Origin of the sequence: Flavonifractor porci, assembly GCF_037572415.1 — a bacterium.
Classification (GTDB): Bacteria; Bacillota; Clostridia; order Oscillospirales; family Oscillospiraceae; genus Flavonifractor; species Flavonifractor porci.
In genome coordinates, this window is the sequence record NZ_JBBHLB010000014.1 from 1 (window position 1) to 86,829 (window position 86,829).

81 protein-coding genes, 3 tRNA genes, 8 pseudogenes and 1 riboswitch are annotated in these 86,829 nt (G+C 57.4%); of the genes and pseudogenes, 33 read left to right on the forward strand and 59 right to left on the reverse strand.

Annotated elements, in window-relative coordinates:
- Positions 1 to 153: 153 nt before the first annotated feature.
- The gene (locus tag WHJ28_RS11955; RefSeq protein ID WP_340042348.1) at positions 154 to 3,825 is read right to left on the reverse strand and encodes a phosphoribosylformylglycinamidine synthase; all 3,672 of its coding nucleotides are present in this window, start codon (positions 3,823 to 3,825) and stop codon (positions 154 to 156) included.
- A gap of 359 nt (positions 3,826 to 4,184) precedes the next feature.
- Between WHJ28_RS11955 and WHJ28_RS11960 the strand changes: the two genes are divergently transcribed.
- Complete coding sequence (locus tag WHJ28_RS11960; protein WP_340042350.1) at positions 4,185 to 4,931, forward strand: zinc ribbon domain-containing protein; 747 nt, start codon at positions 4,185 to 4,187, stop codon at positions 4,929 to 4,931.
- A gap of 104 nt (positions 4,932 to 5,035) precedes the next feature.
- Here WHJ28_RS11960 and WHJ28_RS11965 read toward each other — a convergent pair whose 3' ends face one another.
- Genes WHJ28_RS11965 through WHJ28_RS11975 form a run of 3 tightly spaced genes read right to left on the reverse strand, consistent with a single transcriptional unit; the run spans position 5,036 to position 7,338 of the window.
- Positions 5,036 to 5,896, reverse strand: coding sequence for a DUF3298 and DUF4163 domain-containing protein (locus WHJ28_RS11965; RefSeq protein ID WP_340042352.1), 861 nt, complete (start codon positions 5,894 to 5,896; stop codon positions 5,036 to 5,038).
- Complete coding sequence (locus WHJ28_RS11970) at positions 5,893 to 6,384, reverse strand: sigma-70 family RNA polymerase sigma factor (protein WP_340042354.1); 492 nt, start codon at positions 6,382 to 6,384, stop codon at positions 5,893 to 5,895. The genes WHJ28_RS11965 and WHJ28_RS11970 overlap by 4 nt, the downstream gene beginning before the upstream one ends.
- 18 nt (positions 6,385 to 6,402) lie before the next feature.
- Positions 6,403 to 7,338 (reverse strand): GDSL-type esterase/lipase family protein, encoded by a 936-nt coding sequence (locus tag WHJ28_RS11975; protein WP_340042355.1) that lies wholly within the window; start codon positions 7,336 to 7,338, stop codon positions 6,403 to 6,405.
- A 49-nt stretch (positions 7,339 to 7,387) separates the two neighbouring features.
- Here WHJ28_RS11975 and WHJ28_RS11980 point away from each other — a divergent pair, with 49 nt between their 5' ends.
- Complete coding sequence (locus WHJ28_RS11980) at positions 7,388 to 7,582, forward strand: hypothetical protein (protein ID WP_340042356.1); 195 nt, start codon at positions 7,388 to 7,390, stop codon at positions 7,580 to 7,582.
- Between the two features lie 186 nt (positions 7,583 to 7,768).
- On the opposite strand, the gene WHJ28_RS11985 is transcribed toward WHJ28_RS11980, so the two are convergent.
- Genes WHJ28_RS11985 through WHJ28_RS12005 form a run of 5 tightly spaced genes read right to left on the reverse strand, consistent with a single transcriptional unit; the run spans position 7,769 to position 11,089 of the window.
- Positions 7,769 to 8,239, reverse strand: coding sequence for a DUF4358 domain-containing protein (locus WHJ28_RS11985; RefSeq protein WP_340042357.1), 471 nt, complete (start codon positions 8,237 to 8,239; stop codon positions 7,769 to 7,771).
- Entirely contained in the window at positions 8,236 to 9,117 is an 882-nt protein-coding gene (locus WHJ28_RS11990) for a GDSL-type esterase/lipase family protein (protein WP_340042358.1), read from the reverse strand. The genes WHJ28_RS11985 and WHJ28_RS11990 overlap by 4 nt, the downstream gene beginning before the upstream one ends.
- Position 9,118: 1 nt before the next feature.
- A complete protein-coding gene (locus tag WHJ28_RS11995) occupies positions 9,119 to 9,841 on the reverse strand; it encodes a YjjG family noncanonical pyrimidine nucleotidase (protein WP_340042359.1) in 723 nt (240 codons plus the stop codon).
- On the reverse strand, positions 9,838 to 10,314 hold the full coding sequence (locus tag WHJ28_RS12000; RefSeq protein ID WP_340042360.1) for a threonine/serine exporter family protein: 477 nt from the start codon (positions 10,312 to 10,314) through the stop codon (positions 9,838 to 9,840). Before WHJ28_RS12000 ends, WHJ28_RS11995 begins: the two co-directional genes overlap by 4 nt.
- A gap of 1 nt (position 10,315) precedes the next feature.
- Complete coding sequence (locus WHJ28_RS12005; protein ID WP_340042361.1) at positions 10,316 to 11,089, reverse strand: threonine/serine exporter family protein; 774 nt, start codon at positions 11,087 to 11,089, stop codon at positions 10,316 to 10,318.
- 198 nt (positions 11,090 to 11,287) lie between these two features.
- Between WHJ28_RS12005 and WHJ28_RS12010 the strand changes: the two genes are divergently transcribed.
- Together WHJ28_RS12010 and WHJ28_RS12015 are read left to right on the forward strand one after the other, a co-directional pair.
- A complete protein-coding gene (locus WHJ28_RS12010; protein WP_340042362.1) occupies positions 11,288 to 11,968 on the forward strand; it encodes a TetR/AcrR family transcriptional regulator in 681 nt (226 codons plus the stop codon).
- Positions 11,969 to 11,971: 3 nt separating this feature from the next.
- Positions 11,972 to 12,616 (forward strand): sugar O-acetyltransferase, encoded by a 645-nt coding sequence (locus WHJ28_RS12015; protein WP_340042363.1) that lies wholly within the window; start codon positions 11,972 to 11,974, stop codon positions 12,614 to 12,616.
- A gap of 44 nt (positions 12,617 to 12,660) precedes the next feature.
- Here WHJ28_RS12015 and WHJ28_RS12020 read toward each other — a convergent pair whose 3' ends face one another.
- The 4 genes from WHJ28_RS12020 to WHJ28_RS12035 form a co-directional block, all read right to left on the reverse strand.
- Positions 12,661 to 14,472: an LTA synthase family protein gene (locus WHJ28_RS12020; RefSeq protein ID WP_340042364.1), complete on the reverse strand. Its 1,812-nt coding sequence runs from the start codon at positions 14,470 to 14,472 to the stop codon at positions 12,661 to 12,663.
- Positions 14,473 to 14,604: 132 nt separating this feature from the next.
- The gene (locus tag WHJ28_RS12025; protein WP_340042365.1) at positions 14,605 to 15,327 is read right to left on the reverse strand and encodes an amino acid ABC transporter ATP-binding protein; all 723 of its coding nucleotides are present in this window, start codon (positions 15,325 to 15,327) and stop codon (positions 14,605 to 14,607) included.
- On the reverse strand, positions 15,314 to 16,087 hold the full coding sequence (locus WHJ28_RS12030; RefSeq protein ID WP_425461136.1) for an amino acid ABC transporter permease: 774 nt from the start codon (positions 16,085 to 16,087) through the stop codon (positions 15,314 to 15,316). The genes WHJ28_RS12025 and WHJ28_RS12030 overlap by 14 nt, the downstream gene beginning before the upstream one ends.
- A 95-nt stretch (positions 16,088 to 16,182) precedes the next feature.
- Complete coding sequence (locus WHJ28_RS12035; RefSeq protein WP_340042366.1) at positions 16,183 to 17,061, reverse strand: ABC transporter substrate-binding protein; 879 nt, start codon at positions 17,059 to 17,061, stop codon at positions 16,183 to 16,185.
- 311 nt (positions 17,062 to 17,372) lie between these two features.
- Here WHJ28_RS12035 and WHJ28_RS12040 point away from each other — a divergent pair, with 311 nt between their 5' ends.
- The 3 genes from WHJ28_RS12040 to prmA are packed head-to-tail and all read left to right on the forward strand — an operon-like array spanning position 17,373 to position 19,771.
- Positions 17,373 to 17,909 (forward strand): DUF1836 domain-containing protein, encoded by a 537-nt coding sequence (locus WHJ28_RS12040; protein ID WP_340042367.1) that lies wholly within the window; start codon positions 17,373 to 17,375, stop codon positions 17,907 to 17,909.
- A gap of 45 nt (positions 17,910 to 17,954) precedes the next feature.
- Positions 17,955 to 18,827 (forward strand): DegV family protein, encoded by an 873-nt coding sequence (locus tag WHJ28_RS12045; RefSeq protein WP_340042368.1) that lies wholly within the window; start codon positions 17,955 to 17,957, stop codon positions 18,825 to 18,827.
- Entirely contained in the window at positions 18,827 to 19,771 is a 945-nt protein-coding gene (prmA, locus tag WHJ28_RS12050; RefSeq protein ID WP_340042369.1) for a 50S ribosomal protein L11 methyltransferase, read from the forward strand. Before WHJ28_RS12045 ends, prmA begins: the two co-directional genes overlap by 1 nt.
- 52 nt (positions 19,772 to 19,823) lie before the next feature.
- Here prmA and WHJ28_RS12055 read toward each other — a convergent pair whose 3' ends face one another.
- Positions 19,824 to 20,003: a YlcI/YnfO family protein gene (locus WHJ28_RS12055; RefSeq protein ID WP_340042370.1), complete on the reverse strand. Its 180-nt coding sequence runs from the start codon at positions 20,001 to 20,003 to the stop codon at positions 19,824 to 19,826.
- A gap of 294 nt (positions 20,004 to 20,297) precedes the next feature.
- Between WHJ28_RS12055 and WHJ28_RS12060 the strand changes: the two genes are divergently transcribed.
- The 7 genes from WHJ28_RS12060 to WHJ28_RS12090 all read left to right on the forward strand — a co-directional run bounded on the left by WHJ28_RS12060 (position 20,298) and on the right by WHJ28_RS12090 (position 29,312).
- Positions 20,298 to 21,479 carry a DEAD/DEAH box helicase gene (locus tag WHJ28_RS12060; RefSeq protein ID WP_340042371.1) on the forward strand — a complete coding sequence of 394 codons (1,182 nt, stop codon included), beginning with the start codon at positions 20,298 to 20,300 and terminating at the stop codon, positions 21,477 to 21,479.
- Between the two features lie 176 nt (positions 21,480 to 21,655).
- Positions 21,656 to 22,534 carry a GNAT family N-acetyltransferase gene (locus WHJ28_RS12065; RefSeq protein ID WP_340042372.1) on the forward strand — a complete coding sequence of 293 codons (879 nt, stop codon included), beginning with the start codon at positions 21,656 to 21,658 and terminating at the stop codon, positions 22,532 to 22,534.
- A gap of 431 nt (positions 22,535 to 22,965) precedes the next feature.
- Entirely contained in the window at positions 22,966 to 23,907 is a 942-nt protein-coding gene (locus WHJ28_RS12070; RefSeq protein WP_340042373.1) for an ABC transporter permease, read from the forward strand.
- A 1-nt stretch (position 23,908) separates the two neighbouring features.
- Complete coding sequence (locus tag WHJ28_RS12075; protein WP_340042374.1) at positions 23,909 to 25,171, forward strand: ABC transporter permease; 1,263 nt, start codon at positions 23,909 to 23,911, stop codon at positions 25,169 to 25,171.
- Between the two features lie 16 nt (positions 25,172 to 25,187).
- Positions 25,188 to 26,261 (forward strand): ABC transporter ATP-binding protein, encoded by a 1,074-nt coding sequence (locus WHJ28_RS12080; RefSeq protein WP_340042375.1) that lies wholly within the window; start codon positions 25,188 to 25,190, stop codon positions 26,259 to 26,261.
- Positions 26,254 to 27,288, forward strand: a complete 1,035-nt coding sequence (locus WHJ28_RS12085; protein ID WP_340042376.1) for an ABC transporter ATP-binding protein — start codon at positions 26,254 to 26,256, stop codon at positions 27,286 to 27,288. The genes WHJ28_RS12080 and WHJ28_RS12085 overlap by 8 nt, the downstream gene beginning before the upstream one ends.
- A gap of 290 nt (positions 27,289 to 27,578) precedes the next feature.
- Positions 27,579 to 29,312, forward strand: a complete 1,734-nt coding sequence (locus WHJ28_RS12090; RefSeq protein WP_340042377.1) for a peptide ABC transporter substrate-binding protein — start codon at positions 27,579 to 27,581, stop codon at positions 29,310 to 29,312.
- Between the two features lie 309 nt (positions 29,313 to 29,621).
- Here the strand turns inward: WHJ28_RS12090 and WHJ28_RS12095 are convergent, their stop codons facing one another.
- From WHJ28_RS12095 to WHJ28_RS12105, 3 genes are all read right to left on the reverse strand, one after another.
- The gene (locus tag WHJ28_RS12095) at positions 29,622 to 30,950 is read right to left on the reverse strand and encodes a S1C family serine protease (protein WP_340042378.1); all 1,329 of its coding nucleotides are present in this window, start codon (positions 30,948 to 30,950) and stop codon (positions 29,622 to 29,624) included.
- Between the two features lie 193 nt (positions 30,951 to 31,143).
- Entirely contained in the window at positions 31,144 to 32,013 is an 870-nt protein-coding gene (locus tag WHJ28_RS12100) for a DegV family protein (RefSeq protein ID WP_340042379.1), read from the reverse strand.
- Between the two features lie 24 nt (positions 32,014 to 32,037).
- Positions 32,038 to 32,505, reverse strand: a complete 468-nt coding sequence (locus WHJ28_RS12105) for a MarR family winged helix-turn-helix transcriptional regulator (RefSeq protein WP_340042380.1) — start codon at positions 32,503 to 32,505, stop codon at positions 32,038 to 32,040.
- 195 nt (positions 32,506 to 32,700) lie between these two features.
- Here WHJ28_RS12105 and spoIIP point away from each other — a divergent pair, with 195 nt between their 5' ends.
- The 5 genes from spoIIP to lepB all read left to right on the forward strand — a co-directional run bounded on the left by spoIIP (position 32,701) and on the right by lepB (position 38,824).
- Positions 32,701 to 33,858 carry a stage II sporulation protein P gene (gene spoIIP, locus WHJ28_RS12110; protein WP_340042381.1) on the forward strand — a complete coding sequence of 386 codons (1,158 nt, stop codon included), beginning with the start codon at positions 32,701 to 32,703 and terminating at the stop codon, positions 33,856 to 33,858.
- 120 nt (positions 33,859 to 33,978) lie between these two features.
- Positions 33,979 to 34,761 carry a TIGR00282 family metallophosphoesterase gene (locus tag WHJ28_RS12115; protein ID WP_340042382.1) on the forward strand — a complete coding sequence of 261 codons (783 nt, stop codon included), beginning with the start codon at positions 33,979 to 33,981 and terminating at the stop codon, positions 34,759 to 34,761.
- A gap of 111 nt (positions 34,762 to 34,872) precedes the next feature.
- A complete protein-coding gene (locus WHJ28_RS12120; RefSeq protein ID WP_340042383.1) occupies positions 34,873 to 35,955 on the forward strand; it encodes a metallophosphoesterase family protein in 1,083 nt (360 codons plus the stop codon).
- Positions 35,952 to 38,156: an ATP-binding protein gene (locus WHJ28_RS12125; RefSeq protein ID WP_340042384.1), complete on the forward strand. Its 2,205-nt coding sequence runs from the start codon at positions 35,952 to 35,954 to the stop codon at positions 38,154 to 38,156. The genes WHJ28_RS12120 and WHJ28_RS12125 overlap by 4 nt, the downstream gene beginning before the upstream one ends.
- A gap of 74 nt (positions 38,157 to 38,230) precedes the next feature.
- A complete protein-coding gene (gene lepB / locus WHJ28_RS12130; protein ID WP_425461138.1) occupies positions 38,231 to 38,824 on the forward strand; it encodes a signal peptidase I in 594 nt (197 codons plus the stop codon).
- A gap of 49 nt (positions 38,825 to 38,873) precedes the next feature.
- Here lepB and WHJ28_RS12135 read toward each other — a convergent pair whose 3' ends face one another.
- The 4 genes from WHJ28_RS12135 to WHJ28_RS12150 are packed head-to-tail and all read right to left on the reverse strand — an operon-like array spanning position 38,874 to position 42,267.
- Positions 38,874 to 39,578 carry a GNAT family N-acetyltransferase gene (locus tag WHJ28_RS12135; protein WP_340042385.1) on the reverse strand — a complete coding sequence of 235 codons (705 nt, stop codon included), beginning with the start codon at positions 39,576 to 39,578 and terminating at the stop codon, positions 38,874 to 38,876.
- On the reverse strand, positions 39,575 to 40,714 hold the full coding sequence (locus WHJ28_RS12140) for a sensor histidine kinase (RefSeq protein ID WP_340042386.1): 1,140 nt from the start codon (positions 40,712 to 40,714) through the stop codon (positions 39,575 to 39,577). Before WHJ28_RS12140 ends, WHJ28_RS12135 begins: the two co-directional genes overlap by 4 nt.
- Positions 40,711 to 41,775 carry a lysylphosphatidylglycerol synthase transmembrane domain-containing protein gene (locus WHJ28_RS12145; RefSeq protein ID WP_340042387.1) on the reverse strand — a complete coding sequence of 355 codons (1,065 nt, stop codon included), beginning with the start codon at positions 41,773 to 41,775 and terminating at the stop codon, positions 40,711 to 40,713. The genes WHJ28_RS12140 and WHJ28_RS12145 overlap by 4 nt, the downstream gene beginning before the upstream one ends.
- A 6-nt stretch (positions 41,776 to 41,781) precedes the next feature.
- A complete protein-coding gene (locus tag WHJ28_RS12150; protein WP_340042388.1) occupies positions 41,782 to 42,267 on the reverse strand; it encodes a SprT-like domain-containing protein in 486 nt (161 codons plus the stop codon).
- Between the two features lie 178 nt (positions 42,268 to 42,445).
- Between WHJ28_RS12150 and vanR the strand changes: the two genes are divergently transcribed.
- The 4 genes from vanR (at position 42,446) to WHJ28_RS12170 (ending at position 43,682) form a co-directional block, all read left to right on the forward strand.
- On the forward strand, positions 42,446 to 43,138 hold the full coding sequence (gene vanR, locus WHJ28_RS12155) for a VanR-ABDEGLN family response regulator transcription factor (RefSeq protein WP_340042389.1): 693 nt from the start codon (positions 42,446 to 42,448) through the stop codon (positions 43,136 to 43,138).
- A gap of 243 nt (positions 43,139 to 43,381) precedes the next feature.
- Positions 43,382 to 43,458, forward strand: a tRNA-Met gene (locus WHJ28_RS12160).
- A 69-nt stretch (positions 43,459 to 43,527) separates the two neighbouring features.
- A tRNA-Glu gene (locus WHJ28_RS12165) sits at positions 43,528 to 43,602 on the forward strand.
- Between the two features lie 4 nt (positions 43,603 to 43,606).
- Positions 43,607 to 43,682, forward strand: a tRNA-Val gene (locus WHJ28_RS12170).
- Positions 43,683 to 43,943: 261 nt separating this feature from the next.
- Here WHJ28_RS12170 and WHJ28_RS12175 read toward each other — a convergent pair.
- Positions 43,944 to 44,150 carry a helix-turn-helix domain-containing protein gene (locus WHJ28_RS12175; RefSeq protein ID WP_340042390.1) on the reverse strand — a complete coding sequence of 69 codons (207 nt, stop codon included), beginning with the start codon at positions 44,148 to 44,150 and terminating at the stop codon, positions 43,944 to 43,946.
- 125 nt (positions 44,151 to 44,275) lie between these two features.
- Here WHJ28_RS12175 and WHJ28_RS12180 point away from each other — a divergent pair, with 125 nt between their 5' ends.
- The 3 genes from WHJ28_RS12180 to pflB all read left to right on the forward strand — a co-directional run bounded on the left by WHJ28_RS12180 (position 44,276) and on the right by pflB (position 50,136).
- On the forward strand, positions 44,276 to 46,933 hold the full coding sequence (locus WHJ28_RS12180; protein ID WP_340042391.1) for an S-layer homology domain-containing protein: 2,658 nt from the start codon (positions 44,276 to 44,278) through the stop codon (positions 46,931 to 46,933).
- Positions 46,934 to 47,023: 90 nt separating this feature from the next.
- Positions 47,024 to 47,105, forward strand: a riboswitch (ZMP/ZTP riboswitch).
- A gap of 48 nt (positions 47,106 to 47,153) precedes the next feature.
- Positions 47,154 to 47,876, forward strand: coding sequence for a pyruvate formate-lyase-activating protein (gene pflA, locus WHJ28_RS12185; RefSeq protein WP_340042392.1), 723 nt, complete (start codon positions 47,154 to 47,156; stop codon positions 47,874 to 47,876).
- A 16-nt stretch (positions 47,877 to 47,892) separates the two neighbouring features.
- Positions 47,893 to 50,136, forward strand: a complete 2,244-nt coding sequence (pflB, locus tag WHJ28_RS12190; RefSeq protein WP_340042393.1) for a formate C-acetyltransferase — start codon at positions 47,893 to 47,895, stop codon at positions 50,134 to 50,136.
- A gap of 48 nt (positions 50,137 to 50,184) precedes the next feature.
- Here pflB and WHJ28_RS12195 read toward each other — a convergent pair whose 3' ends face one another.
- The 11 genes from WHJ28_RS12195 to WHJ28_RS12245 form a co-directional block, all read right to left on the reverse strand.
- Positions 50,185 to 50,598, reverse strand: a complete 414-nt coding sequence (locus tag WHJ28_RS12195) for a hypothetical protein (RefSeq protein WP_340042394.1) — start codon at positions 50,596 to 50,598, stop codon at positions 50,185 to 50,187.
- A 321-nt stretch (positions 50,599 to 50,919) separates the two neighbouring features.
- On the reverse strand, positions 50,920 to 52,254 hold the full coding sequence (locus tag WHJ28_RS12200) for a glucose-6-phosphate isomerase (RefSeq protein ID WP_340042395.1): 1,335 nt from the start codon (positions 52,252 to 52,254) through the stop codon (positions 50,920 to 50,922).
- A gap of 110 nt (positions 52,255 to 52,364) precedes the next feature.
- On the reverse strand, positions 52,365 to 54,326 hold the full coding sequence (locus WHJ28_RS12205) for a molybdopterin-containing oxidoreductase family protein (RefSeq protein ID WP_340042396.1): 1,962 nt from the start codon (positions 54,324 to 54,326) through the stop codon (positions 52,365 to 52,367).
- A gap of 101 nt (positions 54,327 to 54,427) precedes the next feature.
- Entirely contained in the window at positions 54,428 to 55,786 is a 1,359-nt protein-coding gene (locus tag WHJ28_RS12210) for a PFL family protein (protein WP_340042397.1), read from the reverse strand.
- A 12-nt stretch (positions 55,787 to 55,798) separates the two neighbouring features.
- Entirely contained in the window at positions 55,799 to 56,068 is a 270-nt protein-coding gene (locus WHJ28_RS12215; RefSeq protein ID WP_087188457.1) for an ACT domain-containing protein, read from the reverse strand.
- A 49-nt stretch (positions 56,069 to 56,117) separates the two neighbouring features.
- Positions 56,118 to 56,705, reverse strand: a complete 588-nt coding sequence (gene yfbR / locus WHJ28_RS12220; RefSeq protein ID WP_340042398.1) for a 5'-deoxynucleotidase — start codon at positions 56,703 to 56,705, stop codon at positions 56,118 to 56,120.
- Positions 56,706 to 57,174: 469 nt separating this feature from the next.
- Positions 57,175 to 58,917, reverse strand: a complete 1,743-nt coding sequence (locus tag WHJ28_RS12225) for a recombinase family protein (protein ID WP_340042399.1) — start codon at positions 58,915 to 58,917, stop codon at positions 57,175 to 57,177.
- Positions 58,918 to 59,038: 121 nt separating this feature from the next.
- Positions 59,039 to 59,161 (reverse strand): hypothetical protein, encoded by a 123-nt coding sequence (locus WHJ28_RS12230; RefSeq protein ID WP_256447269.1) that lies wholly within the window; start codon positions 59,159 to 59,161, stop codon positions 59,039 to 59,041.
- Entirely contained in the window at positions 59,154 to 59,525 is a 372-nt protein-coding gene (locus WHJ28_RS12235; protein WP_215654212.1) for a hypothetical protein, read from the reverse strand. The genes WHJ28_RS12230 and WHJ28_RS12235 overlap by 8 nt, the downstream gene beginning before the upstream one ends.
- Positions 59,522 to 59,749: a hypothetical protein gene (locus tag WHJ28_RS12240; RefSeq protein ID WP_215654210.1), complete on the reverse strand. Its 228-nt coding sequence runs from the start codon at positions 59,747 to 59,749 to the stop codon at positions 59,522 to 59,524. The genes WHJ28_RS12235 and WHJ28_RS12240 overlap by 4 nt, the downstream gene beginning before the upstream one ends.
- Positions 59,750 to 59,937: 188 nt before the next feature.
- Positions 59,938 to 60,447 (reverse strand): hypothetical protein, encoded by a 510-nt coding sequence (locus WHJ28_RS12245; protein WP_340042400.1) that lies wholly within the window; start codon positions 60,445 to 60,447, stop codon positions 59,938 to 59,940.
- Positions 60,448 to 60,891: 444 nt separating this feature from the next.
- Between WHJ28_RS12245 and WHJ28_RS12250 the strand changes: the two genes are divergently transcribed.
- From WHJ28_RS12250 to WHJ28_RS12275, 7 genes are all read left to right on the forward strand, one after another.
- Positions 60,892 to 62,073, forward strand: a complete 1,182-nt coding sequence (locus WHJ28_RS12250) for an ABC-three component system protein (RefSeq protein WP_215654207.1) — start codon at positions 60,892 to 60,894, stop codon at positions 62,071 to 62,073.
- A complete protein-coding gene (locus WHJ28_RS16545; protein WP_270749432.1) occupies positions 62,057 to 62,296 on the forward strand; it encodes an ABC-three component system middle component 7 in 240 nt (79 codons plus the stop codon). The genes WHJ28_RS12250 and WHJ28_RS16545 overlap by 17 nt, the downstream gene beginning before the upstream one ends.
- Entirely contained in the window at positions 62,274 to 63,926 is a 1,653-nt protein-coding gene (locus WHJ28_RS12255) for a DUF2326 domain-containing protein (RefSeq protein WP_215654206.1), read from the forward strand. Before WHJ28_RS16545 ends, WHJ28_RS12255 begins: the two co-directional genes overlap by 23 nt.
- Positions 63,927 to 63,954: 28 nt before the next feature.
- Positions 63,955 to 64,173 (forward strand): helix-turn-helix domain-containing protein, encoded by a 219-nt coding sequence (locus tag WHJ28_RS12260; RefSeq protein WP_119972290.1) that lies wholly within the window; start codon positions 63,955 to 63,957, stop codon positions 64,171 to 64,173.
- Between the two features lie 408 nt (positions 64,174 to 64,581).
- The gene (locus WHJ28_RS12265; protein ID WP_340042401.1) at positions 64,582 to 67,467 is read left to right on the forward strand and encodes an ATP-dependent helicase; all 2,886 of its coding nucleotides are present in this window, start codon (positions 64,582 to 64,584) and stop codon (positions 67,465 to 67,467) included.
- Positions 67,468 to 67,483: 16 nt separating this feature from the next.
- Positions 67,484 to 68,299 carry a hypothetical protein gene (locus tag WHJ28_RS12270; RefSeq protein WP_340042402.1) on the forward strand — a complete coding sequence of 272 codons (816 nt, stop codon included), beginning with the start codon at positions 67,484 to 67,486 and terminating at the stop codon, positions 68,297 to 68,299.
- Entirely contained in the window at positions 68,292 to 69,020 is a 729-nt protein-coding gene (locus tag WHJ28_RS12275) for a TnsA endonuclease N-terminal domain-containing protein (RefSeq protein WP_340042403.1), read from the forward strand. Before WHJ28_RS12270 ends, WHJ28_RS12275 begins: the two co-directional genes overlap by 8 nt.
- Positions 69,021 to 69,057: 37 nt before the next feature.
- Here WHJ28_RS12275 and WHJ28_RS12280 read toward each other — a convergent pair.
- From WHJ28_RS12280 to WHJ28_RS12405, 26 genes and pseudogenes are all read right to left on the reverse strand, one after another.
- A pseudogene (locus tag WHJ28_RS12280) lies at positions 69,058 to 69,744 on the reverse strand (relaxase family protein); the annotation flags it as partial.
- A pseudogene (locus WHJ28_RS12285) lies at positions 69,743 to 70,339 on the reverse strand (DUF4366 domain-containing protein); the annotation flags it as partial. The pseudogenes WHJ28_RS12280 and WHJ28_RS12285, both read right to left, overlap by 2 nt.
- Entirely contained in the window at positions 70,329 to 70,586 is a 258-nt protein-coding gene (locus WHJ28_RS12290; RefSeq protein WP_340042404.1) for a DUF4315 family protein, read from the reverse strand. The pseudogene WHJ28_RS12285 and the gene WHJ28_RS12290, both read right to left, overlap by 11 nt.
- Positions 70,587 to 70,616: 30 nt before the next feature.
- Positions 70,617 to 72,389, reverse strand: coding sequence for a CD1108 family mobile element protein (locus tag WHJ28_RS12295; protein WP_340042405.1), 1,773 nt, complete (start codon positions 72,387 to 72,389; stop codon positions 70,617 to 70,619).
- Positions 72,382 to 72,750, reverse strand: coding sequence for a DUF3851 family protein (locus tag WHJ28_RS12300; protein WP_209346017.1), 369 nt, complete (start codon positions 72,748 to 72,750; stop codon positions 72,382 to 72,384). Before WHJ28_RS12300 ends, WHJ28_RS12295 begins: the two co-directional genes overlap by 8 nt.
- A gap of 2 nt (positions 72,751 to 72,752) precedes the next feature.
- Positions 72,753 to 73,448: pseudogene (locus WHJ28_RS12305) on the reverse strand (VirB4-like conjugal transfer ATPase, CD1110 family); the annotation flags it as partial.
- Positions 73,449 to 73,578: 130 nt separating this feature from the next.
- Positions 73,579 to 73,695: pseudogene (locus tag WHJ28_RS12310) on the reverse strand (PrgI family protein); the annotation flags it as partial.
- Positions 73,694 to 74,899, reverse strand: a pseudogene (locus tag WHJ28_RS12315) (relaxase/mobilization nuclease domain-containing protein); the annotation flags it as partial. The pseudogenes WHJ28_RS12310 and WHJ28_RS12315, both read right to left, overlap by 2 nt.
- Positions 74,871 to 75,269, reverse strand: a complete 399-nt coding sequence (locus tag WHJ28_RS12320) for a plasmid mobilization protein (RefSeq protein ID WP_002596229.1) — start codon at positions 75,267 to 75,269, stop codon at positions 74,871 to 74,873. The gene WHJ28_RS12320 and the pseudogene WHJ28_RS12315, both read right to left, overlap by 29 nt.
- Before the next feature lie 497 nt (positions 75,270 to 75,766).
- Positions 75,767 to 75,979 carry a helix-turn-helix domain-containing protein gene (locus WHJ28_RS12325; RefSeq protein ID WP_002586615.1) on the reverse strand — a complete coding sequence of 71 codons (213 nt, stop codon included), beginning with the start codon at positions 75,977 to 75,979 and terminating at the stop codon, positions 75,767 to 75,769.
- Positions 75,972 to 76,718 (reverse strand): class I SAM-dependent methyltransferase, encoded by a 747-nt coding sequence (locus WHJ28_RS12330; RefSeq protein ID WP_340042407.1) that lies wholly within the window; start codon positions 76,716 to 76,718, stop codon positions 75,972 to 75,974. The genes WHJ28_RS12325 and WHJ28_RS12330 overlap by 8 nt, the downstream gene beginning before the upstream one ends.
- Positions 76,719 to 76,768: 50 nt before the next feature.
- A complete protein-coding gene (gene tet(W), locus WHJ28_RS12335; RefSeq protein ID WP_002586627.1) occupies positions 76,769 to 78,688 on the reverse strand; it encodes a tetracycline resistance ribosomal protection protein Tet(W) in 1,920 nt (639 codons plus the stop codon).
- Positions 78,689 to 79,340: 652 nt separating this feature from the next.
- Positions 79,341 to 79,469 (reverse strand): annotated as a pseudogene (locus tag WHJ28_RS12340) (Maff2 family mobile element protein); the annotation flags it as partial.
- Positions 79,470 to 79,717: 248 nt separating this feature from the next.
- A complete protein-coding gene (locus WHJ28_RS12345) occupies positions 79,718 to 80,023 on the reverse strand; it encodes a DUF3847 domain-containing protein (protein ID WP_002584968.1) in 306 nt (101 codons plus the stop codon).
- A gap of 121 nt (positions 80,024 to 80,144) precedes the next feature.
- Positions 80,145 to 80,978 carry a methyltransferase domain-containing protein gene (locus WHJ28_RS12350; RefSeq protein WP_002584969.1) on the reverse strand — a complete coding sequence of 278 codons (834 nt, stop codon included), beginning with the start codon at positions 80,976 to 80,978 and terminating at the stop codon, positions 80,145 to 80,147.
- A 168-nt stretch (positions 80,979 to 81,146) separates the two neighbouring features.
- Entirely contained in the window at positions 81,147 to 81,449 is a 303-nt protein-coding gene (locus WHJ28_RS12355) for a hypothetical protein (protein ID WP_002584970.1), read from the reverse strand.
- A 134-nt stretch (positions 81,450 to 81,583) separates the two neighbouring features.
- Positions 81,584 to 81,799: a transposon-encoded TnpW family protein gene (locus tag WHJ28_RS12360; RefSeq protein WP_002584971.1), complete on the reverse strand. Its 216-nt coding sequence runs from the start codon at positions 81,797 to 81,799 to the stop codon at positions 81,584 to 81,586.
- 32 nt (positions 81,800 to 81,831) lie between these two features.
- Positions 81,832 to 82,134 (reverse strand): annotated as a pseudogene (locus WHJ28_RS12365) (VirD4-like conjugal transfer protein, CD1115 family); the annotation flags it as partial.
- A complete protein-coding gene (locus WHJ28_RS12370; protein ID WP_209346012.1) occupies positions 82,131 to 82,631 on the reverse strand; it encodes a PcfB family protein in 501 nt (166 codons plus the stop codon). The pseudogene WHJ28_RS12365 and the gene WHJ28_RS12370, both read right to left, overlap by 4 nt.
- Positions 82,632 to 82,732: 101 nt before the next feature.
- Entirely contained in the window at positions 82,733 to 83,044 is a 312-nt protein-coding gene (locus WHJ28_RS12375) for a DUF5720 family protein (protein ID WP_209346010.1), read from the reverse strand.
- Entirely contained in the window at positions 83,037 to 83,399 is a 363-nt protein-coding gene (locus WHJ28_RS12380) for a DUF7768 domain-containing protein (protein ID WP_209346008.1), read from the reverse strand. The genes WHJ28_RS12375 and WHJ28_RS12380 overlap by 8 nt, the downstream gene beginning before the upstream one ends.
- A 48-nt stretch (positions 83,400 to 83,447) precedes the next feature.
- A pseudogene (locus WHJ28_RS12385) lies at positions 83,448 to 83,798 on the reverse strand (DUF6017 domain-containing protein); the annotation flags it as partial.
- Complete coding sequence (locus tag WHJ28_RS12390) at positions 83,786 to 84,055, reverse strand: hypothetical protein (protein WP_340042408.1); 270 nt, start codon at positions 84,053 to 84,055, stop codon at positions 83,786 to 83,788. The pseudogene WHJ28_RS12385 and the gene WHJ28_RS12390, both read right to left, overlap by 13 nt.
- A gap of 50 nt (positions 84,056 to 84,105) precedes the next feature.
- Complete coding sequence (locus WHJ28_RS12395; RefSeq protein ID WP_204651777.1) at positions 84,106 to 84,378, reverse strand: DUF5720 family protein; 273 nt, start codon at positions 84,376 to 84,378, stop codon at positions 84,106 to 84,108.
- Positions 84,379 to 84,390: 12 nt separating this feature from the next.
- Entirely contained in the window at positions 84,391 to 85,326 is a 936-nt protein-coding gene (locus tag WHJ28_RS12400; RefSeq protein ID WP_209346002.1) for a ParB/RepB/Spo0J family partition protein, read from the reverse strand.
- On the reverse strand, positions 85,283 to 86,104 hold the full coding sequence (locus WHJ28_RS12405; protein WP_209346000.1) for a ParA family protein: 822 nt from the start codon (positions 86,102 to 86,104) through the stop codon (positions 85,283 to 85,285). Before WHJ28_RS12405 ends, WHJ28_RS12400 begins: the two co-directional genes overlap by 44 nt.
- Positions 86,105 to 86,829 lie beyond the last annotated feature (725 nt).

Here is an 86,829-nt window from a genome sequence, read left to right on the forward strand (position 1 = left end):
CAGATAATCCCTTACAATCTCTATTTTCTTCTCGTATGCCACCTTACTTCTGGACATAAATATCTCCCCCTATAGAAGCAGTGTTTTATTTCACTGTCTCCTATAGGGGGAGCATATCACCGCCGCTGGCGGGGGGCTGCTTTGTTTTGTTGCTTACTTGAAGTACTCCGCGCCGCTCTCCAGCAGAGGCTGATACTTGTTGCCGGGGATGTTGAGGGCAACGTGATCGCCGCGCCGTTCGGAGTGGCCCATCTTGCCGAACACCCGGCCGTCGGGGGAGAAGATACCCTCGATGGCGCACGCCGAGCCGTTGGGGTTGACGTCGATGTCCATGGAGGGTACGCCGTTTGCGTCCACATACTGGGTGGCCACCTGGCCGTTGGCGATGAGCTGGTCCAGTACGTTCTGGGGAGCCACGAAGCGGCCCTCGCCGTGGGAGATGGGGATGGCGTGGAGGTCGCCCACGTTGGATTTGAGCATCCAGGGGGAGTTGACCGAGGCCACCCGGGTGGTGACGTACCGGCTCTGGTGGCGGCCGATCAGGTTGTAGGTCAGGGTGGGGCAGTTCTCGTCCATGTCCCGGATCTGGCCGTAGGGCACCAGGCCCAGCTTGACCAGGGCCTGGAAGCCGTTGCAGATGCCCAGCATCAGGCCGTCCCGGTTTTTCAGCAGGTCGTGGACCGCGTCGGTGATGGCTCTATTGCGGAAGAAGGAGCAGATGAACTTGGCGGAGCCGTCGGGCTCGTCGCCGCCGGAGAAGCCGCCGGGGATAAAGACGATCTGGGCCTTGCGGATGGCGCCCTCCAGAGCCGCGGTGGACTGGAGCAGGTCGTCGGCGGTCAGATTGCGGATGTTCACCGTCTCGGCGTCCATACCCGCCCGCAGGCAGGCCCGCACCGAGTCATACTCGCAGTTGGTGCCGGGGAACACGGGAATGACTACCCGGGGCCGGGCGATCTTGGACTTGCACACGGCGGGGGAGCGATTCTCCCAGGAAATGGCCTCCACCGGAGCGGCCTTGCCGGCCCGGGTGGGGTACACATCCTCCAGCACGCTCTCGTTGAGAGAGAGCAGCTCGTCAATGGGGGCGGAATCGCCGTTGACGTTGATGACGGCCTCGGCGGTGGTGCGGCCGATGAGCAGGCCGCCGTCGCATTCCCCGGTGAGCTGGGCCACGATAGCGCCGGGCATGGGAGCGTCCCAGTCCAGGCCGGTGTCCACGGAGGTAAAGCCGATGGAGTTGCCGAAGGCCATGTTCATGACGGCCTCGCCCAGGCCGTTCTCCACCGCCCAGGCGGCCTCCACCTTGCCCGCCTGATGGAGGGCGTACAGGGCCTTCCAGGCGGACTTGCTGTCCTCGGAGGCAAAGAGGTACACCGGCTTGTCCGCCGTCTTGAACTCGGGGGAGAGCACGTCCTTGGCCTTCACCGGGGCAATGGCGAAGGAGATGAGGGTGGGGGGCACGTCCAGGTCCAGGAAGGAGCCGGACATGGAGTCCTTGCCGCCGATGGCGGCGCAGCCCAGCTCCAGCTGGGCATCCAGAGCGCCCAGCAGAGCGGCGAAGGGCTTGCCCCACCGCTGAGGCTCGGTGCGCAGCTTCTCAAAGAACTCCTGGAGGGTCAGGTAGGCCTTTTCGTAATTTGCACCTGCCGCCACCAGCTTGGCCACCGAGGCGTACACCGCGCTGTGAGCGCCGGCGTAGGGGTTGGCGGACAGCTGGTCGGGGTCGCAGCCCCAGGCCATGACGCTGGCCTGATCGGTCTCCTGGTTGGGCTCCACGGGGAAGAGGGCGGCCATGGCCTGAGCGGGGGTGCGCTGGGTCTTGCCGCCGAAGGGCATGAGCACGCTGCCCGCGCCGATGGAGCCGTCAAACCGCTCGGTGAGGCCCCGGCGGGAGGCGGACTTCAGGCTGGCGGCCATCTCCCGCAGAGTGCGGAACTTCTTCTCGCTCTGGGGCGCGGTGGCCTTTTCGTCCACCTGGACACAGGCGTGCTTCACCGCGCCGTTGGTGTTGAGAAAGGCGCGGGACAGGTTGGCCACGGTCTGGCCCCGCCAGGTCATGACCATGCGGGGGGATTCGGTGACGGTGGCCACCTGATAGGCCTCCAGGTTTTCACTGGCGGCAAAGTTCATCAGAGTCTGGGCGTCCTGGGGGGCCACCACCACGGCCATGCGCTCCTGGGATTCGGAGATGGCAAGCTCGGTGCCGTCCAGGCCGTCGTACTTCTTGCGGACGGCGTCCAGGTCAATGGCGAGGCCGTCGGCCAGCTCGCCGATGGCCACCGACACGCCGCCGGCGCCGAAGTCGTTGCACCGCTTGATAAGGCGGGTCACGTTGGGGTTGCGGAAGAGCCGCTGGAGCTTGCGCTCCTCGGGAGCGTTGCCCTTCTGGACCTCGGAGGCCATGGTGTCCAGGGAGGACAGGTTGTGGCTCTTGGAGGAGCCGGTGGCGCCGCCAATGCCGTCACGGCCGGTGCGGCCGCCCAGCAGGATGACCACGTCGCCGGGGGCGGGTACCTCACGGCGGACATGATCGGCGGGAGCTGCGCCCACCACAGCGCCGCACTCCAGGTGCTTGGCGATGTAGCCCTCGTGGTAGAGCTCGGCCACATGGCCGGTGGCCAGGCCGATCTGGTTGCCGTAGGAGGAGTAGCCGGCGGCGGCGGTCTGAGCGATCTTGCGCTGGGGCAGCTTGCCCTCCAGGGTCTCACTCACCGGCACGGTAGGATCGCCGCAGCCGGTGAGGCGCATGGCCTGGTGGACATACACGCGGCCGGACAGAGGGTCCCGGATGCAGCCGCCGATACAGGTGGCCGCGCCGCCGAAGGGCTCGATCTCGGTGGGGTGGTTGTGAGTCTCGTTCTTGAACATCAGCAGCCAGTCCTGCTCCTTGCCGTCCACCGTGGCGGGGACGTGGATGGAGCAGGCGTTGATCTCCTCGCTCTGGTCCAGCTCGGGGAGCAGGCCCCGCTTCTTCAGGGTCTTGGCGCCGATGGTGGCAATGTCCATCAGAGTCTGGGGCCGCTTGGCCGCCTTCTCCTCGCCGTACACCTCCACACGGGCGGCCAGGTAGCGGTCGTAGGCCGCCTTGACGGCGGGATCGGTAATGTCCACGCTGTCCAGGTGGGTGGAGAAGGTGGTGTGGCGGCAGTGATCGGACCAGTAGGTGTCCACCACCCGTACCTCGGTGAGGGTGGGGTCCCGCTTCTCTTCCTCTTTAAAGTAGGTCTGGAGGAAGGTCAGGTCGGCCAGGTCCATGGCCAGGCCGTATTGCTCCAACAGGGCGGTGAGGCCTGCCTGATCCAACGTACAAAAACCCTCCAGCACCGGCACGTCAGCGGGCTCGGGGTACTGCTGGATCAGAGTCTCAGGCTTGTCCAGGGCAGCTTCCCGGCTCTCCACAGGGTTGATGAGATAGCCTCTGGCCTTGTCCAGGTCGGCCTCGGACAGCGCTCCTGCCAGCACATAGACGGTGGCGGAGCGGACGGTGGGCCGCTCGCCGCCGGTGAGCATCTGGATGCACTGGGCGCAGGAATCGGCCCGCTGGTCGTACTGGCCCGGCAGAGCCTCCACCGCCAGCAGGGCGCCGTCGGTCTCCGGCATGGTCTCGTCCCACAGCTGGTCCACCTGCGGCTCGGACAGGATGGTGGTGCGGGCGGCCTCATAGGCGGCCTGCTCCACACCCTCCACGTCGTAGCGGCGGATGACCCGCACGCCGGCGAGGCCGCTGAGCCCCAGGGTGCCCTTCAGCTCTCCCAGCAGATGACCGGCCTCCACGTCGAAGCCCGGCTTTTTTTCCACATAACAGCGAAATACCTTCCCCATATGTACCTCCCTAAAACTTCCCGCGGATGGAGAGACTCCATCCTGCCCCGCGGGTGCCGCCTCTGCAACGGACGGCGCGCAAATGGCCCGGTCAGCGCCTTTTTCTGGTCTGCCGGGAATGTCTCTGACATAACTATAGCACGGGGGACCGGCCTGCGGCAATAGGCAATCCGACAGAGAAAACCGGGGGAAAGTCAACAATTTCTCTTCCATGGATTTACTTTTTTCTTCCGCTATGTTATAATCTCGACAAACCGGCTCCATCTCTGTGGGGACCGGTATGCTCCGTTTCCGGAAAAGGGAGCGACAGATCGGGCGGCGAAATCTATTTTGCCGCCAGCGAGAAGGAGTGTTGTGTTATGTTCTGTCCCAAGTGCGGGAAAGAGATCCCTGACGGTTCCGCATTTTGTTCTTCCTGCGGTACCAATGTGAATACCATGGGCGGCCCCGGCAGCGCTGCCAAGCCCTCCGCGGCTGGCGTTGCCTTCAGCGGCCTGGGCGGTTTCCTGAAGGCCTACTTTGCTTCCCCTGTTCAGGCCACCTGGAATACCCTGGCCAAGCGTGATATGGCCACCCCTCTGATCCTGATGGGCGCCCAGTTGGTGGCCTGCATTCTGATGCTGCTGGGCTTTGCTCTGAAGATCAATATGCTGTCCCACGGCTTTATGGAAGTGCCCTTCCAGTTCTGGTTCGTCGGCGGACTGCTGGGTGACGCCATTGCGGTGGCGATCTTCATGGGCCTGCTCTTCGGCGCGGCCAAGATCCTCCAGTCCGGCTGCACCTTCCAGGATGTGGTGATCGCCTGCGGCTGTCACTCCATTTTCATCAGTATCCTGATGCTCGTCACCTTCCTGTGCTTCCTGATTTCCATGGAGCTGGGTGCCTGGCTGCTCATCCTCACCCTGATTCTGTGGGTGGCGCTGGGCGTGTCCTCTTTCCAGATGGTCGCTCCCGAGCTGGAGTCCGGCAAGGCCTGGCTGCTCTACCTGGGTGTGGTGGCCGTCACCATTATCCTGACCCTGCTCATCCTGGGCAACGGTCTGTTCCCCGCTCTGGCCGGCTCCCGCACCGGTCTGACCAGCAGCCTCTTTGGTTCCATCTGGTAAGCCGATTCCGCAACAAAAATCTTCGGGCGCGCTGCAATGCAGCGCGCCCGGTTTTTTGCGCACAAAAGGCCTGCTGCAATCACATGCAGCAGGCCTTCCTAAATTCATTTTGTTTCAGGCAGAGGAATACGAAACTCCTGGGTTCCCATATAACCGGGGGCGATCTCATATTTCTCAAAGAATACCACCGGGGTACCGCCGGCGTCCAGATAAAAGAGCTGATCGTCGGAAATGGACTCAAAGCCGCCCTCCCCCTGGAGAAAGTAGAGGTTATCCGGGTCCTGGCTGCGGCGGCCGATCTCGGCGGCAATAACGGAATTGGCGATCTGCTTGTAGTCGGGGCCCAACAGATCCCGGAGGGTGATCTCCTGTCCGGCCTGGAGGTCAATGTTGTAGGTGTAATACTCGGTGTAGGCGCTGGCCAGAGTCTCGGTCTTGGTGATGACAAAGGAGAGATAGTGATCGTTCTGACACTTGATCTCGTAGTCCACACTGATGATGATGGGCATGAAATCGTCGGCATCGCCGCCGGTGTCCACATAAGCCTCCCTGGCAGCCCGGGCCCGGTCCTCCGCCTCCTGGAGCACCTGATCGATGCGGGCGGAGATCTCAGCATTGACACGCTGTTCCAGGTCGGTGTCGCCGGCCAGGTCCAGGGCGGGCAGACGCACATCAATGAGATGGTCCCGGTCTTCCACGGTGTACTGGGTGACGGTAAATACCCGGGCCAGATCGCCCAGTACCGGTACGTCGGCCACGGCCTGGGCGAAGGTAGGGTTGACGTTGATCAGCAGCACGAAGCAGGCGCAGGCGCCCAGAGAGGCGGACAGGCTCCGCCGCAGGCCCCGGCGGTGCTGCCGCTGTTTTTCCCCCGCCCGCAGGGCGGAGGCCACGGCAAATTCCAGTTCCGGGGGCGTATCAGTGTTCCGGTACTGCTGCTTGGCCTCTTCCCACAACTGCTTCATGTGGTTACCTCCTCTCCGGTGAGATCCCGCAGCTTACGCAGGCTCTTGTACAGTCGGGATTTGACAGTGTTCAGATTGGCGCCGGTGATGCGGGCGATCTCATCCAGCTTCATGTCCTCAAAAAAGCGCAGCTTGATGATGGCCTGCTCCTTGGGGTCCAGCCGGTCGATGGCGGCGTACAGGTCCAGCCGCTCCGCCGGATCGCTGGCGGGGGCAGGCCCGTCGGCCAGCGACTCCTCCAGAGGGACCAGCCGCTTGCTGCGGCGGTAGTGGTTCATGCTCTCGTTGAGCAGGATGCGGTAAAACCAGGTTTTCAGGTACTCCGGCTGCCGGAGGGAATCCGACTTGGACAGGGCCCGGACGATGCTTTCCTGGACCACATCCAGGGCAGCGTCCCGATTTTTGACATAGCTGAACGCCAGGCGGTAGAATTCCTCCTGGTGGACGATGATATACTCGTTCAGCTGCTGCCGGATGTTGTTGTCCAATGCCGGGGTACGCTCCTTTTACTGGGCTGCCGCCTGACCCGCCTGGTAGGCCTCCGGGGTAATGGTATGGCACATCAGATATTCCAGCCACTTTTGATACCAGGCCTTGGTAAAGTGGACCCCGTCCACGGTGGCATCGGCGGGCAGAATGCCGTTTTCATCACTGAGGGCGGTCTTGACGTCCACCAGCGCCACCTGGCACTCTTCCGCCAGCTTGGGGAACACCCCGTTAAAGTCGGCCACCCGGTCGTTGTTCACATAGGAGGGCTGCTTCTTCTGGGCGCAGATCTCCGGGTTGACAGGCACCAGGTTCTGCAGATAGATGATGGCGTCGGGCTGGGCCGCCTTGACCTCCTCCAGGAAGGACTTGAAGGCCTTGTAGAAGCTGTCGGTGCCGGGGTAGCCCAGCTCGTTGACGCCCAGGGAGATATAGATCTTTTTATACTGGGGCCCCTTTTTCAGGGCCTCCACCACGGTGTATTTGCCGCCGTTCATCTCCACCACCTGGCGCTTGCTCATGTCGAAGATGTTCAGACCCTTGTAGCAATAGAAGGTGGCGCCTTTGATGCCGCTGTAGATCTGCAGGCCGTCGGTGCGGGAGTCGCCGATGAACAGGGCGTCAGAGAAGTAGTCCATCTCCACCGGCTCGGACTCAGGCACGGGCTGGGTGAAATCAAAGACTGCAGCGGGAGAGGGTGCGGGGGTGGCGGTGGGCGTGGGCTCCACGGCCGGAGACTCCGAGGGGACGGCGGAGGGCTGGGTCACGGGGGCGGAGGGTGTGACCTCCGGCTGTACGGAGGATGTGACTCCGGCGGCCGGGGGGGCGCTCTTGCCCGCGGAGAGGATAAGCAGCAGACAGACGCACACCGCTGCGGCGGCAATGAGCAGGGGCAGGGTGGCGCCGGGGCCGTTTCTCTTGTTTTTCATGCGCTTGGGGCGATAGGACTGGGACAATGAAGACACCTCGATTTGTAAAAACTGGACCCGGCCGGGGGCCTTGTGTTTGTATCTGTTAGACGGCAGGGGCCAGCGAAAAGTTGAAGGAAAAGCATTTTATTTTTTAGAAAAAACGCCGGGGTATCCCCGGCGTTTCAGTCTGTCGAAAAAGGCAGAACTGATGCAAGAGAGAACTAGGTTCTTGCACCGAGGAAAAGCCCTTGGCAGAGTTTTGCCGCCTGCGGGCGGCAAAACAGAATAAGAATCTGTTTTTTCCAAGGACATGAGCCTTGGAAAAAACACTTCTCAGCCCGCAAACGTGCGCGCTTTGCGCGTGCGACGCAGCGGGCTGCATTCCCTCGAAAAAATGCTTGCATTTTTGAGAAGCGTGTCGAGCTTTCTCGACACGCTGAAACGCCGGGGTATCCCCGGCGTTTTTGGGTAGGACTCAGTTCAGGCCGTCCAGCACGCTGCGGGCGGCGTCAGCGTCGGCGGCCACCACCAGCAGGGCGGTGTTGCCGGTCTGCTCCACGATGGCGTGGTTGAGCTTGTCCACCTCGCCGGGCATATAGCTCTTCAGGGCGGTGGTCTGATCGCTGACCCGCTTGTCCAGGGCCTCCTTGGCGGTCTTGGCGGCGGCCTCGTCGGTGAGGGTGAGCACCGCGATCTCCTCCGCGCCCATGGACAGGGAGGTGTACACGGCGCAGTCGGTGATGGTGGAGGCGTCAATGCCATACATGGCGGCGGCGGTGTCCTTGTCCAGGGTGTCCAGGGTGTCGCTGAAGGCTTTGGACTCCAGCAGCGCCTTGGCGGTGGCGGCAGGGTCATAACTCTTGGCGCTTGAACCGCCTCCGCAGGCGGAGAGGCACAGGCACAGGGCCAGCACGCCGGGCAGCAGTCGCTTCAACAGGTTCTTCATGGTTCTCTATCTCCTTCCATATCATCCGCATGGGTCTGTCCGGCCTGATAGTGCTCCGGGTCCACGGTGTGCTCCATCAGAAAGGTCAGCCATGTTTCATACCAGGGACGCTTGAAGTGGATGCCGTCCGACGTGGCGTCGTCCGGCAGGGGGCCGTCGGCGGTCAAAGCGCCGTACACATCCACCAGCACCACCTGATGCTCCCGGGCCAGCTGGGCAAACAGCTGGTTAAAGGCCTCTACCCGGGCGTTGGTGATGCAGGAGGCCTGGCCGTAGGCTTTGCATTTGGCCTCGTCCACCGGGGCCAGATTCTGCAGATAGACCACGGCGTTGGGCTGGAGGGCTTTTACTTCTTCTATAAAGACGCCGAAGGTGCGCAAATAGTTTTCCTCATTGTAATAGCCCAGCTCATTCATGCCGAAGGCTATGTAGACCTTGCCGAACTGAGGGCCCTTCTCCAGGGCTTCCACGATGGAATAGTCCTGGCCGTCCAGCTTCACCAGGCCGGGGTTATTTACCCCGAAAATGCTCAGTCCGGTGTAGACGTAGAAGGCGGCGCCTTTGACGCCGCTGTACAGCTCCAGCCCATGGGTGCGGGAGTCGCCGATAAACAGGGCGTCGGAGAAATAGTCCATGTCCACCGGATCGGTCTTGGGGGCGGGCTGGGTAAAATCGAAAGCGGGAATGGGCGCGGGGGTAGGTGCGGGGGTGACAGTGGCGGTGGGAAGGGGATCGGCGCCCTCCGCCGGGGCCCGGCTGAGCGCCGGGAGGGTCACCAGGACCACACCCACCGCAATGGCCGCCAGCACCAGAGGCAGACGCCGGCGGGGCGGCGTGGGGGTGTTTTCGGTGATCTGGGAATAGAGCGAGCGGGACAAATCAAAACACCTCGTTTGAAGTTTCAAAATCAGAGCCGTTCAGCACCAGCGGCAGCAGCTCTTCCAGCCTGGCGATCTCCCAGGTGGGGGCGGCAGGGCCGGGACTGGGCAGGCGGCGGGGGTTGTACCAGGCGGTATCCAGCCCCATGGCGGCGGCGCCGCCGATGTCGGAAGTCAGGTTATCCCCCACCATCAGGGCCCGGCTCAGGTCGGTGATACCCAGGGCGTCCAGGACCGGCCGGAAAAAGGCGGGGCTGGGCTTGGAGGCGCCTATTTCCTCAGAAATAAAGAGATGGGGGATAAGGCAGGCCAGAGGGGAGCGGTCAAACCGGCCCCGCTGAGCCCGGGCCACGCCGTTGGTGAGGATGGCCAGGGTACAGTGCTCACCCAGAGCCCGGCAGACGTCCTCCGCGCCGGGGAGGAGGAAGGGCTGCTCCCCCAGCCGATCCAGGTAGGTCCGGTTGAGGGCGGCGGGGTCGGCGTCCACCCCCAGGGCGGCGGTGAGCCGGGCAAAGCGCTCCACCACCAGCCACTCCCGGGTGGCCGCTCCCCGGTCCAGCATGGCCCACAGGGCGCTGTTGATGGACACATAGAGGGCTTCGGTCTCCGGGGGACAGGGGATGGAGAAGGCTTCCAGTGCCAGGCGCAGGGCCTCGTGCTCCGAGCGGTCAAAGTCAAACAGGGTATTGTCTGCGTCCAGCAGGACGAAATCGTAGCGTCTCATGAGTGGTTGCCTCCTGACAGGCTCCGCCGGTGATTCTGATAGTTGGTGACCAGGCGGGCCAGAGAGGCCACCATCAGCACGCCCACCGCCAGGGCTCCCGCCAGACCCAGGGTGTGGAGCAAAGACTCCAGAAACAGGGAGGTCTCCCCGCTCATGGCGTGCTCCATGGTGTAGTAGATGCCGCCGCCGGGCACCAGGGGGAAGAGGGCCACCAGCAGATAACTGGTCACCGGGCACCGGCGCAGCCGGGCCATGATCTCCGACCAGGCGGAGATGGCCAGGGCAGCGAAAAAGGATTGGATGATGTCGCTGTGGACCAGGGGGGCGGCCAGCAGGTAGACCAGCCAGCCAAGGGCCCCGCCGCCGGCACAGATGAGCATACCGGCTGCTCCGTGGATGTTGAACAGCAGGGAAAAGCCGATGCAGGCCAGGAAGGCGTAGATACAGGGCAGATAGTAGGTAAACTGTTCCATGTCAGCCTCCCATCAGCATCCGGATCAGACCCAGGGCCAGGGCGGTGCCCAGGGCGATGGCCGCTCCGATGAGCAGGGCCTCGGCGGCCTTGCTGATGCCGGCCACCATGTCGCCGGCCATGATATCCCGCATGGCGTTGGTAAAGGCGATGCCGGGCACCAGGGCCATCAGGGCGCCGATGATGATGCTGTCGGAATTCTGGCCGATACCGGCGGCGGTAAGGGCCAGGGCCACAAAGGCGGACACCGCCGCGCCGGCGATGGTTTTGAAAAAGAGGTTGGCCCCCAGCCTGGAGGTGAAGGCCATACACAGACAGATCACCATGCCGCAGACGCCGCCGCACAGGCCGTCCCATACCGAGCCGCCGTAAAACAGGGAGAACATACCGCAGCCCAGGAAGTGGGCCAGCAGCTGGACTGGCAGGGAGTAGACCTTGTGGGTGCGCTCGATCTGGCGCATACTGTCCAGGGCCTCCTCAAAGGGGGGCGTCTCCCGGCACAGCCGGCGGCACAGGTCGTTGTACCGCTCCAGCAGGTAGATGTCGGTGCCGTGGCTGGGCATCCGGCGGATCTGGGTCATGGGTTCCCCCTGGGGAGAGGTGAGGCTGACGATGATGCAGTTGGGGATGGCAAAGACCTCCCCCCGCTCGGCCCCGTAGGCCTGGAGCAGGCGGCTGACGGACTCCTCCACCCGGTAGATCTCCGCTCCGCTGAGCATGAGCCGGAAGCCCATTTCGCTTACGATTTCCAGCAGCTCATTGTAGTCCGGCTTCAACGGGGAGACCTCCTCTCTTGCACCTGAAAATCCGATGATTTTGGTGGACACTGGTTTACAGCTTATCACATTTCCCCCGGGATATCCATACCTTTCTCAGAAATATTCCCGGCCTGAGAAAAAAGGCGGGTATTGAATGTAAAAATGGGATTTGATACAATATCAGTACAGATAAAAATAGGAAAGAGAGGTGGTCTTATGCCGCCCAGGGAAAAGACGCCGGCGGAAAAAGCGGCGGAGAAGGCCCGTATTCTGGAGGCTGCCCTGGATATCCTTGCGGCCGACGGCTATGAGGGCCTGACCATGCGCCGGCTGGGACAGAAAATCGGCGCCTCAGCCACCAAGATCTATCTCTATTTTGTCAATAAGGATGAGGTTTATCTGTCGGTGGTCATTGAGGGTTACCGCCAGCTGTGCGGCAGTCTGCGGCAGGCCATGGAAACCGCCTCCGGCGGGGAGGCTCAGTTTGACGCCTTCCTGCGGACCTATCTGGAGTTTGCCTGGAGCCACCCCACCTTCTATGAGGTGATGGCGCTGAAAAAGGTCCCCATGCAGGCCGACTACGCCGGGACGGAGATGGAGACGGTGGCCCGGCGAAAGTATGAGGCGGGGATGGAGGTTTTTATCCTTACCCGGCAGGTGATGGAGAACTATCTGGGAGACAAGGGGTATACCCTCCAGGTATCCCGGGACGCGGCGGCCTTTTCCATCATCGTATTTCTCAACGGGCTGCTCAATACCTACTACAATAAGCTGGCCCACACCGTATTCTCCGACCTGGATCAGCTGCTGGGCGACTGTATCCGGCTGCTGAAAAATGCCTTCCGTAACAGCGCGCTGTTGGAAGGAAACGAATTCCAAGACAAATCAGGTGAATGAAGCATGACGGAGGAAGAAAAGATTTTTGCCGGGAAGATGTTCGATCCCCGGCGGCAGGAGCTGAAGGACCTGAAGCACAAGGCCCATGAGGCCTGCCGGAAGTACAATGCCATGGACGAGTACGACCCTGGGCGGGGGGAAGTGATCCGGGCCATTCTGGGCCGGGCGGGCAAGGCCTGCTACTTCCAGGGCCCCGTCCAGTTTAACTACGGCTGCCATACCTTCATTGGGGAGAACTTTTTCGCCAACTTCAATCTGATGGTGATGGACGACGCCCGGATCTGGATCGGGGACAACGTGTGCTTTGGGCCCAATGTGTCCCTGATGGCCACCAACCACCCGCTGCCCGCCCAGGAGCGCACCGGCCTGGACGGGGAGGGCCGCACCACCATGGCGGAGTTTGCCCGGGAGATCCACATCGGCAACGGGGTGTGGCTGGCCTGCAATGTGGTGGTGCTGGACGGAGTCACCATCGGGGACGGAGCGGTGATCGGCGCGGGGAGCGTCGTCACCAAGGACATCCCCGCCGGCTGGCTGGCCTACGGCAACCCCTGCCGCCCCATCCGCCCCATCACGGCCGCCGACAGCAAGCGGGAGCTGATTTTGGAGGAGGATCTGGACCACTTCGCCTGGAATCTCAAAGCATAAAAAATGCGCGCCGCACATTGCGGCGCGCATTTTTTGCGGGCGCCTCAGGGATCGAAGGCGGCGCTTCGCCGGCCCCCGCCCCCAAACAGGTTATTGTACTGCACCTGCTGGTAGTCCCGGATGAGGGCGGCGTAGTCGTTGGTCTCCAGGTGGCTGTGGGCCTGCCCCGCCGTGTCCATATAGCCCACAAAGGTAAGGGCGGGCAGCTGCTGCTGGAGCTGCCACAGATAGCCGTCGTACACCGTGCCCTGGATGCCGGCATACCGCAGCAGATAGAGGCTCAAAAAATTCAGACTGGTGATCTCCGGGTCCTCCTCCGGCAGGGGATAGTTGGCCCAGATCACAAAGGGAGTCTCATACTTGCCCATGTACTGATTCATGTTCATCTGGTCCTGGGTGACGCCGTAGGCCTTGTCCAGGAAGCCCTGCTCCACCGAGGGCTGGTGGTCGCCGAACATGAGGATGATGGTGGGCTCCTCCTGGTTCTGGAAATACTCCACTAGGGTGCGGAAGGCCTGGTCGCTCTTGTTGGCCAGGGTGAGGTACTGCTCGGCCTGGGGATACTTGCCCGGCTCGTCGGTGAGGATGACCTGGGCGGGGTAATCTTTGGCGGTGTAGCTGCCGTGGTTCTGGATGGTGACGTTGAACAGGAAGAGGGGCTGCCCCTCCTCCTTGTGCTCAAACTCCCAGATGATCTGCTCAAAATCGGACTGGTCGCTGACATAGCCGTGCTCCATGGTCTGGTTCACGTCCATGTCGTCCACACACTTGAACTGGTCAAAGCCCAGCTGGGGATAGGCCTGATTGCGCTGCCAGGAGGTGCGCTCGCCGGGATGGAAGGCCAGGGTGTCGTACCCCTGGGCCTTCAGCAGGGAGGCCAGAGAGGCGGATGGACCCAGCACGTACTGCTGGTAGGGGATGCTGCCCGAGGGCAGGAAGGCCATGGAGTTGCCGGTGAGGAACTCGAACTCGCTGGCGCTGGTGCCCGCTCCGAATACCGAGGTGTAGGTGTGGCCGAAGATGGTATTGTCCAGAGAGCGGATGTAGTCGGTGACGCTCTCGCTGAGCTGCAGGTTGCCGTAGGACTCAAAGTCGGCCCAGGACTCGTTCATGATGGCGATGATGTTGGGCTTCTGGACCGACACCGCCGCCGGGGCCAGGGGCTCCACCCCCTCCAGCAGGGCATCCACGTTCTCCGGGGAGTAGCCCTCCGGCTCCTCCACCTTCAGAAACTCGGTATTGCGGAGAAAGACGGCCAGGCAGCCGCCGGTGCGGTAGGCTCCCGCCTGATCCCACACGTCGGTCTTGACCCCCAGCTTCTCCAGCTTTTCCGGGGGCAGCAGGAACATGAGGCAGGCCAGCCCCGCAGCCAGACAGGCCAGCCGCAGGGGCAGGCGCTTCCGGGTGGTGAGCCGCAGCCGGGCCTTGCGCCGCTCCGGGTGAAGGAACACCACCAGAGCGGCGGCCAGCAGGATGGCGATCCCGATCTGCCAGGTGAGGAACAGGTGGTAGTTGCCTGCCACGCTGGCGGCGGTGCCCAGGGCGGAGAAGTCCCAGGGCAGGATGGGGGTGCCCCGGAAGGCGTTGACGAAAAAGTTGGCGGCGCCCCACAGCCCGGCGGCGATGTGGATGCCGATGGTGCAGGGGGCGATGCGTCCCACCAGGGCGCACAGCAGCCAGAACAGCAGAGCCACGCACAGGGCGTTGGCCACCAGTACGGGGAAGGTCAGAGCGAAGGGATTGGCTCCGTATGTAAACTGCATGAGCCACACAGCGGTGAAGGGGGTCAGGAGCAGGAAGAGCGCCTGCCACAGCCCGTCCTTGCGAAGCAGGGGAAGAATTTGCTTAACATTCATCATATGGTACTCCGGTCATTTGGGAAGATAGTGTGCCATTATAGCGCAAAAAGCCCAGCTTGTCAAAACCAGCCGGTGGAAAACAAATGAAAAACGTCCCCCGGTACGGTTTGTACCGGGGGACGCGGCAGATTACAGCACTTTGGACAAAAATTCGATGGTGCGGGGCTCCTTGGGGTTGGCAAAGAAGGCGTGGGGCTCGTTCTGCTCCAGCACATGGCCGCCGTCCATAAAGAGGACCCGGCTGCCCACTTCCCGGGCAAAGCCCATCTCGTGGGTAACCACCACCATGGTCATGCCCTCGTCGGCCAGCTGCTTCATGACTTCCAGTACCTCGCCCACCATTTCGGGGTCCAGGGCGGAGGTGGGCTCGTCGAACAGCATCACCTTGGGCTTCATGGCCAGAGCGCGGACAATGGCGATACGCTGCTTCTGACCTCCGGAGAGCTGGGCGGGATAGGCGTCCGCCTTCTCCTCCAGACCCACCCGTTTCAGAAGGGCGGTGGCGGTGTCGTCGGCCTCGGCCTGGCTCATCAGCTTGGTGCGGACGGGAGCCAGGGTAATATTCTTCCGAATGGTCATGTTGGGGAAGAGGTTGAAGTGCTGGAACACCATGCCCATCTGTCGCCGGATCAGGTCGATGTTGGTCTTGGGGTCGGTGATGGCGGTGCCCTCAAAGGTGATGGTGCCCTTGGTGGGAGCCTCCAGCAGGTTGAGGCAGCGCAGGAAGGTGGACTTGCCCGAGCCGGAGGGCCCGATGATGACCACTTTCTCTCCGGGATAAATGTGCTCGGAAATGTCGTCCAGCACCAGATGGTCCCCGAAGGACTTGGACAGGTTTTTAACGTCTATCACTTTGACGCAGCCTCCTTTCCAGAATACCCAGCAGCCAGGTGAAGAGCATGACCATCAGAAGATAGATGACGGCGATGCCCAGATAGGGATACATCACGTCATAGGTCTTGCTGCCGATGGACTTGGCGGCATAGACCAGTTCCTTACCGCCGATGGCGGAGATCAGAGCGGTATCCTTAAACAGGGTAATAAACTCGTTGCCCAGAGCAGGCAGAATGTTCTTAAAGGCCTGGGGAATGACGATAAAGCGCATGGTATCCAGATAGTTCAGGCCCAGGGACCGTCCGGCTTCGCTTTGGCCCATATCCACGCTCATCAGGCCGCCGCGGACGATCTCGGCCACATAGGCGCCCGAGTTGATGCCCAGGGTGAGGGTGCCCACCAGGGTGTATTCACGGCTGCTTTTAAAGATGATAAAGCCCATGATCAGCAGCTGGACCATCATGGGGGTGCCGCGGATAATGGTAACATAGATCTTGCAGATGGCGTTCAGTACGCCCAGGATGGGATTGTGCCGGCCCAGACGCTGCTGATCATGGGTGGTGCGGATCACAGCCACCACCACGCCCAGCACAATACCCAGGATCAGGGCCATGGCGGTGATCCAGAGGGTGGTCAGCACGCCGTTCAGGTAGAGCTGCCAACGGGCCTCCTCAAAAAAGGCCTTATAAATGCCCACAAAGGCGTCTTGCCACCAGGGCAAGTCCACGCCGTCTTTCAGCTGCTGTCCCAGGGACTCATAGAGTTGCGCCCAGTTCACAGAGATTCTCCTTTCTTGCTGTCTGCCGCATACGACCCGAAAAAGGACGGCCCGAAGGCCGCCCTTTTCAGTTGAATGCGAATCTTTCGCTTGTCTCAGCCCTCAGCGGGGATATACTTGTCAATGATGGACTGCACGGTGCCGTCCTGGATCAGCTCACTCAGAGCGGTGTTGACGGCATCCTTCAGAGCGGTGTTGCCCTTGGCAAAGCCGATGGCGTAGTCCTCGTTGGCGAACTCGGAGTCCAGGATCTTCAGGCCGGGATTGGCATCCACATAGGCCTGGGCGGGAGCGTTGTCGATCACCACGCAGTCAACCTGGCCGTTCATCAGAGCCTGGATGGCGGCGGCACCGTCGTCATAGGGGATCACGGCGTCCTCGCCGTAGCCGCCGTTCTCGGGGGTGTCGGAGCAGTAGATGTAGCCTGTGGTGCCCATCTGGCAGCCGATCAGCTTGCCCTCCAGATCATCGATGGTGGCGATGTCGGAGTTCTCTGGAACAATGACGACCTGAATGCCGTTGGCGTAGGTGTCGGAGAAGTCCATGACCTCCAGACGATCGTCGGTGATGGTAACGCCGGCCATAACGATGTCGCTCTTGCCGGTCTGCACAGCCTGCAGGGAGGCGTCAAAGCCCATGTTGTCCACCACCAGCTCCAGGCCCAGCTTCTGGGCAATGGCGTAGGCGATCTCCACATCGATGCCTTCGTAGCCGGTGCCCTCGTAGCCCTCGCCGTCGCCCACCATCTCGTAGGGGGGGAACTGGGCGTTGGTGCTCATGATCAGCTTGCCGGCCTCCACGGTGGTGAACTCACCGGAGGCGGCGGGAGTCTCGGTGCCCTCAACGGAAGGGGTCTCGCTGTTGCCGGAGGGGGTGTTGGCGGTGCCGGCGGTGCCGCCGCCGCAGGCGGCCAGCAGAGACAGGGACATAACTGCGGTCAGGCCCATCAGGGCCAGCTTCTTGAAATTCTTCATACTGTATTCTCTCCTATTCATTGCGCTTCACGCGATTCGTACTGTGTTCCTTGATTTGGTGTCTCTTATTATACACCGTATGCAAATAAATGCAATATTTATTCATTCGTCAAACCACACAAAAAACCGGAAGATTTTCCGTGGGTCTCTCTCCAGGCGGTTTGTGGGGGTGGAAGGTCACATAATGCTGTTATGTGAGAAAACAGGCCTGTTTTCAGCAGCTGAAAGGGTTTACTTCCGGGAAAATAATGTGGTATAATGACGGCGATATGTTCAGATGTGGTTTTGAAAACCAGAAAGGAGGCTGCCCTTTGGAAGAGATCCGTGCATTGAAGGAGCGGCTGGAGGGGGAACGGCCGGTAGATTGGGAGGGATTTCCCGATATTGGTCTGTATATGGATCAGCTCATCAACTATATGCCCCGCCAACTGATCCACTATGGAGAGGGGGAGGCCCTGACCTCCGCCATGGTGAATAATTATATTAAAGATGGGGCCATGCCCCGGGCGGAGGGCAAGCGGTACTCCCGCACCCACCTGGCCTACCTCACCGCCCTGTGCGCCCTCAAGCAGGTGCTGTCGGTGAAGGACGCCGGCCTGCTGCTGGCCGCGGCGGCTCAGGGGCGGGAGCCCAGGGAACTGTATGAGCAGTTCTGTATGGAGCTGGACCGGGCTCTGGATGTGACTGCCGGGTCCCTGGACCCCACTGCCGGGGAGGAGGACCTGTCCGGCCTGGCTCTGGCTCTGGCGTTGCGCAGCTACGCGGATAAGCTGGCCTGCCAGCGTATTCTGGAACTGCTGCGGGCCAGACAGCCCCAGTCGGAGAAAGAGAAAAAGAAAAAAGACTGATTTTTGCAATCAAACTTGAATGATATACTGGAGGTTATCAAAGCTGTGGGAGAATATGTGATCTTGACCGACTCCTCCGCCGACCTGACTGCTGAGCTGGTGGCGGAACTGGGGGTAGAGGTGATCCCCCTGTCCTTTACCATGGAGGATAAGACCTACTATAATTTCCCGGACAACCGGGACATCGATCCGGCGGATTTTTATAAGCGTCTGCGGGGCGGGGCAATGGCTACCACCTCGGCGGTCAATGTGGCTACCTATACGGATACCATCGAGCCCATGCTGAAGGAGGGCAAGGACGTGCTGGTGCTGGCCTTCTCCTCCGGCCTGTCCGCCACCTGCAACTCCGCCAAAATCGCCGCCGGGGAGCTGATGGAGCAGTATCCCGACCGGAAGGTGTATGTGGTGGATACCCTGTGCGCCTCTCTGGGCCAGGGCCTGCTGGTGTGGTATGCCGCCAACCTGAAAAAGGAGGGTAAGACCATAGAGGAAGTGCGGGAGTGGACCGAGGAGCACAAGCTCAACCTGTGCCACTGGTTTACCGTGGATGACCTCATGTTCCTCAAGCGGGGCGGCCGCATCTCCTCCGCCACTGCCGTGCTGGGCACCATGCTGTCCATCAAGCCGGTGATGCACGTGGACAATGAGGGCCACCTCATTAAGGTGGGCACCGCCCGGGGCCGCAACGCCTCTCTGAAGGCTCTGGTGGACCATATGGCTGAGACTGCCCAGGACCCCGGCAAGCAGGTGGTGTTTATCAGCCACGGCGACTGTCTGGCCGACGCTCAGAAGGTGGCCGACGACGTGAAGAGCCGCTTTGGGGTGGAGACCGTTATCATCAACTATGTGGGTCCCGTCATCGGCGCCCACTCCGGCCCCGGCACCGTGGCCCTCTTCTTTATGGGGAGTGAGCGCTGATGGAAGATATCAAGTGGCTGGAAGTGGTGCTGGACACCACCGAGGAGGAGCTGGACGGCCTGTGCGCCCGGCTCACCGCCAACGGCGTTACCGGCTTCGCCATTGAGGATGAGGAGGACTTCAAGACCTTCCTGGAGCAGAACCGTCAGTACTGGGACTATGTGGACGAGGACCTGATGGAGAAGATGAAGGGGGTGTGCCGGGTCAAGTTCTACGTCTCCGACGACGACCACGGCAAGACCCAGCTCAAGCAGTGGTTGGAGGGCATCGACCAGCCCTACACCGCCTCCTCCCTGGGGGATAACGACTGGGCCCACTCCTGGCAGAAGTATTACAAGCCCATGACCGTGGGGGAGAAGCTGTGGATCGTTCCCGAGTGGGAGCGGGACCAGACCCCGCCGGAGGGGCGCACCCCGGTGTACCTCAATCCCGGGCTCACCTTTGGAACCGGCAACCACGCATCCACCCAGCTGTGTCTGATGGGGCTGGAGGAGTATACCGTGCCCGGCCAGCCGGTGCTGGACCTGGGCTGTGGCAGCGGCATCCTGTCCATTGCCGCCATGGCGCTGGGAGCCAGCTCCGCCGTGGCGGTGGACATCGACCCCAAGGCGGTGGACGTGGCCTATGAGAATGCCGGCCTTAACGGCATCGGCAAGGACCGGTACACCGTCCGGGCGGGGAACGTGCTCACCGACCAGGCTCTGGTAAAGGAGCTGGGTGAGCAGCGCTATCCCCTGGTGCTGGCCAACATCGTGGCCGACGTCATCATGCCCCTGTCCGCCAAGGCGGGGGAGTGGATGACCGAGGACGGGGTGTTCCTGTGTTCCGGCATCATCGACACCCGCTCCGGCGAGGTGGAGGCCGCCCTGGAGCGCAACGGCCTGCACATCATCCGCCGCCGGGAGCAGAACGGTTGGGTGTCCCTGGCCGCAAAGCGGGCATAATATGGATCAAAAGGACGCACCGCGCCGCGGTGCGTCCTTTTTGTGTGGAGGACTAGGAATGCTCTTCTTCCTTCAGATTTTCCAGAGCCACCCGGGTGGCCTCAATGACGAACTGGGAGAAGTTGCAGTCTGTTCCCTGAATGGCTTTCTCAACCTCCTCCAGAATCTGATTGGGAAAGCGGATGGTTTTGGAAGTGGTGCCGGGAACGGCGGGCAGTTTAAATTTAGCCATAGTATCACCATGTCTTACATTTTGTCGGCTGTTATATATTCTAATGCTACCAGAATGCGGACCAAGATGCAAATGTACTGTAGGGGCGGCCTTTATGGCCGCCCGCCGTTTTTTTGTCGGCATGAGGGCCGCTCAGAGTGAAAGGATTGCATTTTTTCCCCGGATATGATACACTTTTTCGGTACGATTTGAGGTCGCGCCCCGGGGAAAGAGGGCGTTGGGTACGAAAGGGAGTTTCGATGCCTGTGGGGACCTTGAATCAGGCAGACTGAAACGGAAAGGAAGTTTGTACCCATGGAAATCAACGGCGAGCAGGTCAACGAGATCGTCAACTACGCCGACCTGGGCCTGTCCCCTGAGGTCATGCGCGCCATCGACAAGAAGGGCTACGTCCAGGCCACGCCGGTCCAGGCGGGCGCCATCCCCTACTTTATGGAGTGGAAAGACGTGATCGCCAAGGCCCCTACCGGCACCGGCAAGACCTTTGCCTTCGGCATCCCTATGGTGGAGCACATCGATCCGGACAACCAGGACGTGCAGGCTCTGGTGCTGGCCCCCACCCGGGAGCTGGCGGTGCAGATCCAGGAGGAACTGCGGGACCTGTGCGAATTTAAGGAAGGGGTACGCACCGTCTGCCTCTACGGCGGAGCGCCCATCGACAAGCAGATCACCACCCTGAAAAAGAAACCCCAGATCGTGGTGGCCACCCCCGGACGGCTCATGGACCACATGAAGCGGCGTACCGTCCGCCTGGACAAGGTGGAGACGGTGGTGCTGGACGAGGCCGACCGGATGCTGGATATGGGTTTTGTCCGGGATGTGACCCGTATCCTGGACCAGCTGAAGCACCGGAAGAACCTGGGTATGTTCTCCGCTACCATCAGCCGGGAGGTGATGGATATCTCCTGGGTATACCAGCGGGACCCCATTGAGATCACTGTGCGTCCGGTGGAGGAGTCCAAGCCCGACATCACCCAGTACCGCATCGATCTGGACGGCCGGGAGCAGAAGCTGGACACCATCGCGGCCCTCATTACCCACGGGGAGTACGAGCGGGCCATCGCCTTCTGCAACACCAAGAACATGACCGACCGGCTGGCTGGGCTGCTCCAGATGCGGGGGATCTCCTGCCAGGCCATCCACGGCGACATCCAGCAGCGGGTGCGGGAGAAGACCCTGGATAAGTTCAAAAAGGGCGGGATCAAGGTGCTGGTCGCCACCGACGTGGCCGCCCGCGGCCTGGACATCGACGATGTGGACGCGGTGTTCAACTACGACGTGCCCGACGAGATGGAGAACTACACCCACCGCATCGGCCGTACCGGCCGTGCCAAGCGCCACGGCGTGGCCTATACCTTTGTATCCACCGTCACCGAGAGCGTCCGCATGGACGACATCATCCGCAACACCAAGGCGGAAGTCCAGCGGCTCAAGTACGATCAGGACGGCTGCCTTATGCTGGTGGAAGAACCATAAATGCCGGAATGGGCGGCCTTTGGCCGCCCATTTTCCTGTTTCCAGGCCGATTCGCCGGATTTCCCTTGCCAATTTCAGAAGGCCATGTTATCATGTCGGCACACTGGGATATTGGATGCAAGGGCCAAAACCCTTTCCGGCCCGGAGACAGAGACAAGACAGAGAGGAGTGTTCCTATGACAGAGATCCGGCCCTCCCGGCCCCATGAGGCCCAGGCCCAGAGGGATCTGTGGCAGGCCGCTTTTGGGGAGGACCCCCGCTATATCAGCTGGTTCTACGAATGCTGCTGGCGGCCGGAGGATACGCTCCTGCTGCTGGAGAACGGCAGGGTGGTTTCCATGCTGGCTCTGCTGCCTCAGACCATCCACCTGCCCGGCGGCGGCACCGCCTCCGCCTGGTATGTCTACGCCCTGGCTACCCATCCCGACGTGCGCAGCAAGGGATACGGCAGGCAGCTGCTGTTCTATGTGGACGACTTTTTGAAGGCCCGGGGGGCCGATTGCGTGACCGTGGTGCCCGCCGAGGCCAGCCTCTTTAAATTTTTCGGCATGGTGGGCTATCTGCCCGGCTTTTTTACCCGCAAGGTGGAGCTGCTGCGGAACATGACCGCCTCTCCGGCTCCGGAGGACAGGGTGGAGCCCATTGGACCGGCGGAGTACAACGCCATCCGGGAGAGACTTCTGGACGGTCTGCCTTTTGTCTCTTACAGCCAGGAGCTGCTCCGCTACCAGGAGGGAATGGGGCAGATCACCGGCGGCGGTCTGTACCGCGTCACTGTGGGCGATGTTCAGGGCTGTGCCGCCGCTGAGTACCATGATTCGGAGAGCGTCCTCTTTAAGGAACTGCTGCTGCCGCCGGAACAGATGTCCCGGGGCCTGGCCGTCCTGGTGGGGCAACTGCCCGGCCAGCGGTACTATGTCCGTACCCCGGCCCAGTGGGACGGGATGCAGGGCAGTTACCTCCAGCCCTTCGGCATGATCAAATGGTATGACCGGGAGAAGGGAGCCCTTTGGGGCGAGGAGACCAGGGGCTATATGGGCCTGGGCTTTGATTAAACGGCGGAGTATGAGAAACGCGGACAGACGGGGAATGCTCCCTGTCTGTCCGCGTTTCTCTATTCTGGCATGGATTTTGCAACCGGACGGCAGGGGAAGATTCAAAGGCGACCCTTTGCAGGAATTCCGTTAAAATGAATATGTGGGGCGAAATAATGAATACTTATAAGGAAAGTTCATTACACTAGCGAGAAAAAGTGACAAAAACCAGGCCATACAAGGAAAAAAAGTATCCCATGTCGAAGAAAGAAATGGACAATTATGCAGAGAAGTGTCTCTGCAACGCGGACAGCTGCAAGATTTGACGGCGATTCCATCAAATTCAGGCGGCAGAACTCTTGACGGAAAGGGCTAATTACGATAAAATAAACAGACGTTTATTGTGGGGCATTCACGGAAAACGAACAGAGACTGGTATAGGAAGTGAAGAAATGGCAAAATACATTTTGAAAAGAGTGCTGATGGCAGTGATCACGCTGTTCATCGTCATCTGTGTCACTTTTTTCCTCATGAACGCCGTTCCGGGCAATCCCTGGCTGTCTGAGAAAACCCCATCTCAGGCCACCATCGACGCCCTGAATGAGAAGTACGGCCTGGACAAACCGGTCATCGTCCAGCTGGGCCTCTATCTGGAGGATATCGCCCACGGCGATTTCCGCAACTCCATCAAGATGCAGAAGGACCGGCCTGTGCTTGATATCATCACCACCATGTTTCCCCTGTCGGCCAAGATCGGCATCATCGCCATCAGCTGGGCCATCTTGGTGGGCGTCCCATTGGGCTGTCTGGCCGCCTATAAACGAGGTACCTGGGTGGACAGCTTGTTACGAGTGGTGTGTACCATAGGTATTTCCATGCCGGGCTTCGTGGTAGCCACCATACTGCTGCATGTGTTCACCGGCGGTATCGAGGGATTCAAGATATTCCCCACCGGCTTTGACGGCAGCTGGCAGAGCTATGTGCTGCCCTGCGCCGCCCTGGGCTTCTATCCCATGTGTTACCTGTCCCGGCAGACCCGTACCGCCATGCTGGACTCCATCAATCAGGAGTACATCAAGACGGCCCGGGCCAAAGGTCTGAAGAACAAGAAGATCATCTTCAAGCACGCCCTGCGCAACGCCCTGATCCCCGTGATCACTTACCTGGGCCCCCAGATCGCCTTTACTCTGTGCGGCGGCTTCGTGGTGGAGAAGGTATTCTCCATCCCCGGCCTGGGCCGCTACTTTGTAATGTCTATCCAGGCCCGTGACTACCCCATCATTATGGGCACCACCATCTTCCTGGCGGCCTTCGTGATCGTGATGAACCTGCTGGCCGACCTGCTGTACAAGCTGGTGGATCCTCGAATCAATCTGAGCAAGGGAGGGAACTGAGTTGGCTGATCGTAAACATAAGAAAGTCCTTGGCTCCCTGCAGCCCGACGTTGAGGATATCCTGGACTGGAACAAGCTGCCCGACAATGCCTTTGAGCCGGCCAGCGCGCAGGAAAAGGAGAGCTTTATTCAGGACCGCAAGAGCGTGTCCTACTGGAAGGATGCCTGGCGCCGTCTGCGCCGCAACAAGGTGGCCATGGTGGCCATGGTCATCGTGATCCTCATTGCCCTGTTTGCCTTTGTGGGTCCCATGATCGTGCCCTACGGCTACGACGAGCAGATCCGCGGCGCCAATAACCTGCACCCCTGGCACTATTCCCTGGAGGACCGGATGGCCCAGGACCCGGATGCCGCTGTTGAGGCGGCCAGAGCCGAGGCTGAAGCCGAAGGCCGGGAGTTTACCCGCCGGGACGAAGCCATGCTCCGGGCCCAGATCAAGTCCGGCGGCGCCCAGGAAATGAAGCCCCACCTCTTCGGCTATACCGATGAGGAGCTTCAGCGCAAGGCCAATGGAGAGTTTGTGTTCCCCCATGTGTTCGGCTGCGATATGCACGGCCGTGACATCATGGTCCGTACCATGATCGGCGCCCGCGTGTCCATGATCGTGGGTATCTGCTGCGCCCTTATCGTGCTGGTCATCGGCGCCATCTACGGCTCCATCTCCGGCTACTGCGGCGGCAAGGTGGACGCGGTCATGCAGCGTATCGTGGAGATCATCTACTCCGTTCCCGAGGTGCTCATCATCCTGCTGCTGGGCGCAACGCTCAAGCCCATTCTGGAGGACTTCCAGAACTCGGGCGACGGGCCGCTGCAGAAGCTGGTCACCATCCTGGGTCCCAACCTGATCGCCATCTTCATCGCCTTCGGTCTGCTGTACTGGGTGACCATGAGCCGCATCATCCGCGGCCAGATCCTCCAGCTCAAGCAGCAGGAGTACGTCACCGCCGCCCGTGCCCTGGGCGCCAAGGGCGGGCGCATCATCAAGCGCCATCTGCTGCCCAACTGCGTGGGCCAGATCGTGACCACCACCTTCCTGCAGATCCCCTCCGCCATCTTTACCGAGTCCTTCCTGTCCTTCCTGGGCATGGGCGTTTCCGCACCCATGACCAGCCTGGGCTCCATGTGCTCCGACGGCCTGAGCGGCCTGCAGACCTATCCCTACCGTTTGTTTATCCCCGCCGCCATCCTGAGCGTGCTGATCCTGTGCCTGAACCTGTTCGGCGACGGCCTGCGCGACGCTCTGGATCCCCGGCTGAAGAAGTAAGAAAGGAGGAGACACCATGGAAGAGAAACAGAAAACCGGCAAGCTGCTGGAAGTGAAGGACCTCCACGTCTCCTTCTTTACCCCAGCCGGCGAAGTCAAGGCCGTGGGCGGTATCAGCTATGACCTGAATTATGACGAAGTCATGGGCATCGTGGGCGAGTCCGGCTCCGGCAAGAGCGTGGAGGCTTACTCCATCATCGGCCTGCTCCAGTCTCCCGGTAAGGTGGTGGGCGGTTCCATCACCCTGGAGGGCGAGGACGTGCTGGCCAAGAGCAAGGAAGAGATGATCGACCTGCGGGGCAACAAGGTGGCCATGATCTTCCAGAATCCCATGACCTGCCTCAACCCCGTGTACACCATCGGCAACCAGCTCATCGAGGCCCTGAAGGCCCACGACAAGAAGGTCTCCAAGCAGGAGGCCGCCAAGCGGGCTATGGAGATGCTGGAACTGGTGGGCATCAACAACGTGGAGAAGCGGATGAAGCAGTATCCCCACGAGCTGTCCGGCGGTATGCGCCAGCGCGTGATGATCGCCATGGGCCTGATCTGCCATCCCCAGCTGCTCATCGCCGACGAGCCCACCACCGCCCTGGACATGACCATCCAGGCCCAGATCCTGGAGCTGATGAAGGACCTGCAGAAAAAGACCCACATGGGCATCATCTTCATCACCCACAACCTGGGCGTGGTGGCCGAGATCTGCGACAAGGTCTCCGTCATGTACGCCGGCAAGATGGTGGAGCAGGGCCCTGTGGACGACATCTTCTACAAGCCCGGCCACCCCTACACCATGGGCCTGCTGCGGTCCATGCCCCGGGTGGACGCCGAGAGCTACGAGCGCCTGATCCCCATCGAGGGCACCCCCGTGGATATGCTCAATCCCCCCGAGGGCTGCCCCTTTGCCCCCCGGTGTGAGTACGCCATGAAGATCTGTCTGCAGAAGATGCCCCCCTATGTGGAGCTGGGTGACAACCACCGCTCCGCCTGCTGGCTGCGGGTGCAGGAGCAGATCGAGAAGGAGAAGGCCGGCCAGGCGGACGCCAAGCCCGCGCAGGAGACCGGGAACAAGGAGGCGGGCGACCATGAGTGAGAAGAATGATATCCTCGTTCAGGTAGACCACCTGAAGAAATACTTTGGCGTCAAGGGCGTGAAGGGCCCCGGCGTTCAGGCCGTGGAGGATGTGTCCCTGTTCATCAAGCGGGGCGAGACTCTGGGCCTGGTGGGCGAGTCCGGCTGCGGCAAGACCACCCTGGGCCGTACCATCCTCCAGCTCCATCCCCCCACGTCCGGTAAGATCGTCTACGACGGCGAGACCATCTTTGAGGGTGAGGACCCCTGGCAGCGGGATGAGAAGGGCCAGCTGGTCCACATCAAGACGCCCAAGCCCAAGGCGGTCAATATGCTGCCCTACCGGCGGAAGATGCAGATCATCTTCCAGGACCCCTCCGCCTCTCTGGACCCCCGTATGACGGTGGGCGAGATCATCGGCGAGGCTCTGGATATCCATAAGCTGTGCCCCAATAAGAAGGACCGCACCGACCGCATCAAGGAACTGCTCAGCCGGGTGGGTCTGAACACCGAACACGCCAACCGCTATCCCCATGAATTCTCCGGCGGCCAGCAGCAGCGCGTGGGCATCGCCCGCGCCCTGGCGGTGCGCCCCGAGTTCATTGTGTGCGATGAGCCCATCTCCGCCCTGGACGTGTCCATTCAGTCCCAGGTGGTGAATATGCTGGAGGATATGCAGCAGGATCTGGGCCTGACCTACCTGTTCATTGCCCATGACCTGTCCGTGGTCCGCCACATCTCCAACCGCATCGGCGTCATGTATCTGGGTTCTCTGGTGGAGCTGGCCGAGAGCTATGAGCTCAACCGCAACCCCATCCACCCCTACACCAAGACCCTGCTGTCCGCCGTGCCGGTGCCCGACCCCGAGGTGAGCCGTACCCGCCAGCGTATCGTGCTGCAGGGCGACATCCCCTCTCCCATGAATCCGCCCTCCGGCTGCCGGTTCCATACCCGCTGCCCCTATGCCACCGAGAAGTGCAAGGAGTCCGTGCCCCAGTTCAAGGAACACGCCCCGGGGCATTATGCGGCCTGTCACCTGCTGGGTTAAGCGGAAACGCGGCCTGTGCAGGAAGGCGACCCAAGCAAAAATTGGAAAAAGGCGGCGATTTGCCGCCTTTTTTCGAAATCAAAAAAGAATGAACTGAAGAGTTCGTAACAATTTTGAAACATATTCTTTACACCTGTACCTGACCTGTGGTATAATGCTTTTGCGTTACTTTAATGCGCGAAAGGCCATGGCCTTTCGGCGCCCGCAAAGCGGGCGCCGGTGACCATTCCCATGTGTATCGCGCCTCAAGGCGTCATAGATACAAAAATGAGAAAGATGGAGGTCCAACCATGAAAAAGAGAAAGCTTGTCTCTCTGCTTCTGTCCGGAGCTCTCGTGTTCGGTCTGCTGGCCGGCTGCGGCGGCGGCACCAGCAACAGCAATGAGACTCCCGACGCTCAGAACAGCGGCACTCCCAGCACCGAGGGTCCTTCCGGTGAAGCTTTTGAGATGACCGTCAACATCGCTTCTGAGCCCCAGTCCATCGATCCTGCTCTGAACAGCGCGGTCGACGGCGCCATCATGCTCAGCCATATGTTCGAAGGCCTGATGCGCTGGAAGGATTCCGGCACTGAGACCGCCGGTACCGACGGCACCTGCAACAACGCCGTGCTGGACTACGGCCAGGCTGAGTCCCACGAGAAGACTCCCAATGAGGACGGCACTGTTACCTATACCTTCAAGCTGCGCGAGGACGCCAAGTGGTCCGACGGCAAGCCTGTTACCGCTCAGGACTTTGTGTTCTCCTGGCAGCGCCTGGTCAGCCCCGAGACCGCTTCTGACTACAACTACATGATCGACAGCGTGGTCAACGCCAAGGAGATCATCAACGGCGAGAAGGATCCCAGCGAGCTGGGTGTTAAGGCTGTGGACGACAAGACCTTTGAGGTCACTCTGACCACCGACCTGCCCTACTTCCTGGAGATCTGCGCCTTCCCCTCCACCTTCCCCGTGCGCGAGGATATCGTGAGCAACGCTCAGTGGACCTATGATCCCGCCACCTACATCTCCAACGGCGCTTACAAGATGACTGTCCGTGAGACCAACTCCCAGATCGTCATGGAGCCCAACGAGAACTACTATGCTGTGGATACCCTGGGCCCCAAGAAGATCACCTTCAAGCTGATGGACGACCAGAACGCCATGCTCAACGGCTTTAAGTCCGGTGAGCTGGACTTCATCGAGGACCTGCCCACCGACGAGATCGCTGGCCTGATGACCTCCGGCGACCTGAAGATCGTGGACTACATCGGCACCTATTACGTCTGCTACCAGACCCAGAAGGCTCCCTTCGACGATCCTCGCGTCCGTAAGGCCTTCACTCTGGCTGTCGACCGCAAGTACATCGTTGACGAGATCACCCAGACCGGTCAGGTCGAGGCTGGCGGCTTCGTGCCCGCTGGTGTTTACGACGCTGCCGGCGCTACCGGCGACGACTTCCGCACCACCGGCGGCGACTACTACGATCCCTATCAGGAGGCCTATGAGGCCAACTGTGAGGAGGCCCGTGCCCTGCTGGCCGAGGCCGGCTATCCCGACGGCAAGGGTTTCCCTGTTGTTGAGTACCTGTATAACACCGGCGAGTCCCACAAGGCTGTGGGCGAGGCCCTGCAGAATATGTGGCAGACTCAGCTGGGCGTGACCGTCACCCTGAACAACCAGGAGTGGGCCACCTTCCTCCAGACCCGTAAGGACGGCGATTACTCCATCGCCCGTAACGGCTGGATCGCCGACTACAATGATCCCATGTGCTTCCTGGATATGTGGCTCACTGGCGGCGGCAACAACGACGCTCAGTACTCCAACAAGGAGTATGATGCCAAGATCGCTGCTGCCAAGGCTGCTACCGATCCCGCTGAGCGCATGAAGCTCATGCACGAGGCTGAGGACATCATCATGGGTCAGGACTATGCTCTGTGCCCCCTGTACTTCTACACTCAGAAGTATATGCTGGCCGACGGCATCCAGGGTATGTACTATACTCCTCTGGGCTACTTCTTCTTCGACCACTGCACCCAGGGCTGATTTCAGCCATCCAACCGGGCGGAGCCATGCGGCTCCGCCCGGTTTTTGTTGTTGAGCTGTTCTGGCCCAGGGACTGTCCCGGGGTGTTCAGGCGATGCAGGGCAGGCGTGTCCTCCTGACTGCGAGCCCCAATATAGCCCTGACAAACGGACGGGTACAGACTTCCCACTTCTGCAAAACGGCATTTTTGAGCGTAGGGGCCGATGCCCTCATCGGCCTGTCGGTCCTTGTTTCCGGTAACCTCTGACGCTAAAAACCCCCGACACACCGGATATCCGGTATGCCGGGGGGGTTGGTTTTAGCGGATGATTACCAGTTGCCGAAGGGAAAGTTGTAATAGTAATTGCCGCCCCCCTGCGGTTGCTGCTGGTGTTGCTGCTGCTGCTGATATTCCTGCTGGAGCTGCTCCATGGCCTCCTGCCGGGCCTGGTTATCCTCATCCAGCACCACGTTGATGGTGAGGGTTTCCCCATTGCGGTAGACGGTAAAGGCAATGGTGTCGCCAGCCTTGTTGTCCTTCACCGCCTCAGACAGGGCGGAACTGGTGGAGACAGCGGTATCGTTTATGGCGGTAATGATGTCGCCCACCTGAAGGCCGGCCTTCTGGGCGCAGGAGCCGTCCAGAATGGCCTTGATCTCAGCGCCGGCAGGGATGCCGTACCGCTGGGCCTCCTGGCTCACATTGTTCATCAGGATGCCCACGTTGGGCTTGCCGGTAACATAGCCGTTCTCCATGATGGAGGTGACCATATCCTTCACGTCATTCATGGGGATGGCAAAGCCCAGACCCTCCACGGAGGCCTCGGAGGCGGAGCTGGAGGACAGCTTGGCGGACACGATGCCCACCACCTGGCCGTACTTGTCAAACAGGGGACCGCCGGAGTTGCCGGAGTTGATGGCGGTATCGGTCTGAATCATATTGATGACAGTGCCGTCGCTCATGGTGACGGAGCGGTCCTTGGAGGACACATAGCCGCCGGTGAAGGTGAAGGTCAACTCACCCAGGGGATTACCGATGGCGTATACCGGCTCACCCACATTGATGGCGTCGGAATCGCCCAGCACCACTGGCCGCAGGTTGCCCTGGTCGATCTTCAGTACGGCGATGTCGTTTTCCTCCTCGCCGCCCACCAAAGTGGCGCCATAGCTCTTGCCGTCGGCAAAGAACACGGTGATATCGCTGACGCCGTCAATGACGTGGTAGTTGGTGAGGATGTAGCTGGTGGTGTCGTTGGAACTGATGACGAAGCCAGAGCCGGACACGGCGTTCTTTACGGTCTGGCCCCACACGTTGGTAGTCACATTGCCGTTGACGCCCACCACCGACTCCAGGTTGGAGGCATACACCTCCTCCGGGGAGAGGACGGTCTTGCCGTCCACATTGGCCAGAGACACGGCGGTGGGGCGGGTACCCTCGTAAATGGTGGTGGAGTTGCCGCCGAAGCGGTTGATGGCCCAAACGCCGCCGCCGCCCACCGCGCCGCCAATGATGGCGCAGCACAGGCCAACGGCAATAAACTTGCCAAAACCGCCCTTTTTCTTTTGTTTGGGGGGCTCGGCGTCATACACATGGAACTGATTGCTTTCTATGACGGGCTCCCGATCCTCGGGGGGCCGATTATAATCACTGTAATACATCAGGGTCTCTCCTTTACCAGCGGATTTTACGGTTTTCCTGGAACGAGTTTTAGGATACCCGGTAATTGTGGCGGAACTATGAAGAAAATGTGCATGATTTTTAAATTATTCCCATCACCGGCAAAAACGGAACGGATACCGGGGAATAGCAGAAAAAAGGGACGCATTTGCGTCCCTTTTTTAAACGTTATCATTATTTTTCCAGAGCTTTTGTTACAGTGACAGCACGGGCGCCGGGGCCGATATGGCAGGCCACCGACAGGGACAGGGGGTCCATATGGATGGGATAACCGGGGAAAATGGCCTCCAGCTCCTCCAGCCACGCCTGGGCGTCGGCCCGGTCGCCGGTGTAGGCGGCGGCGATGTGGAGCTGCTCCGGACCGGCCAGACCGGCGAACTGGGTCTCCATGGTGTGGTGGATGGCGTCGATCATGGTCTTTTTGGCGGACTTCCAGCCACGGACCTTGGCAAAGGAGTCCAGCTTCTCACCCTGGATGCGCAGCACAGGCTTGATGCCCAGCACCGCGCCCAGAGCAGCGGCGGCGGGGGTGCAGCGGCCGCCCTTTTTCAGGTATTTCAGGGTGTCCACGGTGATGTAGATGTCGGAGTCAAACTTGGTGCGCTCCAAATAGTCGCGGATCTCCTGAACGGACTTGCCGGCCTGGGCCATTTCCAGAGCGTCCAGCACCGACTGGCGCTGGGTCACCGAGATGCGCTGGTTGTTGACCACAAACACCTTGCCCTCGTAGTCCTGGGAGAGCATCATGGCGGTCTCGCAGGAGCTGCTCAGACCGCTGGACATGGGAATGTACACGATCTGGTCATAGTCCTGGAGGATCTTGTCCCACAGGTCGGTCACGTCGCCGGGGGAGGGCTGGGTGGTTTTGACGTCGGCGTCCTGGACCAGACGCTCATAGAACTGCTCCTGGGAGAGGGTGATATCCTCCAAAAAGAGCTCGTCATTGATATAAAAAGGCATGGGCAGTACAAAAATGCCAAGCGCTCTGCCCTGGGCCTGGGTGATGCCGCTGTTGCTGTCGGTGGCAATGGCGATCTTACTCATAACGTACCTCACTTCATCAGATCTTTATAGCTGTGGTTCCGACGGAGCCTGGGCTCCGCAGCGGAAGAAAGCGGTCAGCTTTTCCATTCCCCGCACCAGGGCGGAGGCCTCCTGATCGGTCAGGGCGGACAGCATCCGGTCGGTCAGACGGCGGTGAAAGGCCCGGTGCTGTTCGCTGGCGGCCCGGCCCAGCTGGGTGGGCAGCAGGCGCACCGCCCGCCGGTCCTTCTCATCCCGGCGGCGGACCAGATAGCCTTTCTTTTCCAGCAGCCCCACCGCACAGGTCAGGGTGCCCGCCGGCATCTGCCGGGCGGAGGCAATGGCGGTGGAGCGGTTGTCGCCCCCCTCGTCCACGGTGCGGCAGATGGCGTCGATGAGCTGAACCTCCCGCAGAGACAGATCGCCTGCGGCCAGGGTAGCCTCTTCCCGCTTCAGAATGTCGCCAAAGACGTCGGAAAGGAACCGGTTGACTACTTCGATGGAATACTCCACTGGGGGCCTCCCTTCTGCGTGGCTTGTTTCGCAACTGAATTATACCGGATTGTAGAAAAATGTCAAGAGAATCCTTTGACAGTCAAAGTAATTTCTGCCGCCGGTGCGGTTTGGGACAAGGCATACCCGGGGGAATGGGCGCATAGGGTAGAAGGGACCGAAAGGAGCCCACATTACAGATGAGGATGGTGCGATATGAAAGGGCCGATTTTATGGAAACGACTGTTCCGCCGGAGTGCCGCTTTGTTCCTGGCCACGCTGGCGGTGTGGCTGCTGCTTCTGTGCGGCGGCGGGGCGGGGGCGCTGCAAAGTCTGGGGGAGAGCGGTACCTTTGTGTCCACCGCCCTGGCGGCGGAGTTGGGCAAGACGGGGGGCGACGCCCTGGATCAACTGGACGGTTGGGACCGGCTGGCCATAGGCCAGTCCCTGCTGCTCTCAGGCAATCAGGAGGCGGTGAGCCGGCACCTGGGACAAGAGGTACAGGAGGAAATACAGCTGCCGGCGGGCCAGCCTGCTCAGGATCACGATGACCTGGTGGAGGAGCCCCAGACCACCACGGCTCCGTCGGACATCATTGCCCGCACCCTGCTTCCCAGCAGTCCCCAGGGCTACGATGTGGCAGGGGGGCTGTACCTCTATAACCGCACCGGGGAAAAGGTGGACCTGGCGGCGGCGGCCCAGGCGGCGGTGAACATCACCCTGCCGGCAGAGGAGCCCCAGATCCTGATCGTCCATACCCACGCCACCGAGTCCTATACCCCCGACGGCACCGACGTGTATACCCCTTCCGGCGGAGTGGGACGCACCCTGGAGGAGACATACAATGTGATCCGGGTGGGGGACGAGATGGAGCGGGTGTTTACCGAGATGGGCCTGAGCGTGGTCCACGACCGTACCCTCCACGACTACCCCCAGTACAACGGGGCCTATACCCGCTCCGCCCAGACTGTGAAGGACTATCTGGCCAAATATCCCTCCATCAAGATCGTGCTGGACGTCCACCGGGACGCCCTGGTGGGGGAGAACGGTACCATATATAAGGCGGTGACTCGGATCGACGGGGTGGATACCGCCCAGGTGATGCTGGTCATCGGCCACGGCCAGGACGGCAGCAATCCCCACTGGATGGAGAATCTGACCCTGGCTTGCAAGATCCAGACCAGCATGAACACCCTCTACCCCACCCTGGCCCGGCCCATGACCTTCCGCTCCTCCAGCTACAACCAGGAGCTGTCCACCGGTTCCCTGCTGGTGGAGGTGGGCACCCACGGCAATACCCTTCAGGAGGCCCTGTCCGCCGCCCGGCTCTTTGCCCGTTCCGCCGGACAGGTGCTGCTGGGGCTGAAGGGATAACAAAAAAGCACGCCCACGGGCGTGCTTTTTTGCGTCCCCCGCCGGCAAAGAAGAATTGCCCTTTTCCGAAAAATCACATATAATAAGAGCAATGTGTAAACAGACAGAGGGAGGCAGACTATGATTTTAAACGTGCTGGCGGTAGGCGATGTGGTGGGGGAGAGCGGTGTGGAGTACCTGAACCGCCACCTCCGCAGCCTGAAAAAGCTCCATGAGGTCCACTTTACCGTGGTCAACGGGGAGAACGCCTCCGGCGTGGGCATCCTGCCCCGGCAGGCCCGGGACATCTTTGACGCCGGGGCCGACGTGATCACTTTGGGCAACCACACCTGGAACCGCATCCAGATCGCCGACTTTCTGGAGGACGACCGCTACACCCTGCGGCCCGCCAACTACACCAACCGGGTGCCCGGCCGGGGCTGGGGGGTGTACGACGGCCCCAAGGGCCTGCGGATCGGCGTGGTGAACCTCATCGGCCGGTGCGAGATGGACAGCAATTTTGAAAACCCCTTCACCACCGCCGACAAGGTTTTGAAGCGGATGGAGGGGGTGGACGTGGTGCTGGTGGATTTCCATGCCGAAGCCACCAGCGAGAAGGGGGCCATGGGCTACTACCTGGACGGACGGGTCCAGGCTCTGTGGGGTACCCATACCCATGTGCCCACCGCCGATGCCCAGGTGCTTCCCAAAGGTCTGGGCTTCGTCACCGACCTGGGCATGACCGGCCCCGCCCGCAGCGTGCTGGGCATCCGGCCCGACCAGGCCATCAACCGCTTCCTGGGGGGACTGCCCCGGCGGTTTGAGCAGGCGGACGGACCCTGCAAGCTGGAGAGCGTCCTCTTCTCCATCGACACCGACCAGCGCAAGTGCGTAGGTGTGGAGCGGCTGGATGTTCGTGACTGATCCCCCCTGTGACCTTCCCCCCGAGGGGGGAAGGTGGCCGGCCTCGGGTCGGACGGATGAGGGGGTGTCTGTGCACCCTTTTGGAATCCTGTTGGAAAGGAACACAAAACCATGTTAACCATCATTCACGGGGCGGACTTTCATCTGGACGCCCCCTTTGCCGCCCTGCCGCCCGAAAAGGCCAGGCAGCGGCGGGAGGAGCAGCGGCAGCTGCTGGACCGGCTGGCCGATCTGGCCCAGGAGGTAAGGGCCGACCTGGTGCTGCTCTCCGGCGATCTGCTGGACTCCAGCCAGACCTACCAGGAGACGGTGGAGGCCCTCTCCCGTACCCTGGGCCAGATCCAGGCACCGGTGTTTATCGCCCCGGGCAACCACGACTGCTACGGCCCCCGGTCGGTGTACGCCAACACCGCCTGGCCGGATAACGTACATATCTTCTCCGCCGTGTCGGTGGAGTCGGTGGCCCTGCCGGAGCTGGGCTGCACCGTCCACGGCGCGGCCTTCACCACCCCCCAGGCCGACCGCTCCCCCCTCATGGGCTTCACCGCCCCCCGGGACGGACAGGTCCACCTGATGGCCCTCCACGGCGACGTGGACGGCAAGGGCCGCTACGGCCCCATCGATCCCGCCGACATTGCCGCCAGCGGCCTGACCTATCTGGCCCTGGGCCACATCCACGCCTGCTCCGGGTTGCAGAAGGCGGGGGATACCTGGTGGGCCTACCCCGGCTGCCCCGAGGGCCGGGGCTTTGACGAGACGGGGGACAAGGGCGTGCTGGTGGTCACCGTGGGGGACGACCCCAGCGACCTTACCGCCCGGTTCGTGCCCCTGGCCGGACGGCGGTATGAGATCGTGGAGGCCGACGTCACCGGAGCGGATACCGCCGCCCAGGCGCTGGAGGCCGTCCTGCCGGCGGAGCCCTGCGGGGACTGCTGCCGCATCCTGCTCACCGGCCAGCGGTCCTTTGGGCCGCCCGACCTGGCGGCCCTCACCGCCCAGGCCCAACCATACTACTATAGCGTCACCATCCGGGACCACACCAGACAGCTGCGGGACCTGTGGGAGCGGGCGGGGGAGGACTCCCTTACCGGCCTGGTCCTGCGCCAGCTGAAGGCCCAGGGCGGGCCCGAAGCCGAGCTGGCCGCCCGGTTTGCGCTGGCGGCGCTGGAAAACGGGGAGGACCCCTGCCCATGAAAATCATTCGTATGAAAGCCACCTTCGGCGGCCTGGACCACCGGGAACTGGAGCTGAAGGAGGGGCTGAATATCATCGAGGCCCCCAACGAGGGGGGCAAATCCACCTGGTCGGCCTTCCTGCGGGCCATGCTCTACGGCATCAACACCAAGGAGCGGGACAAGCAGGGCTACATCGCCGAAAAGAACCGCTACCAGCCCTGGAACGGCGGAGCCATGGAGGGCGTGGTGGAGCTGGAGTGGAAGGGGGAGAGGATCACCCTTCGCCGCGGCCCCAAGGGCAACACCCCATTCGGCAAGTTTGAGGCGGTGTATACCGACACCGGGGAGCCGGTGGGCTTCCTCACCGCCGACAACGTGGGGGAGACTCTCATCGGCGCCCCCAGAGAGGTCTTTGAGCGCTCCGCCTTTGTGGGCCAGGGAGGTGCGGCCATCGACGGCGCTCCCGCCCTGGAGGCCCGCATTGCCGCCCTGGCCTCCAGCGGGGAGGAGGACGTGTCCTACTCCCAGGTGGAGCGCCGCCTGCGGGACTGGCTCAACCGCCGCAGGCACAACAAGACCGGCCTTATCCCCAAGCTGGAGGAGGAGCTGGCCCAGAACGACGAGATCGCCGGCCGTCAGGCCAAGGCCTTCCGGCTGGCTCAGGAGGCCCGCCGGGAGATGGACAAGCTCCAGAGTGAGCACAAGCGCCTCCAGGCCGAGCGGGACGCCCATCTGGCCCGGGCCATGGCCGCCCGCCGCCAGCGGTGGGAGGAGGCCCAGAGCGCCCTGAATCAGGCCAGGGAGCAGGTGGATACCATCGAGGCGGAACTCAACCGCTATGGCACGCCCCCCGACAAGGCCACCCTGCAAAAGGCCCAGGGAGAGCTGAACCAGCTCAATGCCCTGCACACCAGCCGCAAGCAGGCGGAGGAGCGGCTGGAACAGGCTCAGGCCCAGGAGTCGGAGGCTGCCGCCGCCGCGGTGGACCCCCTGTTCCCCGACATGACCCCCGATCAGGCCTGGGAGCAGGCCAGCGACGACGCCCAGGCGGCGGGGGAGGTGCCCCGTTGCGGCGGATGGTATGCCGGGGGCGCTGTTGCCCTGGTGCTGGCCGCCGGGTCGCTGGTGCTGGCCTTTACCGGCGTGCTGCCCGCCCTGTGGATGGGGGGCGCGGCCTGCGGTGTGCTGGCCGCGGCGGGCGTGGGCCTGTTTGTGTCGGCCGCCCTGCGGAAAAAGCGGGCCGGTGCCCTGGCGGCGGAGCTGCTGGAGCGCTATGAGGCGGAGGATCCCCAGGGCATCCTCACCCGTGCCAATGCCTACCGGGAGGCCTGTGTGGTGGCCGGACAGGCCGCCAAACAGCGGGAGGAGGCCCAGCAGGCCCTGGACGCCCTGCTGGCGCAGGATGAGCATACCCGCAAGGCCCTGCTGGAGCTGGTCCACCCCTTTGCCCCCACGGTGAAGGATACCTTCGGCGTGTCGGCGGCTATTTCCCGTGCCCTCCAGCTGGAGGAGCGGCTGACCAGCGCCCGGGTGAAGCTGGAGGGAGCCCAGCAGCTGGCCGCCAGCCTGCCCCGGCCCGAGCCGGTGGCGGCCGACCCCGGGGTGGAGCCCCGGTTTGACCCTGCCGAGACGGCGGCCCGGCTGGGCGCGGCGGAGGGGGAATTGTCCCGGCTCCGCAGCGGCCTGGCCATGGCCCAGGGCGAGCTGAACACTCTGGGGGACCCGGCGGAGCTGGAGCTGCGGCGGGAGGAGGCCAAAGAGGAGCTGGAGGCCCGGCAGACCGAGTACGCCGCGCTGGAGACCGCCCTCAAGGCTCTGGACGCCGCCCATGCCGGGCTTCAGGCCCGGTTCTCTCCCGCCCTCAACCATCTGGCGGGGGACTATCTGGCCAAGCTCACCGGCGGCAAGTACGACAAGGTGTCCCTCACCCGGCAGTTTGAGGCCCTGGCCGAGGAGGCCGGCGGCCTCCAGCCCCGGCGGGCGCTGGCCCTGTCCCAGGGAACGGCGGACCAGCTCTATCTGGCGGTGCGGCTGGCGGCCTGCAAGCTGGTGCTGCCCCAGGAGGAGCCCTGTCCCCTGGTGCTGGACGACGCCCTGGCCAACTTCGACGACAGCCGTGCGGCCCTGGCTCTGGAGTGCCTGGAGGAGCTGGGCGGGGAGCGGCAGATCCTGCTCTTCACCTGCCACAGCCGGGAAAGAGCCTGGCAGCAGAGCCGCTGACGCGAATTTCCCTTGCAATCGGGGGGAAATCGGGCTATAATGTGGCATATTCCAAGCATATGGAGCTGATGGCATTGGCAAACGAAAAGACCCAGGAGCAGGAGCTGGAGGGGAAGGACGCCCTGAAGGTGGACCTCTACTTCTGGTTACAGGCCCTGGTGATGGTGCTGGTGGCCCTGATCCTCATTTTCACCTTTGTGGGGCGCATCATCGGCGTGGTGGGCTCCTCCATGTATCCCACCCTCCACGACGGGGACCTGCTGCTGCTGCAGAGCATCGGTTATACCCCCAAGCAGGGAGACGTGGTGGTACTCACCAAGGAATTTGACGCCTCCGAGGGCCCCATCGTCAAGCGGGTCATCGCCACCGGCGGTCAGCACGTGGTCATCGACTACGACGCGGGCACCGTCACCGTGGACGGCGTGGTGCTGGACGAGCCCTATATCAACCCCGAGGAGGATATGCGCCAGCCCGGCGGGGAGACCCTCACCGACGTGGTGGTGCCCCAGGGCTCCATCTTCGTCATGGGCGACAACCGTAACCACTCCTCCGACAGCCGGGACGTGACCCTGGGCACGGTGGACGAGCGCTATGTGCTGGGCCGGGCCCTGTGGGTGATCCTGCCCTTCCAGGATTTTGGGGCCATCGCCCACGGCGCTCAGGCATAAACGCAGAAAAAGGCCACAGACAGTTTGTCTGTGGCCTTTTTTGTGTCTTTTAAAAGAGCCAGAAGATCTGTTCCTCCGACAGGGTCATGCCCACCTTGCGCTGGAGAGTCAGGGAGGGATGGTTGTCCCACCACACCTGACCATAGGGGTATATCCCCTGCTCCAGACAAAAGGCGGTCATGGACAGCAGCAGGGCCTCTCCGATGCCCCGGCGGCGGTACTGGGGCAGCACCTCCAGCATCCCCATGGACCCCTCGATGTGGGTGGCGATAAACCCGGCGGGCTGCCCGTCCACAAAGGCCCCCAGCATCCCCCGGTCAATGGCGCCCCGCATATAGTCCAGACCCCCGAAGGAGTGGCTGTAGTGCTCCTCGGCCCACTCCGCCCAGCTCTGGTCCAAACGGCGGATCTCCCCGTCAAAGGCGGGGACGGTGGGCATCTGGTCGCTCATCCAGGCCGACTGGTGGCAGATCTGTTCCGTCTGAAACCCGAAGTGGGCGGCCAGTTTGTCCTTGTACCACATCTGATGGCCGGTGAGGATCATGCACCCCTCCATCATGGGGAGCATCTCCTCCAGGGCGGCGGGGGTTTCCGCGTCCAGGAACCACACCTCGCTGGGGGGATCGTAGAGCAGCACCCCGTCGGGCCCCGCCCGGCGGATCTGGGCGGTCCCACGACGGAGCACCTCCAGCATATCGATGTACAAAAGCCGGTTGCCAGACAGCCGGGCCAGAGCGGTCTCTTCTAGTGTCATGCCTTTCCTCCTCGATATAGCGGCAGGGAGATGATGAAGCTGGTCAGCTTGCCGTTGCTCTCGCAGCGGATGGAGCCGCCGTGGAGCTCCACGATCTCCTTGGCGATGGCCAGACCCAGCCCCGCCCCGCCGGTGCGGGTGGAGCGGGCGGCGTCCAGTCGGTAGAATTTCTCAAAGATGTTGGCCAGTTCCCCCTCGGGGATCTCCAGCCCTTCATCCTGAATGGTGATCTCTGTGTAGGAGCCCATGGCACGGGCCACCACGTCCACGGTACCCCCGGGGATGGAGTAGCTCACCGCGTTGCGCAGCACGTTGTCGAATAACCGGGCCAGCTTGTCTGGGTCTCCCCGCACCACCAGATGAGGCTGGATATCGGGGACGCAGGTGAGATTTTTTTCGGCGAAGAGGGGGTAGAACTCGTCGGAGAGCTGCTCCAGCAGCATGGACAGCTGGATGGGCACCTTCTCCCCCGCTCCGCTGTCGAGATCCATTTTGGTGATGTCGAAAAACTCCCCCAGCAGTTCCTCCAGCCGCAGGGCCTTGTCCAGGGCAATGCCGGTGAACTTGGCCCGCTGCTCCGGGGCCAGACCGGGGTCGTCGTGGAGCAGGGTCAGATAGCCTACCACGGATGTAAGGGGAGTCTTGAGGTCGTGGGCCAGAAAGGCCACCAGATCCCCTCTGCGTTGCTCCGCCTCCTGGGCGGCCCGCTCCCGGGCGGCCAGCTGACGGCGGATGGCGTTCAGGTCGTCCTGAATGGGGGAGAGCTCCCGGGGCAGGGCCACCGGGTCCTCCCGGTCCTCCACCAGGCGGCGGGTGGCCGCCCGGATGTCCTCCAGCCAATGGGTGAACCGGCCCATGGCCAGATAGAAGGCGATGAGCATGAGTACCATAATGCAGACGGTGAGGATCTCCTGCTTGTTGTTCCGGATCAGGACCTGATAGAGGCGGACGGCTTCCTCCGGGCTCTGGCCAAAGAGGGTCTGGGCCGCCCACAGGAAGAACCGGGCAAAGGGGTCCTGGAGCACGCCGTCAATGACCACCTCCAGCAGGAAGATGCCGGCCGCTCCGGCGATGAGGGTGCCCACAATGACCACCAGCAGCATTTTCAGTTTGAGACGGGTGTATTTTCCCTTCATGCGGGCCCCTCCTTTTCCTGGGCGTGGTGGCGGGCGGCGGAGCGCTTGGCGAACCGGCCCACCGACCAGGCGCCGCCCAGGAGCAGCACCTCCAGGAAGGAGGCGAACCGCCACAGCACCATGCCCACCGCCAGATGTTCCCCAAAGATGGGGCCCATGAACAGATAGAAGCTGCCCTCCGCGCCGCCGGCGTTGCCGGGCAGCATAATGATGCGGGAGAGCACCATCACCAGGCACTGTACCATCACCAGCTCCCAGAAGGAGAAGCCGGTGAGGCCCAGACCCCGGTAGAGGAAGAACGGGATGGAGAAGAGGGCGGTGAGCTCCACAAACATCCCGGCGTACAGCCATACCAGCAGCCGCTTGTTGCCCTGGAAGGCCCCCAGCTGCCGGCAGAACTCATCCACCTTGTTCATGCCCTTGTCCACCATGCCCTCTCTGGCCATCACCTTCCAGTGCCGGGACAGGAAGGTGAGGATGTGGCGGATGAGCCGCTGGATGGGGGCGGGACGGAGGGCGGTAAAGACCGCCAGACCGCACAGGAACAGGTAGAGGGCGATGAGCACCCCGGCCCCTGCCACGGCGGCTCCCAGACCGGCCTTCCGCCAGATCAGCTCATAGGCCAGGGCGGCCACGGCGTAGCCGGTGTATACCATGGTGTTGGCCACCGCCTTCCAGGTGTAGATGGAGGCGGTATAGGTGGCGGACATCCCGGCGTCATACATCAGCTTGAGCTGGATGGGAGCTCCGGCGGGGCCCAGCTTGTAGTAAAATTCCCCGATATAGGCCGCGTCAAAGCAGCCGGTCAGATTCATGGGACAGCCGGCGGCCTTGCCCATGCCGTAGAACAGGATGGCGTCCACGCTCTCGCTGAAGGGGATGCACAGGGCGGCCAGCAGCAGCCAGCCGGGCTGCACCTGGGCCACCAGGGTCCGCAGATCCATGGTGCGCGTCACATGGACAATGAGCGCAATGAGAATGATGCCGCCGATGCTCAGGCCCGCGATGGAAAAGATACGGTTGAACAGGGCGGCCTTGCTGTGCTTTTTCGTAATATTCACTCCATTCTAATACGCCCGGCGCAGGGTGCCGCCGCAGGTGCAGCGGTAGCGCTCCGGATGGGCCACCAGGGGGGAGCGCCGGGCGCGGGGGAACTGCCGGCCGCACTTGGTACACACCACCAGATGACGGATGGGACGGATATCCTCCACCCCCAGCTGGTCACAGGTACCGGTGCGGGAGATGGCATAGCCGTAGGCGGCGTTCATCTGCCCGGCGTAGGCCTTCCACCGGACGCCGTGGTCCCGGCAGCCGGGGCAGGTGTGGAGCACCTCGTGGGCCAGGGTTTGGAGGCAGGCCTCCACCGGGGCCTCCAGCAGCCGCTGGGCCAGCTCAATGCGGTAGGTGCCGTCGGCCTGCCGGATGCAGCAGCCGAACCGGGTCACCGCCCGGCGGTTGAGGCGTACCTGGGGGAGGATATGGGGAGAGACCGGGATGCCCAGGGCTTTGGCCTGGGCGACCACCCGGGCCAGCAATGTATCTGCGTTGTGCATGGAACAGCCCTCTCTCTGGAAGAATCAAAATTGTAGAGCTATATTGTACCACCAATGGCCGGAAAAGTCACCATCACCCACTGTTGTGGGCTTATCTTATGATTTTGTGACATTTTTCCCGTCTGCTTGACGGAAATACAACCGGGCCGGTATAATTGAGACAAAAGGAGGGATGGCTATGGAGGCCAACATTCTGGTGGTGGACGACGAGCCCGAGATCGCCGATCTGGTGGAGGTCTATTTGCAGAGTGAGGGCTGCACCGTCTACAAGTGCAATACCGGCACCCAGGCCCTGGCGGTGGTGAACAGCCGGTCGGTGGACCTGGCCATCCTGGACGTGATGCTCCCCGACATCAGTGGTTTTGTCCTGTGCGGGGAGATCCGCAAGGACCACCATTTCCCGGTGCTTATGCTTACCGCCAAGGCGGAGGATATGGACAAGATCACCGGGCTCACCATTGGGGCGGACGACTATATCACAAAGCCCTTCAACCCCCTGGAACTGATGGCCCGGGTAAAGGCTCAACTGCGCCGCTATACCCGCTACAACGAGGCGGACAAGGGGGACAGCCGGGATATTCTGGACTTCAACGGACTGGTCATCAACCGCTCCACCCATGAGTGCACCCTGTACGACAAGGAGCTGGGCCTCACCCCCATCGAGTTTGACATCCTGTGGATGCTGGCGGAAAACCGGGGTCAGGTCATCTCCGCTGAGCGGCTCTTTGAGAGCGTGTGGGGGGAGAAGTACCTGGACCGGAACAACACCGTCATGGTCCACATCCGCCGCCTGCGGGAGAAGATGGGGGAGCCGTCCCGAAACCCCAGATTTATCAAAACGGTGTGGGGTGTAGGTTACAAGATCGACTAAATTTCCCGTCCCCTCGGAGAGCGGAGGGGGGGCCGCGGGGGGAACTGGTTCCCGCCCGCGAGCGCGGCTTGGCGCTCTGCGCCGGACTTCCCGCAGGAAGTCCCCGCGCTTGCATGGGGGGTAGGATATAAGATCGACTGAATCCTCCCGCCTGAAATTTTTTGAAAAAATTGCGAAAAAGCTGTTGACAAAATGGGACACTTCGGATATACTATCTCTTGACCTGTTCGTCCGGGTGCAAATGGCGGCATAGCTCAGGTGGCTAGAGCATACGGTTCATACCCGTAGTGTCCCCGGTTCAAATCCAGGTGCCGCTACCAGACCCAAAAGACGGCACGTGCCGTCTTTTGGGGTCCCTTTTCCGAGCGTTCGGCCCGCTTGGGCAACATGGCCCGTTGGTCAAGTGGTTAAGACACCGCCCTTTCACGGCGGTAACACGAGTTCGAGTCTCGTACGGGTCACCAATATGGAGGCGTAGCTCAGCCGGTAGAGCACTTGCTTCACACGCAAGGGGTCACAGATTCGAGTTCTGTCGTCTCCACCATTAAAAAGGACATCCGATAGGATGTCCTTTTTTCTTTGCTTTGAAGGGCAAAAGAGGGCCTGTTTGGCGCTCAGAATAACAGAAGGGGACATACTGCAGCAAAATGCAGTACGTCCTTTTGATTTATCTGAAGAATGGATGCAGCGGAGCCCCTCATAAAAATGGACCAAATTTGGATAAGCGGAAAATATTGCATTGGAATATATTGTGTATAAAAGAATAAAGTGATATATTGGAAATTACGGCCATGCCGGGCAGCCGTCAATCTTCATCCGGGATGTATTCCAAAATATCCTCCACCCGACAGTCCAGGATCTCGCACAGTGTGTTCAGCGTGGTGGTGGTAATGGCCTTCCCGTGCTTCATGCGGTGGATGGTGTTGGCGGTAACACCCTGCTTATAGATTAGATAATATTCGGTAATGCCTTTGCGGTACAGAGTCTGATAAAACGGACTGTAGCTGATCATAGTGTATCACCCATAACAGGCTATCATGCTCTATATCTTGACTATACCCTATTTGTAGAGTATAATGCCTGCGTGGATAAATTTCCCTGGCGCAGCACATCCCAAAACAACAAGGAGTGAAAGAGATGAAGAAGAGAAAAATCCTGTCCTCTGTGCTGGCTGCATCTATGGTGCTTTCTATGGTGCCTGTAACAGCTTTGGCTGTGGATGGGGACGATGGTTCCCAGGTCCAGGAGGTCAGCATTGACACTGCCGCTGAACTGGCCCAGGCCATTGCCGGCCAGCAGGACGGCCAGGTCTGGAAGCTTGCGGAGGGTGCCTACAACCTGACTGAGGCGGACCTTGCCCTGTACGCAAACAAGGACTGCGGTGGCCAGACCGGCTGGTATTTCCCGCTGACTGCAAATAACCTCACCATTATTGGCGAGGGTGATGTGACCATCACCAGTGATGTGAAGAGTCCCAACGCCAACTGGGCCACCCAGGACTTTGTGTCTGTCTGGGGCAACGACATTACCATCGATAATGTGGATATCCTCTCCAAGGACACCCAGAATAAGGCCATTGAAGTCATGGGCCAGGACTTTACGCTGAAGAATTCTGAGATGAAGAGGGTCAACGAGTGGGGCAGCGGCTCCATTATCTTCAATTCCCAGGCAGAGGGCGGCGACATTGGTACGGCTACCCTTGAAAACGTGAAGCTGTACTCCTGGATCTCTACCAACTACTCCAAGACCGGCACGCTGAACACCAGCAATGTGACCGTCGACTTTACCGACAACAGCTATGCCGGCTATACAGATCCTAGTCATCCCGAATGGGGTTACGGTTGGTGTCCTGGTATTTTCAACCACAAGAGCAATGTTACGGTCAACAATGACAACCTGACTCTGCTTGTGGATGACAAGATCAATCTGGCCGGTCAGGTGCTCAACACCAACACCCAGCCGAATACGACGGTCGTACTCAAGGAAGGTACCTACGACGGCAATATCACCATTGACAAGTCTGTTATCCTCAAGGGCGCCAACGCCGGTGTGGGCGGTACTTCTGAGGCGCGCGGCAATGAGAGCGTAATCACCGGCAAGATCAATGTTGTCGGTCAAGACCTGGATGTCGTGCTTGATGGCCTGAAGTTTACCGAGGCTGGCTGCATTACCTCTGCCAACAATAATGCGGGCACTGATCTGACGGTCCAGAACTGTGTGGCCGATGGCCTGACCAATACCTTTGTTTACACCAGCGGAGCGGACGACGCCCGCATGGGAAAGATCACCGTTCAGGATAATAAAGTAACCAACATTACCGGTAGCAATCTGTCCGCCTGTAATCTGTGGAATGCCAGTGAGCACGAGATTACCGGCAACTACGTGGAAAATATCAATTTCCATGCCTTTAATCTGGACAGCACCATTGGTAATGTCCTCTTTGAAAACAACACCATCAAGAATACCGGCAAGGGCGGCATCCAGCTGGCCAACTATACCACCGGTGAGTCTGTGATTATCCGTGGCAACACCTTTGAGAATGTGGCCAATCAGCCGTATTATAACGATGATGAAGCTGAGGGCCTGAACTATGCCGCTATCCGTGTATATTCTTCGGGTGAGAATACCGATAAGGGCATTACGGCAAATATCGACATTACGGAGAACAGCTTTGTTGGCAATCCTATTTCTATCTGGGTTACCAGCCGGAAGACGGTTGATAGTGCCGTTGAATACTTTGATGTGAATGTTGAGGCCCACAAGAATAAGTTCGAGATGACCGAAAACTCCATCTATGCCATGTATGTAGGTGTTGCCAATGGTGTGGATGCCTCGGAGAATTACTGGGGAAGCGCTGATCCTCAGTTTGGAAAACTTGTGTATACGGTGGAAGGTGCAGAAGGCAATGTGACTACTGAGCCTTACTATGTAGCCGAGACGATGCGTCCCGAGGACCTGAACACTTACAGTTCCGGTTCCACCTCCTATGCCATCACCGTGGACAAGACCGACAACGGCACCGTGATCTCCAGCCGTACCCGTTCCTCCAAGGGCCTCACTGTCACCCTGACCGTGAAGCCTAACGAGGGCTACAAGCTGGACACCCTCGCCGTTACCGATAAGAACGGCAGCGAGGTCAAACTCACCGACAAGGGCGACGGCAAGTACACCTTCACCATGCCTGGCTCCGCCGTTACCGTGAAGGCTTCCTTCACCAGGGACGACGCTCCCGTGAACACCGGTCTGCCCTTCACCGACGTGAAGGCCGACGACTGGTTCTATGAGGCTGTGAAGTACGTCTATGACAACAAGCTGATGGATGGTACTTCCGCCACCACCTTTGCCCCCCTCATGACCACCAACCGTGCCATGATCGTCACCATCCTGTGGCGTCTGGAGGGCCAGCCCAAGACCGACGCCACCCTGTCCTTTACCGACGTGGAGAGCGGCGTGTGGTACACCGACGCTGTGAACTGGGCCACCTCCAAGGGTATCGTCAAGGGCTACAGCGACACCGTGTTTGCCCCCAACGACACCGTGACTCGTGAGCAGCTGGCCACCATCCTGTGCCGCTATGCCGAGTACAAGGAGTACGATGTGACCGCCAAGGGCGATCTGACCACCTTTGCCGACGGCAGTACCGTGTCTGCCTGGGCGGCTGACGGTATGACCTGGGCGGCTGGCGCCCAGCTGATTACCGGCAAGGACGGCGGCAAGCTGGATCCCACCGGCACCGCCACCCGCGCTGAGGTTGCCACCATCCTCATGCGCTTTGTGGAGAGCGTCAGCAAGTAAAGACACAAAAAACGGCCGCCTTCGGGCGGCCGTTTTTCCTTTTTGGGGGAGAACCCGGCTTGACAAAGCAGGGATGCTCATGCTATAAAAATAGTATCATATGACTGACGGATAATGTGGAGCCTACCACATGGAGTATGATAGTAAAAAGCCGACCGTCTGGGCGAGAAAAGCCCGGACTGTCGGCTTTTCTTTCTGCAAAAAGGAGGTATGGTTCCCTATGACACAGGGGAGGGTCCACTCCCTGGAATCCATGGGGCTGGTGGACGGCCCCGGCATCCGCACGGTGGTCTTTTTGCAGGGATGCGCCCTGCGCTGTCGCTACTGTCACAACCCGGATACCTGGGCGGCGGAAGGGACGGCAGAGACGGTCACGCCCCGGCAGCTGGTGGAGCGGCTGGTCCGCTTCAAGCCCTATTACGGCAGCACCGGCGGAGTCACCTTCTCCGGCGGGGAGCCTCTGCTCCAGCCGGAGTTTCTGGCCCAGTGCCTGGCGCTGTGCCATGAGGCTGGCATCCACACCTGCCTGGACACGGCGGGGTGCGGTCTGGGGGAGTATGAGGCCATCCTGGCCCACACCGACCTGATCCTGCTGGACGTGAAGCACTACACCCCGGAAGGCTGGCGGCAGGTCACCGGCGGCTCCATGGCGGCCTTTGACTGTTTTCTGGAGCAGGCCCAGCAGGCTGCCGTTCCCCTCTGGGTCCGCCATGTGGTGGTGCCCGGTCTCACCGACGGGGAGGAACACCTTGCCGGGCTGGAGGCCTATCTGAAGGGGGTGAAGCACATCCGGCGGGCGGAGCTGCTGCCCTACCACACCCTGGGGGTCCACAAGTACGCGTCCCTGGGCCTGCCCTATCCTCTGGAGGGGGTGCCCCCCATGGAGGGTGGGGTTCTGGAGCAATGGAACAAACGCCTGAACCGCACCTGCGTTCAGGCCTGAGAAAAGGAGTCGTCATATGAGCATTGATGTAAATTGCACCGCCTGGCAGGGGTTTCGCACCGGCGAGTGGCGGCATTTGGTGAACGTCCGTAATTTTATCCAGAAGAATTACACTTCGTATTCGGGAAATGGGGATTTTCTGGCCCCTGTTTCCACAAAAACGGCGGCAGTGTGGAAAAAAGCTGAGGCCCTCATCATTGAGGAGGTGAAGAAGGGGATCATTGATGTGGAGACAAACGCTGTCTCCGGCATCGACAACTTCGCCCCCGGTTACATCGATCAGGAGAACGAGGTCATTGTGGGTCTCCAGACCGACGCGCCCCTCAAGCGCATCGTCAACCCCTTCGGCGGCATCCGCAACGCCACCTCCGCCCTGGAGCAGTACGGCTACCAGCTTGACCCGGAGATCGAGCGCCACTTCCGGCTCTACCGCAAGACCCACAACGAGGGCGTGTTCGACGCCTACCCCCAGCGTACCCGTCTGGCCCGGACGGCGGGGTTGCTCACCGGCCTGCCCGACGCCTACGGCCGGGGCCGCATCGTGGGCGACTACCGCCGTGTGCCCCTGTACGGCACCGACTTCCTCATTGAGGAGAAGCAGGCCGACCTGGATCGCATCGACGGCCCCATGACCGACGAGCGCATCCGCCTGCGGGAGGAGGTCCAGATGCAGATCCGGGCCCTGGAGGAGATGGCCCGTATGGCGGCCAGATACGGCTGCGACATCACCCGCCCGGCGGAAAACGCCCACGAGGCGGTGCAGAACCTGTATATGGCCTACCTGGCGGGCATCAAGGAGAACAACGGCGCTGCCACCTCTCTGGGCCGGGTGTCCACCTTCCTGGATATCTACATCCAGCGGGACCTGGACAACGGCGTGCTGGATGAGCAGGGGGCACAGGAGCTGATCGACCAGTTTGTTATCAAGCTGCGGCTGGTGCGCCACCTGCGTACCCCGGAGTACAACGAGCTCTTCGGCGGCGACCCCACCTGGGTCACCGAGTCCATCGGCGGCATGGGGGTGGACGGCCGCACCCTGGTGACGAAAAACTCCTTCCGAATGCTCCACACCCTCACCAACCTGGGCACCGCCCCCGAGCCCAACCTGACGGTGCTGTGGAGCCCCCACCTGCCTCAGGGCTTCAAGGACTACTGCGCCAAAATGAGCATCGACACCGACTCCATCCAGTACGAGAGCGACGAGCTCATGCGGCCCATGTATGGCGACGACTACTGCATCGCCTGCTGCGTCTCCGCCATGGCGGTGGGCAAGCAGATGCAGTTCTTCGGGGCCCGGGCCAACCTGGCCAAAAGCCTGCTGTATGCCATCAACGGCGGCGTGGACGAGAAGAAGGGCATCAAAGTGGTACCCGACATCCAGCTGGACACCGACCAGGTGCTGGACTACCCCAAGGTGCTGGGCAACTACAAAAAGGTGCTGTCCTATGTGGCGGAGCTCTATGTGGACACCATCAACATCATCCACTATATGCACGACAAGTACGCCTACGAAAGCAGCCAGATGGCCCTCCACGACACCCTGGTGGAGCGGCTGGCCGCCTTCGGCGTGGCGGGCCTGTCCATCGCCGCCGACTCCCTGTCCGCCATCAAGTTCGCCAAGGTGCGCCCCATCCGCAATGAAAACGGCATCGCCGTGGACTTTGCAGTGGAGGGAGACTTCCCCAAGTACGGCAACGACGACGACCGGGTGGACGACATCGCCGTGGAGCTGGTGTCCTACTTCTCCGCCGAACTGAAAAAGCACCCCCTGTATCGGAACGCCATCCATACCCTGTCCGCCCTCACCATCACCTCCAACGTGATGTACGGCAAAAAGACGGGGGCCACCCCCGACGGCCGGAAGGCGGGGGAGCCCTTCGCCCCCGGCGCCAACCCCATGCACGGCCGGGACAAGAGCGGCGCTCTGGCCTCCCTCAACTCGGTGGCCAAGATCCCCTACCGGGCGGTGTGCCAGGACGGCGTGTCCAACACCTTCTCCATCGTACCCTCCGCCCTGGGCAAGAGCGAGGGCGAGCGGGTGGACAACCTGGTGCACATTCTGGACGGTTACTTCCTCCAGGGGGCCCACCATCTCAACGTCAACGTCATGAACCGGCAGCTGCTGGTGGACGCCATGGAGCATCCCGAGCAGTACCCCACCCTCACCATCCGGGTGTCGGGCTACGCGGTGAATTTCTCCCGCCTGAGCCGGGAGCAGCAGCTGGAGGTCATCAAGCGGACCTTCCACGAGCAGATGTAAAAAGGGCATAAAAAACCGCCCTGCCGAAGCAGGGCGGTTTTTCGTTCGTTAGAAGTACTTCTTGATGCCTTCGGTAGCCAGAGACTCGTCAGCGCTGATGGTGACGGTGAACTTGATGTTGTTCTTCTCGGAGAAGCTGTTCAGCCAATCCAGGAACTCTTCCACAGAGTGGTCAGTAACATCGGTGGTCACAATCTTGGTCAGGCTGTCGATGAACACATGGGTAATATCGTAGTTGCCGGCATAGAGGCCGCTGATGAAGCCCTTCATAAAGTCGAAGTTGCAGACATCAAAGTGGCTGGCCTCAACCAGGCGAATTTTATAGTGAATGTCATAGGTCAGCTTGGGGCCGCGCTCAATGCAAACGACGTTGCCGTTCTCGCTGTGAACAGCGGAGTTAATGAGCTCGATCATCTGCTTGGTCTTGCCGGTGCCCTTGACCCCCATGATCACTCTCACCATAGTTATCACTCCTTACTTTGTAACGCCGGGACCACCCCGGCCTGGTGCATTTATGTTACCATTTTTGCGGTGGGATTGCAACTGATTTGCTCAAGTTCACAAAAAATTCCCATAGGCCACCCCAGGGTGACCGTCAGGTTTACTGTTAACCCGGTCTGGCTTCCAGTTCGGCCTTCTTGTCCGCCCCATGGGAGCGCGCTCCCATGGGGACCCCGGAATTTTCATTTGTGGGCGGCGGAAGTGAATCCCGCCGCCCTCCGGCGCAAAAGCGCCGTCCCGCCTGCGGCGGGTCCCTGAGGACAATAAGGCCAGCCGTTATATTCAGCTCAGTCTTGCCTCCAGCTCGGCCTTCTTGTCCTCGTAGCCGGGTTTGCCCAGCAGAGCGTACATATTATTTTTATAGGCCTCCACGCCGGGCTGGTTGAAGGGGTTGATGTCCATCAGGTAGCCGGTGAGACCGCAGACATACTCAAAGAAGTAGATGAGCGCACCCACGCTCCTGGCGCAGCGGCCGGGAGCGGTGACCATCAGGTTGGGCACGCCGCCATCCACATGGGCCAGCAGGGTGCCCCGCATGGCCTGCTCGGCCACGAAGGACAGGTCCTTGCCCGCCAGGAAGTTGAGCCCGTCCACGTTGTCGGGATCGTGGGGGATGGTGATGGCGGGGCCGTTGCTGTTGGCAAAACGCACCACGGTCTCCAGCATGAGGCGCTCGCCCTGCTGGATGTACTGGCCCATGGAGTGCAGGTCGGCGGTAAACTCCACGCTGGCGGGGAACAGGCCCTTGCCGTCCTTGCCCTCGCTCTCACCGAAGAGCTGCTTCCACCACTCGCCAAAGAAGCGGAAGGAGGGCTCGTAGCCCACCAGGATCTCCACCTTCTTGCCGCCGGTGTACAGGGCGTGGCGGGCAGCGGCCAGCTGCCAGGCGGGGTTGGTCTCGCCGGGGGCGGCCAGAGCCTCCATTTCCTCCCGGGCGCCCTCCATCAGAGCGGTGATGTCCACCCCAGCGCAGGCGATGGGCAGCAGGCCCACGGCGGTGAGCACGCTGTAGCGGCCGCCGATGGCGTCGGGCACCACAAACTCCTCGTAGCCCTCGGCGTCAGCCAGGCCCTTCAGAGCGCCCTTGTGGGCATCGGTGGTGGCGTAGATGCGCTTGCGGGCCTCCTCCTTGCCGTACTTCTCCTCCAGCAGGTTCTTGAAGATGCGGAAGGCCACGGCGGGCTCGGTGGTGGTGCCCGACTTGGAGATCACGTTGATGGACCAGTCCTTGTCCTTAATGAGGTCCATGACCTCCAGCATGGCGTCGGTGGACAGGCCGTTGCCGGCAAAGTAGATGGCGGGGCCGTCCTTGTGGGTCAGGTTGAAGTTGGGGGAGTTGACCAGCTCCACCACGGCCCGGGCGCCCAGATAGGAGCCGCCGATGCCGATGACCACCAGGGCCTGGGAATCCTTGCGGATGCGCTCCGCCGCTGCCTGGATGCGGGCAAACTCTTCTTTATCATAGTCCCGGGGCAGGTGGACCCAGCCGGTAAAGTCGCCGCCGGCGCCGCTGCCGGTCTCCAGCTTCTGGCGGGCGCTCTCCAGAGCGTCCAGACGGCTGGTAAGCCAGGTGTCGGGCAGGAAAGAACGGGCGTTGGAGGTGTCGATTTGAATCATGGTGACGTCACTCCTTTTGCATTTCACAAAGCCTAGGTCGGCTGATATGCCTATCATACACCCGGGGGCCGGCTTTTGCCAGAGAAAAAAGCCAATTCCCGGAAAAACCTTTAAGCCTTACGGACCCAGATGGTGTTGTCGTTCATGGTGGTGGCCTCGCCCCAGTCGGAGAGGCGGTCGTGGGTGAGGCAGTTGACGGTGTTCTCGCCGGGATAGACGCCCTCGGCCACCACAGTCATGGGGGCTACCGCCCGGTCCAGGGCCACGGAGCAGGTCATCTGGCCCAGCTTGTTGTAGCACACCACCTGATCCCCCTGGACCAGGCCCAGCCGGGCGGCGTCCTCGCCGTTCATACGCACTGTCATCTCCCCCCGCAGGTCCCGCAGGGTGGAGGACTCATTGAAGGAGGAATTGAGGGTGTGGACCGCCGGGGCGCAGATCAGGTGGAAGGGGTCGGAGCCGCCGTGGGGCGGGAACCAGCCGATCATGGGGTCGTTCAGGTGGATCATGCCGTCCTCCGTCTGGATGGGCAGGGGGAAGGGGCTCTCCAGCACCACCGGCTCCCCGGCAAGCACCTTGTCCTTCTCCTCCCGGGAGAGAGCCCAGCTGTCCTCCACCATCTGGCGGCACAGCTCCTCGGCGGTACGGCCCTGGAAGGGGTCGGCCAGACCCATGGCGTTGGCCAGCAGGGTAAATACCTCAAGGTTGCTCTTCACCTCACCGGGGGCGGGAACCACCGCCGGGGCGTATTGGATCTGGCGGTAACCGTAGGGGGTGTACAGGTCGGTCTGCTCCACCATGTAGGGGGCGGGCAGGATGATATCGGCGTACTTGGCGGTGTCGGTCATGTACCGCTCGTGGACCACGGTAAACAGGTCCTCCCGGGCCAGGCCCCGGCGGATGGCGTTCTGGTCGGAGGTCACCGTGGCCGGGTTGGCATGGTAGACGTACAGACTGTGGATGGGGGTGGAGAGACCCTTGCCCTCCAGGGCGCGGCCCAGCTGGTTGATGTTGATCATCTGGGTATGCTTCTCGGCCAGGTCGGGCCGCTTGACGGAGGACTTGTCGATGAGGTCGGGGGAGGAGCACACGCCGTAGGTGCCGCCGCCCTTCTTGGCCCAGGCGCCCACGGCGGCGGGCAGGGCGGTGATGGCCCGGGTGGCCTCGCCGCCGTTGCCCGAGCGGGAGAAGCCGCTGCCCAGTACGATGCAGGGGGCCTTGGCTCTGCCGTAGGCCCGGGCCAGCTCCCGGATTACGTCGGGGGCCTGGCCGACGAGACACTGGGTCTCCTCCGGGTCCCACACCTCCAGGGTGGTCCGAAATTCATTCCAGCCCGTGGCGTGCTCGGCCAGCCATGCCTCGTCGGTGAGCCCCTCCTGATCCAGCACATGGAGCATGGACAGGGCCAGGGCGCCGTCGCTGCCCGGCTGGATCAGAATGGTCTGGTCAGCCAGCTCGGCGGAGGGATTCTCATACACATCAATGAGGATAATTTTGGCCCCGTTGGCCTTGGCCTTCCGCAGGATGGGGGCCAGGTGGGCCCGGGTGGCGGGGATATTGGTGGACCACAGCAGGATCAGATCGCTGTGTTCCACGTCCCAGGGGGACAGGTCGCAGGAATTGCCCATGACCTTCTGCCAGCCGGTGGACTTGGCGGTGCTGCACAGGGTGCGTTTGAGGCGGCTGGCGCCCAGAGCGTGGAAGAAGCCCTCTCCGCAGTTGCGCTGGACCGCGCCCATGGTGCCGGCGTAGGAGTAGGGCAGGATGGTCTGGGCTCCGTACTGGGCGATCAGGTCCTTCCAGCGGGATGTGATCTCTCCGATGGCATCCCCCCAGGAGATGGGGGCGAATGCTCCGGCGCCTTTGGCTCCGGTGCGGCGGAGGGGCGTGAGGATGCGGTGGGGGCTGTTGATGGCCTCCGGCAGGTTGCGCAGCTTGGCGCACACCCAGCCGTCGGTAAAGGGGTTGGCGGGGTCGCCGGTAATGGAGGTGACGGCGTTGCCCTCGGTCTCTACCAGCAGAGAGCAGCCCTCGGGGCAATCGTAGGGACAGGCAGAACGACAAGTGGACATGATGATAACCTCCTTTTGAAAAAGGCCGCCCGTGGGCGGCCTTTTGCGAGTAAAACAGGAATCGGTTGCGTAGGGGCCGACGCCCACTTCGGCCCGGTACCTTAGTTTTTGAGGCTCTGCATGGGGGCGGGGATACGGCCGCCCCGCGCCACAAAGGCCTCAGCGCTCTCAGAGTGGACGGGCATGACGGGGGCGGAGCCCAGCAGGCCGCCGAACTCCACAGTATCGCCCACCACCTTGCCGGGGGCGGGGATGATGCGCACGGCGGTGGTCTTGGAGTTGACCATGCCGATGGCGGCCTCGTCGGCAATGATGGCGGAGATGGTGGCGGCGGAGGTGTCGCCGGGGACGGCGATCATGTCCAGACCCACGGAGCACACGCAGGTCATGGCCTCCAGCTTATCCAGGTGGAGCACGCCGGCACGGGCGGCGGCGATCATGCCCTCGTCCTCACTGACGGGGATGAAGGCGCCGGACAGGCCGCCCACATGGGAGGAGGCCATAACGCCGCCCTTCTTCACCGCGTCGTTGAGCAGGGCCAGGGCGGCGGTGGTGCCGTGGGTGCCGCAGGTCTCCAAGCCCATCTCCTCCAGGATGCGGGCCACGGAGTCGCCGATGGCGGGGGTGGGGGCCAGGGACAGGTCCACGATGCCGAAGGGCACCCCCAGACGGCGGCTGGCCTCCTGGGCCACCAGCTGACCCATACGGGTCACCCGGAAGGCGGTCTTTTTGATAGTTTCGGCCACCACGTCAAAGGGCTGACCCTTCACGTCCTTCAGGGCGTGGTGCACCACGCCGGGGCCGGACACGCCCACGTTGATGATGCAGTCGGGCTCGCCCACGCCGTGGAAGGCGCCGGCCATGAAGGGGTTATCCTCCACGGCGTTGCAGAACACCACCAGCTTGGCGCAGCCGAAGCCGCCCTTGTCGGCGGTGAGTTCGGCGCACTCCTTGATGGTGCGGCCCATGACGCCCACAGCGTTCATGTTGATGCCCGCCTTGGTGGAGCCCACGTTGACACTGGCGCACACCAGCTCGGTGCGGGCCAGTGCCTCGGGGATGGCGGCGATGAGCTTCCGGTCGGCCCGGGTGGCACCCTTCTGTACCAGGGCGGAGAAGCCGCCGATGAAGTTGACGCCCACGGCCTTGGCGGCATTGTCCAGAGCCACGGCAAAGGGGACGTAGTTGTCGGTCTCGGAGGCCCCGGCCACCAGGGCCATGGGGGTCACCGAGATGCGCTTGTTGACGATGGGAATGCCGAACTCCCGCTCGATGGCCTCGCCGGTGGCCACCAGGTGCTCGGCCTGGCGGGTGATCTTGTCGTAGATCTTGCGGCAGGCGGCGTTGGGATCGGAGTCGGCGCAGTCCAGCAGAGAGATGCCCATGGTGATGGTACGCACATCCAGATGCTGCTGGTCGATCATGTGGATGGTGTCAAAAATTTCGTTGGTGTTGATCATGATGCTTTACCCTCAAATTCTGTGCATGGCGTTAAAAATATCCTCCCGCTGGGCGCGGATGGACAGGTCCCGGTCCTTGCCCTCCTGCTCCATCAGAGCGGCCAGGTCGGCAAAGGGCATATCGCAGTTGCCGGCGTCCACCAGCATGACCATGGTGAAGTAGTCCTGGAGGATGGTCTGGCTGATATCCAGAATATTGACGTTGTGCTGGGCCAGCAGGGCACAAACGGCGGACATGATGCCCACTCGGTCCTTGCCCAGAACGGTAACAATGGCTCTCATAACTTGATAACTCCTTTTATTCGTTCTGTCTCTATGAAAACGGCGCCGGTCAGTCCCGGCCCATCTCATCCAAAGTCATGCCGAAGGCGGGGAGGAAGTGCTCCAGAAAGTAGTCCACCTCGGGCAGGTCGTAACTCTTCAGCGCATCCTGCGTCTGGCGGGCGGCCTGCTGGAACTCGCTGTTGCCCGCCTTCAGTTCCTCCAGGCACTTGATATGGGCGGACAGCTTGTCCGCCGCCTTTACCAGAGCGTGGGTATCCGGGTCATAGTCCTCCCGCAGCAGGGGAGAGAAGGCGGGGCGCAGCTGCTCCGGCAGCATAGCCAGCAGTTTGCCGGCAGAAAACTCCTCTACCTTTTTATAGGCGTCCCGGATCTCCGGGTCGTAATACTTGATGGGGGTGGGCAGGTCGCCGGTAAGGATCTCAGGGGCGTCGTGATACAACGCGGCCATGGCGGCCAGGCCGGGGTCAGCCTCCTTCCCGAACACATCCCGCCGGATTACTGCCAGGGCATGGGAGAGCACCGCCACCATGTGGGAGTGCTCCTGGATATTCTCCTGAAAGGTATTGCGCATGAGTCCCCAGCGGTTGATATACCGCATTCGGGATAAATAGGCAAAAAAAGGATGTTGATCCACAAAAAATGCCTCCCATCCATCGAAACAAGTTATTTTACCACAAAAATGCGGCGGTGTAAACGGCAGGGTGTCCAAACTTTCGACCTGGAAATAAAACAGGGGCGCTGCACGGCTGCAGCGCCCCTCAGTCTGTCGAAAAACCTCCCCCCGCAGGAAGCCTCGCAGAGTTCCGTCGCCCGCAGGCGACGGAATCAGATCAAAATTTGTCATTTCCGGGGACATGAGCCTCGGAAATGACACTTCTCATGGCGGGCGGGGCGACTATTTCGCAAGAAATCGAGCTTCGCCCGCCATGCAGCCTTTTGTCAAAAAAGGCACTTGTGCCTTTTTTGACAGTCTCAGGGGCGCTGCACGGCTGCAGCGCCCCTGAACGGGAAACGGGTTAACGGGGGTTCTTGATGGCGGCCTGCGCCGTACATACCTTGTGTATATAACGATGTACATTTTGAATTAGAGCTGTCCGGGCAGCTCACCGACGCAGGCTGCCCGGAAAAGGGATGGTGTGCCCCTCCTCATCAGCAAAAGGACCAAAGTGTAATTTACTATCCATAGAGCAGGTCGTGTACTTCCTCTGCCCGGCTAAATTCAGAAAGGCAACTGTGGGCTGCGGAGAAAAGTCCAAGCACCAGGCAAAGCGGGAATCAGACAGTGGTGTAACCTTTGAAACAAAGAGATCAATGAAATCCTCGCTTACCAGACCGTCATGCATTTCAACTGCTTCGCACAACGCTGCCTCAATGGCTTCCATATCCAGGCGTCCGGGATTGTAGTCCTCTGAAGCAATTTGAGCTTTGCTCTGACGAAGGGCCTCCATCTGCTGCTGAATTTCTATGGTCCGCTGGAGGAACTTATCCTGCTCAATCTCTCCACGAGCACGGACCACAACCAAGTCATCCAGCTGTTGTTGGAGCAACTGAATAGAATCATCTTTCGCTTTCATCAAATCTGCTCGACGATCTGCGTCTGGCTTGTAGCAAGCATCCAGCATTTTGCAGGTCTGGAGGACGATTTCTCTTTGGTCTCCCCATACCCTCTCAAATATTTTGGAGGCCATCAGTTCCAGCTTGCTTTGTCCAACCGGCTTGATCTCACAGATAGGTGTTGGATTGCCTTGTTCATTCTGAAGGCGGATGCGGGGCGTATCATGGTGTCGTTTGCATTCATATCCATAGATAGGCTTTCCTGCATTATTGGTTCTCCAACGATGTCGAAGCATGGGAGAACCGCAACGACACCTCATTTTTCTGCCCCATACATTCTGAGCCTGCTGAACACCAAAACTCCGCGTGCGGCCTTTTTCATCCGTCAGCCGTTTGGTCCTGCTGCGACGAATGGCGTTACACCGCTCGTACTGCTCCTCTGAAATGATCTGAGGAAAACCGCCTTTTACATAGACGAACTCACTCTCGTCGCGCTTGATCCGTTTTTGCTCCAAATAGTTGTTGGAATAGGACTGACAGTAAACTGTGTACCCCAAATAGTTTTTACGCTTGATGATTTTTGATACCTTCCCAGCATCCCATTTGACCTTACCCACCCCGTTTTTGCGTCCAAGGCGGGTCAGCTCTTTTGCTACCAAGGTTTCACCCATACCGGAATCATAGAGGTCAAAAATCATTTTTACAGTTTCCGCCTGATCGGGATCAATTTCAAACTGCTTGGTGAGTTTGTTCCTGGTATATCCAAAAATGTTCCCGTTTCCATAGAGGACGCCTTTTTCGCGGCTGACCCGTTGTCCCGCAAGAGAGCGTTCACTGATTTTGCGGCTTTCTTCTTGTGCCATAGTAGCCATGATGGTCAACCTCAGCTCACCATCACCGTCAAGAGTCCAAATGTTATCATTCACAAAATAGACTTCAATCCCCATAGCGGCAAGCTGACGGACGCAGACCAGAGCATCCACCGTGTTTCTGGCGAAGCGGCAGACCTCGCGAGTGACGATCAAATCAAATTTATGCTGTTTGGCATCCTCCATCATCTGCATAAAAGCATCCCGCTTATAGACCTGGGTTCCGGTAATGCCTTGGTCAATGTAGCGGCTGATGACATTCCACTGGGGATGAAAACGAGCAACATCATCATACCATTGCATCTGATTCTGAAGGGCTTTGACCTGGGCCTCGTGTTCTGTTGAGGCACGGCCATATATAACTGCCCGGCAGGGTTTGTCCCGGAAAGAACGGGACAATGAGTACGGAGACATATTGTACATAGCATCTTCCTCCTTTATGGCTTCTGATTTGTTCTGACAAGGCGAGAATACCCGAAAACAACAGAATCAGCAATGATACGGACGCTGGCCTGATATCCTTGACAACTTGCCGGAAAAGTGTTCACTTTTGCGGATAGGTTTGCTTGACATTCAGATAGGTTGCCTCGTTGACAAGGCCCTTCTTGTAGAGCATATCAATCAGCTTTAAGCACACATAGGTGCGGTCAATAATCGATTCATTCATGGATCATATCCTCCGGTAATTGACATTGCTGTGGTAACGCCGCAAGCCGGATTTTTTGGAGTGTTAACGCTGTAAGGCTGGACAATGTATAATATTCGACCGGATTAAGAGTAGATGTTCCACCTTCAGCGGCTCGCACTGCCAAAGCATCAATACTGCGCCGAAGGGATGATAGCTCGTCCAGCAGGGATAAATAGTCTGCTGGAGGAAGCTCAACGGGGCGAATTTGTTTGACCAGATTGCGAATATATGCGCCTCTTGACGGTGCGCCAACCCTCCGGACCTGACGATCCAGATCCGCCAAATCATCTTCCGTGAAGCGCACATAAGCCACTTTTGTTGCACAGACATCCTTTTTGTTCATAGCGTCGCCTCATTACCTGAATGGCGCTGCGGAACTTTGCGGGGAGCGACGATATAGTCATATCCACTGCGAATTCCACAATAGGTACAGGTATCTTTCACGAATTGGTAGCGATCTGCGCGCTTGACTCTTATGGTGGGAACATTATAAAAAGCACTGGCACAGGCTGCGCACAGGCAAATCAGCTGCGGCTCCTGCTGCTTGGGTTCGGTTTTGTAATCCATGGCCGTTTCTCTCCTATGATTATGTGTATTCAAAGTCTGAGCGGCCTTGGTACCCTTCCCTGGCACTTGTACCTCTCACTTGTAGGCCACGGCAGAGGGCGTTTGTTGCGCAGTTTGCAGAACTTATTCAAAAATAGCAAAAGTCCGGTCAAAAGGCCGGGCTTTTGCTAGCGCAAGGTGCTGTATATTTATGGATTATAGCGAGTTAGAGCATCCTGAAGCTTCTTGATCTTTCGGCAGATGGTGGATCGGTTGACTCCCTGCTGACGAGCTATATCTGCCGCAGAAAATCCAGCGTATAGAAGACGGGCGATTACTTCTAAATCTCTTGGCAGAGCAGAAAGAAATTCGTCCACTTCGAGACTAAGCTGCGCACGCTGCATATTGTCGCCCTCGTAATATCCACCCATTCCTTCTGGGTCTTGGGCCTCCAGAGAGCAATGGCGGCGGGTCTGAGTGTGGTTGTTATTGTATTCTTGGCGATCAAGTTCCTGCAACTCAGAAAGCCAAGAACTATTAATGCCAGAAATGCCGTCAGAGTTGAAAACCAAGGTGGTGCTCGATCCGTCTGCAAAATTATAAACATAAGTACAAGGATCAGTGGTCAGAGGGGCAGCACTGTGCTGCCCGCCTCCAATTTCTTGGTGGCAGGTGTGGAAATGGGATTTGGAATCTCCCTGCTTTCTTTTGATGATCATAAAAAGTCCTCCGTTTTTCGATTTCTCGAAACGGAGGACCCTAGGCGCTGCTAAAGAGAGAAAGGAAACTAACCGCAGTCCTAACGGAGTTCTCCGTTTCGGATTGCAGCTAACCCGCTCAAAAGGCAGCTACGGTATTAAATTGTCTGCCGTGGTTGGTTGAGCCATCGGGGATCAAGCGATGCCAGTCACAACAGTTCTACAATGGTATCCCAATCAGGGAACTCGAAAGCATATCTCTTGCATCGCCGTTTTTAAGTTTGCTATCGTGAAGATATTGTTTTCTTCACGTAAGCGTGATACACTAAATCGTATAGTGCATGATGCAATCGGCATTCTCGTTCTCTGCTTGTGCCTTTATTTTAGCAAAACAAAAATCCGCCCAGCGGACTAAACCGGACTTGGGCGGACTAGGTGACCAGCTATATCGGAAGGAGGACAAAAATGACATTGAGTGAGTTTCTAAAAATATTGCACTCGTATATTGGTGTGGAGTGTACGAATCAAGATTATATTCCATTCATTGTCACACTTATTATGCGTGCACCTGCTTCTGATGCAGAGGTGCAGGCAGACGAGCAGAACAAATATTACCCTTATAACGGCTTGGAGTCTGAGAAAGATTATCTGGGCCGCATTTACAATGGAAAAGCATTGCCCAAAATAAAAGCACGCATGATAAAAAAGTACTATGACACATCTGCATTTTTGGATGCATTTGATGATGTTGATGAATCTGCACGCAAAAAGATGATTGGCGAACTATCTGCTTATGGCATAAAGTGTTCTGTTGAAACTTTGCCAAATGTATGCGAAGAGCTAATTGGCCTCCTGATAGATGCCGCAGCAATGGGAATTGAGACTGTAGATGCTTCTTTGGTAGGCGATGGAAAAGAACTGACATTGCCAGTGTACGATGATACTGACCTTAAAAATGCGTATGGTGTTCACCTGTTGGCAGAAACAAAGCAGCGGTGCCCTAATGATGGATGTTTCAAACCATTGTATCAAGATGCTGATGGTAAAAGTGCTTTTGACTATACTGTTGTCCAGATTAATCCAAAATTGCCAAGGAACACGGTTGACAATCTAATTGCACTATGCCCGGAATGTGCTAGGAGGTATATGTTTGATATCAATACTGAGAAAATACATCGTTTGGAGGACATTAAACTTAGAATTACTATATTAAAGGAAGCTTTGGATGAAATGAGCGACGAAAAATTAGTTGCTGGTGTAGAAAGTGTTTTGCGCAAAATTTCACAGATTCCGGTCACACAGGTAATGGAGTTGAATTATAGTCCAACAGAAGTTGTGAAAAAGATGGATGGTACAGACGCATCTTTATTCTTTAAAATACATAACTTTGTAAACAAATATTATCCTGATGTAGAAACTACTTTTAAACAATTAGAAATGGAAGGCACTGTGGATTATGAGCGTTTCTGTTCCCAGATGAAATACGAATATAAAGACTTAGCACAACAGGGCCTAACTCAAAGTCAAATATTCGACAAGCTGGTTACATGGCTTGCTGGCTTGACAAATGAAGAAACCGGCCCTTGTGAGGTAGTTGTTTCGTTTTTTGTTCAGAAGTGTGAGGTATTTGATGCTATTTCCAAATAAATTATTTACTTATAGAGAAAGCGTAATTTCAAAGTTTCCGATAGCGTTGCAATTGTTACAAGAAGGTCCAATGACTGTTGGGGATTTATATAAAGCACTGCATACGCATTTAAGTGGTGTCAGTGAATTTATGGATTTAATGGACTGCTTGTATGCTCTTAACAAGATTAGGTTCGATGAAGAAGAGGGGGTGCTGTGTTATGCTAAAGGAAATTCTTTGTGATGCATTTAAATCAAACGGTGAGCCTCGTGGCCCTATTAGATTCCACAAGGGATTAAATACGGTTCTCGGCGGTCATGCCGCCGAAAATTCTATCGGTAAATCCACGTTTCTTCTGATCGTTGACTTTTGCTTCGGTGGCGACACCTATGGAAAAACTGATGTGAAGAATTACGTTGGCGACCACACCATCTGTTTTACGTTTGAGTTTGCTGATGGATTACATTACTATAGCAGGTCGGTTTCTGATCCTAATCATGTAACCATCTGCAATGAAGAATATAAGCCCCAAGAGATTATCAGTGTGAAGAAATTTCGCGAGCAGTTGATGGCAGGATATAAGATTGATCTGCCTGGCGTCACATTTAGAGATATTGTTAGTCGCTTTTTTAGGGTAGCGGGCAAAAATAACGATACAGTGACAAATCCATTGAACAATGGTTCACAAACCGCAAGTGATGCCATCACTTCTTTAGAGAAGCTGTTTAATTTGTATCGTTTTGTTGATGAATTGAAAGCAAAGTTGAAGACGGCAAAAGAAAAGAAAACGACCTATTCGAGTGCCCGTCGATTGGAGCTAGTACCGAGCGCCATTAGAACTCAAACACAATACAAAAAAAACGAAGATCGAATCAAAGAGCTTTTAGAAAAGAAGTCTACCTTGACGAGAGACACCGATAGTGCGCTTCTGGAAAAAGAAATGAAGCGCAAGGATGCTGCTGCAGATGTTGCTAGCCAGTTGAAAGCTATAAAGCGCGAGTATGGCCAGCTGACTACCCAATACCGCATAGTTACAAAAAATAAGGACGAGCAATTCATTACAACGGAAGATGATTTGCAACATCTTTTATCTTTCTTTCCGACTGCCAATATTAAGAAAATCGAGGAAATTGAGTCGTTTCACCGGAGCTTGTCTTGCATTCTCGATTCCGAGCTACTCGAAGAGGCCGCGAGCTTGCAACTGTTGATAAAGGATGTCACTGCAGAAATCCAGCGCTTGGAGCAACAACTTGCTGAGCTTGGTATTCCTTCGGAAATTCCAAAAGAATTTCTTGATGAGTATTCGGAGATCGAACGACAGATTTCTGGCTTACGTTCACAGAACGAGGCGTTCCTAAGGACGCAGGAACTCAAGGATGCTGCCACTGAAATTGAAGAGCAGCTAGACGACGCAGAAATGCAGGTGCTACATGAAATTGAATCAACATTAAACGCTCAGATGGTACGCTATAATGATAGCCTTTATGATATAAAGCGCGAGGCACCCACAATTCGCTTCGAGTCCAAGAGCAAATATGTCTTCACTACACCAAGAGACGGTGGAACAGGCACTGCTTACAAGAGTCTGATCGTTCTGGATATGAGTGTGCTAAAGTTGACTCCACTCCCCGTAATCGCTCACGATTCTTCCATCTTTAAAAATATAGGAGATGATCCGGTAGATAAGATTATGGAATTATATCTTCAAAGCGACAAGCAGATATTTATCGCTTTTGACAAAGAACAAGCATATACCGATAGAACGGCTGAAATTGTGAATAACACTGCGGTACTGCGCTTGAACCCAGGTGGAGAAGAATTGTTTGGGTGGTGCTGGGCAATTAAGAATGCTGGTACTGAAGAGAAGTACTAATTGATAATTTTGGCGCCGGAGGTAAGATATGCATATTAGTTATAATAAACTTTGGAAGCTGCTGATTGATAAGAACATGAATAAACAAGCGTTGAGAGAGATCAGCGGCATAAGCTCGGCATCCATTGCCAAACTGGGCAAAGGCGATAACATTACTACAGAGGTGTTGCTGCGCATTTGTACAGCACTCGATTGCGATATTTCTGATATCATGGAGGTCGTGAAGGACAATCCACAAGAGAAGTAAAGACGGCTATTGTAAAGGTAGATGCGTAGCACATTTCGATAAAAGTGATTTGGGTATAAATATTGGGCAGAATCAAAAAGTCAGCTATCCTTTTTCACGAATAACAGTAATGTGTATGAGATTCACCTTGGTGTAAACATATTGTAGCAAGCAATGCCCCTGGATAGCCATTCGGCTTCCGGCGCTGCTTGTTGAGGGTATCCCCCAAGCCCCCATAAACGCAGGATTTCATCCTGCGGCTACGCGTTCTTTGAACGCTATTTCGATTCAGGACTTCCTTACTGTGCATGACAAACCAAAAAGGTCTTCCTACATTTCTGTGTGACCGTTAGTCATGGTGCGGAAGTTCTAAGAGACAAACCATCTATGTAAAATGTGACGCTATGAGGAAGGGCGTGAAATATTCTTATGTTTGATTTTGGAAATGCAAACGACGGCCAGCGAAAGGCTATCTCCGCTGCGGAAGGGCCTGTCCTTATTACAGCCGGTCCTGGAACTGGAAAAACATATACGCTTGTTCAACGCACAATCTATCTCATAGAAGAATGCAATGTAAAACCGGAAAGCATCTTCGTCGCCACATTTACGGAGAAAGCAGCTAAAGAACTAATAACAAGAATCACAAACGAGCTGTCCAATAGAGGCATTGCGGCGAATATTAACGAAATGTATATCGGAACATTTCACTCCCTCTGCCTTCGAATTCTAAAAGAACATCTAGAATATACGCGACTTCGCAGAAACTATCGCCTTTTGGATGCTTTCGATCAACAGTACATGGTTTTCCAGAATATCCATCGATTTAGAAGTATCCCTCAAATTGAAATTGCTCTGCCGAATGGTGGTGCATGGAAACAAGCAGCCGCTATCTGCAATTATGTAAATAACCTCTCTGAAGAACTCGTAACCCCCGAAGAATTGATGGCCGATGCGGATCAATCAATTGCAGCTCTTGGGCGAATGCTTAAAGAGTATCGCGACATTCTCACTGAAGGAAATTTGATGGACTTTTCTTCTATTCAGATTGAAGCCTATCATCTTCTTCGGGAAAATAAAGAAATACTGGATGAATTGCGTTCCCAAATTACACATCTCATGGTTGATGAATATCAGGATACGAACTTTATCCAGGAGCAGTTGGTATTTCTTCTCGCCGGAGACAGAAAGAACATCTGTGTAGTTGGTGATGATGACCAGGGTCTCTACCGTTTTCGCGGAGCAACCATCCGAAATATATTGGAGTTCCCGCAGAAGTTTGCGGATGGTGAATGTCGCATTATTCCACTAGTTGTTAACTACCGTTCTAACAGTGATATTGTTGATTTCTACAACAGGTGGATGGCTACCACGGATGGCGCAAAGTTCAAGTTTAGCTGGGACAATTTCCGGTATGCCAAGCAGATTGAACCGCATGAGAAAACATTGCTTCATAGTCCGGCCGTCGTGAAACTCGCCAGTGATGATGATCCTGATGAGTGGCATGAGAAAATCCTGAGTTTTATCAATGACCTTAAAGGCTCAGGCAAGCTCACGGACTATAATCAAATTGCCTTCCTCTTCCAATCTGTAAAGCATCCCCGTGTCACAGCACTTGCCCGTTTTTTGGAACAGAACCACATAAATGTTTATTCGCCACGCTCAGATATGTTTTTTCAGCGTGATGAGATACGCCTAGCTCTTGGATGCCTGATGCTTATGTTCCCACGCTATGTGCAAGGATTAGAGAATGGCGATTATGTATTTCTCCGTCCAGAGCACCTGACTTACTACCGGAATTGCATCATGCTGGCAAATGAATATCTTATGCGGCCAGAAAATTCAGAACTTTTGAAATGGATACGCCGCAGAGGAAAAGTCCATGTCAGTTTGACTGGTGCCACGGACTACGCCTATTGCGGATTGATGTATCAGCTTTTTGAGTTTCAGCCTTTTGCAGGGATTCTTGATACAGAGATGGATGTCGGCGTGGTTGACATCCGCCCCACGCGAAATCTTGCGAAGCTGACGCAAATCATCGGCAAGTTTGAATACCTTCACCGAGTGGACGTTCTGGATGCAACGGAATACCATGGTAAACGCCGTATTGATCAGAATACGGAGATGCTTTTCAACCTGTATTTGCGTCTTCTCTTTGATGGGGGAATCACGGAGTATGAAGATGACTCTGAGTATGCCCCCAGCGGCTGCGTATCGTTCCTGACGATCCACCAGTCCAAGGGTATGGAGTTCCCGATTGTTTTGGTGGATTCTTTATCGAATGTACCAAGAAAGAACACAAATGACTTGATGATGCAGATTGAGGAGCGTTACTTCAAGCGTCCTGCTTTTGAACCGCATGAGGTTACGAAGTTCTTTGACTTCTGGCGACTCTACTACACGGCATTTTCCCGTGCACAAGATCTGCTTATTCTGACCTGTAATGAGGACAATCGGACCCCCAGCAACTATTTCAAAGAAATCTATGGGGAACTGCAATCCTTGGACAGCTCTGGATTTGACATACAAGAGTTTGACTTTAAACCAATCAAAGACGTAAACATCAAGAATACCTACTCGTTCACATCGCACATTTCGGTTTACGAAACTTGCGCCTTGCAATATAAGTTCTACAAGGAATTGGAATTTATGCCGGTCCGTGCGAACGCTATGCTCTTTGGTACTCTGGTACATGAGACTATAGAGGATATTCACCGGGCTGCTTTGCGGCATGAAGAGCAAACGATTACCGGGGAAAATATAAGTCGCTGGTTCGATTCCAATTATGTATCGCTTACAAAAACAGAGCATACATACCTAGCTGGCCCTCAGCGCGAGGCAGCTTTGAAACAGGTGCTCCGCTATGTGGACAGACAACATGGAGATTGGTCGGCTATTCAACAGGCCGAGGTGGATGTATCTCTTGTGAAACCGGATTATATTATTGAGGGCAAAGTCGATCTGATTCGCGGCGAAGGAGATACAGTTGAAATTGTAGACTTTAAATCCCAGCGCAAACCCGACATGGAGAAAGACCGCGAACAGCTCGAGCGATATCGTCGGCAGCTTCATATCTATGCCCATCTTGTGGAGGAGCGCACCGGAAAGAAGGTCAGCAAAATGCACATTTACTATACCGGCGAAGACAGCGGTGTGCCGACGATCACCTATCCGTACACAAAATCCGCTGTGGAAGGTACAATGGCAGCATTTGATGATACAGTCAAGAAGATCATGCGGAAGGATTTCCACCGCTGTGCCAATGACCCCAAAATCTGTGCGGGATGTGATTTCCGCTTTTACTGCGGGAATAAGTAATTGAGGACAATGCTTTATGGCGGAACATCGAGTACGAAAAAATGAAATTATTTACATTATCCCAACCGATGAGCTTTTTCAGAAGTGGAAAAGTGATGAAGCTTATATTGATGACTATGGGCGGCTGATAAACAGAAAACCCCATCGTGTTCTCAAAGAACTAAAGCACCATGCCGCACACCCGCCGGTACCACACCATAAAGAAACAAATCCGTCTATAGTTCCTGCTCAAAAGTCTTTTTCTTTGAAGGAATATTGCAAAGATGCTGTGCGCAACAAAACGATTGAGGCCAGCGAGAAAGTTGTTGACTGGGCAGTTGATAAGCTTTTTTATGAGGTGCTGCCGAATGTCTGGCAGGAGCATATTGTCCCATTTTACCATACAGCGCGGGAAGTCCTGACAACAAGGGAACTTAAAGTGGAGGCGGTACGATCTCAAGCTAAAACAAGAGAGGGTGCCGTTGTGAAGCCGAAACTGACTGCAAAAATGACGATGGAAGAAGCAGATGCCGAGAAGCGGAAAGCTTTATATCATTGGCTGGGATTACTGGAGAGCCTTACGAAACTTCAAAGTGCTGGGGAACTGGATGCGACATCTACATTGGCGCAGCTTACCGATCCGGCTATGCTTGAACAGGTAAACCGCTATTTGGGCGAAAATCTGAACCTGCTTGAAACGGATAGGTATCTTTTGCTTCATTACTTGCTGGGCAGAGATTTGTACAAAGAAGGGCAACTCTTACCGATTGGCGCGGCTGAAATAAAGAGAGTAGCAGCGTCGTATGGATTTGCAACGGAAATCGAGAAAATGGAGGATAAACTTAATGGATAACGAACAGCTGACTTTTGAATTTGAACAGCGACCGACGATTAAAGGGTTTCCAGAACTGCGGTGGACCGGCAAGCGTCCGTACCGTTCTACACAATATTACCCTGCGCAGCTGCGGGAAACTTATGGAAAAGAACAGAACGGCTGGATTATCCCAGGCGTGTTTCATGCGCTGTTTGATATTACAGCGGAACTGAAAACGGAGGATAAAGAACTGGTTCTGCTGCGTGAACCAAAAGAAGCTGGATATTACGAATTTTCTGCAAAGGATGACCTGGTCATTACAAATCGTTATCCCGGCTTTACCCCGGAACAAATCAAGAAAAGTTTCCATGCTGATACCTACTGCTTCGATTCTATCCCAGAGAAAGAATGTTTTATGCAGTATATCACCAGTGGAAAAGTCAAAGAAGTATACTTCACAGGAATGTTTACCTCCAATCAGGGAGATCTTTCCGTGCATTATTATGACCCGGAATCGGGCAGAATTCGTCAATACTATCCGGACTTCTTGGCAAAAATGGCGGATGGGTCCTACCAGCTGATTGAAGTCAAAGGAGATAATAAAATTGACGATACGGTGGTAAAAGCGAAGCAAGCAGCCGCAGAGGAGATGGCCATAGCAAGTGGAATAAAGTATCTGATGTATGCAGGAAGCCAGATTGTTAACTCTCATGTTTTGGAAGATGCCTCTGACACTGCATCAACTATTTCTATGTGCTGATAGCCACTTATACGACCTACTGGGTCACGATCAGCTTATGGGTCCGCAGGACGGCAATCTCCGCCATTCGTTTCTCCGCAGCCTTGATTCTTGCGGATAGCTCATTGTGGTGGGCCGTGGCCGCAGCAGCCTTTTCCTCCAGCACTGCATACTCCAGCAGGTTATGCTCGGTGAGATAGTTCACGGTCTGCGCCATCTGTTTCAAATTAAAGACCTTGGCCCATCTCGCATATCCGGCACCTTTTCCGGCCTGGAGCTTTGCCTGGATGTCAACCAGCAGATTGACCTTCGACAGATCTGCCCGCTTGACCGGCTTCTGACGGGGCGTATGCACCTTTTGACCGGCGAGGACGGCCAACAGGTCTTCCAGGGTGTAGCCATCACCCAGACTGTCCAGGCGGGATACTTTGCTCCAGCCTGGGAGCTTCAAACGGTAGGATTTCCCGCGCTTGGATACTTCACAGCCAGATTTTCGGAGTAGTTTCAGCAGCTCGTCCAGGTCAGCAGGCTTTTGTGCCAAGGCGTTATCTATGGCAGCACGAAGTAATTCCCGATGGGAGGGCTTCGCCTGATCGCCCAGCCATTGGTCGTAACTTTTGCCGTGGGGCTTTGGGTTCTCGACAATGGACAGTCCGTTCTCAATGCAGATGGTGTCGCTCAATCGACGGACAGCTTTCGTGCTGCCCCAAAAGTTGCGGAACTTCCGGTCACAGTCCAGGTTAAGCCAGCGCACCGCCGCCAGCAAGCACAGCCAGTACCGCCAACAGAATTACCGGATTGAGGCCCACGGGTTCCTGCTCGGTTTCTTGAGGGGCAGGCGTTGCCTCCGGCACTTCCGGTTCCGGCTCCTTGCCAATACAACCGCTCATATCGGTGGCACACACCGGACAGGCCGTATTGACCGCACCAGCCACACATTTTTCCGTACAGGTACAGGTGGCGGGCTGTTCCGTGGTGGTCTGGCCTTCCTCCATCAGTGCCTCCAAATCGGCTTCATCCACCTGGTTCAGAAAATGGACGGCAGTTTCCTTGTCCTCATTCGCCCTATCAATGAGGATATAAAAGTAGTTGCCCGCCTTGGTGGTGACGGTAATAAGCTGCTTATTGCCGCCGAAATCATCCACCAGAGCAGCGTTGCCCTCCGGGGTCAGGGCGGGACTGTCCTCGGTTTCCTCCACGACCACATTGCTGTCGTTGGTGGCATCCTCCGCCGGAAGTTCTTCCGTTCCCTGGGCAAAGGCAGTCACGGAAAGGCCCATCATCAGCACCAGGGCGGCGCAGAGGGCCGAAAGGGTTTTGAAAATTTTCTTATTCTTCATGGTCGGTATCCTCCTGTTCGTTGTAATCGGCGGAAGCAGCGGCCATGCCGGGAACCGTGCCGCCAGAGAGCAAGGCGGAAAGCTGTTCCGGGGTCAGCCGCAGCGCGCGCACCGTCTGGATGATCTCCAGGTTTTCCGCCTCGGTTTTCTGCGCCTCCAGGGTTTTCAGTTTGTCCTGGTACTCCGTGATCTTCTCGCGCACCTTGGCAATCTCCTGGTCAATGCGCTGGATTTTGTTCTTAGCCATTTCAATCACTCCTTTTCTCAAAAATCAGCCTTACCAGTTCATCAGGCCATAGCCCTTGATGCACTCGTAGGTCAAAGAATAGCTTCTGACTTTGCAGGCGTCGCCGGAATTGCCCTCCACGGTGTAGACCCGGCTGCCATCCGTGCCGACAACGATGCCCACATGGTCGGCTCTGCCGTCAAGATCCCAGTCGAAAAAGATTGCGTCGCCGGGGGCAATATTGGCATAATCAGGCCCGCCCCATTGCCCGTGAGACTGGAACCACGGGATGCCCTGCGCCTGACACGCTGAAAAGCGTGGTTCGGACAGCCCCATCTGGCCATAGCACCAGGAAACAAAGCAGGCGCACCACTCCACACGGGAGGTAAAACCGAACCAGCTCCAGTAGGGCTGACCGCCCACATTGCCCACCTGGCTCTTGGCAATATCCACCACGGCCTGATTTCCGGGGCGGGTGCCGTTGACAAACTGCACGCCGGTCAAGCTCTCGGAGTCGCTGGTGTCGGCAGAACCACCACCAAAAATCAGCGGTTTGTTGCCCAGCGTGCTGCGGTACACCTGATACATTTCCAGCTGTTCCGGGGTCAGCAGCTCCGAAGCCACAGAGGATATAGGCTTGCTGGTGAGCTTCACATTCAGAATGTAATACTCGTAGGGAACTTCTACCTCGTACTCGTATTCTTCCGCTGTGACCTCACCGGTCTCCGGGTCAGTAGATGTGGTGGTGCCGGTCCGGGTCTCTGTCCGGTATCGCGTCTCCACTTCCTCGGTAAGCGTCAACTCGTACTGTGCATCAAACACACGATCCAGCTCCGCCTGGGCGCTTGCCTGCGTGTAGCCTTGCAGCACGGCAGAGAGATAGGCCGCCAGCTCATGGGGGTCATGCCCGATCATGTCCAGATCATAGCGGTACTCGTCATACCCCGGATGGCTACTTTCGATGCCGTCGATCTCCGCTTGCAGTGACGCCTCCTTGGCTGCATAGTCGGCCTCTACCGCCACCATCTCCGGGTCATCCGACGGATAGGTGGTGCCGGACACCACAGAACCGATACTCTGTGCCATCATGGAGCAGGAGGACATGGTGTTGAGCAACAGACAGACAATCAGGAAGATTACCCCCACGAGGATGAAACCTCTTTTGTGGCGCATGACAAACGCACCCGCCTGCTGGGCCTTTTCCTTGGCAGCCTTGGCCGCCTTACCGGTGGCCTCCGCAGTCTTGGCAGCACTTCCGGCAGACTGACCGGCGCGCTTGGCAGCGGCATACTGCTTCTTGATGGTCCGTTTCTGCTGCCAGCGAGAGAAAGGATTGCTGGCAAGCTGGGGATTCTCCTGCAAAGATTTCTGGTACAAGGCGTTTACATTGGCCTTTTCCAGCTTTTTCTCGGCCTGGGCTGCTTTACGATAGGGCTTCAACTTGTGACTGCGATAGCCCTCCCGAACCAATCGTGCGCCGGTCTCTGCGGCCTCCTCGGACTTGTGGGCGCTCTCCACGCCCACATTGTCCTGTTCGGCCTCCTGGATTTCCTTGTGGAGTTTCCCCAGCGCAGCATTGGCGGGGGCATCCCGTACCGCATGGGACAGCTTGGAGGGCGGCCTTTTCTTGTCCTCCAGCACCAGCTTCGTGGTGACTTTTCCGGTCTCCGGGTCCACCGCCTTTTGCCGGACCTTCTTTTTCGGAATTTTGGCCTGCGCCTTATCCGCTTTGGCGGCGGCCTTGTCCGCCTTACGAATGGGCTTTTCCAGCGCCGGGTCAGCCCGTTCTTCCGCCGTAAAGCGCAGGCGCGGCTCCTTATTCAAACCATTCTCCCATCATCAGGGAGGCCATCATGTAGCGCAGCTCCACATAGAGGGCCAACCCCTGGGGACCACGGGAGGGGTGCTGGATCAGAAAGGCGTAGATCTGCGCCACTACAGAGGCCAGCAGTTCAGACTGCCCGCCCTCGAAGATGACGATGACGGGAACGCCGTTCATAGCGCACCAGATTTCCGTCAGGCGCAGCAGGCCCGCCTCGCCGTCCTCGCTCAGCTGAGCCGCCTGGTCTGCCGCTTCACGGCATTCGCTGACGGCAGCGGCCATGTCGGAGAGCAGATTGGAACGCTGTTCCTCCAGCGCCGCTTCAAAAAACATCATAGAGTTCAGTTCCATATTGGGCTTCATGGTCATTCATCCTCCTTTTTCAGTTCCTGGGGTTTGGTGGTCATAATGCGGTACAACTCGGTGTTCTTCGGGAAGTGGTCCACGAAAGGCAAGATGGTTGCGCCGTAGAACAGCAGGCCCTCGCCCTCGCCAGAATGGGTCACATAGCTGAGCTGGTGCGGAGAAATGCCCAGCTGTTTGGCGAGAATCTGCCGGTCACCGCCCGCCTGGTTGAGCATATACACGAAGTCGGAGTTCTCAAAGATGTTCTCCACCTCCCGGCTGCTCAAAAGGTCTTTGACATTCTGCGTGATGCCGGTGGGGATGCCGCCCCACTTACGGAACCGCTTCCAGATCTCCACCGTGTAGGCGGCGGTCTGTTCCTCTTTCAGCAGCAGGTGCATCTCATCGATGTAGTAGCGGGTGGACTTGTGGGCGGCACGGTTGATGGTGACACGGTTCCACACCTGGTCCTGGACCACCAGCATACCGATCTTTTTCAGCTGCTTGCCCAGTTCCTTGATGTCATAGCAGACAATGCGGTTGTTGATGTCCACATTGCTGCGGTGATTGAACACATTGAGGGAGCCGGTGACGTAGATTTCCAGCGCCGTGGCGATGTACTGCGCTTCCTTTTCCTCCTGTGCCCGCAGCAGGTCATACAGGTCCTCCAGAATGGGCATATTCTCCGGGCGAGGGTCATTGAGGTAAGTCTGATAGGGGATGCTGTCCTGTGCGGACTTTTCCTTTTTGTCCGTGCGGTTGGCGCGGGCAATGGCGGCTTCGATCTGCTTTCTGTCAGCGCGGGAAAGCTTCTTCTTGGGAACCGGCGGCGTCTGCTTGCCATCCTTATCGGCCTGCCGGTTTTTCTTTGCGGTGAACAATGTCATACACCTCCTTGTCGAGTCTTGCCTGCCGTTCCAGCACGGCATAGAAGTTGTTGGTCTTATACGGGCGCTGTTTAGGCGGTGTCAACGGCGGCTTCTAACTGCTCCGGGGAAGTAAAGCCGTATTGCTGGTAGACGGACAGCGTTTTGGCGGCCTGCTTCAGATTGTGTATCTTCGCCCAGCGTTCATAGCCCCGGCCTTTGCCCTCGGCCATTTTCTGCTCAATGTCCACAAGCCGCTGCACTCCGTCCTGTTTCGGGGCGGCTATCTCGGCTCTGGCAACCTGCAAGCGGTCTTTTATGGTGCGTGGGGGATCGGGGGATCTGGCTGGCGCTTCGGCTGCTCTGGCGGCGTTTTGCTCTAAAACGGCAAAGACAGCGGCGCGGTCAAAATCGTCGCCCAGCTTCCGGGCGGTAATTGGCTTTGTCCTGTCCGGCGTGAGGTAGGAAAGCCGCCCCCGGCTCTCCTTGACGGTCACACCCTCCTGCAGCAACAGAGAGGAAAACTCGTCAAAGCTGGCGGCGGTGGCAAGGGCTTTCCGTAGGGTCTGCCGCAGCTTCTCCTTGTTCGTTTCAAACTTGGTCTGCCGGGGCGTGATACTATCGGCAATCATGGGGGCGTTCTGCTTGTCCAGCGCGGCCTGTCCCTTTTTCTGCGCCCAATACTCCCGGTCGGTGACGCGGTTCTTGCTGCCGTTCAAGAGGTCGATTTGATAAAGCCCCTCCCGGTGGCACATCTCCATGACTTCGGATTTGAAGTAGCGCAGGGCAGCGTCGGTACATCGGTGCTTGCAGCCGACTTTCGTATCGGCCGGCCTGTCCATGTAGGGCAGGAACGGCACTTCCTCAATCCGCAGGCTGTTTATGACGATATGCACATGAATGTTGCCGCTGTGGTTATGCCCGTCCGGGTGGGTGCAGACAAGGGCCTGGTGGCCGGGAAAATGCTCTTTACAGAATTGTTCCCCCAACGCCTGCGCCCGGTCTACGGTCAGGCCGTTGTCCGGCCCGTCCCGCGGGTCAAAGCTGATGATGTAGTGGTGGCTTTTCACATCTTCCCGCCGCTGGTTTTTCTGATAGCGGAGATTGGCCCGCATACACGCAACGGCAAAATCCTCCCCGTCGCAGTTCAGCGTGGACAGCCGGTAGTCCTCGCGGGGGATAAGCCTGCCGGTTTCATCAAGGACGGGCTTCATGGTAAACTCGTCATGCTCAAAGAGAAGATATTGCTCGGCGGCTCCGTAGTCGGCGTTTTTAGAGTTGATATGCTTGAGTGTTGCCAACCGCGTCACCTACTTTCTTGAGGACTTCATACTTGAGGACGGCAAGGTCGGATATGGCGGCGCGTACCTCGCCGGAAAGGGTGTTGTAGGGTACGCCGTATTCGTTCAGATACCGGGCAATCTGATTGAGGTTGCCGCCGATCCTGCCGTACTCGGCTGTCAGCTTCCCGACAGCGGAAAGCAACTCGTCATTGACCGACGACACATGGACAACCGGGCGTATGGTCGCCCGCCGTATCGCCTGCCGGAGAAATTCGGACTGGCTGATACCATAGGGCGCAAGCCGCGCTGTGAAGTCGGCATACTCATCTTCGGACAGCCGGGTTTTCACAACGCGGCTGCGGTGGGGCGTGTTGTATTTCTTTCGCATGGTGTGACCTCCTTTCTCGCCCGTAAGGGCGCATGAGCAGGGTTTGGGGAAGGCACTCCCCAACAAGTTTCCCGCGAGGGGCAAAACTGCAGAATTGCGGATTTTGGCACCGTGGTAGAAACTTGCTCTCCGTGACTGCAAACTTTCTCTCACTTCCGTCCGCCACTTTTTTGGAAAACTGCAACCACAAAAGTTTGTTTCTCTTTTTCTGCTACTACTAATCCTGTAAAGGGCATTCCTGCCCGCTTTCGCTAAAATGACACCGGACGCAGTGGTTTCTACCCGGTGTTGGAGAAATCCTTTCTCTTTGCCCTCTACTACGGGTAAATGCTCCAAATGCCAAACACCAGGGCAGAAAAATTCCCTCCTCGCTTACTACTACAACCGGCAGGGGGCAAAATGGCCGGGAGCGGAGCCGGACAACAAAAAAAGCAGTAAATCTTTTTCAAGACTTACTGCTTTCGCTGGCCGCGTCGGTGGCGGCTGGTATTCAGTTTTTATGACTTGTCCGGTGGTTCGTCAAGCCGGAACTTGAATTGACAGTCAATTAACCGCTGCTTTACATAGTCCTCCACCTCGGCGTTGACCTGCCCGTTCACTTTTGAGAAATAGCGGATATATCCGGCGTAGTGGAGCAGGACAGCGTTCACGGCTTCTGGGTCGCCCTCACGGGCTTTGAGGATTGTTTCATAGGGGAGAAGTCTACTCATACCGGCTCACCCCCATTTCTTCGCGTAGCCGCTGCAAGGCAAGCTGGATATGCCGCCCCGCTGTGCTGCGTGACCGGCCAATACACGCGCCGATCACGCGCTGCGGCTGGCGCAGAAAGTAATAATAAATCTGCTCTTTCGGTTGCCCTTCAATCGCTATATCATAGTAACTGTGCGGTGTCATATATTTTTCAGTCAACGTGACAAAACAAGGGTGTTGCGTTGCAAAGACAAAAATTCCGCTTTCCTGCAACAGTTCATAAACAGCCATAAGAAGTGGTTCAATATCCGTAATATCCATAATTGCCATATTAGAAACTGCTTTCGTAAAGGCTCGATTTCTTTTTAATTCTAATATACTTTTTCTATCGGTCGCATCCGCCACACAAAATTCAATTTGTTTTGCATATTGTGATTGCCGTCTTTTAGCCAATTCTATCATTTTTTTGCTGTAATCAAAAGCGACAACCGAAGCGCCTCTTTGTGCAAGATACGAAGAATAATTTCCATTGCCACACGCAATATCCAAAATGTAATCCGCAGGATTAGGAGATAGAAGTTCCGTTACTTTGGGACGCACTACCTCTCTGTGAAATTCATTAGATTCGTCACCCATTGCATTATCCCAAAATTGTGCGTTCTCCTCCCAGATTTTTTTACTTTCCTCTGTTCCCATGTTCTCTCCCACTCCCCAAATTTGCTTTTTTGCTTCCATTAAATCTTCCTTACTATATTCCATTGTTACCCTCCATAACTTCTGATTGTTGCCGTCTTGACGATTATGTATCTTTACATTACCTTCTGAAACATATGGCGCACCTTGTCCAGGCGGCTGTTTGGACGGCGGGGCTGGATGACCGGCTGACCGACAGCGGCCTGATATCCTTTCAGCTCTGTAAGGCATACGCTCCGCCCGTTGGTGTAAAAGGCCAGATCAGTACGGTATGCCTGTATACAGCGGGCAGGAATCTCGCCAGTAAAGACAACTTCATCCTTTTTTACCTGGGCCGTTTCGATGGTGGCACAGTATTTCGGTGCATCATGATAAGCCCTGGAAAGGTATTCCTGGGGCGCATAGAGGATGAAGGAGAGATAAGGTTCCAGCAGCTGCGTCCCCGATTCCTTCAATGCCTGTTCCAATACAATCGGGGCCAATGAGCGGAAGTCCGCCGGCGTGCTGACCGGACTGTAATAAAGCCCGTATTCAAAGCAAATCTTACAGTCCGTTACGTTCCAGCCGAACAAGCCCTGCTCCAGCCCGTAACGGATACCATCCCTGACAGCGTTTTGAAAACTCTGGTTCAAGTATCCCAGCGAAACCCGGCTCTCGTATTGTACACCGGAGCCAAGCGAGAGTGGTGTAACAGACAGTCCTATGGATGCCCAAAACGGGTTGGGCGGCACCTCGATATGGATGGTGTGGCTGGCTGCTTTGAGCGGCCGCTCCATATAAATGACGGAGGGTTCCTTTACCACTGTTTCAAGCTTGTATTTTTCCGACAGCAAAGCGGAAACAACCTCCAACTGCACCCGGCCCAAAAAAGAAAGAATGATCTCATGGGTGATGGAATCCACTTCGCAACGCAAAAGCGGGTCAGTATCCGCAAGTTGCGTAAGAGCGTCCAGCAGCCGTTCTCTTTGCGCTGCCGTTTTCGGCGCAATCGTCGTCCGCAGCATGGGGAGGGGGTCCTCGCGCCACCTTTTACGAGGGAGCCGGGTTTGGTCCCCTAATACATCGTTTAACCTCACGCTGTCGCTGGGAAGGATAACAATTTCACCCTGATAAGCGGTGTCTGTCCGAACAATTTCCCCTTTGGATGGAATACGCATCTCTGTGATTTTCAGCTTTTCTCTCCCGGCCAGGGCCACCGTATCCCGCAGGCGCAGCGTTCCGCTGTATAACCGTAGATAGACACGCCGCTGGCCGCAATCGGTGTACTCAACCTTGAAAACGCTGCCGCATAGGGCGGCGCCCCCCTGTTCCCCAATCGGTTGGAACAGCCCTGTCACCGCATCCATCAACGGTTGAATGCCAAGGCCATTTTTGGCGCTGCCATGATAGACTGGGAACAGGGAGGCGTCTTGAACCCGCTGCTGTTCCTCCCGCGCAAGTTTTTCCCGGCTGATTGGTTCTCCTGCGATATACTTTTCCAATAATTCATCGTTATTTTCGATGACCGCATCCCATGCTTCTATGTCGGTATTTTCCTCCAGGACTATTTCCGGGGACAGCGACACCGTCTGCTTGATGATAATATCGGCGGAGAGCTTATCCCGAACAGACTGAACCACGCTCTGCAAATCAACGCCAGCCTGGTCGATCTTGTTGATAAAGATAACGGTGGGAATGTTCATTTTCCGCAGGGCATGGAACAGAATACGGGTCTGGGCCTGCACGCCATCTTTAGCGGAGATCACCAAGATGGCCCCATCTAAAACAGCCAAAGAGCGGTACACCTCCGCCAAAAAATCCATGTGGCCGGGCGTATCCACAATGTTAACTTTACATCTGTGCCACTGGAAGGAAGTGACTGCCGCTTGAATGGTAATCCCACGCTGCCGCTCCAAAAACATGGTGTCCGTCCTCGTTGTCCCTTTTTCGACGCTCCCCGGTTCTGAAATGGCTCCGCTGGCATATAGCAGGCTCTCCGTCAAGGTCGTCTTTCCAGCGTCTACATGGGCAAGAATTCCAATATTGATTATTTTCATGTGATTGTCCTCCCTTTACAGCCCCAAAGGGCATAAAAATCCCCAGCAGTAAAATACTTTTACCACTGGGGATTATAAGTTGCGGACATACACATATACAGCATACACCTGTTTGTGATTGCTGTTTTTGGGGATATGTCAAAATTGATAAGGCAAAAGTATTCTTAAATTGGGTACAAAAAACTAAGCCCCTACAAAAGGAGCTATCATAATCCTTTGTTCCCACTATTTGATTATAGTTTTATTTAAGAATACCTTGCCGCATATTTTTTACTCCTTTTCTGGATTAAATCATTGTATCACATCAGTTTTAGGAAAGCAAGTACCTAAAAGAAATTTTTCTTCCCCTTATATGTAACAATCATACCGGCTTCCTAGCGTTCAGAATGTTTTCTGCTGTCTGCTGTGGTGTTTGGTTGGAATTGTCCAACCAAAAGCCGATCCGTGGTGTTGTCTGCATTTTACTAAATACAAATTCAATGTATACAGAAAGATATAAGGAGTGGGAGGGATTCCGCCGTAGTTGGCATTGTAGGAAAATCCAAAAGTTTAGATTTTCCCACAATGCTTATCTTTTGGTCTTTGGTTCGGAATAGTGTAGTGCTGGCGGTCTATCTCTTGTTTTCGGTTGCTTGCTTCCTTACCGTACATGAGCATTTGCGCCGGGGTTGTCGTTGCCGTAACCTTCCAGCAGGTTGATGACACCCCAGATGCCGAGACCGGCGCCCAGAGCGATAACGAGGGTCTGAAGAACGGTGATATTACAATGATAGATGGCTATGGGTATCACCTCCCGGATAAAATGAAAACCCGCAAAAATGGTACAGACGCCAAAGGCGGGTATACTGTTTTTGTGGGTGTGCAGGGATAGCCGCGTAAGCGGCGCAAGGGGTGCAGCCCCTTGTTGCGGCAAAGCCGCCAATGTCGGTCAGAGAGGGAAGCAAGCGGCTTTCTCTCTGTGCCGACAAGCCCTCGGCAGAGCGCACGCACCCGTAAGGGTGTATAAGTGCGCCCTTTGTACCAAAGGGATTATTCGCTTTTCCCGCCCTCGGTGCGTTTTTTCAGATAGCCCCGCGCTTCCTCGCTCGTCAGGGCAAGCCGGAGAAAGGCGGCGGCTTCTTCGTCGGTCATGGTCTTTGCTTCTGGCACAATGCTCTCAAAGACCGCACCCCGGACGATCAGCCGATGGCTGCGCGTCCTGCGTTCCTCTTGGGATAACTTTTGCCGCAACACCTTTTCCCGATTTTCAAGCTGCCGGATTTTCTTCTTCCCGTCCTCAATCTCGGCTTGCAATTCCTCGCGTTTTTTTCTCTCGGTTTCGTCATGGGTGGTCACTCCTTTCTACCTGTCGGCATAGAAAAAGGACAGTCGATTTCCTCGGCTGTCCTTTTGATTAGGGTGTTTGGTTTACTCCGTTCTGCTCAATAAATGGGAATATTAAATATCAATACGCCCTTTAATACATTCCTATTAAAACATCAGCTTCGATTGTCAAATGTGTGAGAGTACGCCAATCAACGCAATCTTTTTCAACGCAAAAGAGAAGCGGCGTCATTTCAATAAACGACATTCTTTGTTCTGATGACAACTGTACGGTGGCTGAAACCGTTTCTCTTGAAATGGTTTTAAGATATTTCTCAAAATATTCAACGACAGACTCATTTGAATAATCTGGATTTTTCAAGTGTGCTTGCACTTTAGTCCTGATTTCCCTCAAATGATTTTTCGTAGGAATTACTTTCACAACATATCCGTTAGGAGATAGCAATCGCTGAAATTCTTTGTAGTGTGCAGGCGAAAATATGTCTAAAATACAATCCATACTTCCGTCTTTCAAAGGGATTTTTGATAAGTCAGTAACAAACCACTTCACTGCTTTGCGCTTGTCTTTTTTTGATGCAATCTGTATTGCCTCCCTTGACAAGTCAAAGGCAAAGATGTTTCGTTCTGTTCTTTGCTGTATCTGCCTTGCATAGAAACCCTCGCCGCAACCAACATCTAAAATGTTTCTTATAGATGGCGTATCAGAAATAAACTGTATGATTTTCTCCAACACAACATCATACATGCCATACTCCAAAATTTGGTGCCGGTTGTCAAAAGACCGCTTGCTGTAGTTGGTTTTGGGCGATGATTTTAACAACAAATTTACATACCCATATCTTGAAATATCAAAGCAATGTCCATGTCTACAAATTAGGCTATTGCCTTGTATATCCATTGATTTTGTGCAAATTGGGCATTGAAAATAAACCTTGCTGTCTGCAAAGCGTGATAAATTATTATTCATTTGTTTTTCCTCCGTAATTACATCTCTGCTTCAATAAGCGAGTTATGCAATACGGATAACCGCAACATAACTCGCGGTTTTATCTTAATCTCATAAATGTAACCATTGTGTTGTCCTCCAATCAATTCCGCAGTATTACTCTGCTTTTAGAAAAAGTATAGCACAAAACTATGAACATTTCAACTCTATTTCAGCCTGTCGGCGACGTTGCTCTCTCTGGCATACCGCCCGCCGTTCCTCGCTGTATGGGGCGGTCAGACGGAAAGAGAAGCGGCCTTTCTCAATGTCAAACTCCATGCAGCCCGTTTCCGGGTCTGCGTCAGTCTGCTGGCAGATCGCCGGATAACGGCGGCTGTATGCAAGCAGACGCTTTTTCAAGGCGGTGTTGTGGGTGCGGATATGGATAAGGGGGTCTTTCTCGTCAAACCAAATATCGGTGGTCTTTTCCTGCTTGGTAAGCCCTGTTCTCATGCAAACTCCTTTCTGTGCCCCTGTTACGCAATAGGGGCATTTTTCGGGTGTTTTCTCCGGCTCTTGACTTGGAGAAAACGGCGTTTTTGACGATAAAAACCGCCCGGACGTGGAATGTATCGTCGGGGCGGCTGTTATCGCAAGATTTCCGATTTTTCCGGCTCTTGACCGTCAGACGCAGATAAACACGAACTGTCGGCAAGTATCGTCTTGAGCAGCTTGTCGCGGAATGTTTCTGTGCTGCTGTGATTGAAAAATAACTCCGCAACAATAGTCTGCCCGTTTCTCTGCGTCGTGATAATACTGTCGGGGTTCCGGGGCGCGGTGGGCGTCCCGTTCTGTTCTGTCATATAGGCTTCCTTTACACTTAAAATTATGCACTCCAGCGGGCGGAACCGTACTCCATGCCATGCCGGTATTTTTTGGCGTTCTTGCTTTTGAGATAGACGGCCAACCGCAGACCAGCGCCACAGCACAGTCCCACCAACAGGTCCAGCGGGTGAAGGCTGGGCCACCAGCTGGCCAGCGCCACCGGCAGCGTGGAGAAGAACGAGAGCATTTTTGCCGAAGCGTCCGCACCTGTGGCCATACGCCAGCCTTCTCCAAAATTGGTGGCGAACAGACCCACCAGGAGATATGGCAGGTTCAGCAGAACGAGCTTTTTGATGTCCAACTGCTTTTTCATCGTTCCAGCTCCTTCCGCTTGTGCCGGTCCATAACCGTATTCTGAAGCAGTTCTTTGAACTTACCCAGTTTCTCCAATATGGACGGGCGTTCTGTTTTCTGCGCCTTTTTCACCTTTTTGCTGGTGTATTCGGTAAAGGCGGCGGTCAGAGCATCCGCATCCCGCCCTTTGAAGAAAATCAGGTACTTGGGCGGAGAGCTGCTGCGGTCTTTTTTAACGGCATAATCCACACCGTACTTCCGGGCAATCTTCTCAAACTCACGGATAGAGGGGTCGGTGATCTCGATGTTGGATACGCCCTGGTTCTGACCGATCAGCTGTTTCACGGTCTGCTTGCCATGCGGTATCACGGGAGCGTCCCGGCTTCTTTGCTTTTGCAGCTTCTTTTCCTTGCGGTAAGCCATGTACTTGGCAATAGCGGCCTTAAACAGCCGCCCTGTGAGCTTTGTGCCGCTGACTACCAGCGTCAAAGTTCTGTTTTCCACTTCCTCCTGCATAGGTCATCGCCTCCTTTCCACAGGTTTTGCAGGGGTGGTGCTTGATACTAGGGCGGGACCACCAGCCGCCGCAGCAGAAATTTCACGATTAGAACCTCCTTTCAGCGCAGCTGGTCGGAACGATCATAGTAGAGATGTCCCTGACGCACCTTGGCATGGCTGAGAATCTTGATGTGGCCCTTTTCCTGGCTCTCCAGGCTTTTCTGGTATCCGGCCTCCGTCAGAAACAGACGGGTCCGTTCGCCCTTCCATCCCACCGGGGAATCGTAGGTCAGCACATCGAAGATAATCATGTGCCGGGTATCCTCAGCAAACCGCTGTAAATCCATGTACTCGTGCCCGTGGTAGTTCTGTGCCCCGGCTTTGAGGCGCATTTCCTCCATCAGCTGGCCCACGGTCTTACGCTCAGGCATGGCGCGCACCTCCTTTCCCGCGCCCCTGGCCCTTCACGGTCAGGATACCGTTCAGGGTGGTGGCGGTGATCCGCAGGCGCTCGGCGGTGGCGATGTCATTCTTCACGGTCTCGTCAATACCGTGGCCGCAGACCACCAGCACATGGGACCGGCGCAGGTAGTCCCGCGCCATATCCAGCCCGTCCTTGTGTTCCTGGGGAATCTCGTCCTTGAGGAAGGTGGGCAGGAACAGCACCGGGCAGATGGGCGAATACCCGGCGTCATACACCTGACGGCAGTAGGCCGCAGCGTTCTCGGCGTTCTCATACTGGCTGTTGCTCCAGGGAGCCGTAATGTAAGCAAGGGGTCGTTTCATGGCAAAATCCTTTCTCCCGGTGCGTCCGGGCAGTAGAAAAGCGGCTGTTTACCAGCCGCCTGCGTACATATCGTGGTTAACCTGTGCGGTGTAGTGGTTGCTGATCGTGGTCGGCGCATTGAACAGCACCGCAAGCAGATACTGCTTCATGTTGCGGATTTCGGTGGTATTGTTCCGCAGGCACTCCATGACAAACTCGATGTGGGAGCAGTCCAGCTTCAAAAACCGGGAGCAGACCACCTCATGGGGAAAGTCGCTGCCAGCGATCCGGGTGGTTTTCCGCTTGGCGCAGACGGTCTCCACCATCAGCTCCACAATCTCGTCCAGGTCCTCCCGGTAGGTGGTAAACTCCCGGCACAGGTGGTCATACTCGATGTTCTCCAGAATCAAATCCCGATACCGGAACCATTTTCAGAATATAGAAGCGTTACCCACTTCTTGAAAAGCTCTGATTCGCAATACACCATGCACTGCTCTCTGTTTTTTTCAGTGCGAAAAGAGTATATGGTCTCGGAGTTTTCCCAGATGGTACGAATAAGAGACCGCGGATCAACTTCTTCCAAAAGGTTTTCCAGTTCGACTTGCTGGTTGTAAGTCGATTCAGTAGTTATAAAGATATCCTTCAGTGTGTTTTCCAAATCTTCAACTGTGTGCATATATATCCCCCCAATCTCGCAATGGTCTATTTCTTCCAACATACAACATATCAAGGGTGATGCTTTCTTTTAGGCTTGAAGTCGAGGACATGGCCCTCGATCACATGGGCATACCGCTTGATTTTGATTTCCCGGCGCTGCTGACTCAGGAGAGCGGCCTGATACCCGTCCTCTGTGAGAAACAGCCGCATTTCATCACCGGGGCTACCGTAAGAACTGGGACGCTGAACGGAAAACTCGATCATCCAGCGGGTGTTATCCTGAAAACGCTCTACGGCAAGAATGTTGTGCCCTTTCAGCTCACGGGCCGAAATATCCCTCATAGGCGGCTCCTTTCATCGTTCCTGGTCTCTCTGGCGCTTCTTCTGCCACGCCTCCAGCAGCTTGATAATGGTTTCCTGCATCCGCTGGGGCGTGTAACTCTTGGGAAAATACTTCCGCAGGGTGTCGGAGGTGAAAGTCACCCGGTCCAGATCGCTTTTCTTTTCCTCGCCCATGATGACGCGCATCATATCGAGGGTCAGATGTCCCTCCTGGCTGTATCTCTTGAGCCGCTGGGCCTGGGAAAGAGAGGGGGTAGACTGTTCGCTGTCCATCGCGTCCAGCAAATCCCGCTGTTCCTCTTTTTTGAGGAAAGACAGCTCATAAGCCGGATTGAGTGCGATTTTCTGTTCATCAATCATATCCAGCAGTTCGGGAATCAGTTCTGTCAGGCGGATATAGCGTTGAATTTGATTTCGGCTCTGACCAACTTGCTCGGCCAAAATATCCCGTGACTTCTTTCCATCCGACTTGTGCCCAACTTGGGCACAAGTTAAATCGGACCGTTCCCCTTGGTGCTTCATAGCCTCTAGCTTCATCTTGTAGGCAAAGGCTCTCTCGCTGGGAAGCAGGCTTTCCCGCTGCAAGTTGCTGTCCACCATGATGATGGTGGCGGCATCATCGTCCAGGTCGCGGACAATGACCGGCATGGTTTCTTTCTCGGCCAGTTCACTGGCCCGGTGCCGCCTGTGACCGGCTACCAGCTCATAGCCACCCTCCGGGTCCGGGCGAGCAATCGCCGGAACCAGAACACCGTACTGCCGAACACTGTTGGCGGTCTCCATCATGGCTTCGTCATCCTTGACTTTGAAGGGATGGTTCTTGAAAGGATGCAGTTCAGACAGCGGGATTTCCCGTACCTTCTCCAGCTTGGCATCCTGGCGGCTTTCTTCGGTGGAAAACAAGTCATCGTATGGAGCAAGCTCTACTTTTTTCGCGCTGCTTTTCAAGTTTCATCACCTCCTGGGTCAGATTTTTGTAACCCTCGGCCACTTTGCCCTTGGGGTCATGGGCAAAAATACTCTTGCCCTCGGCACTGATTTCCTTTGCCCGGACGGAATGGGGAATCTCAGTTCCGAACACTTTGATTTTGCTGCCGTAGGTTTCTCGCAGCAGAGCCGCAATCTCCTTGGCAAAGTTGGTGCGGTTGTCCACCATCGTCAGCAGGATACCGTCGATCTGGAGCTTGGGGTTGATCTGCCGTTTCACCTTATTGACCGTCTGGAGCAGCTGTTCCAAGCCCTTGGCGGGCAGATACTCCGCCTGGACGGGGATTATTACCCTGTTGGCAGCAGCCAACGCATTGATCGTAAGCATCCCCAAGGAGGGCTGACAGTCAATCAGGATCTGGGAATACTGTCCCTTGAGAGTGTCCAGATACTGCCGCAGGATTGTCTCTCGGCTCATGGCGTTCACCAGAGAGACCTCCATGCCGGAGAGCTGGATGTCAGCGGGCATCAGGTCAACGCCCTCCGGGTGATGCAGGATACCCTCGCCGGGGCGCAGCGGCTCGTCCATCAGGATACGGCCCATCGCGTCGGACAGGGTAAAGGGGAGCTTGTCCGGCTGGGGGTGGCCCAGGCTGATGGTCAGACTTCCTTGCGGGTCCCCGTCGATCAGCAGCACTTTCTTCCCGGCCTGTGCCAGCCCGATACCCAGGTTTGCGCAGGTGGTTGTCTTGCCAACGCCGCCTTTCTGGTTGGCGATGGCGATAATTTGTGTGTTCATTTCAGTTTCCTCCTGTGTATTGAACAGAAGATGGAATGTAAAGAGGGTAAACTACCCCCTTGGGTTTTCTTAAAATCAAGAACATTTCGGCATCCTTTTGATTTAGGATTCATTTATCACGGTTCTGTACCGGACACTCCCATTGCCTGCGACGCTTTTAACGCTCGGACTGTGGCTGAGTGTAAGTTTTCCCCCTGTCCCTGGATCGTGGCCTCAAGTTATCAAGCTCTTTACCGGCGATAGGGAAGTCGCTCGACCCGTAGGCGTCATGGCGTATCACCGGAGTGGCTCTCCGAGGGACGGTTGTACCTGATGTTCTTCTGAATTTTCAAGGTCCATGAGATGTAACTCTCACTTGTAGGCCACGGCAGAGGCCGTTTGTTGCGCAAAAAATAAAAAAAGGAGCAGAAAAATTTTCTGCTCCCTGTTGTGACAAGGTATAATGACCTTTTATTGTGTGTAGCCACGCTTTTTACTCCAATTCCTAATCAACAGTAAAATCGTGTTGTGCATCTGTTCACTATTGTAATGCGAGGGGAAATACTGCTTGATTTCTTCTTCTTCAACAATCATCGGCTCTCTCTGGTTTGGTTTCTTTTTCGATAAGACATTAAGGTCAAAAGGGAGGTTTTGAAGTTAGCGCAGCTAATGTTAGGCCTGTTTTGCTGCTCCAAAACAATATCATACCAATAAAAATTGCCTGCCGGCCCTCTATACGGGACGGC

Excerpts from the sequence above, each read along its gene's own strand:
- WHJ28_RS12215 (WP_087188457.1), bottom strand. The coding sequence starts at position 56,068 with ATGAGAGCCATTGTTACCGTTCTGGGCAAGGACCGAGTGGGCATCATG.
- WHJ28_RS12390 (WP_340042408.1), bottom strand. The coding sequence starts at position 84,055 with ATGCACACAGTTGAAGATTTGGAAAACACACTGAAGGATATCTTTATA.
- WHJ28_RS12120 (WP_340042383.1), top strand. The coding sequence starts at position 34,873 with ATGTTAACCATCATTCACGGGGCGGACTTTCATCTGGACGCCCCCTTT.
- WHJ28_RS12080 (WP_340042375.1), top strand. The coding sequence starts at position 25,188 with ATGGAAGAGAAACAGAAAACCGGCAAGCTGCTGGAAGTGAAGGACCTC.
- prmA (WP_340042369.1), top strand. The coding sequence starts at position 18,827 with ATGGAAGATATCAAGTGGCTGGAAGTGGTGCTGGACACCACCGAGGAG.
- spoIIP (WP_340042381.1), top strand. The coding sequence starts at position 32,701 with ATGAAAGGGCCGATTTTATGGAAACGACTGTTCCGCCGGAGTGCCGCT.
- WHJ28_RS12330 (WP_340042407.1), bottom strand. The coding sequence starts at position 76,718 with ATGGAATATAGTAAGGAAGATTTAATGGAAGCAAAAAAGCAAATTTGG.
- WHJ28_RS11965 (WP_340042352.1), bottom strand. The coding sequence starts at position 5,896 with ATGAAGCAGTTGTGGGAAGAGGCCAAGCAGCAGTACCGGAACACTGAT.
- WHJ28_RS12150 (WP_340042388.1), bottom strand. The coding sequence starts at position 42,267 with ATGCACAACGCAGATACATTGCTGGCCCGGGTGGTCGCCCAGGCCAAA.
- WHJ28_RS12360 (WP_002584971.1), bottom strand. The coding sequence starts at position 81,799 with ATGACAGAACAGAACGGGACGCCCACCGCGCCCCGGAACCCCGACAGT.
- WHJ28_RS12065 (WP_340042372.1), top strand. The coding sequence starts at position 21,656 with ATGACAGAGATCCGGCCCTCCCGGCCCCATGAGGCCCAGGCCCAGAGG.
- WHJ28_RS11955 (WP_340042348.1), bottom strand. The coding sequence starts at position 3,825 with ATGGGGAAGGTATTTCGCTGTTATGTGGAAAAAAAGCCGGGCTTCGAC.
- WHJ28_RS12275 (WP_340042403.1), top strand. The coding sequence starts at position 68,292 with ATGGATAACGAACAGCTGACTTTTGAATTTGAACAGCGACCGACGATT.
- WHJ28_RS12370 (WP_209346012.1), bottom strand. The coding sequence starts at position 82,631 with ATGCAGGAGGAAGTGGAAAACAGAACTTTGACGCTGGTAGTCAGCGGC.
- WHJ28_RS16545 (WP_270749432.1), top strand. The coding sequence starts at position 62,057 with ATGCTATTTCCAAATAAATTATTTACTTATAGAGAAAGCGTAATTTCA.
- WHJ28_RS12015 (WP_340042363.1), top strand. The coding sequence starts at position 11,972 with ATGACGGAGGAAGAAAAGATTTTTGCCGGGAAGATGTTCGATCCCCGG.
- WHJ28_RS12210 (WP_340042397.1), bottom strand. The coding sequence starts at position 55,786 with ATGATCAACACCAACGAAATTTTTGACACCATCCACATGATCGACCAG.
- WHJ28_RS12115 (WP_340042382.1), top strand. The coding sequence starts at position 33,979 with ATGATTTTAAACGTGCTGGCGGTAGGCGATGTGGTGGGGGAGAGCGGT.
- pflB (WP_340042393.1), top strand. The coding sequence starts at position 47,893 with ATGAGCATTGATGTAAATTGCACCGCCTGGCAGGGGTTTCGCACCGGC.
- WHJ28_RS12265 (WP_340042401.1), top strand. The coding sequence starts at position 64,582 with ATGTTTGATTTTGGAAATGCAAACGACGGCCAGCGAAAGGCTATCTCC.
- WHJ28_RS11985 (WP_340042357.1), bottom strand. The coding sequence starts at position 8,239 with ATGAAGAACCTGTTGAAGCGACTGCTGCCCGGCGTGCTGGCCCTGTGC.
- WHJ28_RS12070 (WP_340042373.1), top strand. The coding sequence starts at position 22,966 with ATGGCAAAATACATTTTGAAAAGAGTGCTGATGGCAGTGATCACGCTG.
- WHJ28_RS12255 (WP_215654206.1), top strand. The coding sequence starts at position 62,274 with ATGCTAAAGGAAATTCTTTGTGATGCATTTAAATCAAACGGTGAGCCT.
- WHJ28_RS12100 (WP_340042379.1), bottom strand. The coding sequence starts at position 32,013 with ATGAGTAAGATCGCCATTGCCACCGACAGCAACAGCGGCATCACCCAG.
- WHJ28_RS12055 (WP_340042370.1), bottom strand. The coding sequence starts at position 20,003 with ATGGCTAAATTTAAACTGCCCGCCGTTCCCGGCACCACTTCCAAAACC.
- WHJ28_RS12230 (WP_256447269.1), bottom strand. The coding sequence starts at position 59,161 with ATGAATGAATCGATTATTGACCGCACCTATGTGTGCTTAAAGCTGATT.
- WHJ28_RS12095 (WP_340042378.1), bottom strand. The coding sequence starts at position 30,950 with ATGTATTACAGTGATTATAATCGGCCCCCCGAGGATCGGGAGCCCGTC.
- WHJ28_RS12035 (WP_340042366.1), bottom strand. The coding sequence starts at position 17,061 with ATGAAGAATTTCAAGAAGCTGGCCCTGATGGGCCTGACCGCAGTTATG.
- WHJ28_RS12290 (WP_340042404.1), bottom strand. The coding sequence starts at position 70,586 with ATGGCTAAGAACAAAATCCAGCGCATTGACCAGGAGATTGCCAAGGTG.
- WHJ28_RS12085 (WP_340042376.1), top strand. The coding sequence starts at position 26,254 with ATGAGTGAGAAGAATGATATCCTCGTTCAGGTAGACCACCTGAAGAAA.
- vanR (WP_340042389.1), top strand. The coding sequence starts at position 42,446 with ATGGAGGCCAACATTCTGGTGGTGGACGACGAGCCCGAGATCGCCGAT.
- WHJ28_RS12140 (WP_340042386.1), bottom strand. The coding sequence starts at position 40,714 with ATGAAGGGAAAATACACCCGTCTCAAACTGAAAATGCTGCTGGTGGTC.
- WHJ28_RS12375 (WP_209346010.1), bottom strand. The coding sequence starts at position 83,044 with ATGCCTGAGCGTAAGACCGTGGGCCAGCTGATGGAGGAAATGCGCCTC.
- WHJ28_RS12350 (WP_002584969.1), bottom strand. The coding sequence starts at position 80,978 with ATGAATAATAATTTATCACGCTTTGCAGACAGCAAGGTTTATTTTCAA.
- WHJ28_RS12355 (WP_002584970.1), bottom strand. The coding sequence starts at position 81,449 with ATGAGAACAGGGCTTACCAAGCAGGAAAAGACCACCGATATTTGGTTT.
- WHJ28_RS12200 (WP_340042395.1), bottom strand. The coding sequence starts at position 52,254 with ATGATTCAAATCGACACCTCCAACGCCCGTTCTTTCCTGCCCGACACC.
- WHJ28_RS12175 (WP_340042390.1), bottom strand. The coding sequence starts at position 44,150 with ATGATCAGCTACAGTCCGTTTTATCAGACTCTGTACCGCAAAGGCATT.
- WHJ28_RS12300 (WP_209346017.1), bottom strand. The coding sequence starts at position 72,750 with ATGAAGCCCAATATGGAACTGAACTCTATGATGTTTTTTGAAGCGGCG.
- WHJ28_RS12245 (WP_340042400.1), bottom strand. The coding sequence starts at position 60,447 with ATGATCATCAAAAGAAAGCAGGGAGATTCCAAATCCCATTTCCACACC.
- WHJ28_RS12205 (WP_340042396.1), bottom strand. The coding sequence starts at position 54,326 with ATGTCCACTTGTCGTTCTGCCTGTCCCTACGATTGCCCCGAGGGCTGC.
- WHJ28_RS12260 (WP_119972290.1), top strand. The coding sequence starts at position 63,955 with ATGCATATTAGTTATAATAAACTTTGGAAGCTGCTGATTGATAAGAAC.
- WHJ28_RS11960 (WP_340042350.1), top strand. The coding sequence starts at position 4,185 with ATGTTCTGTCCCAAGTGCGGGAAAGAGATCCCTGACGGTTCCGCATTT.
- WHJ28_RS12180 (WP_340042391.1), top strand. The coding sequence starts at position 44,276 with ATGAAGAAGAGAAAAATCCTGTCCTCTGTGCTGGCTGCATCTATGGTG.
- WHJ28_RS12010 (WP_340042362.1), top strand. The coding sequence starts at position 11,288 with ATGCCGCCCAGGGAAAAGACGCCGGCGGAAAAAGCGGCGGAGAAGGCC.
- WHJ28_RS12060 (WP_340042371.1), top strand. The coding sequence starts at position 20,298 with ATGGAAATCAACGGCGAGCAGGTCAACGAGATCGTCAACTACGCCGAC.
- WHJ28_RS12235 (WP_215654212.1), bottom strand. The coding sequence starts at position 59,525 with ATGAACAAAAAGGATGTCTGTGCAACAAAAGTGGCTTATGTGCGCTTC.
- WHJ28_RS12320 (WP_002596229.1), bottom strand. The coding sequence starts at position 75,269 with ATGCGAAAGAAATACAACACGCCCCACCGCAGCCGCGTTGTGAAAACC.
- WHJ28_RS12125 (WP_340042384.1), top strand. The coding sequence starts at position 35,952 with ATGAAAATCATTCGTATGAAAGCCACCTTCGGCGGCCTGGACCACCGG.
- WHJ28_RS12020 (WP_340042364.1), bottom strand. The coding sequence starts at position 14,472 with ATGAATGTTAAGCAAATTCTTCCCCTGCTTCGCAAGGACGGGCTGTGG.
- WHJ28_RS12395 (WP_204651777.1), bottom strand. The coding sequence starts at position 84,378 with ATGAGGGATATTTCGGCCCGTGAGCTGAAAGGGCACAACATTCTTGCC.
- WHJ28_RS12250 (WP_215654207.1), top strand. The coding sequence starts at position 60,892 with ATGACATTGAGTGAGTTTCTAAAAATATTGCACTCGTATATTGGTGTG.
- WHJ28_RS12270 (WP_340042402.1), top strand. The coding sequence starts at position 67,484 with ATGGCGGAACATCGAGTACGAAAAAATGAAATTATTTACATTATCCCA.
- WHJ28_RS12000 (WP_340042360.1), bottom strand. The coding sequence starts at position 10,314 with ATGGAACAGTTTACCTACTATCTGCCCTGTATCTACGCCTTCCTGGCC.
- WHJ28_RS12405 (WP_209346000.1), bottom strand. The coding sequence starts at position 86,104 with ATGAACACACAAATTATCGCCATCGCCAACCAGAAAGGCGGCGTTGGC.
- WHJ28_RS11995 (WP_340042359.1), bottom strand. The coding sequence starts at position 9,841 with ATGAGACGCTACGATTTCGTCCTGCTGGACGCAGACAATACCCTGTTT.
- WHJ28_RS12135 (WP_340042385.1), bottom strand. The coding sequence starts at position 39,578 with ATGACACTAGAAGAGACCGCTCTGGCCCGGCTGTCTGGCAACCGGCTT.
- WHJ28_RS12240 (WP_215654210.1), bottom strand. The coding sequence starts at position 59,749 with ATGGATTACAAAACCGAACCCAAGCAGCAGGAGCCGCAGCTGATTTGC.
- WHJ28_RS12325 (WP_002586615.1), bottom strand. The coding sequence starts at position 75,979 with ATGAGTAGACTTCTCCCCTATGAAACAATCCTCAAAGCCCGTGAGGGC.
- WHJ28_RS12195 (WP_340042394.1), bottom strand. The coding sequence starts at position 50,598 with ATGGTGAGAGTGATCATGGGGGTCAAGGGCACCGGCAAGACCAAGCAG.
- WHJ28_RS12225 (WP_340042399.1), bottom strand. The coding sequence starts at position 58,917 with ATGTACAATATGTCTCCGTACTCATTGTCCCGTTCTTTCCGGGACAAA.
- WHJ28_RS12380 (WP_209346008.1), bottom strand. The coding sequence starts at position 83,399 with ATGAAACGACCCCTTGCTTACATTACGGCTCCCTGGAGCAACAGCCAG.
- WHJ28_RS12090 (WP_340042377.1), top strand. The coding sequence starts at position 27,579 with ATGAAAAAGAGAAAGCTTGTCTCTCTGCTTCTGTCCGGAGCTCTCGTG.
- pflA (WP_340042392.1), top strand. The coding sequence starts at position 47,154 with ATGACACAGGGGAGGGTCCACTCCCTGGAATCCATGGGGCTGGTGGAC.